This is a genomic window from Paenibacillus sp. JT31N11 (genome assembly GCF_056269285.1).
In genome coordinates this window covers 57,672-173,014 of sequence record NZ_JBWDNQ010000003.1, presented here as the reverse complement: position 1 = coordinate 173,014, position 115,343 = coordinate 57,672, and the positions used below count along the sequence as shown (strand labels likewise).

91 protein-coding genes and 3 pseudogenes are annotated in these 115,343 nt (G+C 51.4%); 30 read left to right on the top strand and 64 right to left on the bottom strand.

The features are described from left to right. Positions 1-64: 64 nt before the first annotated feature. A complete protein-coding gene (locus AC0YNV_RS13315; RefSeq protein ID WP_475768537.1) occupies positions 65-1,120 on the top strand; it encodes an RluA family pseudouridine synthase in 1,056 nt (351 codons plus the stop codon). 325 nt (positions 1,121-1,445) lie between these two features. Here the strand turns inward: AC0YNV_RS13315 and AC0YNV_RS13310 are convergent, their stop codons facing one another. Next, the gene (locus tag AC0YNV_RS13310) at positions 1,446-2,147 is read right to left on the bottom strand and encodes an MBL fold metallo-hydrolase (protein ID WP_475768536.1); all 702 of its coding nucleotides are present in this window, start codon (positions 2,145-2,147) and stop codon (positions 1,446-1,448) included. A gap of 234 nt (positions 2,148-2,381) precedes the next feature. Here AC0YNV_RS13310 and AC0YNV_RS13305 point away from each other — a divergent pair, with 234 nt between their 5' ends. Together AC0YNV_RS13305 and AC0YNV_RS13300 are read left to right on the top strand one after the other, a co-directional pair. Further along, positions 2,382-3,146 (top strand): tryptophan-rich sensory protein, encoded by a 765-nt coding sequence (locus tag AC0YNV_RS13305; protein ID WP_475768535.1) that lies wholly within the window; start codon positions 2,382-2,384, stop codon positions 3,144-3,146. Between the two features lie 715 nt (positions 3,147-3,861). Beyond that, a complete protein-coding gene (locus AC0YNV_RS13300) occupies positions 3,862-4,470 on the top strand; it encodes a DUF2087 domain-containing protein (protein WP_475768534.1) in 609 nt (202 codons plus the stop codon). Between the two features lie 30 nt (positions 4,471-4,500). Here AC0YNV_RS13300 and AC0YNV_RS13295 read toward each other — a convergent pair whose 3' ends face one another. The 3 genes from AC0YNV_RS13295 to AC0YNV_RS13285 form a co-directional block, all read right to left on the bottom strand. Continuing rightward, entirely contained in the window at positions 4,501-5,718 is a 1,218-nt protein-coding gene (locus AC0YNV_RS13295) for a CapA family protein (RefSeq protein WP_475768533.1), read from the bottom strand. Positions 5,719-5,937: 219 nt separating this feature from the next. Then, positions 5,938-7,365, bottom strand: coding sequence for a S41 family peptidase (locus tag AC0YNV_RS13290; protein WP_475768532.1), 1,428 nt, complete (start codon positions 7,363-7,365; stop codon positions 5,938-5,940). A 193-nt stretch (positions 7,366-7,558) separates the two neighbouring features. Then, on the bottom strand, positions 7,559-8,503 hold the full coding sequence (locus tag AC0YNV_RS13285; RefSeq protein WP_475768531.1) for an aldo/keto reductase: 945 nt from the start codon (positions 8,501-8,503) through the stop codon (positions 7,559-7,561). Positions 8,504-8,642: 139 nt separating this feature from the next. Between AC0YNV_RS13285 and AC0YNV_RS13280 the strand changes: the two genes are divergently transcribed. From AC0YNV_RS13280 to gpmA, 8 genes are all read left to right on the top strand, one after another. Then, positions 8,643-9,491, top strand: a complete 849-nt coding sequence (locus AC0YNV_RS13280; RefSeq protein ID WP_475768530.1) for a helix-turn-helix transcriptional regulator — start codon at positions 8,643-8,645, stop codon at positions 9,489-9,491. Between the two features lie 89 nt (positions 9,492-9,580). Further along, positions 9,581-10,381: a Cof-type HAD-IIB family hydrolase gene (locus tag AC0YNV_RS13275; RefSeq protein WP_210038217.1), complete on the top strand. Its 801-nt coding sequence runs from the start codon at positions 9,581-9,583 to the stop codon at positions 10,379-10,381. Positions 10,382-10,621: 240 nt separating this feature from the next. After that, on the top strand, positions 10,622-12,142 hold the full coding sequence (locus AC0YNV_RS13270) for a spore germination protein (RefSeq protein WP_475768529.1): 1,521 nt from the start codon (positions 10,622-10,624) through the stop codon (positions 12,140-12,142). Positions 12,143-12,153: 11 nt separating this feature from the next. Then, positions 12,154-13,353 (top strand): Ger(x)C family spore germination protein, encoded by a 1,200-nt coding sequence (locus tag AC0YNV_RS13265; RefSeq protein ID WP_475768528.1) that lies wholly within the window; start codon positions 12,154-12,156, stop codon positions 13,351-13,353. Between the two features lie 6 nt (positions 13,354-13,359). Further along, positions 13,360-13,584 (top strand): hypothetical protein, encoded by a 225-nt coding sequence (locus AC0YNV_RS13260; protein WP_210038214.1) that lies wholly within the window; start codon positions 13,360-13,362, stop codon positions 13,582-13,584. Between the two features lie 21 nt (positions 13,585-13,605). After that, a complete protein-coding gene (locus AC0YNV_RS13255; RefSeq protein ID WP_475768527.1) occupies positions 13,606-14,721 on the top strand; it encodes a GerAB/ArcD/ProY family transporter in 1,116 nt (371 codons plus the stop codon). Positions 14,722-14,853: 132 nt separating this feature from the next. Further along, positions 14,854-15,996: a stalk domain-containing protein gene (locus AC0YNV_RS13250; RefSeq protein WP_475768526.1), complete on the top strand. Its 1,143-nt coding sequence runs from the start codon at positions 14,854-14,856 to the stop codon at positions 15,994-15,996. Between the two features lie 55 nt (positions 15,997-16,051). Continuing rightward, positions 16,052-16,783: a 2,3-diphosphoglycerate-dependent phosphoglycerate mutase gene (gene gpmA / locus AC0YNV_RS13245; RefSeq protein WP_475768525.1), complete on the top strand. Its 732-nt coding sequence runs from the start codon at positions 16,052-16,054 to the stop codon at positions 16,781-16,783. A 116-nt stretch (positions 16,784-16,899) separates the two neighbouring features. Here the strand turns inward: gpmA and AC0YNV_RS13240 are convergent, their stop codons facing one another. The 6 genes from AC0YNV_RS13240 to AC0YNV_RS13215 all read right to left on the bottom strand — a co-directional run bounded on the left by AC0YNV_RS13240 (position 16,900) and on the right by AC0YNV_RS13215 (position 22,902). Next, positions 16,900-17,970, bottom strand: a complete 1,071-nt coding sequence (locus AC0YNV_RS13240; protein ID WP_475768524.1) for a sulfate ABC transporter substrate-binding protein — start codon at positions 17,968-17,970, stop codon at positions 16,900-16,902. Between the two features lie 62 nt (positions 17,971-18,032). Further along, entirely contained in the window at positions 18,033-19,097 is a 1,065-nt protein-coding gene (locus tag AC0YNV_RS13235) for a sulfate/molybdate ABC transporter ATP-binding protein (RefSeq protein ID WP_210038209.1), read from the bottom strand. 3 nt (positions 19,098-19,100) lie between these two features. After that, positions 19,101-19,898: a sulfate ABC transporter permease subunit gene (locus tag AC0YNV_RS13230; protein ID WP_210038208.1), complete on the bottom strand. Its 798-nt coding sequence runs from the start codon at positions 19,896-19,898 to the stop codon at positions 19,101-19,103. Continuing rightward, on the bottom strand, positions 19,895-20,701 hold the full coding sequence (gene cysT, locus AC0YNV_RS13225) for a sulfate ABC transporter permease subunit CysT (RefSeq protein ID WP_379114083.1): 807 nt from the start codon (positions 20,699-20,701) through the stop codon (positions 19,895-19,897). The genes AC0YNV_RS13230 and cysT overlap by 4 nt, the downstream gene beginning before the upstream one ends. A 188-nt stretch (positions 20,702-20,889) precedes the next feature. Further along, positions 20,890-21,522 carry a YigZ family protein gene (locus AC0YNV_RS13220; protein WP_475768523.1) on the bottom strand — a complete coding sequence of 211 codons (633 nt, stop codon included), beginning with the start codon at positions 21,520-21,522 and terminating at the stop codon, positions 20,890-20,892. Between the two features lie 30 nt (positions 21,523-21,552). After that, the gene (locus AC0YNV_RS13215; protein ID WP_210038205.1) at positions 21,553-22,902 is read right to left on the bottom strand and encodes a glucose-6-phosphate isomerase; all 1,350 of its coding nucleotides are present in this window, start codon (positions 22,900-22,902) and stop codon (positions 21,553-21,555) included. A gap of 315 nt (positions 22,903-23,217) precedes the next feature. On the opposite strand from AC0YNV_RS13215, the gene AC0YNV_RS13210 reads away from it, so the two are divergent. Further along, positions 23,218-24,525 carry an NAD(P)-binding domain-containing protein gene (locus tag AC0YNV_RS13210; protein ID WP_475768522.1) on the top strand — a complete coding sequence of 436 codons (1,308 nt, stop codon included), beginning with the start codon at positions 23,218-23,220 and terminating at the stop codon, positions 24,523-24,525. A gap of 197 nt (positions 24,526-24,722) precedes the next feature. Here AC0YNV_RS13210 and ppnP read toward each other — a convergent pair whose 3' ends face one another. The 4 genes from ppnP to AC0YNV_RS13190 all read right to left on the bottom strand — a co-directional run bounded on the left by ppnP (position 24,723) and on the right by AC0YNV_RS13190 (position 29,721). Next, positions 24,723-25,040 (bottom strand): pyrimidine/purine nucleoside phosphorylase, encoded by a 318-nt coding sequence (gene ppnP, locus AC0YNV_RS13205; protein WP_475768521.1) that lies wholly within the window; start codon positions 25,038-25,040, stop codon positions 24,723-24,725. 150 nt (positions 25,041-25,190) lie between these two features. Continuing rightward, entirely contained in the window at positions 25,191-27,206 is a 2,016-nt protein-coding gene (tkt, locus tag AC0YNV_RS13200; RefSeq protein ID WP_475768520.1) for a transketolase, read from the bottom strand. Between the two features lie 424 nt (positions 27,207-27,630). After that, on the bottom strand, positions 27,631-28,530 hold the full coding sequence (gene purU / locus AC0YNV_RS13195) for a formyltetrahydrofolate deformylase (RefSeq protein ID WP_475768519.1): 900 nt from the start codon (positions 28,528-28,530) through the stop codon (positions 27,631-27,633). Between the two features lie 63 nt (positions 28,531-28,593). Beyond that, positions 28,594-29,721, bottom strand: coding sequence for a deoxyribonuclease IV (locus AC0YNV_RS13190; protein WP_475768518.1), 1,128 nt, complete (start codon positions 29,719-29,721; stop codon positions 28,594-28,596). Between the two features lie 300 nt (positions 29,722-30,021). Here AC0YNV_RS13190 and AC0YNV_RS13185 point away from each other — a divergent pair, with 300 nt between their 5' ends. The 3 genes from AC0YNV_RS13185 to AC0YNV_RS13175 all read left to right on the top strand — a co-directional run bounded on the left by AC0YNV_RS13185 (position 30,022) and on the right by AC0YNV_RS13175 (position 32,191). Next, positions 30,022-30,459 (top strand): DUF2621 domain-containing protein, encoded by a 438-nt coding sequence (locus AC0YNV_RS13185; RefSeq protein ID WP_210038199.1) that lies wholly within the window; start codon positions 30,022-30,024, stop codon positions 30,457-30,459. A 157-nt stretch (positions 30,460-30,616) separates the two neighbouring features. Beyond that, complete coding sequence (locus tag AC0YNV_RS13180; RefSeq protein WP_475768517.1) at positions 30,617-31,201, top strand: hypothetical protein; 585 nt, start codon at positions 30,617-30,619, stop codon at positions 31,199-31,201. 87 nt (positions 31,202-31,288) lie between these two features. Continuing rightward, the gene (locus AC0YNV_RS13175) at positions 31,289-32,191 is read left to right on the top strand and encodes a TIGR01777 family oxidoreductase (protein ID WP_475768516.1); all 903 of its coding nucleotides are present in this window, start codon (positions 31,289-31,291) and stop codon (positions 32,189-32,191) included. 42 nt (positions 32,192-32,233) lie between these two features. On the opposite strand, the gene AC0YNV_RS13170 is transcribed toward AC0YNV_RS13175, so the two are convergent. From AC0YNV_RS13170 to AC0YNV_RS13115, 12 genes are all read right to left on the bottom strand, one after another. Then, the gene (locus AC0YNV_RS13170; RefSeq protein ID WP_475768515.1) at positions 32,234-34,042 is read right to left on the bottom strand and encodes a DUF6382 domain-containing protein; all 1,809 of its coding nucleotides are present in this window, start codon (positions 34,040-34,042) and stop codon (positions 32,234-32,236) included. Between the two features lie 18 nt (positions 34,043-34,060). Then, positions 34,061-34,579: an A24 family peptidase gene (locus AC0YNV_RS13165; protein WP_475768514.1), complete on the bottom strand. Its 519-nt coding sequence runs from the start codon at positions 34,577-34,579 to the stop codon at positions 34,061-34,063. A gap of 30 nt (positions 34,580-34,609) precedes the next feature. After that, on the bottom strand, positions 34,610-35,581 hold the full coding sequence (locus AC0YNV_RS13160; protein ID WP_475768513.1) for a TadE/TadG family type IV pilus assembly protein: 972 nt from the start codon (positions 35,579-35,581) through the stop codon (positions 34,610-34,612). Continuing rightward, a complete protein-coding gene (locus AC0YNV_RS13155; RefSeq protein ID WP_475768512.1) occupies positions 35,544-37,772 on the bottom strand; it encodes a hypothetical protein in 2,229 nt (742 codons plus the stop codon). Before AC0YNV_RS13155 ends, AC0YNV_RS13160 begins: the two co-directional genes overlap by 38 nt. Before the next feature lie 38 nt (positions 37,773-37,810). Further along, positions 37,811-38,470, bottom strand: coding sequence for a pilus assembly protein (locus AC0YNV_RS13150; protein WP_475768511.1), 660 nt, complete (start codon positions 38,468-38,470; stop codon positions 37,811-37,813). 43 nt (positions 38,471-38,513) lie between these two features. After that, on the bottom strand, positions 38,514-38,702 hold the full coding sequence (locus AC0YNV_RS13145; protein WP_475768510.1) for a Flp1 family type IVb pilin: 189 nt from the start codon (positions 38,700-38,702) through the stop codon (positions 38,514-38,516). A 95-nt stretch (positions 38,703-38,797) separates the two neighbouring features. Further along, the gene (locus AC0YNV_RS13140) at positions 38,798-39,679 is read right to left on the bottom strand and encodes a type II secretion system F family protein (protein WP_475768509.1); all 882 of its coding nucleotides are present in this window, start codon (positions 39,677-39,679) and stop codon (positions 38,798-38,800) included. A gap of 19 nt (positions 39,680-39,698) precedes the next feature. Beyond that, the gene (locus tag AC0YNV_RS13135) at positions 39,699-40,538 is read right to left on the bottom strand and encodes a type II secretion system F family protein (protein WP_475768508.1); all 840 of its coding nucleotides are present in this window, start codon (positions 40,536-40,538) and stop codon (positions 39,699-39,701) included. Further along, entirely contained in the window at positions 40,535-41,773 is a 1,239-nt protein-coding gene (locus AC0YNV_RS13130; protein WP_475768507.1) for a CpaF family protein, read from the bottom strand. The genes AC0YNV_RS13135 and AC0YNV_RS13130 overlap by 4 nt, the downstream gene beginning before the upstream one ends. Beyond that, entirely contained in the window at positions 41,739-42,881 is a 1,143-nt protein-coding gene (locus tag AC0YNV_RS13125; RefSeq protein ID WP_475768506.1) for an AAA family ATPase, read from the bottom strand. The genes AC0YNV_RS13130 and AC0YNV_RS13125 overlap by 35 nt, the downstream gene beginning before the upstream one ends. Positions 42,882-43,091: 210 nt before the next feature. After that, a complete protein-coding gene (gene ndk / locus AC0YNV_RS13120; RefSeq protein ID WP_475768505.1) occupies positions 43,092-43,565 on the bottom strand; it encodes a nucleoside-diphosphate kinase in 474 nt (157 codons plus the stop codon). Positions 43,566-43,701: 136 nt separating this feature from the next. Next, positions 43,702-45,525, bottom strand: a complete 1,824-nt coding sequence (locus tag AC0YNV_RS13115) for a M3 family oligoendopeptidase (RefSeq protein WP_475768504.1) — start codon at positions 45,523-45,525, stop codon at positions 43,702-43,704. A gap of 193 nt (positions 45,526-45,718) precedes the next feature. Between AC0YNV_RS13115 and AC0YNV_RS13110 the strand changes: the two genes are divergently transcribed. Further along, entirely contained in the window at positions 45,719-45,910 is a 192-nt protein-coding gene (locus AC0YNV_RS13110) for a YycC family protein (protein ID WP_210038184.1), read from the top strand. Continuing rightward, on the top strand, positions 45,907-46,137 hold the full coding sequence (locus tag AC0YNV_RS13105; protein ID WP_210038183.1) for a hypothetical protein: 231 nt from the start codon (positions 45,907-45,909) through the stop codon (positions 46,135-46,137). Before AC0YNV_RS13110 ends, AC0YNV_RS13105 begins: the two co-directional genes overlap by 4 nt. A 101-nt stretch (positions 46,138-46,238) precedes the next feature. Here AC0YNV_RS13105 and AC0YNV_RS13100 read toward each other — a convergent pair whose 3' ends face one another. Together AC0YNV_RS13100 and AC0YNV_RS13095 are read right to left on the bottom strand one after the other, a co-directional pair. Further along, the gene (locus tag AC0YNV_RS13100) at positions 46,239-46,943 is read right to left on the bottom strand and encodes a DUF2225 domain-containing protein (RefSeq protein WP_475768503.1); all 705 of its coding nucleotides are present in this window, start codon (positions 46,941-46,943) and stop codon (positions 46,239-46,241) included. A 4-nt stretch (positions 46,944-46,947) separates the two neighbouring features. After that, the gene (locus AC0YNV_RS13095) at positions 46,948-47,346 is read right to left on the bottom strand and encodes a globin domain-containing protein (protein ID WP_475768502.1); all 399 of its coding nucleotides are present in this window, start codon (positions 47,344-47,346) and stop codon (positions 46,948-46,950) included. A 512-nt stretch (positions 47,347-47,858) separates the two neighbouring features. On the opposite strand from AC0YNV_RS13095, the gene ylbJ reads away from it, so the two are divergent. From ylbJ to AC0YNV_RS13080, 3 genes are all read left to right on the top strand, one after another. Beyond that, on the top strand, positions 47,859-48,884 hold the full coding sequence (gene ylbJ / locus AC0YNV_RS13090; RefSeq protein ID WP_475768920.1) for a sporulation integral membrane protein YlbJ: 1,026 nt from the start codon (positions 47,859-47,861) through the stop codon (positions 48,882-48,884). Between the two features lie 66 nt (positions 48,885-48,950). Continuing rightward, positions 48,951-49,748, top strand: coding sequence for an NAD kinase (locus AC0YNV_RS13085; RefSeq protein ID WP_210038179.1), 798 nt, complete (start codon positions 48,951-48,953; stop codon positions 49,746-49,748). Between the two features lie 2 nt (positions 49,749-49,750). After that, the gene (locus AC0YNV_RS13080) at positions 49,751-51,490 is read left to right on the top strand and encodes an ABC transporter ATP-binding protein (protein ID WP_210038178.1); all 1,740 of its coding nucleotides are present in this window, start codon (positions 49,751-49,753) and stop codon (positions 51,488-51,490) included. 105 nt (positions 51,491-51,595) lie between these two features. On the opposite strand, the gene AC0YNV_RS13075 is transcribed toward AC0YNV_RS13080, so the two are convergent. The 3 genes and pseudogenes from AC0YNV_RS13075 to lipA all read right to left on the bottom strand — a co-directional run. After that, a complete protein-coding gene (locus AC0YNV_RS13075; protein WP_210038177.1) occupies positions 51,596-52,195 on the bottom strand; it encodes a nitroreductase family protein in 600 nt (199 codons plus the stop codon). Positions 52,196-52,380: 185 nt separating this feature from the next. Further along, positions 52,381-53,130 carry a YutD family protein gene (locus AC0YNV_RS13070; protein WP_475768919.1) on the bottom strand — a complete coding sequence of 250 codons (750 nt, stop codon included), beginning with the start codon at positions 53,128-53,130 and terminating at the stop codon, positions 52,381-52,383. A 22-nt stretch (positions 53,131-53,152) separates the two neighbouring features. Next, a pseudogene (gene lipA / locus AC0YNV_RS13065) lies at positions 53,153-54,106 on the bottom strand (lipoyl synthase); the annotation flags it as partial. 67 nt (positions 54,107-54,173) lie between these two features. Here lipA and AC0YNV_RS13060 point away from each other — a divergent pair. Then, positions 54,174-55,208, top strand: coding sequence for a M23 family metallopeptidase (locus AC0YNV_RS13060; protein WP_475768501.1), 1,035 nt, complete (start codon positions 54,174-54,176; stop codon positions 55,206-55,208). Between the two features lie 145 nt (positions 55,209-55,353). Here the strand turns inward: AC0YNV_RS13060 and yunB are convergent, their stop codons facing one another. From yunB to AC0YNV_RS13045, 3 genes are all read right to left on the bottom strand, one after another. Then, positions 55,354-56,217 carry a sporulation protein YunB gene (yunB, locus tag AC0YNV_RS13055; RefSeq protein ID WP_475768500.1) on the bottom strand — a complete coding sequence of 288 codons (864 nt, stop codon included), beginning with the start codon at positions 56,215-56,217 and terminating at the stop codon, positions 55,354-55,356. Between the two features lie 128 nt (positions 56,218-56,345). Beyond that, positions 56,346-57,032 carry a TerC family protein gene (locus tag AC0YNV_RS13050; protein WP_475768499.1) on the bottom strand — a complete coding sequence of 229 codons (687 nt, stop codon included), beginning with the start codon at positions 57,030-57,032 and terminating at the stop codon, positions 56,346-56,348. Positions 57,033-57,182: 150 nt separating this feature from the next. Beyond that, complete coding sequence (locus AC0YNV_RS13045; RefSeq protein WP_475768498.1) at positions 57,183-58,049, bottom strand: helix-turn-helix domain-containing protein; 867 nt, start codon at positions 58,047-58,049, stop codon at positions 57,183-57,185. 143 nt (positions 58,050-58,192) lie between these two features. On the opposite strand from AC0YNV_RS13045, the gene AC0YNV_RS13040 reads away from it, so the two are divergent. The 3 genes from AC0YNV_RS13040 (at position 58,193) to AC0YNV_RS13030 (ending at position 65,610) form a co-directional block, all read left to right on the top strand. Beyond that, on the top strand, positions 58,193-60,856 hold the full coding sequence (locus tag AC0YNV_RS13040) for a family 78 glycoside hydrolase catalytic domain (RefSeq protein ID WP_475768497.1): 2,664 nt from the start codon (positions 58,193-58,195) through the stop codon (positions 60,854-60,856). A 261-nt stretch (positions 60,857-61,117) separates the two neighbouring features. Continuing rightward, complete coding sequence (locus AC0YNV_RS13035) at positions 61,118-64,228, top strand: hybrid sensor histidine kinase/response regulator (protein ID WP_475768496.1); 3,111 nt, start codon at positions 61,118-61,120, stop codon at positions 64,226-64,228. A 167-nt stretch (positions 64,229-64,395) separates the two neighbouring features. Further along, entirely contained in the window at positions 64,396-65,610 is a 1,215-nt protein-coding gene (locus AC0YNV_RS13030; protein WP_475768495.1) for an aspartate aminotransferase family protein, read from the top strand. A gap of 187 nt (positions 65,611-65,797) precedes the next feature. On the opposite strand, the gene AC0YNV_RS13025 is transcribed toward AC0YNV_RS13030, so the two are convergent. After that, positions 65,798-66,532, bottom strand: coding sequence for an MBL fold metallo-hydrolase (locus tag AC0YNV_RS13025; protein ID WP_475768494.1), 735 nt, complete (start codon positions 66,530-66,532; stop codon positions 65,798-65,800). A gap of 129 nt (positions 66,533-66,661) precedes the next feature. On the opposite strand from AC0YNV_RS13025, the gene AC0YNV_RS13020 reads away from it, so the two are divergent. After that, the gene (locus AC0YNV_RS13020; protein ID WP_475768493.1) at positions 66,662-67,090 is read left to right on the top strand and encodes an Lrp/AsnC family transcriptional regulator; all 429 of its coding nucleotides are present in this window, start codon (positions 66,662-66,664) and stop codon (positions 67,088-67,090) included. Between the two features lie 126 nt (positions 67,091-67,216). On the opposite strand, the gene AC0YNV_RS13015 is transcribed toward AC0YNV_RS13020, so the two are convergent. Genes AC0YNV_RS13015 through AC0YNV_RS13005 form a run of 3 tightly spaced genes read right to left on the bottom strand, consistent with a single transcriptional unit; the run spans position 67,217 to position 73,841 of the window. Continuing rightward, positions 67,217-68,299 carry a mandelate racemase/muconate lactonizing enzyme family protein gene (locus AC0YNV_RS13015; RefSeq protein WP_475768492.1) on the bottom strand — a complete coding sequence of 361 codons (1,083 nt, stop codon included), beginning with the start codon at positions 68,297-68,299 and terminating at the stop codon, positions 67,217-67,219. Continuing rightward, complete coding sequence (locus tag AC0YNV_RS13010; protein ID WP_475768491.1) at positions 68,296-71,637, bottom strand: glycosyl hydrolase; 3,342 nt, start codon at positions 71,635-71,637, stop codon at positions 68,296-68,298. The genes AC0YNV_RS13015 and AC0YNV_RS13010 overlap by 4 nt, the downstream gene beginning before the upstream one ends. 5 nt (positions 71,638-71,642) lie before the next feature. Continuing rightward, the gene (locus tag AC0YNV_RS13005) at positions 71,643-73,841 is read right to left on the bottom strand and encodes a helix-turn-helix domain-containing protein (RefSeq protein ID WP_475768490.1); all 2,199 of its coding nucleotides are present in this window, start codon (positions 73,839-73,841) and stop codon (positions 71,643-71,645) included. Between AC0YNV_RS13005 and AC0YNV_RS13000 the strand changes: the two genes are divergently transcribed. Further along, the gene (locus AC0YNV_RS13000) at positions 73,821-74,042 is read left to right on the top strand and encodes a hypothetical protein (protein WP_475768489.1); all 222 of its coding nucleotides are present in this window, start codon (positions 73,821-73,823) and stop codon (positions 74,040-74,042) included. The genes AC0YNV_RS13005 and AC0YNV_RS13000 overlap by 21 nt on opposite strands. A 110-nt stretch (positions 74,043-74,152) precedes the next feature. Here AC0YNV_RS13000 and AC0YNV_RS12995 read toward each other — a convergent pair whose 3' ends face one another. The 15 genes and pseudogenes from AC0YNV_RS12995 to AC0YNV_RS12925 form a co-directional block, all read right to left on the bottom strand. After that, a complete protein-coding gene (locus AC0YNV_RS12995; RefSeq protein ID WP_210038162.1) occupies positions 74,153-75,013 on the bottom strand; it encodes a carbohydrate ABC transporter permease in 861 nt (286 codons plus the stop codon). A gap of 15 nt (positions 75,014-75,028) precedes the next feature. Next, a complete protein-coding gene (locus AC0YNV_RS12990) occupies positions 75,029-75,991 on the bottom strand; it encodes an ABC transporter permease (RefSeq protein ID WP_475768488.1) in 963 nt (320 codons plus the stop codon). Positions 75,992-76,142: 151 nt separating this feature from the next. After that, a complete protein-coding gene (locus AC0YNV_RS12985; RefSeq protein ID WP_475768487.1) occupies positions 76,143-77,708 on the bottom strand; it encodes an extracellular solute-binding protein in 1,566 nt (521 codons plus the stop codon). A gap of 625 nt (positions 77,709-78,333) precedes the next feature. Beyond that, positions 78,334-78,603 (bottom strand): annotated as a pseudogene (locus AC0YNV_RS12980) (DinB family protein); the annotation flags it as partial. 164 nt (positions 78,604-78,767) lie between these two features. Beyond that, on the bottom strand, positions 78,768-79,334 hold the full coding sequence (locus AC0YNV_RS12975; protein WP_475768486.1) for a stalk domain-containing protein: 567 nt from the start codon (positions 79,332-79,334) through the stop codon (positions 78,768-78,770). Positions 79,335-79,464: 130 nt separating this feature from the next. Next, positions 79,465-80,208 carry an SDR family oxidoreductase gene (locus AC0YNV_RS12970; protein ID WP_475768485.1) on the bottom strand — a complete coding sequence of 248 codons (744 nt, stop codon included), beginning with the start codon at positions 80,206-80,208 and terminating at the stop codon, positions 79,465-79,467. Positions 80,209-80,448: 240 nt separating this feature from the next. Continuing rightward, the gene (locus AC0YNV_RS12965) at positions 80,449-81,036 is read right to left on the bottom strand and encodes a TetR/AcrR family transcriptional regulator (RefSeq protein ID WP_475768484.1); all 588 of its coding nucleotides are present in this window, start codon (positions 81,034-81,036) and stop codon (positions 80,449-80,451) included. Between the two features lie 158 nt (positions 81,037-81,194). After that, positions 81,195-81,866 (bottom strand): polyprenyl diphosphate synthase, encoded by a 672-nt coding sequence (gene uppS, locus AC0YNV_RS12960; protein WP_475768918.1) that lies wholly within the window; start codon positions 81,864-81,866, stop codon positions 81,195-81,197. Positions 81,867-82,242: 376 nt separating this feature from the next. After that, positions 82,243-82,989, bottom strand: a complete 747-nt coding sequence (locus tag AC0YNV_RS12955) for a class I SAM-dependent methyltransferase (protein WP_475768483.1) — start codon at positions 82,987-82,989, stop codon at positions 82,243-82,245. A 363-nt stretch (positions 82,990-83,352) separates the two neighbouring features. Continuing rightward, positions 83,353-84,651: an alpha-galactosidase gene (melA, locus tag AC0YNV_RS12950; RefSeq protein ID WP_475768482.1), complete on the bottom strand. Its 1,299-nt coding sequence runs from the start codon at positions 84,649-84,651 to the stop codon at positions 83,353-83,355. A gap of 135 nt (positions 84,652-84,786) precedes the next feature. After that, positions 84,787-85,671 carry a carbohydrate ABC transporter permease gene (locus tag AC0YNV_RS12945; RefSeq protein ID WP_475768481.1) on the bottom strand — a complete coding sequence of 295 codons (885 nt, stop codon included), beginning with the start codon at positions 85,669-85,671 and terminating at the stop codon, positions 84,787-84,789. Between the two features lie 16 nt (positions 85,672-85,687). After that, on the bottom strand, positions 85,688-86,584 hold the full coding sequence (locus tag AC0YNV_RS12940; RefSeq protein WP_210038150.1) for an ABC transporter permease: 897 nt from the start codon (positions 86,582-86,584) through the stop codon (positions 85,688-85,690). 38 nt (positions 86,585-86,622) lie between these two features. After that, positions 86,623-88,290 carry an extracellular solute-binding protein gene (locus AC0YNV_RS12935; protein WP_475768480.1) on the bottom strand — a complete coding sequence of 556 codons (1,668 nt, stop codon included), beginning with the start codon at positions 88,288-88,290 and terminating at the stop codon, positions 86,623-86,625. A 254-nt stretch (positions 88,291-88,544) separates the two neighbouring features. Next, the gene (locus AC0YNV_RS12930) at positions 88,545-89,573 is read right to left on the bottom strand and encodes a response regulator (RefSeq protein ID WP_475768479.1); all 1,029 of its coding nucleotides are present in this window, start codon (positions 89,571-89,573) and stop codon (positions 88,545-88,547) included. Then, on the bottom strand, positions 89,548-91,314 hold the full coding sequence (locus AC0YNV_RS12925) for a histidine kinase (protein ID WP_475768478.1): 1,767 nt from the start codon (positions 91,312-91,314) through the stop codon (positions 89,548-89,550). The genes AC0YNV_RS12930 and AC0YNV_RS12925 overlap by 26 nt, the downstream gene beginning before the upstream one ends. Before the next feature lie 374 nt (positions 91,315-91,688). Here AC0YNV_RS12925 and AC0YNV_RS12920 point away from each other — a divergent pair, with 374 nt between their 5' ends. Further along, complete coding sequence (locus tag AC0YNV_RS12920; RefSeq protein WP_475768477.1) at positions 91,689-92,249, top strand: DUF4352 domain-containing protein; 561 nt, start codon at positions 91,689-91,691, stop codon at positions 92,247-92,249. A gap of 199 nt (positions 92,250-92,448) precedes the next feature. On the opposite strand, the gene AC0YNV_RS12915 is transcribed toward AC0YNV_RS12920, so the two are convergent. The 9 genes from AC0YNV_RS12915 to AC0YNV_RS12875 all read right to left on the bottom strand — a co-directional run bounded on the left by AC0YNV_RS12915 (position 92,449) and on the right by AC0YNV_RS12875 (position 106,546). Further along, positions 92,449-92,637, bottom strand: coding sequence for a hypothetical protein (locus tag AC0YNV_RS12915; protein ID WP_475768476.1), 189 nt, complete (start codon positions 92,635-92,637; stop codon positions 92,449-92,451). Positions 92,638-92,670: 33 nt separating this feature from the next. Then, on the bottom strand, positions 92,671-93,021 hold the full coding sequence (locus tag AC0YNV_RS12910; RefSeq protein ID WP_475768475.1) for a hypothetical protein: 351 nt from the start codon (positions 93,019-93,021) through the stop codon (positions 92,671-92,673). A 98-nt stretch (positions 93,022-93,119) separates the two neighbouring features. Beyond that, a complete protein-coding gene (locus AC0YNV_RS12905; protein ID WP_475768474.1) occupies positions 93,120-93,251 on the bottom strand; it encodes a hypothetical protein in 132 nt (43 codons plus the stop codon). A gap of 342 nt (positions 93,252-93,593) precedes the next feature. Beyond that, the gene (locus AC0YNV_RS12900) at positions 93,594-99,338 is read right to left on the bottom strand and encodes an Ig-like domain-containing protein (RefSeq protein ID WP_475768473.1); all 5,745 of its coding nucleotides are present in this window, start codon (positions 99,336-99,338) and stop codon (positions 93,594-93,596) included. 28 nt (positions 99,339-99,366) lie between these two features. Next, entirely contained in the window at positions 99,367-101,133 is a 1,767-nt protein-coding gene (locus tag AC0YNV_RS12895) for a cache domain-containing sensor histidine kinase (protein WP_475768472.1), read from the bottom strand. A gap of 51 nt (positions 101,134-101,184) precedes the next feature. Then, positions 101,185-102,798 carry a response regulator gene (locus AC0YNV_RS12890; RefSeq protein WP_475768471.1) on the bottom strand — a complete coding sequence of 538 codons (1,614 nt, stop codon included), beginning with the start codon at positions 102,796-102,798 and terminating at the stop codon, positions 101,185-101,187. Positions 102,799-102,928: 130 nt separating this feature from the next. Further along, positions 102,929-104,554 (bottom strand): extracellular solute-binding protein, encoded by a 1,626-nt coding sequence (locus tag AC0YNV_RS12885; RefSeq protein ID WP_475768470.1) that lies wholly within the window; start codon positions 104,552-104,554, stop codon positions 102,929-102,931. Between the two features lie 152 nt (positions 104,555-104,706). Beyond that, positions 104,707-105,573: a carbohydrate ABC transporter permease gene (locus AC0YNV_RS12880; RefSeq protein ID WP_475768469.1), complete on the bottom strand. Its 867-nt coding sequence runs from the start codon at positions 105,571-105,573 to the stop codon at positions 104,707-104,709. Between the two features lie 7 nt (positions 105,574-105,580). After that, positions 105,581-106,546, bottom strand: a complete 966-nt coding sequence (locus AC0YNV_RS12875) for an ABC transporter permease (protein WP_475768468.1) — start codon at positions 106,544-106,546, stop codon at positions 105,581-105,583. A 242-nt stretch (positions 106,547-106,788) separates the two neighbouring features. On the opposite strand from AC0YNV_RS12875, the gene AC0YNV_RS12870 reads away from it, so the two are divergent. The 3 genes from AC0YNV_RS12870 to AC0YNV_RS12860 all read left to right on the top strand — a co-directional run bounded on the left by AC0YNV_RS12870 (position 106,789) and on the right by AC0YNV_RS12860 (position 110,311). Beyond that, complete coding sequence (locus tag AC0YNV_RS12870; protein WP_475768467.1) at positions 106,789-107,994, top strand: sensor histidine kinase; 1,206 nt, start codon at positions 106,789-106,791, stop codon at positions 107,992-107,994. A 16-nt stretch (positions 107,995-108,010) separates the two neighbouring features. Next, complete coding sequence (locus AC0YNV_RS12865) at positions 108,011-108,682, top strand: response regulator (protein ID WP_475768466.1); 672 nt, start codon at positions 108,011-108,013, stop codon at positions 108,680-108,682. A gap of 147 nt (positions 108,683-108,829) precedes the next feature. Next, positions 108,830-110,311 (top strand): serine hydrolase domain-containing protein, encoded by a 1,482-nt coding sequence (locus AC0YNV_RS12860; protein WP_475768465.1) that lies wholly within the window; start codon positions 108,830-108,832, stop codon positions 110,309-110,311. 167 nt (positions 110,312-110,478) lie between these two features. On the opposite strand, the pseudogene AC0YNV_RS12855 reads toward AC0YNV_RS12860, so the two are convergent. Together AC0YNV_RS12855 and AC0YNV_RS12850 are read right to left on the bottom strand one after the other, a co-directional pair. Continuing rightward, positions 110,479-112,953 (bottom strand): annotated as a pseudogene (locus AC0YNV_RS12855) (glycoside hydrolase family 2 protein). 63 nt (positions 112,954-113,016) lie between these two features. Next, positions 113,017-115,341, bottom strand: coding sequence for a glycoside hydrolase family 3 N-terminal domain-containing protein (locus AC0YNV_RS12850; protein WP_475768917.1), 2,325 nt, complete (start codon positions 115,339-115,341; stop codon positions 113,017-113,019). Positions 115,342-115,343 lie beyond the last annotated feature (2 nt).

Here is a 115,343-nt window from a genome sequence, read left to right as displayed (position 1 = left end):
AGCAATATCGGTCTCTTTCATGCTATATTGGGGATAACTTTTATAGGACGGTGTGAGCCTTACCATGGACAAACGAAAATCAGCCCCAAAACACAATGCTGCCGCTAAACGCGGCAGTTTACCGCCGCGCGGATCATCCCCGCGCGGGAGCGGCGTCCGCGCCGCAGCGGCAGGGACAGCTGCCTCCAGCCGAAGACCGTCTGCCGGAGTCAGCGAGAGAAGCGCTGCCCGCGCCGACAGCAAGCCTTTTATCGTGAAGGAGCAGCAGGAACTGCTGGCCTTCCTGCTGCAGGCCATCAAGCATCAGGGCCGCAATGCGATTAAGTCCCTTCTGGGACGCGGTCAGATTTCAGTAAATGGACGCGTGGTCACCTTATATAACCACGCTCTTAAGCCCGGGGATTCGGTCTCGGTAAGCAGAGAGAAGGTCGTCGAGAAGCCTCCGCTGATGGGACTGTCCATTCTGTACGAGGATGAACATATCATTGTCATCGACAAGGAAGCCGGCCTGCTGTCGATCGCATCGGCGCAGGAAACCGATTTGACAGCCTACCGGCAGTTAACGGCATATGTCAGATTGGAGAATCCGGAGAACCGCATATTCGTGGTACACCGTCTGGACCGCGACACCTCAGGCGTTATGATGTTTGCCAGGAGCGAGGAGGCACAGCAGCTTCTGCAGAATTCATGGCAGGACGCTGTGAAGGAGCGGACCTATGTAGCCCTTGTAGAAGGCAAAGTCCGTAAGACGGAAGGCACCATCAAATCCTGGCTGAAAGAAAGCAAAACGCTTCGCATGTATTCCAGCCCTTACCCCAATGACGGCCAGCTGGCTGTCACTCATTACAGAATCATGCAGACTAGCAGCGAATTTTCCCTGCTTGAGGTGGAGCTGGAGACTGGGCGCAAGAATCAGATCCGCGTTCATATGCAGGATATCGGGCATCCCGTCGTCAGCGATAAAAAATACGGTTCAAAGTCGAAGGCGATGGGACGGCTCGGCCTTCATGCCCGCGTTCTTTCCTTTGACCATCCCATTACCGGAATACGGATGCGCTTCGAAACGGAAATTCCCAAGCAGTTCCTTAATGCGCTTCGCGATGTCCGGCAATCGACTTGATCAGCTGAGCAGAGAATTATACAGTGCTCTCATCGTCCTGACGGGACAGATAATCGCCCGCAGGAGTTACCTTGAGCTTTAACTGCCTGCGGACAGCCGGGTCCTGCTCACGGCTGACCAATTCCAGTTTCACCTTCTGCCGTTACGCTCATGGTACTCTTAGGCGACATGAGCTTCTCGCTGAGCTGGTCCAGATTATCTCCTGATGATTCCTCATCAAATTAAGCGCGGACAACTGCTGAAGGCTCAGTCCGTCTCGTGCCGCATCCTCCTGCATGATCTTTGCGGTCATTTTGTTGACTGAATGAGAATATTATTTGCTTTCTTATAACTGGACAAATGAACTTGATTGTCCGTTGTTGCCCTGATAGGCCGAAAGATAAGCATCCATCTGGTCAGCCGGCTGCAGGACTGAAGATCCGTGGCATACTTCCAGACGGATAGGCTTCAGCTTAGATACGATCCTGCTGCTTCTGACTGCTTCATTCATGTCGAAGGTGAACATTTTCATCGGCAGCCGGAGTTGACCTTTCTTGGAGGTAAACAAGTCTCCAGCCAGCATCACTTGGTCCCGTTCATGATAATATACGACATGGCCAGGTGAATGTCCGGGAGTCAGATAGGGTCTCAAGCTGCCAAATGCCGCAAGCTCCCCATCCGCATCTGCCTGAAGCGGCTTGACAAGCCCTGCCTCCACGCTTGCTGCCGCTTTCTTGCGCCCCGGATAAGGAAGCTTTCCTTCCATATACGGGATCTCGATTGAATGTGCGTACACAGGGACGGATGAGTGCTGCCGGATTTTCTTAATGGCCCCAACATGATCGGAATGACCGTGAGTAAGCACGATCGCTTTCAATGGACCCGCCCCAAGCTTCCCGATAAAGGACAAAATGCCCTTCGTCATGTTCCCCAGACCCGCGTCCACCAAAATAACGCCGTCCTCTTCCACCACCACCCACACATGGATAGGAATGATCATCCATGTTTTCAAACTCCAGATATGCTCAGACAGTTGTTGTATTTTCATTTGCCATCATCTCCGCTCTTTTTTATAACCATTGGTTACTAACCGTTGGTTATAATATATTTGATTATTCATTCCCTGTCAATAGGCGGCTGAAGAAAAAGGATTTTATACGCCAATCTCCTGCTGGGGCGTCTTCCCGGATTCGATTGGCATGCGCTTCCTCGTTTAATGGAAATGGGATTAGGTGAATATATAACAGATTGCAGAGAATTAAATTATCAGGAGGCTTGTCCCATGTACAACCGAAATCCATACCGTTTGTGGAATATAGTTGGACTGATCGCTGTACTGATTGTGAACGAACTCGCTCAATATCTTCCCCTCAATGGCAAAACGACCTCCGAGCTGTCGGCTCAATATCCGGTATTGATTACACCGTCCGATTATGCATTTTCAATCTGGATGCTGATTTATGTCTTATTGATCGGCTTCGTTTTTTACCAGCTGGGCTCCCGCACCGGGGATCAGCCTTCCGTTCGAAGCATCGGTCCCTGGTTCTTCATCAGCTGCTTGTTTAATATCGCGTGGGTCTTCGCCTGGCATTATGAACATGTGAGAATTAGTGTGTTTATTATGATCGCTCTGCTGCTGATTTTAATCATTTTGTATCAACGGATCCAAACCGCCACCTCCAGGCCTGCTGCTGGAGAATTTATCTGGGTCAAACTGCCCTTCAGTCTGTATTTCGGGTGGATCACGGTAGCCACGATTGTGAACATTGCAGTTGGCCTGTACCAGGCGGGCTGGAACGGATTTGGCTGGTCGGATGCGTTATGGGCCATCGCTTTGCTTGCTGCCGCCTGGGTGCTCGCTCTGATAGTCGGCGGTGTTTCCCGTGATCCCTTCTATGTGCTTGTATTCGTCTGGGCCTTTATAGCCATTGCCCTCAAGCAGCAGGATTATGAGAATATTTACACCGTTGCCATGGTGGGGGCGATTCTGCTTCTTGTATTCGCTATCTATCTCATTTTCCGCAGGCGAAATGTCTCGAAATGGTAAAGACAAGGGAGCATAGGGGAGTAAATGGGAATAAATCCACCTCTTTTCTATATATTTAGATTATTCTGAATATTTACAAAACTTACATACAGCTTGTACAATAAGGACATATCATTCAGTACATGAATGGTACACAGTCCACCGAGAGGGGATAGTCCATTGGAGAAGGTTAGCGAAGCGTGTCCCTGTATCAACAAAAAGGTTAGATTTCTATGGATATGAAAATTCATGGAGAGGAGTAAGCAAGAGCACCGTATAGAATTGAATGTTTGACCAGCATATATTCATTCTATAAGTTCAAGGAAAGCCGCTTGCTTGTGGGACATTGCGGGAAATCAACGATTGGATGATGTGAAGAGGAATAGGCATTGCCGCTAACGACAGCGTCGGGCTATTCTTCAAAGCCGGGCTTGAACGATTGGGATTAATAATTTGCAACGGAAGTTGTCTGAATGGAGTGCAGGTAACAATTGAATACGATTGAAAACATCGGATAGGGCTCCTGGTTGTCACAGACAAGCAGGAGCCCTATTTATGTGCAAATTTTCAAAGTCATCAATAACCCCGCCCCCCCCCTTCCAATCGGATTCTCCCATGAGGACGCTTTACTCCCTCCTGTACGCTCCATTCGTGATCCATTCCTTTAATTGTTGACATCCTGTATCTAGTTAGAATATTATCTAATTAGATATTAATCTAATAAGGTGGTTGTGAGATGCTCCAGCTGGATAAAATCGTTAATTATCACAAAGCATTGGCCGACCTGACGCGCGTCCGGATGATCATTTTGCTGGCCGCAGGCGAGATGACCGGTCAGGAGCTGGCCGAAAAGCTGTTTCTTTCAACGGCGACCATTACCCATCATGCCGCCAAGCTGCGCGCCGTCAGTCTGCTCCATGAACGGCGGGAGAAGAACGCAATTTATTTTTCGCTGGATCGTTATTTTCTCAAGCAGTATGCCGGCGCCATGCACAATCTGCTTCAGGAACAACACAACAAAATTGAGGAGACATCAACGATGGATGAGAAGAATGAACGTCTTAAACAGTCCGTTCTGCGCAATTTCTTTAGCGGAGACGGGAAGCTGAAGCATATTCCGGCACAGCTCAAAAAGAAACGGATCGTGCTGGAGAGCCTGGCTGAACGCCTGGAAGAGGGACGGACTTATTCCGAACAGGAGATCAACGGCTTCATCAAACAATTCCATGATGACTTCGCCACCATCCGCCGCGAGTTTATCATGCACGCTTATCTGTACCGCGATAACGAGGTATATGAACGCAACCCCCGCTCGATGTGGGAAAAATGGGAGACCCTTTCTTAAACAGACTGCCGGGGAAGAGCGCAGCCGGACTTACTTCAAAGTCTGCGCCTTACCCGATGCCTGTATCGTGTTACCCTTAACCTCCATGCCGTACGATAAGGCCTCCAGATAATCCAGCTGATTATGGATGTACGCCTTCTCCCTCGGAATGATCTGATTATTCTTGATGTAGAAAGGATCGAACTGCATGGTGACCTTGCCGTTCTGGAGTGTCAGATTCAATAGACCGGTGTCTGCTGTACGCCCCTTCACATAATCCGGAAACAGAAAGTTTCCAATGGAATAAGCAATCGGCTTGCTTTTATAGGACTCGAAGCCTTGAAGCACATGAGGGTGGCTGCCGATAATGGCGTCTGCGCCGGTATCGATCATTTCTTTGGCAAACTTCCGCTGCCATGCTTCCGGACGGTTGTTTCGCTCAATCCCCCAGTGCATATATACGATCAGGTAGTCCGCTCCTTCCCGTTCGCGCGCAATGGCAGCCAGCACCTTCTTCTGGTCATAGGCTCCAGCCACACCGGGTCTCTCACCTTCAGCTACCCAATTAAGCTCCGGCAGGAAGCGGGAAAAGGCCAGATATTTCACTGTCACGCCCTTCACCTTGACTGTTCTGGCTGAAAAGGCTTCACTCTCATTGCGGCCGGCTCCCACCGGTATGAGGTCGTATGCCTCCAGGTGGTCCAGCGTATCCAGCAGACCCTTCCGCTGGAAATCCAGGACATGATTGTTTGCGACCGAAATAACGTCAAAGCCGGCATTTTTGATCCCTTTGAGCGAAATCGCATCCGATTTGAAATTGAAGATTTGACTTGTATCCTTATTCTTCTCATCCGTAACGGCTGTCTCCAGATTGACAAAGGCAATATCCGCTGCCGTAACCTTCTTCTTTACATGCACAAACGGATAATCGGGTCCTTTTTGCGCAATAGCCTTCTTCACCGACGCATCCATCATTGCATCACCGGCAAAAACCAGATGAATGGGCTCCTTATTGGCTGCAATTGGCGCTTCTATGTATTCGGGGGGTGTCTGCATGTCTACAGGAGGTTTTGGAACATCTTCAGACTCCCCGGTATTTGCCTCCGCTGCTTCCGGATTGCTCCCTGCTCCCTGTACGGCTTGTTCATGGGGACCGGTTGGAACAGCTCCTTCACCAGGCGCTTCACCTGTTGCAGGAAGAAGCATGAGCAGCACTGCCAACACAATCAACCCAGACACGGATATAGAAAAAAACCATTTTTTGCTCATATAATCACCTTTCGTCACGGTTTCCTCTATGTAAGCTATTGCTTCAGGCATCGCTTCATTCATCAAATATAACGCAGACTTTTTTCTGCATCGTTTCAACTTGTATCGGTGATGTAACCATCTACAGTAACTTTATACCTTATCATACAGAAAAAGGCAAACGGATATGATCGATTCAATCGATCTTTTCCGTTTGCCTCATCATGCTTGCTTATCTTCTTAACTGGCTGGCCCCGTCCGGAGAACATCCAGGGCTTTGGCCATCTGCGGGTCTTCCTGCTTATATTTCTCCATTAAACGTGTAGTCATCCGGTAGGCTGTCTTGTCGTTCACAACCCCGTTATCCGGCAGCGCCTCATCCCGCTGGAACTTCTTCACTGCCGTTGAAGTTGCATCATCATAGATGCCGGTTCCGGCGCCGACATCATAGCCAAGCGTCTTGAGCATGCTTTGAACCGTCTGCACCTTGTCCCCATAATCCCCCGCTTTGATCTGCAATCCCGCCGGAAGCCTTGGCAGAAGCGTGTATGAAGGCGCTTCGACGGCGATATTCGGCTCGATTCCCTTCTTGTGAATCCACTGCCCGTCCGGAGAACGCCACTGGGCTTCCGTAAGCTTAAGAACAGAGCCGTCCTTTAATTGTCTGAAGTTCTGGACGATCCCTTTGCCGAATGTTTTTTGGCCGACCACTGTTGCGTTTGCTGTTGTTTTGAGTGCTGCGGTCAGCACCTCCGCCGAGCTTGCCGTGTTGTCGTCGACCAATATCGCGATCGGGAGCGTCCATGGTGTTTTTTGCTCTGATTTATGCGTAATAACCTGCTTCTCGCCTTTATAGACCACCTGGAGAATCGTCTGTCCTTTGGGTACGAACAAATTGGCAATTTCAACGGTTGGGGTCAGCAGCCCACCCGGATTTCCCCGTAAATCAATGAGCAGCGATTCCATGCCAAGCTCCTGCAGCTTCGTGACCGCTTCCTTGAACTCCTCGCCCGTCTTCTCTGCAAAGCGGGTAACGGTAATTTCACCGATCTTGTCCGCCTTCATCTCATACGTAACCGTATGCACGGGCACGGCCCCCCGGGTAACGGGAACATCAAGCGGCTCATTCATCCCCTGGCGGCGGATCGTCAGCTTCGCAATCGATCCTTCCTTGCCCTGAACCAGCTGCTTGAGCTCCTCAAGCGTGATGCCTTTGACCTCTTTGCCGTCCACCGACAGAAACACATCGCCGGACTGCAAGCCTGCTTTTTCCGCTGGAGCCCCTTTTATCGTATTCTCAATGATGAATTCCCCGTCCTGTTCCCTTATCTCAACCCCGATTCCGACAAAGGTATCCTCGTAGGACTGTACATACTGCTCGCCCTTATCCCCGCTTAAATAAACGGAATACGGATCATTCAGCGAGGCAACCATACCTTCCGCGGCTCCTTCGACAAGCGCCTTGGATTTGGCTCCGTCCAGAAAATTATCCATAATTTCGTTATAAGCATAGGACAAATTGTGGAAAGTCGATTCCTTCAATATGGGATACTGCACCGTCATTGATATACGTCCACCGATAAAACCGATAACACATGCCACCACAATAAGCAGAACCATATTCACATTCCGCCGCTGCTTTGCTTCCTGCTGACCATACAAGCTCATCTTCAATCACTCCGTTCCGACACAAGGAATCTGCTACTCACTTTATCGCATTCCCCGGTCAGCCGCAAGCTGGGCGTACAGTCCAAAGAGCCCTTCCTCATCCAATGTCATCAATGCGACAAATATCCGCATGATCCTTGGTTAAAGAAGGGCTTGAGGCTGCAGAAAAATGCAAATCCGGTATGTCTTATTGCTATTCAGCAGCCAGAGCTTCCTTCGCCAGGCTCAGCCAGGCCAGTTCGTCCGCAGTCAAAGCAACGGGAAGCGCCTTGATGCTGTCATAAAGCTCCGAGGTTTGATGCGGACCTATGATCGCCGCAACCGGGAATGGCTGGTTCAGCACATACGCCAGGGCGATATGGTTCGCGCTGACGCCATATTTGGCGCCCAGCACGGCCGCACGGCGCTTGCGCTCCCAGTTCTCGGCGCTGTAGTATACGCGGACCATATCGGCATCCTGTGTGATCTCAGGCGCATAACGATCCGTAAAGAAGCCCCCGGACTGGGAGGACCATGAAATAATCGGCAGCTGCGACTGCTCATGCCACGCCTCATCCTCGGCATACGTCGAGACGCATCCCGCCCAGCGCGGCTCGATCGGCTTGGCCAGGCCAAGGTTGGGACTGCTGCTGGCAAAGCCTTTCATGCCGTTCTTCTCGGCATACGCGTTCGCCTCACGGATACGGCTTACCGTCCAGTTGGATGCTCCGAGGGACAGGCAGCGGCCTGCGGCAATCTGATCGTTCAAGCCTTCAAGAATATATCCTACATGGACATTGGGATCGTCGCGGTGAAGCATATAGATATCGACGTAATTGGTTTTGAGCCGTTCCAGCGATTCGACCAGATCGCTCTGAATGCAGGTCTTGGTCATCCGGGACTGCTCATACGGATGGGCTCCTTTGCCGATCAGAACGACTTCGCTGCGGTTTCCCCGCTCCTCCATCCACTGCCCGACAGCCTGGGCCGTTTTTGCGCCGTAAATATGTCCCGTATCGATTGCATTCCCTCCTGCTGATACATAGGCATCAAGCAATTCGCTGGAATAATCCATTTTATCGATACTGAGCATCATGGATCCCTGCACCAGCTGGGAAATGCCCAGCTCAACGCCATCCACCCTGATTTGCTTCATCATCCGAAATCCACTCCCTATTGTCATATATTGATTATTATAATGCAGGATTACCTGCAGTAAAATCGAAATATATTGCAATGACTAATACGATATTGATAAAGACTTCGCTTTCAAAATAAAGGAGGCTTCCCGGGCGCAAATGGAACATCTTACACTGCCGATGGTTCGGCGGGACCGTTACTACTGCTTCCCCGAATCCGCCGGTTTCTATAAGGAAATCCGGAACCACAAAGTAAATCGATCCGCCGGCAGCCTGCTGGAATTCAATCTCCATCTGGTTACAGCCGGCCAGGGCTTTGTGGAGGAAGAGAGCGGCCTCCAGGAGCTCAAGGCCGGCGACGCTTTTCTTTATTTCCCGGGTGATAAACAGATCTATTACAGCGATCCCGCGCATGCCTGGAGTGTAAAATGGATTCACTTCTACGGCAGCGGAGCATTCGCCGATCTCACGGAGCGCGGCTTTCACCGGTCGGTTGTATGGCGAATCCGCTCACCCAAAATGCTTGAAAGCCGGATGGAAGACCTGCTGCAGCAAATCCAGCAGCATAAATCACTGTATCCCACCAGCCTGTCGATGCTGATGTATGGAATTATAGCCGAATTAATCGAACAAGCAGAGCCGCTGTCGGCTCATACACCCGGCGAGGAGGCCAGTGAGCGCATCCTGCTGCTGCTACCTGAGCTGCAGGCCGCTGCTTCCGCCTCCTTCGACCTGAATACATGGGCCGCGAAGGCCGGCACGAATCGTTACGCCTTCTGCCGATGGTTCCGGAGAGCCACAGGTCAAACACCGCTTGAATTCGTCACCATGTGCCGGATCGGCAAAGCCAAGCAGCTGTTGATCGAGAAGCACAGCCTGGCAATAAATGATGTAGCGCAGCTCTGCGGGTATGAAAGCCCGAGCTACTTCAACAAACGATTCCTGCAAAGCGAAGGGATGACGCCGACAGCGTACCGCAATCTGTTTCTGACAGGCCGCCGTTCTTAAAGGTTTCGTAAAAAACGCTTGTCCGCCGTATCAATATCCGATACAATCAATGAAAACCTTAAAGAGAGAACAGGAGCAGGAATAACCATATGTATAAACTTATTGCCATTGATGTGGACGACACCTTGCTGACCGACGATCTGATCGTCACGCCCGGGACCAAAGCCGCACTGACGGAAGCTATTGAACGGGGGGTATTTATTACACTCGCCACCGGCCGCATGTTTCCCTCAGCCAAAAAAATCGCTATGCAAATCGGCTTTGATGTGCCGATCATCACCTACCAGGGCTCGCTTATCAAGACACTCATGGATGAGCAGGTCCTATATGAGCGAAGCGTACCCAAGGACGCCGCCCAGCAGCTGTTTGAGTTCTGCAGGGAACGCAAGCTGCACCTTCAGCTGTATATTAACGATGTACTTTATGTGCAGGAGGATACTGAGCTTGGCCGCGGGTACTCTGCGCTCTCCAAGATCCCGTTTGTCGTCGAGCCCGACTTCAATAAATTGATCGATCGGCCTTCAACCAAGATGCTGATTATCGATGACCCGGCTTACCTGGACGAAATTGCGCTGGAGCTGGCGCCGCTGATTGGAGATCGTGTGCATATCACCAAATCCAAGCCCCATTATCTGGAATTCATGCACAAGGAAGGGACCAAAGGTCATGCGATTGCCTTTATGGCCGAACATATCGGCTGCAAGCTTGAAGAGGTGATCGCCATCGGCGATTCATGGAATGACCATGAAATGATCGAAGTTGCCGGACTCGGTGTGGCGATGGGCAATGCGCTTCCCAAACTCAAGGAAATTGCTCAATATGTAACCCGGTCCAACAATGAAGAAGGCGTACGTCATGTCATCGAGAAATTTGTACTTGATCCGTCCTGATTACGTTGCCCGGTTCGAATGAAAGCCGCATTACAAGCAGAATTCTTGCTTGTGATGCGGCTTTTTTTGTCAACAGGTTCATTTATATAAGGTAAAGAAACATACTGCCCCTTCGCGCTCCAAGGACAGGGTAAGCCATTTCCTTCTGCTTTTAATAAATCCTTCACCCCTTGGTGATAATAGGAAAACGCAAGAGAGCTGATACATAATAACGATATCCCCCTTCGAAGGAGGAGAGAAATGAAAGGCAGCAACAGCAGCGCTAAGCCGTTACATGAGAATCTTAAAGAGAATATAACGCATATTTATCATGTCATGGGCGCGAGCCCCGATTTGATCATTAAGGAGATTTCTTTATCCGGGACCGTCTCGACAGCCCTGATCTATATCGATGGTCTTGTAGACGTCAAAGAGCTGCACAACTGTGTCATTAATAATCTGATGTCCTCCAAAAGCATCCCGAGCATTCAGGAAATGGATTCCAGAAGCAGCAGCGTTCTGGCCTATATCAGGAACGACATTCTAATGGCGGGAGACATAAGCATTGTGGCAGACCTGGGTACCATGATGACTTATCTCTTGTCCGGCGATGCAATCCTCTTGGTGAACGGCTTTCGGGAATGCCTGCGCATCGGGGTAGCCGGATGGGAGTGCCGAAATGTCTCCGAACCGATCACACAAGCAGTGGTACGCGGCCCGATGGAAGCCTTCAATGAGAATCTGCGAACGAATACCGCCATGGTCAGACGCAAAATACGTGACCCGCAATTATGGATGGAAGAGCGCCATATCGGCAAGGTTACGCAAACAAGCGTGGCCATTATGTATTTGAAAAATATTGCGAATGACAAAATTGTGGAGGAAGTGCGAACAAGGCTGGACCGGATCGATATCGACGGTATATTAGAGAGCGGCTATATCGAGGAATTGATTCAGGATAAGACGCTTTCGCCATTCGCCACGATCTACAACAGCGAAAGGCCGGACACCATTGCTGCAGGTATTTTGGAAGGCCGGGTGGCCATTCTCATTGACGGAACTCCCTTCGTGCTGCTTGTTCCAGCCCTTTTCGCTCAATTCTTTCAATCAGCTGAGGATTATGCGCAGCGCGCCGATGTCAGCACATTGCTGCGGCTTATCCGTTATTTAGCCTTTTTCATCTCCTTGCTGGCTCCTGCAATGTACATCGCTATTACGACCTTTCATCAGGAGATGCTTCCCACTGATTTGCTTATTAATCTTGCCGCCCAGCGCGATGGCGTTCCATTTCCCGCATTCATAGAAGCGCTTCTCATGGAGATCACATATGAAATCCTGCGTGAGGCTGGCGTGCGGATGCCCAGGACAGTCGGTCAAGCGGTATCTATCGTGGGAACGCTCGTTATTGGACAGGCGGCAGTGGAAGCCGGGATTGTGTCTTCGGTTATGGTTATCATCGTATCCATAACGGCAATCTCGAGCTATGTCATTCCGGCAACAAGCATGTCCATTTCCGTTCGGATGCTCCGTTTTATACTGATGGGCCTGGGCGCCTCCTTCGGTCTCTTCGGCATTCTGGCCGGAATCATTGTGCTTATTCTCCATCTATGCTCGCTGCGCTCCTTCGGGATCCCTTATATGAGTCCGTTCGCTCCTTTTAATCTGGCGGATCAGAAGGATACCCTATTCCGGGTTCCATGGTCTTCCATGTTAAAACGACCTCGGCTTATCAGTCAAAAAAATATTGTTCGGCAGCAAGCCGGAAATAAATCAGACAAATAAAGGAGTCCAATATGAAACGTATATGCAGATGGATATTGGCTGTTTGTTTGATTGTCATGTGCTTAACCGGCTGCTGGGACCGGCGCGAGCTCAGTGATCTTGGAATCCAACTGGGGACGGGATTTGATAAAATCGGCGATAATTATCAGGTTTCCGTCCAAGTCGTTAACCCCTCAGCCGTTTCAACGAAAAACGGCAATGGCAGCAGGTCCCCTGTTGTTATGTATAAAGCCTCAGCTCCAACATTATTCGAAGCCTTCCGTAAACTTACGTTAACAAGTCCACGAAAAATTTATGGGGCTCACATTCGCGTTCTGGTCATTGGTGAAGCATTGGCCCGGGAAGGAATCTCCAAAATCCTGGACTTCCAGACCCGGGTTTCGGAACCGCGGCCAGACCTCTTCGTGATGATTGCCAAGAACGGCACTGCTGAAAATGTTCTGAAAATCATGACGCCTCTGGAGGAAATTCCGGCAGTCAATATGTACAGCTCGCTTGAGGCATCCTCCAAGGTCTGGGCCACAACCGCGGATGTGACACTGGATAAGCTTGTAAGCCAGTTAATTACCGATGGTATCAATCCCGTACTGACGGGAATCAACGTAATCGGCAATCAACGCACCGGAGAGAAGGAACAGAATGTCAAGGAAATCGATAGCACCGCACGCTTGAAGTATTCCAATCTTGGCGTCTTCAAGGGGGACCGTCTGATCGGCTGGTTAGATCCGGAAGAAACCAAAGGCTTCAATTACATCATGAATAATATAAACACCACTGTAAATAGAGTGGCCTGTCCGGATGGAGGAAATCTCACGATAGAAGTCTACAACTCCAAGACCTCTACTAAAAGCCAGATCAAACAAGGCAAGACTCTTATGAACATTAATGTGAATATTACGGCAGACATTGGGGAGGTTGAATGCGATATCGATTTGACAAGCCCGCCCGTGATCAATCAACTGCAAAAACAAGCGGAGAAAGAAATCAAGCAGCAGATGGAACAAACCATGGCTCATGTGCAGGGAAAATATAAGAGCGATATTTTCGGATTCGGCCAAGTGATCTATCATTATCATCCAAAAAATTGGAATCAGCTGAAAAAAGATTGGGATGAGGAATTCCCGAGGATCAAGGTGAATTACCAAGTAAAGGTGATCATTCGGAAGCTGGGAGCCATAGGCAACCCGATTACGAAGGAATTGAAGGAGTGATGCTTTGTGATGATGCTAATTGCTGTCCTGATATTCGCCCTGGCAGCGGCTGCACTTGAACTGCCGGTCCTGATCAGGAAACGGTGGATCAAAGAAACCGTCATTTTCTCCGTTCTGTTCGTCGCCGGGATCGCTCTGAGCATAGCGTCCGTTAAATCGGTTCCATTACCAAGTCCACTAATCGTACTCAAGATGGTCTATTCCCCGATTAGCAGCTGGATTTTCAACTAAGTTAGGAAAGGGTGGATATATTTGCGTGAACATGGAAAAATCAGCATCCAACAGATAACAATCCTCGTCATCTTCACTACAATCGGGGATTCCATCCTCTTCCTGCCTTCCATGATGACAACAGCGGCCAAACAGGATTCATGGCTATCCGTACTGCTGGGCATTCCTATCGGTCTGTTCATCTTGTGGCTGATGCTGCGGCTAAGCCGGATGGAGGCCAAATCGACACTATTTCAAATGAACCAGAAGCTCCTGGGTCAATTTTTCGGCGGGATTCTATCGGTTCTATTTCTGATGTTCTTTCTCGTGCTTACTTCGGGGATGCTGCGTGAAATCAGCGACTTCATTACGACCATCATTCTGCCGCAAACCCCGCTTTATGTGATTCACTTTATGATGATTATTGTGATGCTGTTCGGGATTAAATTGGGGCTGGAGCCCCTCGCAAGGGCAAGCGAGATTTTCTTCCCCTGGTTTCTGCTGTTCTTTTTCTCCCTGGTTCTGCTTCTGCTGCCCCAGATAAAACTGACGAATATGCTCCCGATACTGGGCAGCGGAATTGGCCCCGTGCTGCATGGAATGCTCTACTCGGTTGCCTTCCCGTTCTCGGAGCTTCTCGTGTTTCTGGTAATTCTTCCCTATGTCAATGAGGGTACGCATCTGCAGAGGGATCTGCTGCTTGGCTCCTTGTTCGGGGGAATGATCATTTTCATTCTGGTCCTGCTATCCACATTGGTACTGGGACCGACTATGAGCTCTTTTCATATCTACCCCTCTTACTCATTGGCCAAAAAAATCAGCATCGGTCATTTTCTGGAGCGGCTTGAGGCCATGCTGGCCATTATCTGGATTTTCTCGATCTTTTTCAAAACCGTCCTGTATTATTACGCCACCGTTCTGGGAACAGCCCAGCTATTCCGATTGAAGGACTATCGTATGCTTGCTGCTCCCATTGGGTTCATCTTATTCGGACTCGCCTTTTACTTCTCCCCCAATTACTCTTACCTGACGGAAATAACGGCAAAATATTGGCCTTTCTGGGATTACACTTATATTGCCGCCATCGTATTGCTGCTGCTGGTCAGTTACCTGATCAGAAAAAACAAACAAAAGGCGTCTTCAATTCCTGAGAGCTGAGTCGGGCAACGGGGTATTCAACCCTGGTTCATTCGGGTTAAAAATAGTTATGTGTTTTAACCATTTTGTTACTTTATAAGGCGCCCGTATCACTTATAATTATGTTATATCATGCATCATGGAGGGATCTAGATGACCCAACACCGTTTGACGAGCAATTGCCTGAAAATACTGGTCCTTGGAGCAATTAGCAGCCTGATGTTCCATGCCGGCACCCCGCTTTCTTTTGCCAGTGGGAACGGGATTGCTGACACAATCGATGTCGGCAGCCCCTTAGCCAACCAAAAAACATCCGCCATCAAGGTCTCCGCAAAGACAATTAAAACAATTTCAAAAACGTATACCACCAACGTCCAGTATCCGGTTATCGCTGGCCTGCGGAGCACCCAGTATCAGGGAGAGCTTAATTACCGCATCTCCGAGCTTGCCCGGCAGGATCTGGAGGCTGTCAAGAAGCAGGCTGCCAGCGGTGCCGCTGAGGCGATCAATGCAGGTATTGATTTTATTCCCTATGATATCACGGTCAAGTATGAGGTTATGTCCGATGGAAGTCCCGGGAACAGCAATTATTTATCCATAAAAGTGCTTACCTATCTATTCACGGGAGGCGCTCATGGCATCACCCGCATGGATACCTATAATATCCGGAACTCCGACAAGCCTTCTCTTATCACGCTCAAGGACCTGTTTGGAGCCGATTACAAAGCAGTTATCAATAAAAAAGTGAAAGAAGAAATAGCGTCAAACCCCGATCATTATTTTCAGGATGCCTTCACAGGCATTACCGATGACCAGACCTTCTATGTGAAAGGCGGCGACGCCTACATTGTATTTCAAAATTATGAAATTGCCCCGTATGCCGCAGGCTTGCCCGAAATCAAGGTTCCTTATGCCGGCGACAGCTCCTCCGGGGGCGGCCAATTGATTTCGCTGCCTGTGTTTATCAATGGAGTCAAGCTGGATCTCGGACAAGCGCCGCTGTTTACAAATGAGAGCGGTATCGTCATGGCTCCCCTGCGTCCCATCTCCGCCGCGCTTGGCTATAAGCTCAATTGGAAGGAAGCTTCGCAGCAGGCTGAGCTGTTCAAAGGCTCGCAGCTTATTACGGCAACCGTGGGTAAGGATTCCTACATTTCCGGAAAAAACGCCCTTCTCTCCCTGGAGACCGCCCCTGTCATTAAGAATGGAACGTTATATGTTCCGCTTGCTTTCTATTCCGGGCTGCTTCAGGCAAAGGTCGCTTATACAGCGACTGCAGTTATGATCACGGCCTGATTTTGCTCTTGACCAACGTACAAGACAGCGTCAACGAAAGGGAGACAACCCCGGAATGATTAAAATTGTACTGATACGCCACGGCCAAAGCCAGTGGAATCTCGAAAACCGTTTTACCGGCTGGACAGACATCGATTTGTCACCCACAGGCTTTGAGGAGGCCCGAATAGCCGGGGGAATATTGCTGCGGAACGGCTATGTCTTCGATATCGCCTATACATCTTACTTGAAGAGAGCGATTCGCACGCTATGGATTATTTTGGATCAAATGGACTTGATGTGGATTCCCGTCTTTAAAACGTGGATGCTCAATGAACGCCACTACGGAGCCCTTCAGGGGTTGAACAAGGCTGAAACCGCTTTGAAATACGGGGATGAACAGGTCCATGAGTGGAGAAGATCCGTCCATATCCGGCCTCCTGCCCTGGAATTGACCGATACGCGCTGTGAGAGATCTGACCGCAGGTATACGGGCATTGAACAATGTGTCCCGCTAACGGAGAATCTGGATGATACCAGAGCGAGGGCATTGGTCTATTGGAACGAAACCATTCAGCCCGCCCTGAAATCGGGCAGTCGGGTCCTGATCGCTGCTCACGGCAACACCTTACGGGCGCTTGTCCAATACCTGGATCAGATTTCCGAGGACGGGATTGCCGATCTCAATATTCCCACAGGCACCCCGCTGGTATATGAGCTGGATGACAATCTGAAGCCGCTGCGGCATTATTTTCTGGGCGAATCCGGCGAGGTGGAGGGAAGGTCCGTAACGGATCCTTTGACTTGAAGAATGGGTAGCGCAATCATACTTTCTTATAGTGGATTACAAATGAGTTCACAGAGGAACGCACCCTGCCGAAATACCGAAGCAGAGTGCTTTTTTGCATGCTTTATTTCAAAGGATCATAGCCCCGCAAGCACTTGATACCATACGCCTTTGGGGGAATAGAGCGTATCCCGTACCTGGTCCCATCCGCCAAGATAGCTGATATCGAACAGATCCGCCGGCTGCTGATATTGGTCCTTCACCTCTGCCAGCACCTTATCGTCAACAGGTCGAAAGCCATAGTCGGCGAAGATATGCTGCGCCTCCGGGGTCTCCAGATAGTTCAGGAACGCTTCAGCCACCTTGCGCGTTCCGTGCTTATCCACATTGACATCAACCACCGCAGCCGGATTCTCGATCAGAATCGTGGAGCTGGGCACAACGATCTCATATTTCACCCCTTGGTTGATTCGGGCAATCAGCTCATTCTCATATGTCACGATCACATCGCCTACACCGTATTCGAAAGCTGCCATCGAGGCACGCCCGCTCTTATCGAGCGACTCCACATTGTGATGGATCTGTTCCAGAAAAGCCTTGGCATAGGCAGGATCCTTCTTGCCGGTATCCGCCTCCGATTTTTTGAGTCCGGCCCCGTACATCGCGTTAATGTCCCATTGGGCGCCCCCGGAGGTTTTCGGATTGGGGTAAAGCACCTTAATCCCTTTACGGGTCAGATCCGCCCAGTCATGGATGCCCTTGGGATTGCCCTCCCGGGTACCGAGAACGGCTATGGATCGTGTAATCATGCCATCATGCGCAATGGCCTGCTTCCAGTCATGCGTGATAAAGCCCGCCTTCTGGATTTTGTCGATATCGCCTTCCATCGCAAGCACGGCGATATCCGCCTCGAAGCCGCCGGCTATGGCTCTCGCCTGTGTTCCGGACGCTTCATAAGACTCCTGAAAATCAACCGTCTGTCCGGTTTCCGCTTTCCACTTCGCCTTAAACTTCGGAAGCAGCTCGGCAAAGGCATCCTTGGCTACGGAATAAGCGCCAATAACCAGCGTCACATCGCCCTTGGTCGCAGTCGGAACGGAGCCATCCTGTCCCGGATCATTTCCCCCGCAGGCGGTGGCGATCATCAGGATTAGAATCGTACATAGAATACCGCTAAGACGCCATCCTTTTGTCAGGGTAGGGTTCATACATTACACAACACTTTCTGTTAGAGACTGCTCTGCCCGAGAATCCGCAAAGCACCTCCTTGTTAGATATGAATCGGCATGGGGTCTTCCTTCAGTTTATTCTCCATGATCCATGTGTCATTATCATTAAACAGATAGGCCCGGTGTATCAGCACACTGACCTCGTCTCCAGGCTGCAGGACTTCCTTCTCCAGCGAGCGGTACGTGATCAGCTTGATATCGCCAACCTCTACTTCAACCATCCACTCGCTGCCCCGGAAATGAACTTGCTTGACCTTGCCCCGCGCAGTCGCGGATGCAATGCGGAATTCATTATGCCTGCCAATCTCGATATATTCCGGACGGATAAGCGCCTGGGTTCCCGGCCACTTGGATGCATCCTCGAAGCCTTTGAGATTCTCCACCTGCGATACGATCGTGGACTCTCCGATGAAGCTCGCCACAAACTGCGTTTGCGGATTTTTGTATATATCCCATGGCGACCCTTTTTGCTCCAGCCGCCCTTTATTGATAATCATAATCTCGTCTGCGACCTCGATGGCCTCATCCTGGTCATGCGTGACGAATATGGAGGTAATGCCTACACGTTCAATCATTTCCTTCAGCCATGTGCGAAGCTCGGAGCGGATCTTGGCGTCGATCGCTGCGAACGGCTCATCCAGCAGCAGCAATTGAGGCTCAGGAGCCAATGCTCTGGCGAACGCGACGCGCTGGCGTTGGCCGCCGGACAATTGATGCGGCAGACGATGCTCGAAGCCTTTGAGCCCCGTCAGCTCAACAAGGGTCATAACGCGGTCGCGAATGGCTCCCTTGGATTGCTTCTTCACCTTGAGGCCGAAAGCTATATTGTCGTAAACGGTCATGTGTTTGAACAAGGCGTAGTTCTGGAAAACAAACCCGATCCCGCGCTCCTGCGGCGGCAGATCATTGACCCGTTTGCCGTGAAATACGATATCCCCGGAAGAGGGCTGCTCCAGTCCGGCCAGCATACGGAGAATAGAGGTTTTCCCCCCGCCGCTCGGTCCCAGGAGGCCAATCAGCCTACCCTTCTCTATGTCAAAGCTGACATCGCGCACCGCATGAAAATCACCGAATTGCTTGTTTAATCCGCGCACCTCGATATGCATCGTCTAATGCACTTCCTTTCGCTTTTTGGCCCATTCCATGAGCAGCAGAAGTCCGACTGAGAAAGCCGCCAGCACAAGCGCCACACCGTTTGCAGCCGTTACATTGAAATTCTCAACATCCTGATAGACGAGCGTTGTCGCTGTCTGTGTCTTGTTCATTATATTGCCCGAGACGACCAGCACGGCGCCAAATTCCCCCAATGACCGGGCGACGGTCAGAACGACGCCATAGATTACACCCCATCGGATTGAAGGCCAGGTCACATGCCAGAAGGTATACCAGGAATAGGCGCCAAGCGTCGATGCGGCTTCTTCCTGCTGGGCTCCAATTTCCTGCAGCACCGGCATTACCTCCCGCACCATGAGCGGGAACGTAACGAACAGGGTCGCCAGAATCATCCCCGGCAGCGCATACACCACTTTAAAGCCGATATCCTCGAAGAATGTACCGATGATAGAGCTCGGTCCCAGCAGCAGCACAATCATCAGGCCGCCAATGACCGGCGAAACCGCGAACGGCAGATCGACGATGCTGTTGAGCAATTGCTTGATCCTTCGTCCCAGCCAGGTCGCCCGGACCAGATAAAGGGCCAGCATCACACCAAACAAGGTATTGATGGCCGTAACGACAAGGACAATAATGCCTGTCATCATCAGCGCGTTTAACGCCTCCCTGCGGGTCAGCGCTTCAGCAAAGCCGCTCCAGCCATCCGCCCAGGCACCGGTGAATATCTTCACAATCGGCGCAATCAGCAGTATAAGAAATACGAGATACGTAAGCGGAATCCACAGCCTCTTCATTTGTCCGCCCTCCTCGTCTGAACGAGGTTGACGGCCCATAGAATAAGAAAGGAAAGCGTGAGCAGCAGCACGGAGGTTGCGGCTGCACCCTGCGTATTGTCGCTTTCAATCTCACCAAAAATATAAACCGCTGCAATCAAGGTCTTGCCCGGAATATTGCCCGCCACAAGCACAACCGCCCCGAATTCGGCGAGCGCCCTGGAGAAGGCCAGCATCGATCCGCTCAGTATGCCTGGCAGCATCGACGGAAATATCACCTGAAAGAAGGTTCGGGCCTTGGAAGCGCCCAGCGTGTAAGAGGCCTCCTCCTCCGATTTGTCCATCTCTTCCAGCAGCGGCTGAATCGCCCGGATGACAAACGGGAAGGTGACGAATACCATCGCCACAATTATAGCGGGTTCGTGAAAAACAATCTGAAAACCGAGATTATCGGCCAATCCCCCAACAAAGCTGTTAGGTCCCAGCAATAGCAATATCATTAATCCGCCGACAGCCGTCGGCAGCGCAAATGGCAAATCAACCAGACTGTTCAGCAGCCGCCGGCCCGGAAACCGGTAACGGATCAATACCCATCCGATCATGGTGCCCAGCAGCATATTAATAACAGTCGCAATAACCGAAAGCTTGATTGTGAGCAGAACCGCCTTCCACGCAAGTGGATCGGTGATGCTTTCCCAGAATGGCCCCCAGCCCAGAGTAAATGCTTGCGTGTAAATTCCAATAATCGGCAAAATGATTAAAACAATAAAATAAAGCATAATGGTGCTGCGAAAACCGAAACTCCACCAGCGGCTGCGCATCATAAAATTCAAGCTGTCTTACCCCCCGGCGCTTTCCTTGTGGAATCGCGCTAATTCCCATTAAATTACTCGGTATTGATAATGTAGCAGATAGCTGCCTGTCCAGTCAATGCTTATATAAGAAATAATGATCGGATTTATGAGAAAAAATAAACTCCCCGGCCACATCTCCGGGGAGTTCAAATGAAGGGCTATTCCCCTTCGATATCATATTTGGTATTGCCATTCGTAATGATCGCCTGCCCCTGGGTCACATCCGTCATCCAGGCTGTAAAACGCTCGGCCTCCGGTTCCTCCGGCAGGCAGGTCATTACCACACGGTCGGTAAACGCGGTGTCGCCGACCTTCCAGCCTTTGGCATGCAGCTCATTCTCCAGCTTGCCGTACCAGGTGTAATCCACATCCACGATCACCTCGCGGCGGAGGATCTTCACAATCGGCTGAGCCGCATCAATTGCCGCGACAGCGCCATCGGCATAGGCGCGAATCAACCCGCCTGCGCCGAGCATAATGCCGCCGAAGTACCGGGTGACGACGATAACGGCGTTTTTGAGCTCCTGGTGCTTCATCACTTCCAGAATCGGTTTGCCGGCTGTGCCGCTTGGTTCACCGTCATCCGACTGCTTCTGGCATTCGTCACGCTCACCGATCAGATACGCCGAACAATTATGCGACGCATCTCGATGCTGCCTCTTGATTTCATCGATGAAAGCGGCAGCTTCGGTTTCCGATTCTACCGGCTTGCCATGCCCGATGAAACGCGACTTTCTGATGACGATCTCGCCGCTTGCCTGCTGACGGAGCGTCTTGTATCGGTTCAGCATATCAGTTGCAAACTCCTTGCCGGCAGAGGATTATAGGCGTGCTTCCAACTCGGCTTTTTCTTTCTCGAAACCAGGCTTGCCAAGCAGGGCGAACATATTCTTCTTGTAAGCTTCAACGCCCGGCTGATCAAAAGGATTCACGCCAAGCAGATATCCGCTGATCCCGCATGCTTTCTCGAAGAAGTAAACGAGATAGCCGAATGTGTAAGGCGTAAGATCGGCAATATTGACGATAAAGTTCGGTACCTGACCGTCCGTATGCGCAAGAAGCGTGCCCTGGAATGCTTTCTTATTGACAAAATCCATCGTTTTTCCAGTCAGGAAGTTAAGCCCGTCCAGATTGTTCTCGTCATGACCGATCGTGATCTGCTCCTGGACATTCTCCACCTGGATCACCGTTTCAAAAATATTCCGGTTGCCCTCCTGGATAAACTGCCCCATGGAATGCAGATCCGTCGAGAAATCGACTGCCGCCGGGAAAATCCCCTTGTAGTCCTTGCCTTCGCTTTCTCCGAAAAGCTGCTTCCACCACTCTGAGACGAAATGAAGCGACGGCTCGTAATTGACGAGGATTTCAGTCGCTTTTCCTTTGCGGTACAAGGCATTGCGGGCTGCAGCGTATTGATAGGCCTCATTCTCGGCAAGCTCCGGGCTGGCATAAGCCATCGAGGCGTCCGACGCGCCTTTCATCATGGCATCAATGTCAATGCCGGCAGCAGCGATTGGCAGAAGCCCGACAGCAGTCAATACAGAATAACGTCCGCCAACATCATCCGGGATAATGAATGACTCGTAGCCCTCTTCATTAGCCAGCTTCTTCAATGCGCCCTGAGCACGGTCGGTTGTGGCGTAGATCCGTTTGCGCGCTTCTTCCTTGCCGTATTTGTTCTCCAGCGCTTCGCGGAAAATCCGGAAGGCAATGGCCGGTTCTGTCGTTGTGCCGGATTTGGAGATCACGTTGACCGACCAGTCGCGGCCTTCGAGCAGCTGCTGCAGATGGGTCAGATATGTAGAGCTGATATTGTTGCCGGCGAATAGGATTTGCGGCGTTTTGCGCTGTCCTTGCGGCAGTAAGTTATAAAAGGAATGCGACAGCATCTCGATAGCCGCGCGAGCGCCCAGGTATGATCCGCCTATGCCGATGACAATCAGCACTTCGGAATCGGACTGGATTTTCGCTGCCGCCTTCTGAATGCGTGCAAACTCTTCTTTATCATAATTGTTCGGAAGATCAATCCATCCCAGGTAATCGGAGCCCGCTCCGGTTCCGTTATGCAGCTGGTCATGCGCCGCCCGTACCTGTTGGGTTAAATTGTCGATCTCGTGCTGACCAATAAAAGCAAGCGCCTTGCTGTAATCAAATTTCACTGCTTTACTCATGGGTGAAACCTCCTAAGTTTTTGGCGATACGTTCATGGATATCTTCCTGCCTGCCAGGGGGAAAAAGCACCTCGTAAGCATGTCCTACGATAGCATTAGAATAATGGATTTCCCAGGCAAAAACAAGGCAAGCGGAGACAGCTCCGGCCGTCCTCCAGCAGCTCCCGGTGTTCCAGGCAGGCAGGACACCGGCGGCAATTGAACGCGAAAACCACATATACGGCAGTTGTTCCCGAAGGTTGTCCAATTCTTCTCCAGGCCTGTTTATGATAAAATGAGAAGATTATGATTCACCTGACAAGGAGATGAAAGTGGATGAATAAAATCGGTTTTGTTGGCCTTGGTGTCATGGGTGCACCGATGGCGGCAAACTTGCTTCGCAAAGGTTATCACGTTACACTTTACAACCGTACGCCGGGCAAAGTGGACAAGCTCCTCGAGCTTGGCGGCGAAGAAGCCGCTACACCGGCTGCCCTCGCCCGCAGCTCAGAGCTGATCATTACGATGATCAGCAACGACGATGCCATTCGTGAAGTTTACTATGGTGAGAACGGCCTGCTCAGCAGCGTTATGCCCGGCACGATTATTGTCGACAGCAGCACGATTTCGCCTGCATTGGCAAGGCAGCTGGCTGCCGATTCAGCGCAGCGGTACGCCGACTTCCTGGATGCGCCCGTCACAGGGAGCAAACCGTCCGCCGTGGATGGCTCGCTTGTATTTATGATCGGTGGCGACATTGAAGCGACTCACCGCATCAACGACGTGCTGCTGGCCATGGGACGTAAAGTCATTCCCATGGGACCAAGCGGCAGCGGAGCAACTGCCAAGCTTGCCCATAACACGGTAGTCGGCATTAATATTGCCGGACTGGTCGAAGGCATGGCCATTGCGGCAAGCGGCGGCATTGATGCTGCCTCCTTCATTGAACTTGTGCAGTCCGGCGGCGCGGCAAGCCGGATAGCCGAGATGAAAGGGCCACGGCTGCTTGACCGCGACTTCAGCGTTCAATTCTCCCTTTCCCTGATGCTGAAGGATCTTCGTCTTTCTTCCGCTCTCTCTGATGGCTTGAAGACGCCAACCCCCGTTCTGGAGACGGTCAAGAGCCTCTTCCAGATGGGCGAGTCCATGGGGCTTGGCGATCTCGATCTTTCGGCCCTGGCCAACTGTTATGAGCAGTGGATTGACAAGCGCCTTACCAACCACGGCGGTACACAGCAACTGCGGAACGAGCTTGCAGCTACCTCAGAAGCTGCAGGCAGGAGCGGAACGGATACTGGTGACAGACGAAAAAGCGAACGGGTGGAGCTGCAGATTCCATTGAAGCTGTCTGTCTATCAATGGGAGCAGGAAGGCGCCTTCTCCGGCCAGCTGATTGAAGGCATGCTTTGGGATCTCTCCGACAGCGGCCTTCAAATATCATCTTCTTCCCCGCTTGAACTGGATATGTTTATTGTTATCCATTTCCCCAAGGATTCGGAGCTTCCTCCGGTTACCGGGCGCATCATCCAGATCGAAACGAGCGGCAGCCAGTTCCGTTACGGCTGCATGCTGGCAGGCCTCGCTCCTTACCAGCGGCTGCAGCTGGAAGCTTACATTGGCAAGCAGGTCATCATTGCCGATTGAGCCTGCGGCCCGTTGTGGCACGTTTTTCCCTGACATTTCAAGAAGAAACAGCTGCCCGCTGTCCTTTGGAGGTTAAGCCAAGTTTTTTCCTTCGGAAATATAAGCGATGTATGATGAAGTTTTATACTTTCATACGTTTACAAAAAAGGCTGCTCTGCTTATCCGAATGGATGAGCATCGAGCAGCTTTTTTCACGGTTATTCTTGAATATAAGAGCAGCAGTAGTCCGTAACGCCTGTCACTTTAAGCTTGAATTTGGAATGCGCAGGAACCGTGAACTCGCCTTCTCCGGAGATCGTAATCCACTGCTCGTCTCCGGGCAGAAGGATTTGCAGTTCACCGGCGAGGATTTCCATAATTTCCTTGTCATCCGTGCCAAACTCATATTCCCCCGGCAGCATGATGCCAAGCGTTTTTTTTGTGCCATCGGCAAACAGCACGGTACGGCTGGTCACTTTGCCGTCAAAATAGGTATTGGCTTTCTTGACAATGGTTACATTTTCGAACTGGGACATGTGGGTATAAGCTCCTTTTATTATAGGTGGGATGTTTTAGAACGAACTTCGGTAGAAACGAATAATGTCATTTCTTTAGAAAGAAGGCGGGGACTGAAGGCCGCATTGCGACCGCCCCCGCCTCATTCAAGCTGCTGCCGGCGCTTTAGCCTACAGCAATTCTTTCACTTTGCTGACTACGTTCGCAACAGTGAAGCCGTATTCTGCAATGACACGGTCGCCCTTGGCGGATGCGCCGAATGTATCAATTCCGAGAATGGCGCCCTTGTCGCCTACGTAACGCTCCCAACCGAACGGGGAAGCCATTTCAACAGCCAGACGCGCTTTAACATCCGGGAGCAATACGGAATCCTTGTAAGCCTGCGGCTGCTGTTCGAACAGATCCCAGCTCGGCATGCTGATAACACGAACCTGGATGCCATCTTCTGCCAGAGCTTTCTGGGAAGCGACAGCTAGCTGCACTTCCGAACCGGTCGCAATAATTTGCGCTTGCGGCTTACCTCCGGCAGCATCGGATACGATATAAGCGCCTTTGGCAATTCCTTCGCGGGCATTGGCGATTGTACCCTCAAGGATCGGCAGATTCTGGCGAGTCAATACCAGCGCAACCGGCTTGCTGCCGTTCTCAAGCGCATAAGCCCAGGCTGCGGAGGTTTCATTGGCATCGGCAGGGCGGATCACCGTCAGACCCGGAATAATACGGATCGATGCAAGCTGCTCGATCGGCTCATGAGTGGGTCCGTCTTCGCCGACAGCGATACTGTCATGCGTCAAAACATACACTACCGGCTGCTTCATTATGGATGCCAGACGAATTGCCGGACGCAGGTAATCGGTAAAGACGAAGAATGTGCCTCCGTAAATTTTCAATCCACCGTGAAGGCTGATCCCGTTCATGGCTGCAGCCATCGCAAACTCACGAACACCGAAGTAAATATTCCGGCCATCGTACGCACCCGCCTTGAAAACCGGCAAGCCTTTGAGATGCGTCATGGTCGAGCTCTCCAGATCTGCCGATCCGCCGACAAGATTCGGCACGCCTTTGGCCAATCCATTGAGCGCATTGCCTGAAGCAACTCGCGTGGATATCGCTTTGTCCTCTGTCGTATAGACAGGAAGCTCCTTGTCCCAGCCCGCAGGAAGCTTGCCGCTGATCGCAATTTCAAATTGCTTGGCCAGATCGGCATGTGCGGCTTTATAGTCAGCGAACAGCTTGTCCCATTCCGCATTGGCTTTCTCGCCGTTTGCTTTAACCTCGGCAAAGTGAGCGCGAACTTCATCAGGCACGAAGAACGGCTCATTGTTCCAGCCGTAAAACTCCTTCGTCAGCTTGGTCTCGTCGGCGCCGAGAGGTGAACCATGCGGTCCGGCATGTCCGCCCTTGCCGCCTTTGTTCGGGCTGCCGTAGCCGATTACCGTTTTCACTTCGATCAGAGTCGGCTTGCCGCTCTCCGCTTGCGCTGCCGCAACAGCTTTGGCAAGAGCATCCAGGTCATTGCCGTTTTCAACGCGCAGCACCTGCCAGCCATAAGCTTCGAAGCGTCCATGAACATTTTCCGAGAAGGACATGTTCAGTTCGCCGTCAAGCGAGATATCATTAGAGTCGTAAAGCATAACGAGTTTGCCGAGCTTCAGATGGGCTGCAAGGGAAGCCGCTTCACTCGAAACACCCTCCATTAAATCTCCGTCGCCACAGATCGCATATGTGAAATGATCAACTACTTTAAAGCCTTCCTTGTTGTAAGTGGCGCCCAGCTGTGCCTCGGCGATTGCCATACCTACTGCCATGGCTACCCCCTGGCCCAGCGGCCCGGTTGTTGCGTCAACACCGGCCGTATGGCCGAACTCCGGATGACCCGGCGTTTTGGAGCCCCATTGACGGAAGTTTTTCAACTCCTCCAGAGGAAGGTCGTAACCGGATAAATGCAGCAGGCTGTAAAGAAGCATGGAGCCGTGACCTGCCGATAATACGAAACGGTCGCGGTTAATCCATGTCGGATTGGAAGGGTTGTGATGCATGCTTTTGGCGAAGAGCTGGTATCCCATCGGTGCAGCACCCATAGGCATACCCGGGTGGCCGGAATTAGCTTTCTCAACCGCATCGATGGAAAGGGTGCGGATCGTATCGACAGAAAGCTGGTCGATGGATTTCTGTGTGACTGTCATAACTTTTAACTCCTCCTGTTCTCATGTCCATTCCTAGTCTCTCTTCATTTATAAGAAAGTATAAATAAACCTTCAAAACTTTACTTATAAACGCAAGATGACCCTTGTTTTTTCTGGTGTTGCGCTGTCTATTTTTGCGCGCACTGGCTTTGAAATATTGTACCATTACCTTTTCCCCATTTCCATCCTTTATCAAACCGCAGGGCAAACATTCGGTCGAATCTTTCAAGACTGCTGACCGAATAAGCCGAACCGGGCGAGGCTGTACTGCATTATTTTTTGTAATTATGCTTTTGCATGTAAATCCTCCAGTTTGCTGAATGATGCTTCCTGTGGACAATAAAAAAAACGTATCCCATCCGCCGCTGCGGATCAGATACGTTTCACATGCCAGGTCATGCTCTTCATGTTCATGAAGTTTATGTTAATTAAAAACAACCGTTTTGTTCTGATGCACCAGGAGGCGGTCTTCGATATGCCACTTCACGGCACGGGCGAGCACAACACGCTCAATCGTCCTGCCGATCCGCTTCAGATTGTCGACATCATCGCGGTGGCTGACCCGCTGCACGTCCTGCTCGATAATCGGTCCGCCATCAAGCTCCTCTGTCACATAATGCGCCGTAGCCCCGATAATTTTCACTCCGCGCTGATATGCTTGAGCATAAGGCTTCCCTCCGACAAACGCCGGCAGGAAGGAATGATGAATGTTAATAATCCGGTTCGGGAACTGCTCGATAAACTTCGGAGTAATAATTTGCATATAGCGTGCCAATACGATCAGATCGGCTTTGCCGACGACCGCTTCAAGCTGCTGTTTCTCAGCTTCCGCCTTCGTGTCTGCTTTTACAGGAATGTAATGATAGGGAATACCGAAGGACTTAACCAGCTCTTCCATGTCGGGGTGATTGCTGATAACCATCGCGATATCGGCTTCCAAATCGCCCGCCTGCCACTGCCAGAGCAGCTCCAGCAGACAATGGTCTTCCTTGGATACAAATACGGCAAGACGTTTCTTGCGGCTGGCGCGAAAAATCGACCATTTCATATCGAAGCGATCGGATACCCGGGCAAAATCCTCCTGCAGGACAGGAAGCTCACGCTCCAGGTCATTAAGGTCAAACTCAAAACGGATAAAAAACATTCCGCCGCCCGGATCCATGGAATATTGATCCGATTGAACGATATTTGCTCCGTGCTCGTACAAAAACTGGGAGACAGCAGCGACAATCCCCGACCGGTCCGGACATGAAATCAGCATTCTTGCCCGGTTCCGTTTGTCGGGACGGTCCGAGAACTGCTGGGGTTGATACGTGTTTGCCATAAAGTTGCAGACTTCCTTCCATCGCCTTTGATATTTAATGCCGCAAGATCTACTGCCTATGCCCTATGCGTTCACAAGCAGCTCTTTGCCTGCAAACCATCCCGTAATGCGCTGGTTGATCGCTTCCTCCGACAGCTCGGAAAGAATACGGTTCTCTGCTACAAGCTGATACAACCGGTCCATCGGCTCCCGCGGATCAGCCTTCTTCGCTTTCGCATCATTTTTCAGCACATCCCAGGTTTGGAGCACAAAATCCCGGTGATCGATTTCCTGCTTGCCGAAGAAGTGGTGCAGACGCTCAACGTCGCCGAGAAACTCCTCCCCGAAACGTTCCTTGGTGTCTCCCCGCAGCAAAGCGATTTCCGCTTCGTACATAGGACGCTGCGTCTTGTCTTCCTGGCCGATCCACGGCGTCTCCAGAATGAAAGGCCGACCTTGCAGCTCCGAATGATGCACGATTCTGTTGATCGCTTCATAGCCGAGGAAGCCCGCACCGACAGGAGCATGACGGTCCTTGCCCGCACCGCGCCCGTTTTTGCTATCATTGACGTGAACAACGGCAACCCGGTCCAGCCCAACGATCCGGTCAAATTCGGAAAATACCGCGTCCGGATCGCCAATGAGATCATATCCGGCATCATGCATATGACAAGTATCCATGCAGACTGTCAGCCGATCATTCTCATGTACTTTTTCTATGATGCGTGCGAGCTCTTCAAAGCTGCGGCCGATTTCCGTTCCTTTTCCGGCCATAGTCTCAAGAGCGATATTGACGTTCGTTTCCTTGGTGCCGTCAAGCACCTCATTAAGTCCTTCGGCTATTCGGGCAATGCCGTAATCCGCATCCTTATCGGTGTATGCGCCGGGATGCAGCACGATGTTGCGGACGCCAATCTTGTCGGTGCGGCGGATCTCCTCCTGCAGAAAACGGACAGCCAGCTCGAATGTATCTTCTTTATAAGAACCCAGGTTAATAATATACGGGGCATGAACGACAATCTCGTTAATGCCGGCTTCGTTCATCAAAGCCCTGCCTTCTTCAATGTATAGATCTTCTATTGGCTTGCGTCTGGTGTTCTGCGGTGCTCCGGTATAGATCATGAAGGAACTCGAACCGTATGAGATTGCCTCTCGCGCTGCGGTCAGCAGCCCTTTGTCAGAAAACGAAACATGGGACCCGATTTTCAACATAATTTATTCACTCGCTCCCTTCATCTATAACAGCCTCTATTACTAGCAGCCCGTCTATCAACTAGGTTTGTCCCTCTCATTTTACAGGGAATAGAAAAATAAATCTAGGAGTCTGTCCGCTCAGCCTTATTTTGCATATAAGCAGATTATTTCGTGCAGATCCTTCCTTCCTATCCTGTTGTTGCAGCCTGGGCGCGACGTGGATTATAATTAATTTAACTGCAGCCAAGGAACAATGGAGCCTTCTGCTTACAATGGCAGCTGCGCATCGGGTATAATAGCATGAAGAGGTGATCGGATATGGGCAACACGCCGAATTGGTTTATGTATTTTATCGTTTTCTGGGCGTTTGTCATGCTCGGATTTATGTCAATAGGCGGTTACTTTATGTTCCGTAAATTTTTGAAGGTTTTGCCCAAGCGTGACGGCAAATCCAAGCTTGATTGGCAGAACTATTGGGTCGACCGCAGCAGGGAAATGTGGCCGGAGGATTCAAAGACCTTTCTTGAGCGCCTGGTTTCGCCTGTCCCCAAAGCCTTCCGCGACATCGCCAAACATTCCATTGCCGCAAAAATCGCACAGGTTGCCGTAGAAAGCGGAGCGTCTGAGGTCACACAGGGCCATTGCATCGAAGGCTATATCCGCGCCACGCCCAAACGTGATTACCGCAGCCTTGTCAGCTTTTTGGAGAAACAGGGGATCGATTATACTCCTTACAAGCACTTGCTAAACAAATAAACAGGAGCCCCTCGCTTCATGCCTATAAGCCAGTAAAACCGCAGCTTAAAGCCACCTCGCAGGTGGCTTTACCTGTATCCGCAGCAAGGCCTGTGTCAGATTGAAAGGAAACCTAATCGGGTATACATACGTTAAAGATAGCAGGAGGTGTTCTTCAATGAACCATACACAAATAAAACGAAGCAAAAACAAGAGAACGCTTTGGCTGATCGGTTGTGCAATTGCTCTTGCCGTTATGGCTGGCTGCAACAGCGGGGGAAACAATAATACGCAGGACAATGGCGACACTTCACTGCCGGCCAATACAGATGTGAACAACAATGGAAGTACAAACAGCAATAGCGGCATGGACAACAGTGGAAGCACGAATAACAATGGAAGCGTGACAGATCCCGGTACGGCTGTACCTGATTCAGGTTCAAATAATCCGGCACCGGACAATGCGAATTCCGGTTCATCCGAATCCCCTGATAACGGAACGGAAGGGAGCGCAAATACAGACCCTGCCCAGGATACCGTGTTGAAGGGGGAGGGAGAGTATGTCGGTGAAGTGGACACCCATTCCGTGGAAATCAAGATGAATGATACGGCGACTGTCTTTCAAGTGGATGATGAGGTGTCCAAGCAGCTCACCAGCCTAAGCGATAATTCCAACGTTACTTATGAATACATCGAGAAGGATACAGATGTGGATGGAGAAAAGGTCAAGCAATATTGGCTGAAAAGCATCAAGCAAAAATAACTGCACCCTTCAGGGGATAACAGAACAGGACGATAAATCAAACCATACTCATCATAAATTGTGCATATGAAAATGGGGGCGCATGGGATGAAGGTTGCGGTGACCGGCGGGACCGGTTTTGTTGGAGGCAGGCTTGTCGATGCATTGCTTAACCGCGGGGATGAAGTAACCATCATCTCCCGAACAAGCTCCTTACGGCATGAACGAACGGGATTGAAGCAGATAACGTGGGAGGATCTCGCTATATCCCCAGAGATTCTTGAGGGTATTGACGCGATTGTGAATTTGGCAGGCGAATCCATAAATCAGAAATGGACCGAATCGGCCAAGGTCCGAATTCTTCAATCCCGTCTCGATGCTGCTGAGCAAATCGAGAAGTTGGTTGCTTCTCTGCAGCAAAAGCCCGATGTTGTCGTCAATGCATCCGGTATATCGATATATGGCACTTCAACAGATAAAATATTCGATGAAGAGAGTCCAATCAACGTAAACGACTTTCTCTCGGCCGTTTCGCAGAAGTGGGAAGCCGCAGCAGACCGCATCAATATCTCCCGTCTGGTCAAGGTAAGAGTAGGTGTAGTGCTCGCCAGCGACGATGGTGCTTTCCCTAAAATGCTGATGCCTTACCGCCTGTTTGCCGGAGGTAAAATCGGCACCGGAAAGCAGTGGCTGTCCTGGATACATATTGAGGATATGGTTCGACTCCTTCTATTCTGCATCGATAACAGCCAAATCAAAGGTCCCATTAACGCGAGCGCTCCCGAGCCTGTAACCAATGACCGGTTCGGCCGTGCATTGGGGGCTGCTTTCCACAAACCGCATTGGTTTCCGGTCCCCGGCTTCATGATGAAATTAATGTTCGGCGAGCTGTCGACGCTGCTTCTGGAGGGGCAGCGGGCTGTCCCGGGCAAAGCGTTGAATAATGGTTTTGAATTTCATTATCCCACCATAAAAAGCGCAATGGAGAATATCGCTGTGCATAATGGATAAGTAGCTTAACGTCGAAACCTTGTTATAGGATAGCATAACGGATTATTCGGCCCGAAATTTATATTTCGGGCCTTTGTCGCCTGCAAGCTGTAAAATGTCGCCATGTTGGAGCTGGTAAATTTTATATGGAATCATGCTGTCTCCGTTCAGCGTGCTTCCATTCCTCGATCCGACATCCTGGACTGTCCATGCTTCTCCTGCTGCCATCAGTTCCACATGCGAGCGGGAAATTCCTGATGAGGCATCCACATAATGCGCCGCTTCGGCTGATCGGCCAATGACAAAACGCTCGGCCACCATGGACACCTTGTTCATCTTGCCCTCCGCGTCTCTTTCCAGCCATGGAACAACCAGCTGTCGCTCCTGGGCTGCGGCATCGTCACCCCCTAGCAGCACGGTTATATCCTGTTGAACCTCCATATTTTGCGTGGGCCCGGACCCTTCCTGGGAGGGAACGGTAAACGAAGGCGATGGGGCTGCCTTTCCCCGTCCGGCATCCGACTCGTTAATAGATTGTTGGTTTGCGCGATCATAGTCAGATCCTTGGGGTGTATGACTCATTGCAGGTGCATCTGAAAAGCCATCCGGGACTGCCATGGATGGTCCGGAAGGAACAGGGGGGCGACCCTGTGCGAATGCCTGCGCTTTGAGACCTGACAGACGGGTTGACCAGGAGCTCATCACGGCTGGAAGCTCATGATTCATCGTAACGCTGTCACGATTTAATAACGATGAATCTGGTACAAACCCCTCTTCATCGTCGGACCATTTGCCCACGCTCTCCCCCTCAAGATCAGAATCCTCACTACCGCCGACTTTCCGTTTATAGAACAGCATCCCAGCTCCCACCATTAAAGTGAGTCCCAAACTGATCAACAGACTGGTTCGTGTAGGCGAAGCCATATACAGATATCGCCATATCAAGGCGGCAGCCAGAATAAACAGGCAGCCCAGGATCCATTTCGGTCTCGAAGAGCCGGCATCCGCTTCATCCCTCGCCTCCTCATCGTCAAGCTGCAAGAATGGCAGCTCTCCTCCCTCTGGAAGTGCTGAAAATCTCCCGTCTCCGGCTTTTTTTCCTGCAGCTGCTTCAACCTTCGGTGCCAGAGGTTCAGCTCTGCTTCGCGATTTCGTCTCTTCCTGCACCGTTATGCCAGGCTCACTGAGAACAGGCTGCAGCAGGCTGTTCGGCTGTCCGGGAATAACCCTGCTCTTATTCAATTGAATTGGTTCGGCAGGAGGAGGTACAGGTACTCTGTCCCGGACACCAAGGTGATGATCCTGAACCAAGGTCAGCAAGGTTTGTCTTAGTGCTCCCCAGGAAATATACTCACCCTTCAAATGCTGGAATACCCGCTGCAGCCCGATGCCATCCGGTTGATCAATATGCGCGATCCAGCGCACAGCCATCGCAAGCATAGCTTCACCCGCCGAGGGAAGAACCCCTTCCCCGCTCAGAGGGATATATGCGAGGCCGATATCCTGCCAACGCTCACCCACAAAGAGATACTGCTCATGCAGCATAAATCCGGCAGGCCTGAGCATATAATGCTGGCAATCATCGATTGCCTCCACGATCGCCAGCAGCAGCAAGTAGAAATCCCCCATCGTTAGCGTATGCGATTGCAGCTTATGCATGAGCATTCGTTTTCCGTTCAACGGATAGCGAAAGCTGACTCTCCCGTCGATATCAATCCATTCCACATCAAGCAGCTTAGGGATTTTTTGCGCCTGCAGCATATGAATTTCAATCTCATCCAACATCTCGCGGGTTATGCCCGATTCCCGGTCAACGATCATCTCGTGGCCGCGATTCATCAAAAAATCGATGCGAAAAGCTTCTAATCCCATCCTGCATTCCTCCTTCCTCTACAAACCAATGATTAACCAGAAGGTCAAAGCCCCGGGAGCAACCGCCAGCATAAATGGAAAACGCAAACCCTCCGCAGCCAATTCCTTGAACGACTCCCGCTTGCTCCATACGTTCGGAACAAGCAGAGAATACAGCCATGCTTTCATGCGTCTTCCGAGTTTGCTGTGAAAGAACAATAACACAGCACCAGCTGCACCAGCATATAAGATGGCGTACATCATGACCTGAACAACCGCCGCAGCGCCAATCCATGCACCAAGCGCCCCGAACAGCTTTACATCTCCAGCTCCAATTCCCTTGAGCGCATAAATTGCGAGCAGCGGCAGGAAACCCGCCAAAGCACCCAGCAGCGAATGGCAACCGCCATTGATGCCGCCGGCGAACAGATGATAGCAGCAGCCAGCGACAAAAAAAGATGCCGTAAGCACATTCGGAATTCGCATTGCCCTGATGTCGCTAATGAAGGCTGCTAACAGCAGCAGCGCAGCGGCAGCGCCGGAAATCCATGATTCCATAACGGCAATCCCCCCTCTGTAGGGGAATGGTTACCCCGTTCTCTTCTGTACCACAAAATGTCTGGTAACCTTCGTACCATCATCAGCCGTAACCGTCAGCTCCCATACGCCAGGCGTTGTATTGCCCGAAACCAGCCACTGCCAGACCACTTTACCTTCACCATCTGCCGTGGCTGCCCCCAAATGCTTCGCTTGGCTCCGCCCGCTCTTATAATCGATAACCAGATCAAGTGTCCGACCGGGATCTGTCTGAACGACCAGACTCGCCTGACGCCCTGGTCTGAGAGGATCAGGTTCAATGGACACAATCTGGATCAGAGCCTCTGCTGTCTCCCCACCCTCTGCATCTCCACGCGGAGCCTGAATAGCATCGCTGACCCATACACGCTCCTCAGCCTGATCCTTAAGAACAATCGTTTTTTGGGTGAATGGAAAACCGAGCTTGAATGTATATTCCGCTTCGATCCGAAGATAAGGTTCGGCGCGATCTTCCAGATCCGGAAGTGAAAGGAGGCTCAGCTTAAGCTGGTCCGGCTCAAGAATCGACTGATCCGCCTCCTGCCGCAGCATCGGTTCTATTACTGCACGGGCCAGTTCGGTCGTTGCGGCATCCTGCACAGGCTTCCAATCTCCCGTCAACATCGCCGTCATCAACAAACCGGCAGGGGCAGGAAGCCAGCCCTCCAGCTTTTCAGCAACAAGGGGTATACCTGGAAGAGGCGGCTGCAATGAAGACGGTGAAGAAGGTTCGGATGAAGGCAGTTGCTCCGAGAGATAATGGGAAGCAAGCTCAACCGGACGGATATTGGCAGCTGCCTGCCGGACCGTCTGCGATGCCGCGCCATGAAGAGCCATCTGCACCGAACATAAACGGATCAGACAAATGAAGAAAATAATGACCATAAGCACAATCGGCATGATAAGCGCTGCTTCAAGCGCAATGCTTCCCGATTCGCCCTGACGTCTACTGGTACGACCAGCCGATCGTTTTTGTCGCTTCATAGCGGCTGCCCTTCACCTTTCCATTCAAAATACCGGATGCCGTAAAGCTTTTCAGCAGCCCCGGCAAAAACCACAGATTAACCGAAGCGGTCAGCTCACCGGATACGCCCGTTGAGGTTCCGGACAGCGTCATTCCTGTATTCTGCTCGATAACTGCGATCGTCCGCGCTGTCCGCTTGTCACTGCTCCCATGCAGCAGCAGAAATACCCGCAAATAATCAGGATAGGTTAAATCCGTGGAAACATATTTGGACAAGGGGGTCTTCCCTTCCTTGGCCAGCATCATCATATCCCCGATGGATTTCTCCAAGCCATAAAGTAAAGCCCCGGCAAGCACAAGCAGGGGATGCCCCAAACCTCTGCTTTCGACCAGGCCCTCCATGGTCCGGATTGCAAGCCGAAAAGCAAATATTTCACCGTATGCAGCGGCAATATTGGCAGCAGGATCGTGAAACCCATACAATATATATTCCACCTCCTGATTGCCCAGGCTCAGGGAATCTGCAAATTCGCTTCCGCCTCCGCTTGTCATAATAGACTCAAAATGCTTCGGATCATAAGCATGGAAGCGGTGAACGATATATTCGTTCATATACAAGGGATCGCGAATGCCTGTCAGCATGTCGGCCATCCCCGAGAATATCGAACCCATGCCATCCATGGAGGATGCTGCAGCATCATTAGGATCAAGCTGTTCAGCCTCCGGCAGCTCATTGTCCCCAGCCAGCTCATTAAATTGAAGATTGGCTTCGAAACGCTGTTTGACTTCTTCGAAAGCTTTCTGATTTTCCGAATTTGCGGAAGCGCTCATCCCACTCATCCAGCCGCGAACCTCGCTCCACTTGGATTTGGCCTGTTCTTCCTTCTGCTTCCGCTGTTCGTCTGATGACTGGCGCCCATTCATCTCATTGGCCCTGGCGCTGATAATTGCAGCCGGCCTAATATAGTTGGCCGCATAATGATTGAATTCATTTTGCAGTCCACCCGCGCTGGCAGACATTAATGAGCTTGAACCTGGGTTTGAGAGAGCCATCGATATAGCGCTTTGAAATTCCGCTGTCCCGTCATCAAATGCAGCAAAACCCGCCGTCTGTGCGGATAATTCCCTCTTGTATGCAGTAAACCAATCATCGGAGAGAAGCATATCCTCGGAACTCTGTCTGGCCTGCTGCAGCTGCGAAATATTCGCCGAAGCATCAGACGCCGGCTGATCATCCGTTTGCTCGCCGCCTATCCGGTCATAACCGCTGCTGTCCTGATTTTCCTGCAGCTGTTGAATAACCGTCCTCATCTCATTATTGCAGCGCCGGGCTTCCTCCAATTCCTGCGAAGCTTTCAGCTCAAGCTCCCGATGCCGCGCCAACGCTTTATGGCTTGCTTCTAATAATTCATTGGAGGCAGTTCTCGCCGAATAAGCATAAGAGCTTATTTCCATAGCATACATGGGTCTCTCCCCTTCAGGGAGTGCAGAATCATGGGCAATCCAGCCGAGATATGAGCTATAACCGGATATAATATTTGCAGCCGTTCCCCCTGACGAGCCCGAACCGCCCGCCGGAAAGAAAGCAGTGATCCCCTCTTCCGCAGATTGGGCCGATTTTCGCTGCAGCTCCAATGCTTCCCGCAGGTGCTTTTCTCGCTCGTCATACAGCTTGCGGACTTCTTCGAGCACCTCAACGGAAGCCGCAGCTTCCTTCATCGCCCCAGCCAAAGGAGCGAATTTGGAGACCACTTCAAGTGTAAAATCAATTGGCGCTTTATATTTCATCTCTTCCATCACCTGCCGCTTAAAAACCTCATGCGTACCAAGAACCTCATAGCTGTTCACATGTGAGTTCTCTGATTGTATACGCAGCATTTGAAAAGCATTATGATCACCCATCCAGTTGTTCTGCGTGACATGCTGGAATATTTCATTCCGGTCCGTTCCGCCGGCGCCAAACAAGCCATACTTCTCATACAACGGGCCATCATATGCGGACAGCGCAGAGCGGACGCCGGATTGTGCCGCAACCTCCAACTGCTTCTGAAACGCGGCGATCCGCGCATAATCAATAAGCAGTGATGTCAGCAGCAGAATACCTGTAGTGGCAACGATAAGATAAATCGAAACTGCACCATCCTCGCTATTTATAAATCCTCTCCGGCGCTCGCCTTGCTGATCATAATGCTTATATCCTCTGACGATCATCCCCTCCATTCGCAGCCTTTTTCCAAATCGGCTCCCTTCTACTTTTTCATCAGGGAACGTTTCTCAAGCACCTTCGAGGCTTGCTTTCGCTTGGAATCGGCGTCAGGCGCATTTCCGAATTTTGCTGTATAATACCTCACCAGATCGATGTTCCGAATCAGCTCTACAGGATCAACAACAGCAGCTTCGCTGACGGCTCTGGGCTCGGAATGCCCCAGCATAGTTTCCAGAGGCCCAATGGACAAAGGCTGCCTCAGCTTGACTCCGATTCGTTTCTGGAGCAGTCCGTAGGAGTAGCTCATTTCGCCCTCGAAGGGCTGCGGAATCCTCTGTGCGATCTTGCCCATTTTAGCTGCCGGAAGTGCGGAGGGAGTCTCATCTATACTTTCATCCTGACCGCTGACGACGTCGCCACCTATAGCCACAACATATTCACCACTCTCGCTGCTCCCGCCAAAACCGAAGAGCGATTGCAGAGCGCCATTATCGGACATCCGCCAATAGAGACCATCATAATGACCTGTCTGCCCCATGCCGCTCAACGGGTCACGGTAGCTGTTATCCCAACGGAATGCGGCCCGCTCCGCAGAGACCGAGGCGGCATCATAAAGAACGACCTTCTGGTACATATACATGCTCAGCATTATAAGAATGAGGAGAGCGAAAAAGATAGCCGGAAGCACCATGGATGACTCCAAAGTGAAACTCCCCTCCTCCCCTTTAAGCCAACGCTGAAGCCGGCTATTCATTAAAAATTTCGTTGGCTTTGTTATCCGCTTCGCCCATGAGATTCTGCAGCAAGCCGATAATCCAATCCTTGAATAAAAGCGCCAGAATAATAATTACAGCAATAATAAGCACGATTTCCAGTGTGCCGATGCCGTCATCGTCACTCCAAAATTTACCAAGACCGTTCATTTGTTTTTCCATATTCAAACTCTCCTTTTTGTCGCTGCGGATATCCGCACTCATAATGAATTTATGTATTTGCCAGTCATTGAACGCAAGTGCTGTATCGGCAGACTCTAGCCGCCCATCAGCATAATAGCCGGAGAGGCAACGAGCACCATTAGAATAAGGAATATTCCTACAAGAGGAAAAACCAGCTTCGAGGATGCCTCTTCGCCCATGGATCTGGCAACGGCCTTGCGCTTGTCCCATAAGGTATATGACAGCTCCTTGAGCGATAGAGAAAGCTTGTCTCCACCGCGGCGGTAGTTGAGCAGCAGCGTTGTGGTGAACAACGATACCTCCTGCACCGCGCAGCGTCTGCTGAAGGCTTCCATCGCGGCTGCGAAGGATTCGCCATTGCGGATGCCTTCATTGGCCCGGCGAAGCTCTTCGAGCAACACGCTTGACTGCTTGCCATCCTTCCGCAGGGTGCATCGCAGAAGCGCCCGCTGAACCGTTTCTCCCGCTCCCAGCAACAGCATGAGCTTGCTCAGCACTTCAGGAAGCATCAGCAGGATCTCCTGCTTGCGCCGCTCAACTTTCTTCCCCGTGTCCCTCCATCTGGCTACCGGAATCCCGACGCCAAGCAAACCCCCGACAAGCAGAAGGGTGTTCTCCCCGCTGAGCAAGCTGAGCCAGCAGCTGGCGACAATGGCCAGGTAGCCGATTCCCACTGAAAAAGCAACAAAAAGCCTTGTCGACTCGATTGTCCAGCTTGTTCCGCCCAGAATAAGCAGTTTTCCATGCAAACCTGCCAGCAGCGTCTGTATGCGATCCCAAACACCAGAGCTGTCCAGCAGAAAATAAAACGGCTTGATCACTATTTTTCGATTATTCTGTGTATCCAGCGACGATTGGCCGGTCAATGAGGCCGCGTAATGCTTGTCTTTTTTCCCCGCCATAATGAAGGCCCAGGCCCACACGAAGGTCAAAGCCGCTCCAAGCAGCAGGCTCATGTTTTTCCCGCCTTTCTCTTTACATCCGGATATCCATAATTTTAGTCATAATCCAGTAGCACAGAAGCAATAACAGAAGAGAAACCGTCAGCAGCACATAGCCGATTCCTCCATACAGAGGTTCCATATAGTCGGGAGCACTGAATCCAAGGAATGCCAGGAATACGAATGGAACAGCCATCATAATCCGGGATTCATAACGTTTCTGTGCAAGCATAACCGTAATATCCTGTTGAATATCCAGCTTCTCTCCAATGGTTTGCGATGTCCTGCGGATCACTTCAACCAAATCTCCGCCTGAACGCTTGCAGGTTGCGAACACATCAACAAACTGGGCGATATCATCGATTCCAGCCCTCTGACTCAAATCTTCCAGTGCATGCTCAAGAGGCTCCCCATAGGCCATGCGGGTTCGGATAATTTCAAATTCGACCAACACCTCGGTATCTGGATCCGGGTAGAGCAGTTTCAGGTCATCCAGAGCAGTAACAAATGCGTTCTCCACGGAGCGCCCTGCAGCAAGTGAGGAGGTAACGGAATACAACGCCTCTTTGAACTGAAGAGTTAATCTCACTCTTCTCCTGACCAGGAGGCTCTTGCGGTTCATCCGTGGAGCGATCAAGCCGGCCAAAGATAGAATAAGCGCGACAATTACAGAGCGGTAGAAAAGATAGGCCGCGGCAAACATTAATGCCCATCCGACAGCCGCGGCGAGGATGAACTGGCGTCTGCTCAGATGGTATACCGAATAATCCGGCAAACCGTTAATGCTCTGAATCTTACGGACCGAGTCAGCATCCAGAGGCCAGCCAAGCCATTCCAACCAGCCCTCATTGTTCTTCCTGATTTTCCGCTTCATCCCACCTCCTCCCTGATTGCATCCTCTAGACCTGCCATCTGGAGCTTCCATCTTCGCTTCAGCCGATTGCCGGTAGGCTTCAAGGTGCCGATTACCCGTCCGGCTGTCTCCCCCTCCTCCTCGAAACGGTAAAGCGACTGAAGCGACACTTCCCCATCCTGAACGCCGGTAATTTCACAGATCTCCGTCACGCGGCGCGTACGGTCGCGCAGGCGGGACAAATGGACAATAATGTCGATGGCCGAGCCGATCTGCTGACGGATAACCGTAATAGGCAGATCGGCACCACTGAGCACCATCGTCTCCAGTCTGGCCATCATGTCGCGGGCGCTGTTGGAATGCCCGGTTGATAAGCTCCCATCATGTCCGGTATTCATCGCCTGCAGCATATCGATGGATTCCCCGCCGCGGACCTCGCCGATAATGATGCGGTTGGGCCGCATCCTCAGCGATGCCTTGATCAGCTCACGCATGCTGATCTCGCCTTTGCCCTCGGTATTGGCATTGCGAGTCTCCAGCGAGACCAGATTGGGTATCGAGGCAATTTGGAGTTCTGCTGAATCCTCGATTGTAACGATTCGCTCATCAGCCGGAATAAACTGGGACAAGGCGTTAAGGAAGGTGGTTTTGCCCGATCCCGTTCCCCCGCTGATAAAAATATTGTATTTGGCGGCGACGAGCTTGCGCAGCATAGCCGCAGCTTCTTCCGTGAGCGCCCCGAGCGCAATCAAATCATTCATGTGAAGCGGCTTCTCCGGGAATTTGCGGATCGTCATCGTCGGCCCCTTCAAGGCAACAGGCGGAAGCACAATGTGGACACGCGACCCATCCTTCAATCTGGCATCAACAATGGGAGAAGACTCATTAACGACACGGTTGACTCCGGCCACTACAGCCTGAATCAGATCCTCCAGACGCTCGCGGCTTTCGAAGGACTGCGGAAGCCGCGTCAGCTTGCCCGCACGCTCTATGAACATCTCCTCATGGCTGTTGATCATAATCTCCGTTACCGTCGGGTCATCCATCAGCGGCTGAAGCAGATCAAGCCCCCGGAATGCGTGGAACAGACGGCGGACCAGCTGCACCTTCTCGCTTGCAGTCAAGGGATGCTCGCGGGACCATTGAAAAACTGTCCGTTCAATCACTCCCATGAAATCCGCATCGGATATCGCATTATCCATGTCAAGCTGGCCGCGTATCTTAGCTTTTAGCTGCAGTACGATTTCCTCTTGCATCTTCCCCTCCCCTTTCCAAAATAGCCAGTCGGACCAGCAGCGCTTCAACAGCGCCCCGGTACAGGGGTGAGCTGCTGCCATCCGCCCCCTTATGCTCGTTCATCCATTCCGTCACAAAAGGCAGCGCCCCCTCCAGACGGAGCTTCAATGCCTCCTCGCAGATGGAATCATTATTCCAGAAACGGGCGTTAACAAATTTAAACTTTCGCCTGTAAGCCAAAAATTCATCTCTCCATTTCTGCTCGCCGTAGCACAGGGCAAGCTGTGTTTTGCGGAGCACTCCCGCGTCCCCGGTTACCAGCCACAAGGTATGATTTGCAGCCTGAAGCACCGCATGATGAAGCTCTTCCAATCTGCTGTCCAAATCAACGATGACCAGATCGTATTGCCGGGAACCGGCGATTGTATTGATTAACAGCCTTGTCTGATCCCCGTTTAGCGACAGGAGCTCCCCGGCGTTTCCGCCCGGTGCAAAATAATCCATCTGGAGCGTAGGATGGCGTTTGCGCAGCTCCGATAATCGAAGAGACGATTGCTCCGGTTGGGCCTGCAGGGTGTAAAGCATTTGTGAGAAATCCTCCGGACCGTCATCTCCCAGCCACAGCGACGTCGCATTCCACTGTTCCAGATTCAAATAAAAAACACGTGCACCACGGACTCCCGCCTGCTGGGCAAGCTGAATCGCAAGTGTCGTCTTGCCCACTCCTCCGGCCGCCGAATAGACGGCAATCACAGGCGCATTCGCTCCCCCCTTCCGAACTCCCGTATGCATGCCTGCTGCGGCATGAACAGCGGACATAGCCTGCAGCAGCTGCGGCAGAGGCTGGTATTGCAGCACCTCCGTGCCTTGCGGATATTGCCCTCTTTGGTCGATAAGCGCTGCAACCGGTACGCCAATTGGCGGCTCGCCCATCTCTTCAAGAATGGATGGCTGGGCTGCAATCAGATCCACAGCATAACCCCCGCGAATAAAATGCCGCAGAGCAGCCGGATTTGTAAAAGCTGTCAGCTGCCATTCCTCTCCGAACGGGGAATGACGGATATATTCGGCTAAGCGCTCGATATAGCCCGATTCCTTGACAGCAACGATCAAACTTCGTTTGTTCACGCTGTGTCTCCCCTCCCTGCTTTGCCTGATAAAGAGTCTGAAAAACACAAAAAAGCACCATAACAACGCAGATAAACTGCGCAATTACGGTGCTTCCGTATCGCTCAACTATGAATGACCACAATTTACCACGACATCCTGCATATCGTCAACCCCCAAATTAACAAGATGAATTTGACCCGGGGTTCGGATTATGGAAGCTTCACCAACCTAGTGAACCGTGCCTTCCACCGGATAGCTATCAATCTCATCAACATTAAATCTTGGGATATCAGGCTCCTCTGCGTCTCCGAAAAACAAAGCGATTTCCCGGCCGGCACTTTCAGCGGAGTCCGAGCCATGAATAATATTTTCCGAAACCTCAAGCGCAAAATCCCCTCGTATCGTTCCTGGCGCGGCGTTTGCCGGATTGGTCTGGCCGATGAGAAGACGGGCGCCAGCTATGGCATTCGGCCCTTCCCACACCATCGCACACACCTTACCCGACGTCAGAAAGCTGACCAGCTCTCCGAAAAAGGGTCTCTCGCGGTGCTCCCCGTAATGCTGCTCCGCCAGCTCGCGATCAATCATCATCAGCTTCAGATCCTGGAGCTTAAAGCCCTTTTGCTCAAAACGTGTAAGGATCGGACCGACTAATCCCCGCCTTACCCCATCCGGCTTAACCATAACAAATGTGCGTTCCATGCGGCTTATCTCCTTTGAGTATCGGCTCGGCGGCGCAGCAGTGTATGCCGTACCGCCACATCTTTATAAGTCTTTCCATAATCCGCCAATATTCATTCATCGGGAGAGAATACATCCACAGCCGCAGGAAAACAGCCTATTTATTCTTTAAATCTTCGGTCAATTCCAAAAAGGTTCGTACATCCTCTGTGGTCAGGGCAACCGCCGCTCGCCAGAATTCCGGCTCATCGAGGCGTACGCCCAAATGCTTCTGCGCAAGCTCCTCCACCGACATCAGGCCCGTATCCCTAAGCAATGCCACATAACGTCCAGCAAATGCAGGTCCCTCCTGCCTGGCCTGCGCATAAATACCGCTGCTGAACAGATAACCGAAGGTATAAGGGAAATTGTAAAAAGGTACATCCGTCAAATAAAAGTGCAGCTTGGATGCCCAGAAATGCGGATGAGCCTCGCCGAGAATGCCGCTGTAGGCTTCGCGCTGCGCTTCCTCCATCAGTTTGCAGAGCTGCTCGTGATCAACCATTCCCTCTTTGCGCATCTGGTAAAAACGGGTCTCGAAGAGAAAGCGGGCATGAATATTCATAAAAAATGCCGTCGACCGTTGAAGCTTATCCTCGAGCAGAGCCAGCTTCTCTTCGGGATCCTCCGCCGCCTGCATGGCCGAATCGGACACGATCAGCTCGGCAAAGGTGGATGCTGTCTCCGCCACATTCATAGCATATTCCTGGGCAAAGGGAGGCATATCATTCATCACATGCTGGTGATAGGCATGGCCCAGCTCATGGGCAAGCGTGGAAATATTGGATGCCGTGCCGGAATAGGTCATAAAGATCCGGGTCTGTTCGCTTTTCGGAAAGGCTGTACAGAAACCGCCGGGCCGCTTGCCAGGACGATCCTCCGCTTCGATCCAGCCGTCACGGAAGGCCATCTCCGAGAAATCGGACAAATCCGGACTGAACGCGCGGAACTGCTCCAGAATGAACGCCGCTCCTTCATCGTAGGGAACCGTCCGTGTGGCGGATCCAATCGGCGCGTCTACATCATGCCAGTCGAGCTTCGCGACGCCAAGCAGCTCCGCTTTGCGCTCCAGGTAGCGGACAAGCTCAGGCTTGCCTTCATTAACGGCTGCCCACATGGCGTCCAGCGTCTTCTCGCTCATCCGGTTCATGGACAAGGGCTCCTTAAGCACCGAATCCCAGCCACGTCTGCCATACAGCTTGAGCCGGAATCCGGCGATCCGGTTAAGCGTCTCCGCGCTCAGCTCAGCCTGTTCTCCCCATACTCGTTCCCATTCGGCGAAGGAAGCCTCGCGTATCGCTCTGTCCCCGCTGGAGAGACGGTTGTGCATTTGTCCTGCCGAGAGGGATTTCACTGTTCCATCCTTCTCCACGGCTTCAAACCGCGCGCGGGATACGATCGTGTTGTAGAAATCGCCCCACCCGTGATAACCGTCAACCGCAAGCTCTCCGGCCAGCGCCTCCAGACTCGGCGGAAGCTTCTCTTTTGCCGCGCTGCGGCGCTCATTCAAGGTAAAGGCAAGCGGGCTTATATCCTCTTGTTTCAACCAGCTCTGCCACTCGGTCTCATCTGTCAATCGCAGCTGCTCGTCATAATTGGTGAGCGCTGCATTGAATTTGGAGGCCAGTGTTTTCACCCGGTCGCTAAGTCCGCTTGCCGCCGTGTCCTTCACCTGCTGCGCCATCAGGCAGGAGACGAAAGATTCCGACTGGCGGAGCCTGAGCAGGATGGACTGAATGCGCTGCGTCCAATCCGAAAGCTGCCCCAGGGAAGCAGTCGATGCAGGCTCGCCCTGTCCCCTGGCTGCAGACGATTGCAGCCCTGCAGCCAACGCATCGATATCCGACCCGATGCCTTTTAATTCCGCTGCGAAATCCTCCGACTTTGAGCCTCCTTCGTACAGAACGTCCAGATTCCAACTTTGTGGATACACTTGCTCCATTGCCGCATTCCTCCTCCAAACTGATAATTGCCCTATCTTTTGCTCTCGCGTTGCGATTTCCACGTCATCGGTGTATAACTGAATTATAACGAAAGCTTGACCCCTATTGCCAATATTTCGTTATTTAGCTTGAGTTTTCGCGCGGCGAGACGGGATTTGCCCGGCGCCGGCCGCCATACGAGGAGTTGATTGCATGTCCAAACCGTTACAGCTCTCGGCCGAAACGGCCATCAAACTGTCCAAAGAGTTGAATGTTCCGCTTGAGCATCTGATGCATATGCCCAAACATATTTTATTGCAAAAGCTGGCTGAGCTTGCCAAGGCAAGTCCTGCTCCCGAGAATCCCGGATCTGATGAATCCGGCAAAGGAGCCTCCGATTCGTGATTCCCTTCGAGCGCACCTGGCCTTATGACATTCTCATGAAAGACCTTTACGTGCCGTCCTGTCCGTTCTGCGGCAGGGATAACGTGCTGCTGCCGATGAGGCCCAGGGAGCTGGCTGATGTTCGAAGCGGCAAGAAGCGTCTGCTTGTTTTTCCCTGCTGCAACAGCCGTGTAACGGTCATTGATGCGGATCAGGACTATTTGCTAACGGATACCAAGCTTAGGTGACTTGTCTCAGACCTGTTCTTTCATACCATTTTCACTCCATGACAAAGAAGCCGCCCATAACCGGACGGCTTCTTTTGCATATTCCTTCAGAGACCCATTTCTTATGCGTTAATCTTGGCCTGCACACCATCAATAAAATCCGTATTTCCGGCATTCTCCAAGCGCAGCAGCTGCCATTGCTCGCGGGAGGCGCGGATCATCGAACCGTCCGTAATTTTTTTGTCGTTCACCACGCGAGAGAACCAGCGCACAGCGTCGATTGGGTCACCTAATCTCCGGTGCAGCTCGCCGATCAGAAACATCAGCTTCGCATTGTTCAAATCGACGCCTTCCGTCTCATAGACGCGGACATAAGCACCGAGTGCAAACCGCAGAAAGCGAAGCTCCTGCTCCGTCTGCTCCTTATACCGGTAAATCCATGCGATATGATGCAGGATGCCTGCGATAACGCGTTCCTTATCACCAATCACCTGGGCGCATATCAAAGCGAACTTGTAGCATTCGAGTGCCTGGTCCTGAGTCCGGCTCCCGCCGTAGTCACGCACCACCCAATGCATTCCAATCCTGTCGTAATAAAGCTTCTTCTGTGCATCGCTCAGCTGTTCAGCGCTATTCTCAGTGGAGGCGAAGCCGCATTTGGGACATACCCGAACCACATAATAATCAGGATTGATTTCACTCTTGAAATGCGCACAAAAATCGCTGTCACGCGATGAAGCCTTCTTGAAGCTTGGTCTAACGCGCGAGCTCTGATACTCCGCCTCACAACAAATGCAAGTGACCGAGGTTAAATAGAGCGGCTCCATGCAATCACGTCTCCTGTTCGTTCGTCTCATTCGTGTTCACAAAATGATGGGCAGGGCCGGACAGCCGCTCAAGTACGATTTCCTGAAGCTCTGCCGGCAGGCCGTTCTCTTCCAGCGCTCCGCGCATGCAGGACAGCCATGCTTTGGCGCGTTCCGGCGTAATTGGAAACGGCATATGCCTTGCACGCATCATGGGATGGCCGTATTGATCGGAATAAAGCGCCGGTCCGCCAAAAAATTGGGATAAAAACAATGCTTGCTTCTCCATAACGGGAAAAATGTCCTCCGGGAAAAGCGGGGCCAATAAGGGATGCTTTTGCACTCTAGGATAAAAGGCCTCGACAATTCGGGTTATGCCTTCAAATCCGCCAACAGCGTCATAAATAGTTCTATAGTTATTCATCGTCATATACATCTCCATTTTGTAGGTCTTTGGTAATAGTTGACAAGTTATTTTTTTACGCCTTAAGTCTTAGGTGGTCAAACAAAAAAAATGCCCTTCTAAAGGAGGGCATTCGGTCATTGGATAGTACAAATAAGCAACGAAGGTCAGCTCTCATAATCCTCTTCACCGGGAGCCATCAATGACTCACGGATTACGTAAACGAATGCGCACACGAGGATGCCGGCAATAAAACTCATAAAGTCATCACCCCAAGCGTTCGATATACTTCTAGTGTACCATAAACATGTCGAAAATAATACCTGAATTGCAAGCGTTTTCTTTAATTTATTTTTACAGAAAACTGTCAACAAAGTATCCGACTTTATATATATATTACCCACAATTGTGATGATTGTCCCATTCCGTTCATATATCGATTAGTAGGCCTTTTATTAGATCGATTGGAGGGGGACTTTGTGCATATTGTCCGGTATTTGATCCGCCCGGCTGTTATCCCGGCCTGGTCCGCCATGCTTTTTATTTTGCTTCTTGCCGTTTTTCCCGCCGCTTCGCTGGAAGCCTCCATTCGCGGACTTTCCATCTGGTGGCAGGTGCTGTTTCCGGCGCTTTTCCCCTTCTTTGTTATATCCGAGCTGCTTCTGGGTTTCGGAATCGTCCATTTCTTCGGCAAGCTGCTGGATCCCTTAATGCGTCCGTTGTTCCGGCTGCCGGGCATCGGCGGCTTCGTCGTGACAATGGGCTACGCCTCCGGTTATCCTGTCGGGGCCAGATTGACTGCCCAGCTGTGGGAACAGCGCCTTGTCAACCGCGCTGAAGGGGAGCGGCTTGTAGCCTTCACCACTACCTCGGACCCGATTTTTTTGATTGGCGCAGTATCGGTCGGTTTCTTTCATAATGTGGCTCTCGCCCCGCTGCTTGCAGTTTCCCACTATGGCGGCGGATTGCTCATAGGTCTTATGATGCGCTTCCATGACCGAAAATATGAATCATCGGCACATACGCAAGCCGCTCCCCCCGCAGGGAGGCGCAAGTCACGCCTTGTCGAGGCGGTTAAGGCCATGCACGAGGCACGGCTGCTGGACGGAAGGCCCATTGGCAGGCTGCTTCAGGATGCGGTACAAGCAGCCCTGAGGCTGATGATCGTCGTCGGCGGACTTGTGGTCGTCTTCTCCGTTATTATGGAGCTGCTGACAAGCGGAGGAGCGATCGGCGTGCTCACACATATACTCGGCGGAATCATGAATCTGTTCGGCCTGCCGCTGTCCCTTGCCAATGCCGTGATTAACGGATTGTTCGAAGTGACCCTTGGGGCGCAAGCCTCAGGCTCCGCAGCAGGAACCTCACTTGTCCATCAGGCTGCGATTGCGGCATTCATTCTTTCCTGGGGCGGATTATCCGTACATGCGCAGGTTGCCAGTCTGCTCAGCCGGACGAATCTTCGGTATATCCCGTTTCTGATCGCTCGCTTGGTTCACGGCATCCTTGCCATGGCGCTTGTTTATCTGCTCTGGAACAGCCTGGGTCCCATCGGTTGACATTGTATTCAAGGGCGTTTTCCGATATGATCGAACTATCTACCGTTTTGGAAGGAGCTTGTTTCTTTGAACTACGCAGTGGTCGATCGAGGCGATAAACTGTCCCAGGAGCTGGCACAGCATTTTCACATCAAGGCAGCGGAAAAAGGATTTACGCGGAATGAGGAAAAACCGGATATCGTCATTTCCATCGGCGGTGACGGAACGCTGCTTCAGGCCTTTCATTCCTATTCCGACCGGGTCGCCAGCGTCGCATTTATCGGCGTTCATACGGGTCATCTCGGTTTTTTTGCCGATTGGAAGGCTGATGAGCTCGACGAACTGGTTCGCATGATGGCCGAAGATGAACCGAAGATCGTACGGTATCCCATCGCGCAGATTGAACTGGACACGACCGAAGGTATTTCAACACATTATGCGCTGAATGAATTCACCCTTAAAGGCGTGGACAATACTTTGGTTGCCCAAATCGATATCAATGACGAGCTCTTTGAAATGTTCCGGGGCGATGGCATCGTCGTTTCCACTCCATCGGGCAGTACCGCTTATAACAAAAGCCTGGGTGGAGCCGTTATCCATCCTTCCATAGAATCGCTGCAAATAGCGGAAATCGCCTCAATCAACAATCGGGTATACCGCACGCTTGGCTCTTCCGTCGTTCTGCCGCAGCATCATCATTGCGATATTATTTCGCGCAAGGATCAGCGGCTGCAGCTATCGTTCGATCATTTAAACATTACAAGAAACGATATCCGATCCATCCGCTGCAGTGTTGCGGGACATAAGGTCAGCTTCGCCAGGTACCGGCCCTTCCCGTTCTGGAACCGGGTGCGTGAGGCGTTTCTTGGATACGATGTGAAATAATTATGAAGCTTTTCCGATCTTATTTGCAATTTGTAAAGCCATACCGCTGGCTGGTCGCGTTCACACTGATCATCGGCATTATGAAATTCGCCATTCCGCTGACGATGCCGCTTTTTATCAAATACGTGGTGGACGAGATCCTCACCGCAACGCTGCCCGCCAGCGAGAAACTGGATAAATTGGCGCGCGTTATTGGACTGGCTTTTGTGCTGTTTGTCATCGTCCGCTACCCCATTGAATACTTCAGGCAATATTTCGCGCAGTTCACCACAAGCCGTGTTTTATTCGATCTGCGCAACAAGCTGTATTCCCACCTGCAGCTGCTCTCCATTCGCTTCTATCAAAACCGCAAATCCGGCGAGATCATATCCCGGGTCATGAACGACGCCGAGCAGACCAAGTCCTTGGTTGAAACCGGCCTGATGAACATCTGGCTCGACATGTTCACGCTGGTCATTGCGGTGGTCATCATGTTCAATATGAATGTGCCGCTCACCTTTGTAGCCATCGCCATCCTGCCTCTATACGCTTATGCGGTCAAGAAGCTTTACAAACGGCTGCAGGCTTATTCGCGTTCCAGATCCCAGTCACTGGCCGAGATGCAGGGCTATCTTAATGAGCATGTCAACGGGATTCCGGTGGTGAAAAGCTTCACTCTCGAGGCTCATGAGCAGGAGCAGTTTCAAGTCCGCAACCGGAGCTTTCTCGAACGGGCGTTTGCCTTGACCCGCTGGAACGCTCTGACACAATCCATCACCAATACTCTGACCGAGATCGCTCCGCTCCTGGTTCTTGCCTGCGGCGGTTATCTGGTCATCAAGAAGCAGCTTACCCTTGGCGAGTTCGTCGCGTTCTACGGGTATCTGGACAGGCTGTACGGCCCTCTGCGAAGGCTGGTCAATTCATCCACCGAGCTTACGCAAGCCTCCGCTTCGCTGGAGCGGGTCATGGAGCTGCTGAACGAGGAGCCTGAGATCAAAGATGCGCCGGATGCCATCGAGCTCAAGAAGGTGCGTGGAGATATCGAATTCCGCGATGTATCCTTCCGCTACCTGGATACCGGCGAATGGGTGCTGCAGCATATCAATCTCACAATTCCACAGGGCCATACCGTGGCGCTGGTCGGGATGAGCGGCGGCGGCAAATCGTCTCTGGTCAGCCTGCTTGCAAGGTTTTATGATATCCAGGAAGGGCAAATTACGGTTGACGGTCGCGATATTCAAGCCTTTAGGCAGCAAAGCCTGCGATCCCATATCGGCATGGTGCTGCAGGATAATATTCTGTTCAGCGGCTCGGTGAGGGATAATATACGGCTTGGCGATCCCGCAGCTTCCGAAGAAGCTATCATTGAGGCGGCGCACAGAGCCAATGCCCATGAGTTTATTACTGCGCTTCCTGCTGGCTATGACACGGAAATCGGCGAACGGGGCGTGAAGCTCTCCGGAGGCCAGAAGCAGCGGATTGCCATTGCCCGGGTATTTCTCAAGGATCCGGCTATTCTGGTTCTGGACGAAGCAACCTCCGCGCTGGATCTGGAATCCGAGCATGCGATCCAGGAATCGCTCGCGGTACTAGCGCGGAATCGCACAACGCTGATCGTGGCGCATCGCCTGTCGACGATTACCCATGCGGATACGATCGTCGTCATTGAGCACGGGTCAATCGTCGAGCAAGGCAATCATGAGGAATTAATGAACAGAGACAGCGCCTATGCGCGGCTGTACAATGTCCAGCATTTATAAGATTAATTGAGAGCTGTTATTCATGAACGATCAAAAAGAGTACAGCAAGCCTGAAGAAGGCTCAGCTGTACTCTTTTGATTTTGCAAAGGATATTGCGGATTATATTATTTGAACACTTTCATGCGGTCTTCAATGGGGCTGAATTGTTTGTCGCCAGGAACTGCTGTAGGATTGCCAAACGGCATTTGGGCAACAAGCTTCCAGCTTGCCGGTACATCCCATTCCTGCTGCACAGCTGCATCAATCAACGGATTGTAGTGCTGCAGGGATGCGCCGAGTCCTTCATTCACCAGACCTGTCCATACCACCAGCTGAAGCATGCCGGACGCATGATGGGACCAGATCGGGAAGTTATCTTTATAAGAAGCAAACTGCTCTTGAAGTCCTTTGACCACATTCTCGTCTTCGAAGAACAGGACAGTTCCGTATCCGTTGTAGAATCCGTTGATCCGTTCTTCAGTGGAAGCGAACTGCTCAGCCGGAACAATTTTGCGAAGCTCTTCTTTAGTCAGATTCCACAGCTTGTCATGCTGCTCTCCGAGCAGGACAACAACGCGCGAGCTTTGGGAATTGAAGGATGATGGCGTATGTTTAACAGCCTCGGAAACGAGCTCTTGAATGCGGTCATCGGATAAAACGGATTCTTTTGAAAGCCCGTAGAATGTACGTCTTTCTTTGACTGCTTGATAGAAATCTTTAGCCATGTGTTTGAATCTCCTTTTTGTTGGTAATATTTTTTCACTAACTTACTTTAATATTGTAACTCATTTTTCATAGAAATCAAATTTTTTTATCGTAAATTTTCGCAAAGAAAAACCGCGTATACGGAAAGTAAACCGGATACGCGGTTTTTGAGTTTTGATGGGTTCGGCACAAAGCCTGGCAGATCTTAAGCTTTTGGTCCGGAATCCTTCTGACGATTTCCCTGATTCTGCTTTGAATGCGTCTGGATTTCTGCTGCTGCCGCTACAGGTGCTTTAGGCGCGGTAAAATGAGGCTTGCGATGCCGGCCGCTGCGTTCGCGCTCGCCATTATTAGGCCGCTCCTCCTGCTGAATTGCCGACTGCTGGCGCCCGCCGTCCCTGTCGCGGTCTTTATCCTTGTTAAACGGCTTGCGGTTTTCCTTAACCGGTTCTTTCTCGACATCCTTGGGCGAATCCTTGCGAAGATGCTTGGGATGGTATTCACGTCTTTGATGCTCTCTGACGATCCGTGGAGTCGTCCGTGCCTGCTCCTGACCGGTTTCTTCACCTTGGATTACGTCACTGGCCTGTATAGAAAGCTCATAGGCATCTTCAATACCCTCAAACAGTTCTGCGTTATCCGTCTCGGCATCGAGCTCGCTGCCGTCCTCACCCTGGCGCTTGACGCCGGGATGCCTCTGCAGGACAAAATAAGCGCAGCCGAAATTGCAGTATTCATTAATATAATCAAGCATACTTGAGAACGCGCTGTCTCTTGTTGCTTTAGGATGATTATCCCGAAAAAAGCCCTTCAGACGAAGCTGATTATAGCCCCAGTCTCCGATAACATAATCGTAGCGCTCCAGCACCTCGCTGAAACGTTCACGAAATGCTTCGGGGTTCCAGCCGTCCTTGTTCTCGTGAATCAATTCATAGGCTCTGCCATTGATATGCATCAAGGGTGCTCCCCACTCCTTCTCACAATGTTGCTGTTCTTGCCTCCGTTGCCGATTGCACCTGCTCATGGGCATGATAGGAGCTCCGCACCAGAGGAGCAGATTCCACATGGCTGAATCCGCGGCGCAGCCCCTCTTCCTTCAGCTTGGTAAACTCGTCCGGGTGCACATAACGTTCCACCGCCAGATGATTGGGTGTCGGCTGCAGGTATTGTCCCAATGTCAGTATATCCACATTAGCCGCGCGAAGATCATCCATCGTCTGGAGGATTTCATCCCATTCCTCGCCAAGTCCAAGCATAATGCTTGATTTGGTCGGGATCCCGGGCTGCATGGCTTTGGCACGCTTGAGCAGCTCCAGGGAACGGGCATATTTCGCTTTGGCGCGAACGCGGTCCGAGAGACGCTCAACGGTTTCGATATTATGATTGAGGATATCCGGCTTCACATCCATTACGGTTTGCAGCGCGGCCTCGTTGCCTAGAAAATCGGGAATCAGCACTTCCACGCTGCATAGCGGCATGCGGTTGCGGACCGCTTTGACGGTCTCGGCGAATATCATCGCTCCGCCATCCGCCAAATCATCGCGGGCTACAGAGGTGACCACACAGTGGCGCAGTCCCATCTGCTCCGCGGCTTCCGCCACACGTTCCGGCTCCTGTAGATCAAGCTCGGTCGGAAGGCCTGTCTTAACAGCACAAAAACGGCACGCACGCGTGCAAATATCGCCTAATATCATAAAAGTTGCAGTCCGGTTGGCCCAGCACTCATAGATGTTCGGACATCGGGCTTCTTCACAGACGCTATGCAGTGTCTTGGAACGCATCATATCTTTAATCTCGGCATAGTTGCCGCCTGTTGTTAATTTTATCCGCAGCCAGTCCGGCTTTGGCACAGCGTTCTTCTCTTTTGTCTTCATTGAAGCATACCTGCTTTCTGTAGTCTCCTGCGTCTTATTATAGCACGTTTCGGATAAAAACCAATGATTTGCAAATGATAACTACAGTCCATTTGGCCATTTCCGTCTGAGGAGGAGGGGATCCATGAAACGGTTTTTACTTTGTCCCATCTTGCTCCTGATATGCATGATGGGTATGCTGCAATCATTTGGCTCCATTGCAACAGCGCAGGAGAAGCCCGCCGAACCGCCCAGGAAGGAAAATGAGTTCGAGCAGCGGAAGGCGCTGTATCTGCAAATAAGCAGCCTGACCGGCATTCCCTGGTACCGGCTTGCAGCCGTTGATCAGTATGAGCGGACCATCACCAAAGTCCGTCCGAAAACAAGAAAACAGCTTGGAGAGTTTGTCAGTGTATTCGTCACGGAGCCCGGATGGACAGGCGAGCTGAATCCTGACACGGAGGATCAGCTTCCCGCTTCTATCCGCTGGTTCAGCGGCATCGGCAGGGATGGGGATGGCGACGGTCTCGCGAAGCGGACCAGCGACACCGACCTGCTGTATTCAGTAGCCGACCATTTTACGCACTTCGGGCCGTCGGAAGAGGACTTCGCCATTGGCGCCTGGCAATATTACCACAATACCCGGGCTGTCCAGAGGGTCCGCCAATTCTCCGCGTTGTATGCACATTTCGGCCGTCTGGAGCTCTTCGAGCATGCCTTTCCGCTTCCTATCGGAACCAACTACTCTTATCGCGGTACCTGGGGAACAAGCAGAAGCTGGGGCGGCTTCCGCATTCATGAAGGGACCGATATCTTCGCCAATTATGGAATCAATGTGCGAAGCACCTGCTACGGCATTGTTGAAATTAAAGGCTGGAATCCCTATGGCGGCTGGAGGCTCGGCATCCGCGATTTGAACAACAATTATCATTATTACGCGCATCTGTCGGGCTATGAAAAAAACTTGCGGGTCGGCAGCATCGTAAAGCCCGGGCAGCTGGTGGGCTTCGTCGGAAGCTCCGGCTACGGCAAGCCGGGAACGCAGGGAAAATTCCCGCCGCATCTGCATTATGGCGTTTACCGGGACAGCGGTCTGATCGAATGGTCCTTCGACCCCTACCCGCTGCTGCGGCAATGGGAAAACAGCGAGCGTAGGCAGCTGAAGCAAAGCAACCATTAATTTCGCTGCGTAAAAAACTCTCCTGCCGCATATTTATTGTAAGATCTAACGGAGCCTGACATTTCCCTTCTAAAAGGAAGAAGCCGGTTATTTCAGGAAAAGGCGCCTGTCCTTGATGACAAGCGCCTTTTCCTGTATCTATTTTTCAACTGCCGTCATTCGTCGACCAGTCATTATCGGATTCGTTCAAATAATCAGTCGAGGTATCCGGCAGCTGCTGTTCATTGTCCGTCCCGCCGCTGTTTCTCGGGCTCGTCGTGGTGACGCCGTCCTGGCCTTCCTGCATGGGCAGTGAGATGCTGGGAGCTCCTGACGCCGAATCCCCGACAGGATTGCCCTTGTTATCATAGTAATACATGGGCACATCGCCTACCACGAGCAGATAGGAAATGGGAATTTCCGTCTCCACAAGCTCAGGTTGAGTATCGAAGGGAATGATGATCGACACCTCTGCCACGATGCGCATATAAACTTCAACCAGAATCATATTGATTCCGGCATCCTGCTGTCTGGTCTCCAGATCCACCTTGACCGCTCCAGCCGGCTCGAATTTCACCGGAACGCGGGGACCGTAGGAGGCAATGATCGCACTGCCGAGCGCCTGGCCGACAGGAATCTTCTCCGGGATGTCTTTAATTTCATTCAGCATGCCCTGCACGCGGTCGGCGGTCTGGGAGGTAATCCGCATATGCTCCGCATAATTCAGCATAAACCCGGATATTTTACCGCTATTATTGGTTTTCCATTCAATCAGCTTCTCGACATCGCCTTGGCTTGCGACCTGGTCGGTGATGGCTTTGTTAATTGCCTGCGTAGCCACCTGCTTGACCCTGACCTTGGCGACCGTCATCAGCGGTCCCTGCAGATTGCGCTCTACGAATATAAACAGCTGGAAAATAAACAGAAATACAATAAGCATGATGAGCAGCCACAGCCTCCTGCGGCTGCGGGGTTTGCCGTTCCGGCGTTTGCCGCTGCTGTGCCAGCCCCGTCTTCCCCACTTCGGCATAACTTTAGCGCCCCCTTTTTGCACCTTCGTCCGCCTTTTCTATCCAAGCTTATGCAAAGGGACGGCAAAAAAGAAGAAACACCCCTTAAGCGAGGTGTTTCCCCTTCCGATTCTCAAGCCTGAAGTTCTCAGCGGGCGGCTTTCGCTTCCGCCCGTTTATTGTGGGTCCGATTGATCAGATGGCCTACGGCAACGACCGCAATCGCCAGCACGATTGGAAGCAGATGATTCGTCCAGGGAAGCGTCGACTCAATAAAGGCGCTGACGCCTTTATCATCCAGAATCATCTCGCCTGCGGTGTAGCCAAGCAGTGCCGCACCCAGCACGACAATGATGGGAAATCGCTTCATCAAGCGCATCAGCAGCTGGCTTGCCCAAATAATCAGGGGAATGCTGATTGCCAGACCAATGACGATAAGCAGGAGATTCCCGCCAGCCGCGCCTGCCATGGCCAGTACATTGTCCAGACTCATGACGAGATCGGCCACAATGATCGTTTTGACGGCGCCCGACAGGCGTGAGCTCGATTGAATGTTTTCCGTCTCTTCTTCCTGCTTCAGCAGCTTCACGGCAATAAACAACAGCAGGAGTCCTCCAAGCGCCTGAACGAACGGAATGCGAAGCAGCCATACGGCGGCGAATGTCAATACGATCCTCAGGCCGATGGCTCCCATACTGCCCCAGAACACGGCTTTTTTCTGCTGTTCGGCAGGCAAATTGCGGCTTGCCAGGGCGATCACAACCGCGTTGTCGCCGCTGAGCACCACATTGATCAAGATCAACTCCAGCAAAACAAAAACAAAGTTTCCTTCCATTATGTTCTCCCTTGTGCAGCAATAGCCGGTTTCTTGAAGATGCAGGCAAATGTTGGCAGCTTTTTTGCCCTCTATAGTTCTGCCCCTATGCTGCAGGCTTTAAAACAGGACCGGCAGATTCAGCTGCAGTTATGCGATGCGAACCGTCCGTTATTCTCTGAACTGCCGGCGGTAGGCGCCGGGGGTCTCGCCAACCATCCTGCGGAAAAGGACCATGAAGGAATTCAGATCCTTGTATCCGACTGCTTCGGCTATTCTGCTTATTTTCTGCTGCGTGCTTCTAAGCTGCTCACAGCTTTTTTGAATCCGCAGGCTTTGCAAATAATAATTAAAGCTTTGCCCTGTATGCTGCTTGAACAGCCGCTGCAAATGACGTTCGCTCCATTGGAACCGTTCGGTCAAATGGGATAATGTTATTTTCTCCGCATAATTCTGCTCCAGATAGCTTAATAGCTGAAGAAAACGGGCGGGACTTCCGGGAGCGGTGCGGCTTGTTTCCGTATGCAGCCGGTAGATCGTTACAATCAGCTGCTGCAGCAGCGTGTTCAAATACGTCGTGGAGCCGCTCCGAGGCAGTGAATACTCCTTGTACAAAGAAAGAAACAGCTTTCCAATCTCATCATCCGTATCGAATACGGCGTGGTAAGGAAGGGTTTCTTCTTTGAGTCCTTCAAGATAAACAGCAATAGGACCGTCGAATACCAGCGGAATCAGATTGTCAACAAGCTGCTTCGTAAAAATGCAATTGTAGACAATTAACGGGTCCTGCAGGGCATTGGTAGAGGAAGGACGAAACACATGCGATGTTCCGATGGGAATCACATGCAGCTGGCCCCGATGAATCCGCTGCACATCGTCTTCAATATAATGAAACCCTTTGCCCTCGGCTACATAAGCCAGCTCAATAAACTCATGCGAATGCAGGGGCAGAGTGAAGTCCTCTACCGCCCGGTTGACGTAAAGAAGCAGATTGCTGAAAAACGATTCCGCTTTAAACGTTTGTCTGACCTGCTCCATGTCCCACCACCATTTCCCAAAATGTCGTGATTACCTCTACATATTGTCCTTTATACCGCATAAAAATAAAGAATTCAATCCTTATAATAGGGGGTATGCAGAGTGAAAATGGACATTATATGTTGGAAAGGTGAGGATGCGTTATGACAATGGTTACGAAGCTTCGTTGTGAATACCGGGAGAATCCCATCGGCCTTGACATCCGGAAGCCGAGAATCAGCTGGCAAGTTCAATCCGATACGAGGTCGTGGGAGCAGTCGGCTTATCAGATTCAAGTTTCCCTGGAAGCGGATTTGAGCGCCGTGCTCTGGGATTCAGGGAAGGTTCAATCGGATCAGTCCACTCATGTTGCTCTATCGAAATTGAATGTTGAAGCCGCTCAGCGCTACTACTATCATATCCGGGTATGGGACAAACAAGAACAAGCTTCTCCCTGGTCTGAAATCGCTTACTGGGAAACGGGGCTGCTGGAGCCGGCCGGATGGCAGGCCGATTGGGTCAGTGCGCCGCTTGCCTCCTTCCCTCCGGATTCGGAGCAGTCCCCCCTGCTCCGACGCACATTCAGTGTGAAGGCCAAGGTGAAGAGCGCCCGAATCTACGCTACGAGCCTGGGAATCTATGAAATAAACCTGAACGGAGTCAGAGTGGGAGAGGATTATTTTACGCCGGGATGGACCAGCTACAATGAGCGGCTTCAGTATCAGACCTACGAGGTAACGGACCTGTTGGCGGAGGGTGGCAATGCCGTTGGCGCCATGCTGGGAAATGGTTGGTATAAAGGGAATCTGGGATGGGTCGATCACAAAAATATATATGGCGACCGGACAGCGCTGCTTCTGCAGCTGCATATCCGGTACGATGACGGCACCGAGGACATTATCGTATCGGATGCGCAGTGGAAGGTATCCGGGAGTCCGGTTCTGCTGTCTGAAATCTACCATGGAGAAACCTATGACGCGAGGCTGGAGAAAGCCGGCTGGAGCACAGCTGCTTATAATGACGGCGATTGGGAGCAGGCAGAGGTGCTGCGGCACACCAAAGACATCCTGGTCGCCCAGGAGAATGTTCCGGTCCGTAAAATCGAGGAGCTGCAGCCAAATGCCCTGATCACAACGCCCGCGGGTGAAACCGTTATCGATATGGGGCAAAACATGGTCGGTTGGGTCCGTTTCACCGTGACTGGCCAAGAAGGCCATGAGGTCAGCCTGCAGCATGCCGAGGTGCTGGATCAGGAAGGCAACTTCTATACGGAGAATCTGCGCAGCGCCAAGCAGGCGATCCGCTATATTTTGAAAGGGCAGGGACACGAAACCTTTGAGCCGCATTTCACTTTCCAGGGCTTTCGCTACGTGAAGCTGACAGGATTCAGCGAGCCGGTCAAGCTTGCGGATTTCACCGGCGTTGTGCTGCATTCGGATATGGAGGTTACAGGGGATTTCGAGTGCTCGGACCCGCTGATCAATCAGCTGCAGCATAATATTTTGTGGGGCCAGAAAGGCAATTTCCTCGATGTTCCCACAGACTGCCCGCAGCGTGATGAGCGGCTCGGCTGGACCGGGGATGCGCAGATGTTCATCCGCACCTCCGCCCATTTGATGAACGTGGCCCCATTCTTCGGCAAATGGCTGAAGGATCTGGCGACCGATCAGCTTGACAATGGCGGTGTTCCTTTTGTTATTCCGCATGTGCTTGACGATAACAGCCACTCCTCGGCGGCTTGGGGAGATGCGGCGGTCATTTGTCCCTGGGTCATCTACCAGTGCTACGGGGACAAACAGATTCTGGAGCAGCAATATGAGAGCATGAAAGCCTGGATAGACTATATGCACGCACAAGGAGAGCAGGAATTCCTGTGGAATACCGGCTTCCATTTTGGCGACTGGCTTGGCCTGGATTCCAAACCCGGCTCCTATATCGGAGCGACTGACCGGGACCTTATCGCGACTGCCTTCTACGCCTACTCCACTTCCCTATTCGTGAAAACTGCAGCGGTGCTCCAGAAGGAAGAGGACGTCTCGTACTATACAAATGTGCATGAACAGGTTCTGAAAGCTTTCCGGCATGAGTTCATCACACCTTCCGGCAGATTGTCGGTCCCGACCCAAACCGCTCATGTGCTGGCGCTGATGTTCGGTCTTGTGGAGGGTCCGGCCAAGGAAAGAGCGGCGAAAAAGCTGCTGGAGCTGCTGGAGGAAAGCAAGCACCATCTGACGACCGGCTTTGTCGGCACCCCGTATTTAAACCTGGTGCTCAGTCAGATCGGCAGCAATGACGCGGCCTACAAGCTGCTGTTTCAGACCGATTATCCTTCCTGGCTCTATCAGGTTACCAAAGGGGCGACCACGATTTGGGAGCATTGGGACGGGATCAGGGAGGACGGCGGCTTCTGGAGCAAGGATATGAACTCCTTCAACCATTACGCTTACGGCGCCATTGGCGATTGGCTGTACCGCTGCGTGGCAGGTATTGATACGGACGAGGCGGCGCCGGGTTATAAGCATATCCGGATCGACCCGCATCCTGGAGAAGGACTGAGCTGGGCCAAGGCAAGCCTTGAGACGATGTATGGTCTTGTCGAGTCCGGGTGGAGCGTGGGCGAAGGCTCTGCAATGGAGGTTCAGGTGACGATTCCGCCTAATACGACCGCTTCCGTTCAACTGCCCCATGCTGCTGGAGCTGGGCTTCAAGAGAACGGGAAGGCTGTCGCTGAAGGGGATGGCATTCATTCCATCGAGCGGACAGAGAGCGGAATTGCGCTCACTTTGGGCTCGGGAAGGTATCATTTCACGTATACAACCGTTCTGTAAGGGTCAGGCATATGCTTGGATATATTGGGATGATCAGGGGACGCGAGCCATTCGGGTCCCTTTTTCATATGCATTTGAAAAGCCTCCCGAACTACTTCTCAATGATCGGTCAGCAGCCTTCTTATGGGCCGTTTGGCTGCTTTTTCATCGTATTTAATTTAATTGAACTAGGCCGTTTGCTTAGGGTATACTTTCCATATTAATTGTGATAACTGCAATCTTTTCCCTTTTATGAAGTTTGAGCTGAGGAGACAGGCTATTTTGTCACATATTCTGCATAAGATTGGGAACCGGAAAATTTTTATTATTGCCAGCCTGTTTTTAATCGTTCTAACCGGTTCGCGCGTACTCTGGATTGTGTCGTTCCATGGTATCGATCAACCCTATGCCGTGAATGGATTTGTGGATTTACGGGATTGGAATGCTGCGGAAAGCCGTACGATTACGCTGGATGGCCAATGGGAGTTTTATCCTGGTGAATGGCTGATCAATGATGATAATGAAAGGGTCAAGCCTGTTAGGAAGTCTCAATATATTCAGGTACCGGGTAATTGGGATGCTTCCTTAAAGCCGGGAGACAACACTCCGTACGGTTACGGCTCTTATCGTTTGCGGATTCTGGTCAATCCGGATAACGATATCAACTTCAGCATTCGCGTTCCAAGCGTCCGCAGCTCGTCGGCATTGTATGTAAACGGCCGGCTGCTGGCCAAGTCGGGAGAGCCGGGGGAAAATGAGAAGGCGTACACTGCGCGGAACGTTCCCTACTCCTCCTCCTTCACAGTGAACGGCAACAATCTCATTGAGGTTGTCGTCCAGGCGGCCAACTTTAAGGATCCCCGTCCCAGCGGTATTGTCCGGTCGATGAAATTCGGGACGGAAGAAGCGATTGACCGGGAGACACAGCTGTCCATGGCTATGCAGCAATTGGTCTCCGTCGTATTTTTAATGCATGCCATCTATGCGATTATTTTATTCGTGGTCGGAACCAGGGAGAAAAGACTGCTTTATTTTTCTATGCTCATTGTCAGTGCCACGCTTATGAATCTTCTTGGGACCGATGAGAAATTATTACATTACTGGCTTCCGATCAATTACGAATGGGGATTTAAGCTGGTTCATTTGTCCATGACCGGTGTCGCTTACTCTCTGCTGCAAAGCGTGTCCCGGCTGCCGCCTTCCTTTTGGTCTGGAATTGCTCCGGGTTATGCGCTTCTTTGCGGGGTTTCCGCATTATTAGCGCTGCTGCTGCCTGCCCATTATGTGGTGACGATACAGCCTTTATACGCCTCGATCGTAGGGATTTCCATTATATTAACGATCGTATCGATGCTCCGGGCTTCCAGGAAGGATTTCAAGGACAATGTCCTATTGCTGCTCTCTCTTATTGCCTTCACGAGCAACTTTTCATGGTGGGGCATTATGATGGCCAGCGGAATTAAAGTCGTCTATTATCCGTTTGATCTGATTGTATCGACGACCTGTTTTGCGTCTGTCTGGTTCAAGCAATATTTTCAAATTCATTTCGAAACCAGGAGGCTGGCGGCAAAGCTTCAAAAAGCGGATGAGCTGAAGGATGAATTCCTTGCCAATACGTCGCATGAGCTGCGTAATCCGCTGCACGGCATACTCAACATGTCGCAAGCCGTCCTGGAAAGAGAGCGATATTCATTGAATGAAAAAAGCATCAAGGATCTGGAGGTCTTGTTGTCAGTGGGCCGCCGCATGTCATTTATGCTCAATGATCTGCTTGATGCGGCGAAATTGAAGGAAAACATACCGCGGCTGCAGCTCCAAAGGTTCTCCATTCAAACCATTGCAACCGGCATATTGGACATGCTTCACCATATGACGGAAGGTAAGCCGGTGCGGCTGAAGGATCGGATTCCCGACAATTTCCCGCAGGTCTTTGCCGATGAAAACCGGGTTATTCAAATCGTATTCAATTTGCTTCACAACGCGATTAAATTTACGAATGAAGGCGAGGTTTCGATCCGGGGGTATGTGAAGGACGGGAAGGCGCATATTGCAGTAGCGGATACGGGCAGCGGCATGGACCACGAAACTATGCGACGCGTGTTCGAGCCTTATGAGCAGGGTGATCGCAGCCCAACGATGATTGAGGGAGGGTTTGGTCTCGGCCTCAGCATCAGCAAACAATTGGTGGAGCTGCATGAGGGAACGCTGCAGGTCGTCTCCGTTCCCGGCCAAGGGTCGGAATTCGTTTTCACCCTGCAGCTGGCCGAACCGGATGCCTTGCTCGAGGAAACCGTGAGCGGAATTCCCGACACGGTCGCTTTGGCAAAATCAGCTCTGGCCGCTGCTTCAGAACAGCTTGATCCGGCTTCAGGACAGCAGCCGCAGCTGCCTGCAGACCGCCCCCGAATATTAGTCGTCGACGACGATCCCGTCAACCTTAAAGTAATCGAGACGATTCTCTCATTGGAGAAATATGACATGATGACGGTGACGAGCGGCAGACAAGCGCTGGCTGCATTGGACTTCTGGGAATGGGACTTGATCATTTCGGACGTCATGATGCCCCAGATGTCGGGTTATGAGCTGTCGCGCACCATCCGCAACCGATTCACGATCACAGAACTTCCCATACTGCTGCTTACGGCGAGAAGCCAGCCCGGGGATATCGAGATCGGATTTCAATCGGGCGCCAACGATTATGTGACCAAGCCGGTGGATGCGCTGGAATTACGGTCGCGGGTCAGAGCGCTGACGGACGTGAAGCAATCTGTACGCGAGCGGCTGCGGATGGAAGCGTCCTGGCTTCAGGCGCAAATCCAGCCCCATTTCCTGTTTAACACCTTAAATGCCATTGCGGCATTAAGCGAAATCGATATGGACCGGATGCGCAATCTGCTTGAGGCATTCAGCAATTTTCTGAGGGATAAATATAAGCTTAAAAATATTGACGAGCTATCCCCTATAGAAGATGAGTTAAATATTGTGCGGTCTTATCTGTTCATTGAACAGGAGCGATTTGACGATCGGCTTCATGTCATTTGGGAGATAGACGAATGCGAAGAATTAACAATCCCGCAGCTTACGATCCAGCCCCTGGTTGAAAATTCAATAAAACACGGCGTCATGAACCGTGCCCAAGGGGGAACGATTACGATCCGGGTCACGAACAATGAAACTTATGCGGAGATATCGGTTGAGGACGATGGTGTCGGGATGGATGAGGGCTTGCTTAAACGTATGCCGGATAGCAAAACAGACACCAGATCGGGAGTCGGTCTGCTAAATACGGATCTGCGGTTAAAACGGCATTTTGGAAAAGGGCTTCAAATCAGCAGCGGTCCTGGCCGTGGGACGAGAGTATCGTTCATTGTGAACAAGAATAATGCAGGTTGAGATATAAGTGGAACAAATGCGGTCAGGTGCTATGTCAAATATCCATCATAAGAAAGGATGCTCAGCATATGTAAATCATTATTCTGATTCCATATTGCATTTATTATCACTCAAATGTATAATAATTCATTAATATTGAATAATTATGCATTGGGGTGGTGGGGTTGATGGGCTTGGAAAAAGCAGAACTTTTGAAAGACGCAGTGAACTCCGTATTATTTACTGCTGATCGGCCTGATATCGTTATGGATCGTGGAGAAGGAATGTACATATGGGACACTGAGGGTAAGAGATACCTGGATTTTGTAGGAGGATGGGCGGCAGCAAGCTTGGGGCATTCACCAGATGCGGTTAAACAGGCATTGAATAAACAAGCATCTGCTTTGATTACGGCCAGTCCTGCCTACTATAACAGACCCATGATTGAACTCGCTAAAAGGTTGACGGAAATCACCTGCTACGACAAAGTATTTTTCGCCAGCAGCGGATCGGAAGCCAACGAAAGCGCAATTAAGCTGGCCAGGAAATATGGTGCTGCCTTTTTAAACGGTGCCAATGAAATCATAACGCTCACGAACAGCTTCCATGGCCGTACACTTGCAACCATGTCCGCAACCGGGAAGGAGAAATGGAAAGATTTATTTGCGCCAAGAGTTCCCGGATTTAAGCATATGCCGCTAAACGATATTCTTGCATGCGAGTCCTCGATAGATCATAAGACATGTGCGATTATGCTGGAGCTCGTTCAGGGAGAAGGCGGAGTACATGCCGCTGAGCAGGATTATTTATATCAACTGCGTCAGCTCTGCGACGAGAAAGGGATTTTATTGATTTTTGATGAGATTCAAACGGGAATGGGCAGGACAGGAAAGATGTTTGCCTATCAGCATTACGGAATAGAAGCGGATATTATGACTCTGGGGAAGGGAATCGGAGGCGGATTCCCGCTTTCCGCCATGTTAACCAAGGACAAATATAATATCTTTGATCCCGGCGACCAGGGAGGGACTTACAGCGGACAACCGCTGGCTATGAGTGTGGGACAAGCAGTCGTGAATGAAGTCATTCGATTGGATCTTTCAAATAACGCTCGGATTCAAGGGCTGTACTCGCTCCAGGCGCTGGAGCAAATACAAGGCAAATTTCAGCTGTCCCATATACGGGGAAAGGGCCTGCTTATGGCTTTTGACCTGCCGCAGCCGGTAGGCAAAGAATTGGTTCAAGATTGTCTTCATGAAGGATTATTGATTAATGCTCCAAACCCCGATACGGTTCGGTTAATGCCACCATTAATTGTAACGGGACAAGAAATTGATCAAATGATTCAAATTTTAAGCCGCAGCCTGGCAAGAGTGCTTCAACCGTCTGTGAATGAAACCTGAATTAATCCAAGCCACCGTATAATAATTTGAACGGTGGCTTGTTGTCTGACCATTCATTGAGTGCATAAATATACATTTCTGTTCAGTCAGAGATCATCCTGGCAAACCCGGTCTGCTTTCCCGCAGCGTGTTGATCATAGACGCCGAATACGACAGCAGAGCTTTGTACCAGCAGCCTTATCTGCCGTCATACCCAGCCGCCATCCTGCGGAATGATAACCCGATCAAGCAATTCTTCAACTGCCAGCCGGCTTCGCAAATCCTGTCTTGTCACCAGGCAATGATTAATCGCCTCCATGTGTACCGCCACTACTCTCGTATAGGCTGCATACCGGCATAAGCTTACCACATCGTCCGCATCCATAATGATAGGGTCGCCCACTGCGAACCGCGCCCCGCCTGCATTGACGACAGTCACATCGGGCCGATAGGCGTCCAGTGCTTCCTTGACATCTTCGCACCAGATCGTATCGCCTGCGATGTAGACAACTGGCTCTCCTGCTGCCTGAAGAACATAACCCGATACATGGCCCATCTTTTCGCCGATCTCGCCTGTGCCATGCCTGCCGCTGGTTCGGCGGATCGTGATTCCCTTGTATTCCAGCTTCGTATCAATTGCCGATACCGAGTCGAAGCCTGCGGCGTCATCTCCCGGCTGGCAAAAAACCGGAACCGATTTATCCAGTGCCGTTATTGCTGCGTCGTCCCAGTGGTCGGGATGCAAATGAGTCACGATGACGGCATCCGGTGCAGACACTTCCCCGATTGGAACAGGCAGCGGAACAAGCGGGTTGCGCCTATCGTTCGTCGTATTAATGACCGGAGGCTTGGCTCCCATATCGCTGAACATCGGATCAAATAGGAAGCTCACACCAGCGTATTCCAGATACAGCGTTGCATTACGGATCAACTGCAGCTTCATGTTCGGTCCACCTCTTATCTTTCGTATTCAGTTCCTGTTACAATTATAGAATAAGTTGAACTATCTCTATACAGATGGATGAAATGAAAAATCGGTATCTGTTTTCATATTGAAAGGAGTCTTATGGCGATGAACAATGCAACCATTGATGATGTCGATCTTCTAATTCTGCAGTGCCTGCTGGAAGACTCCGCCCGCTCGCATAAAGAGGTCGGACAAATCGTCCATATGACCGGACAAGCAGTCGGCGCCCGAATACGGAAGCTGCAGGATATGGGGGTTATTGAAGGCTATACGCTAATCTGGAATCCGGACAAGATCGGGCTGGCGGTTCATGCCTTTATTACTGTGTTTATGATATCAACCACAGCCCATCAATCCTTTCAATCATTCGCCAAGCAGCATGAGATGGTCGCTGAAATGCATCGCGTCAGCGGCGAAGGCTGCTACTGGATGCGGGTTCGCGTCCGCACGTCGCTTGAGCTCACCTCCTTTCTCGACGAGCTGCTGCAGTATGGCAACTACAAGGTCAGTTTGTCGATTGGACAGATAAAATAAAAAGAAATCAGAGCAGATGAATTCTCATGCTCTGATTTCCAGTGTTTATTTCAGGATTCCATGCTTGATTATGAAGGCAATTCCAAGCTTCCCTTATATTCTGCACCGGTTGGCCCGGCTTATACGCTATACGCGGGTCAACAGCCGGTTCATTTTCTCCTCGTCCGGCTGAATGCCAAGCCCGTCTCCGTCGGGGATTTGGATGAACCCGTCCGCAACTACGAACTCAGAAGGCGCGAACTGCTCTCTAACCGTATCCTTCTCGATCGAATATTCATAATAGCTGGTGCATTCCGGCGTACTGGCCGCCAAATGGAGCGCTGCGGCAAAACCCACTCCCTTGGTCGTATTGTGCGGCACATAATGGATGCCGAAGGCCCGGCATAATGTCGCAGCGCGCTTCGCCTGTGCGATGCCGCCGCATTTGATCGGGTCTGCCGCATACAGGTGGCAGGCACCCTTGGCGATAAAATCGCGGAACGTGAAAATATTCCAGTCCTGCTCCCCTACATGAATCGGAACCGGCAGCGTCTGGCACAGCTTGATATACGTATCAAGGTCATAATAGGGGCATGGCTCCTCATAATGATGCAAATGATATTGGCTTATTTTTTCATAAAATTGCACAGCCTGGATATACGTATACGAGCTGTTGCCGTCCACCATCAGGCGGCAGTCGGGGCCGATCACTTCCCTCACGGTCTTGACCTTCAAGGCGTCCCGGTTCAGGTCGACCGGCAGTCCCGAGCCCATGCGCGGTCCTGTTTTGATCTTGACCGCCTTGAATTGAAAGCGTTCGATGCCTTCGAGCAGCTTCTCGGCTTCCTCGTCCGGACTGAGGTCCCGGCTCATGCTGGAGCCGTACAGCGGAACTTCCACGCGGTATTTGCCGCCCAGCAAATTATACAAAGGCTGCTTCAGGAACCGCGCTCTGGCATCCCATAAAGCAATCTCGATGCCGCTGTACGCCATGGCAAGCAGCTGCCCGGAGATTTTATAATTTTTTCTTAGAATAATCTCTTCCAGCTTCTCTGTTTCGAACACATCATGGCCGATGAGTTGAGGCTTAATGACGGTCTGAATAATCGACAGCACCGCATCAACCTGCATGGGGCTGCATTCCCCAAAGCCCGAAACGCCTTCGTCCGTCTCCACCTTCACATAGAACAGACCTTTGGCAAAATAGCAAATCACATTCGTTACTTTCATTGCTGCGCCTCCTCGGGATTCACTTCAGAGCCAAACCGGGCAGATTCCTTCACCTGATGGCTGTCATAGTCAAAATAAGAGCCGTCCAGCCTGAGACCCAGCGCATTGTCCACCCGCAGCTCAAGCAGGTTCTCTCCAGGCTTCCACCATTGTCCAGATCCCTTCCATACATACGGCGTCCATGGGCGAACTCCCAACGAATGCCCGTTCAAGATCACCTCCGCACAATCATGGAAATGCTCGCTTAATCCTGTAAACGACAGCTCGAATGTCTCTGACCGGGCCGCTTCATCCTGCACGGCAATCTGGCGTCGGAATACCAGCGTTCCCGAATAGTAGGGAGATCCATCCGGCACGGGACGATTCGGATTGCCGGCTAACGGCAGGGCGGTGATCACGGGACGCTGCTCCGCCGTGAAGCAAACGCCAAACTTACCGCGCAAATAAAGCGGATCGACAACGCCGTCATGCGCATGCCCGATCACCATTCTGATCATGATCGTATTGGTTCCATTGATCAATTCAGGCTGCCCGCCGTCCCACTCGATGCCGTTGACGAACAGGCGGTATTCGCCTGCGATGGCTTCGCGGTCCATCGTCAATTCACACCATTCCGGTATCCGGTCGGCATCGAAAATGATTCTGTACCAGCAAACGACCGGATAGGCGACCGTCACTTGATATGGCGTCCCGAACGAGCGGCTGTTGAAGCCCAAGGCATGCCGGAGAACCTCTTTATGATCGGCGCATTGGTTAATCCACGGCTTGGCCTCCACATCCAGCCACTCTGCTCCCGGCAGGGAGCTGTGATTCAACTGCCACCCCTGATCTAACCCCTCATCCTTCATGTCCAGCGACATTTGAAGCTGCCCCAGCCTTAACAGATTCGGCTGCGCCAGCTCGAATTCCCAGTCGGTGTCGGCTTCGACTTGAATATGGGGAGCCGTCTGCTGCCTGCCGTCAAGCTGACTGATAATGTCGGCTTGGCCGCCCGGTTGCACGGCAGTTTCGTCCTGAACCCGAACGATTTCAATCAGATGCGACTGATACGGCGCGAATGTCAATAACGCCATGCTGCCGCCGGCTCCGGATTCCGATGGCAGCGGACGGATTTCGCCAGTCTCCAGGTTCCGGTACAGCCACTTCGGACGGGAGCCAAAATGAGATTCCGCGAGCCGGATGTGCACCTTTTTCTCCGTACCCTCGTGATTGGCGATAAATATAATGTCGTTTTGCCCTTCAAGCTGTCTGTGCTGGAGCAGCAGACAGCCGGTTCGACCATCCTCCGAGCTGAGTTCAACAGCGCGCGGAAGTGTTTGGTCCAGCAGATGCAGCAGTGATGTTATGCCGTCAACCCCGGCAGGACGTGACGAATTTGAGGAAGCCGGACCATGCGGGACGAAATAGGCTTCCTTCTCGCCTTTCCTCCAAGCCTGTGGCGCCGCTTCATCCGGCAGCAGGCCATGCCAATAATGCGCGGGATCCTCTGCCTGGGCGTGAAACAGTGCCGCAGCCCCTTCAACGGCTACGCTATGAGCCTCTATCTGCTCATAGGGAAGCAGCCCGACGCTGATAACAATTCCGCCCTGATCGGCGAATGATTGAATCCGTTCCCAGGCGGCAGCCTCCAGATTGGATACCGGCGGAATAATCAGCGCCTTGTACCGGCCTGCGCCGATGTTCAGTGAACCATCCGCAATCTCAGCCTGCATCAGCATTTCCGGGTCGAGCGTATCGTAGTCGCGCTGGTTGTTCAGCAGGGCGGTTTGAATGGAAATCCAATCCGACTTCATTCGCTCCAGCCGCTGCTTGTCCTGCGGGTCCGTTCCGGCAAAGCCGAACTGGTGGAACGGATTGCCCATTTTCGTCCATAACGAGGTCGTTGGATCCAGCACCGCAATGTCGATCTTGGCGCTGCCCTCGCTCATGATGTAGCTGATGCGGCCAATATAATCGCCCAGCTGCCGGAAATGCTTCCAATACGGATTCTGATCGAACTGCGAGGGAGCCGCGTCATGCTTGCGGAGCCCGTCGATCGAATAGAAGAACGCATGAAAATTAAACATATTTGTGCCCATGGCGGCCATCCAGTCAATCATCCAGCGCGCATCCTGCAGGGTCATCGTCCAGCCGATGCTGTGGAAGCATTCAATGAGCGCCCGTTTTCTGCCAAGCTGGCGGGCCAGCGAGCTGCCCATCTTCGGATTATGCCTCAGGCTGTGCGCGTAGCTTTCCATAATGGCCGACAGCGGCTTGCCGAGCTTCTCATGAGCGCTGTCGCCGCCCGGAATATGGCTGTACAGCTGCGTGGTCATCCGGACGCCGGGTACCTCAGCGATATATTCCATCCGATACTCATCGCACCATTCGGCGACCTTCTTGTGAAAGTTGTCCCGGAGCATCATATGAATGCATTGATAAAAATCATAGCGGACCTTCGCCGTATCGGGCCCGGCATCTTCGAAGAGGCAGGGAAGCCGGTCCAGCAGGCTATATCCGCACCGCTCCTCGAAGAAAGGCGCAATGAGCGGAGACCACGGAATTTTGCCGGCCCGCAGGCCGACTTCATCGGTGAACATCCCTTTCACGGTATCTCCGAAATATTGGCCCAGCTCCTGCGTGTACCGCTCATGCGTCAACCGCATGAACGTATCGACGGCCTTGGGGTGCAGCGGGTCAACAAAGGTTCCGTAATATTTAAAGTCTTCTACCTCCTGCTCGACAATGACAATGATCTCCCACTTCTCGCCATGCTCCGGCAATCTATAGTCCAGCCGCTTAACTGTATGATAAGTAAAATAGCGCTTATGGCTGTGCTTGGTCAATCCCGTCTGCTGAAACACAGTCTCGTCCTGAAAGCTGCCGATCCACGGCGCAATGTCCACCGCCTGCCCCCATTCCCGGGCGCCGTTTCCGGAGAGGGGAACCGCCTTGGCTGTCAGCACCTTGCCCCATGGCAAATTCAGCTCGACATGCTCGCCCGCATCCGCCTCCTGTGCCGTTCGCGACAGCATGCGCTGCACCGTCTCCGGATGCTCCAGCGTTACTTCACCTCCGGCAATGCCGCTGGGATACGGGTATTCGTCATAAAGCCAGACGTTCAGGCCCGCTTGCCTGGCCGCCTCCACAGCGAATTTCACCCGGTCGAACCAGACACGGGACAAATACGGAATCGTCATGCCCTGCCGGGCGCAGATGAAGAATCCGCCTACGCCCTTCTCTTTCATTTCTTCTATCTGTCTTAGAATCTCGCTTTCTTCCATATCCCCATTCCAGAACCAGAACGGCTGCACGCGATAATCCACAGGCGGATTCTGAAACCAGCTGTCGTTTATCAATCCGATCACTCTCCATCCGTTTCATTGCCGGCATCGTCTTCGCCATTCCTGCTGTTCTCCCTGTACCGGCTTGGCGTAACTCTCGTATGCTTCTTGAAGATCCGGCTGAAATAGCTGTGCTGGTAGCCCACATGCTCGGCGATATCATTCAATTTCATGTCCGTTCCCCGCAGCAGCTCTTTTGCTTTCTCCAGCCGCACTTCGGTCAAATAATCAATAAAGTTGAGGCCGGCTGCCTGCTTGAACATGCGGCTCAGCGTATAGGAGCTCAGTCCCTCCGCTTCTGCAAGCGAATCAAGCGATAGCTCCTCCATATAGTTCTCGTGAATTCTCGTGACGACCCGATCCACTGCCTGCTGCAAAAAAACGTCCTGTTTACGCGTCATTTCCTGCATAAAGGGCGTTATAACCTGGTTCAAAAACCATCGCTCGATCTCCTCCGGCTCCTTGATCTGGCACAGCTGCCCGTACAGGTTGGCCCCCTCGTAAAGCTCGCTGAGATTGACCCCGGTCTGCATCATCGAATGCTGCACGGACCCGAGCAAATGAAGCATGCCCTGCTGCACCCACAGCTCCTTGCCCGCGGATACCCGCAGCTCCTGAAGGAACTGCTTGACTGCCAGCGCCGTCTCCTCTTCAAGCCCTGAGCGGAAGGCGCGGAGCACCTCTTTTTCCAGCTGAAACGGGAACTCGGAAGCCTTCTCCCCCTGCGTCACCCATCTGCTGAGGTCGATAATCTGATTATCCTCCTGCAAATCGCGGAAACGCAGAGCATGCCTTGCTTCCTCCAGCGTCGCCGGAACATCCTTAATCTGCGATACCGGCCGCCCGAGGCCAATCGCGACTCTCACATGCAGGAATGTATTCAGCCTGCTTGTGATGTCGTGGAGCAGACGGTATATGCGGTCGCGCCACTGGTCCAAAGGCTCCTCCAGCGTATCGCCCAGCAGCAGGCCGATCGTCAAATCATGAAAGTTAATCGAATCCGCCTGCTCAAAGGCCTCCTCGGCCAGCTCCTGCACAATATTTGCAGCGGCAAACGTGACCAGCACCTCGTCGCCTTCGGAGAAACGCCCCATCAGGCTTGAGAATCCGAGCAGCTGCACGAATACGACCGTAAACCGGCTGGCTCCCGCGTCCCAGCCCAAATTTCCCATCCGCTCCTGCAGATCCGACTCGGACAAATAATACAAATACCCTTGGGCAAACTGCAGCAGGAAGCCCTCGCGAACCTGCGGCAGCTGGCTTTCCAGACGTACCTGCAGCGTCTGGCTCTCCCGTGTCACATCATTCCAGACGCTCTCGAACAGCTCAAATTCATCCCTGCCGGCATGCTTGGCCTGATTGCCGTGGCCGCCAAGCAGGTTTACAAGCCGGGCCACCGGCTTATAAAGCCGCTTGGACACGAACCAGGACAGCACAACGGCCAGCAGCAGCCCGAAGCAGCTGAAGCCAAGAATAATCCGCGATATGAACACGACAGGTCCGGTCAATGCTTTGAGCGGCGTTGCCGAGATATAGATCCATTCCTCGCCGAGCCGGTTCAAAGTGCCGTACGAAACCGAGTAGCTCTCCTCCTGCCACTTGAAGATAAAATGATCCTCCGCCGCGTGCTCCTCCAGTACCCGTGCGCGCAAAGCTCCGTTCAGGCCCTTCGCGTCACCGCCCTGCCCGAAGGGCGGGATCCATTCCCCGTTTCCTTTCATCAGAAACGAAGTTCCTTCGTTGCGGGGAGTCAGGATTGTGACAATCTCCTGCAGCTTATCCGGATCGACGGTCACCAGGAACATCCCGAAGGGACGGGGGCTGCCGCCCGGAATTTTATGAATCAGCGACAGAGGAGCCGCCAATTGCGGCTGCTTGCCTGCTGCTTCTTGCTCGGGATCTTCCCCTTGCCCGATGTATCCCTCTTGTTCGGGATCGAAGCCGCTCCATGCCGCCTGATTCTGCTGATTCATCATAATGTCGTGGTACTCCTGGTACTGGTCGTCCGTCAAGCGGACAAAACCCGCCTCGGTAAACAGCAGCGGAGCCGGCTCTTCCACATACAGCCTGACCTGCTGGATAACCGGATTGAGCTGCTTCATAACGAGCAGCGTCTTATAAATATCCTGTACCTGGTTGTAGCCATAAACCGGGTCCAGCTGCTTCAGCTTATCGTCGAACTGCGGATCGAACGCCCAATGCGAGAGGGAAATTTCCAAAGCGGCAAATTGATCGTCAATGCTTTGACGCGCCTTTTCCAGCTGCTCCTGATGGAGCCGGTTGGTTTCGTTTGCAATTTGCTCGCTGCCGACAAAATAAATCCCCGTTCCAATCAGCAGCCCCGGCAGGCTGGCAATGACAATGACCGTGACCAGACTGCGGCGGAAGAAGCGTCCTTCACCTTGAAATCCATATACTGAGCGAAGAAATTTCTTAATGCTGTTCGTAGAAATCGTAAGTCCCCCTTCCCTCGCTTCAAATAACCAATTAGGGATGAGGGACCTGATGTCCTTCTTATCTGAACAACTTTTTATCCCTTAATGGAACCTACCATAACGCCTTGGGCAAAATGCTTCTGCAAAAACGGATAGATGCATAAAATCGGTACGGTCGCGATGACGACCGCCGCCATCTTGAGCATTTCCGCCGGAGGAGGCTGATGGAGAGGGTCCGCCTCGGCGAGCGGATTCTCCGCCAGCATATTTTGGAGAAGCACCTGAATTGGCCATTTGTGATAGTCGTTTATATAAAGCAGCGCCGTAAAATACGAGTTCCAGAACTCAACCGCATAGAACAAGCCGAACGCCGCAATCGCAGGCAATGACAAGGGCAGCACGATACGAAACCACGCCGTTATTTCATTACAGCCGTCAATGGCGGCGGCTTCGTCAAGACTGTCCGGGATGTTGTCAAAAAAGCCCTTCATCAAAATAACGTACCAGCCGCTGGACAGCACAGGCAGGATGAGCGACCAGATATTATCGATCAGCCCCAAATTGCGGACAAGCATATAGTTCGGAATAATGCCGGGATTGAACAAAATCGTAAATAGGATCAGCATCAGGATAACGCGTCTGCCCATCAGCTTTTTCCTCGACAGCGTATAGGCAAGCGACGCCGTTATGATCAGGCTGCAGGCTGTTCCGGCAACGGCCAGAAACCCGCTGACGCCGATTGCCCGGATGATGGTCGGACTGCTTAATAAATACTCGTAGGAGTCGAAGGACCAGGTTTCCGGAAATAAAATGATGGTTCTTGATAAATATTCCCCAATATCCGTAAAAGAAACGATAAACACATAATAGATCGGAAATAAGGTAATTAAAGCAACGACAGTCAGAAATACGATATTAGCGGCATGAAACGTCCGGCTTCCGGTGCTGTTGTCCATTTGTTTCACCTCCCGTCAATAGACGCCTTCCTCGCCGAATTTTTTTGCAAGTTTGTTCGCAGCAATGACCAGCGTCAGCCCGATGACCGATTTAAACAGCCCTACCGCCGTACTGAAGCTGAACTGTCCCTGCTGGACGCCGAGCCGGTACACATAGGTGTCGAATACCTCGGCTACATTCGATACAGCTCCGTTATACATGAGGTAAACCTGCTCGAAGCCGATATCCATCATATGGCCCAGACGCAGAATCAGCAAAATGAAGATGACATTGCGGATGGACGGCAGCGTGACATGCCACATTTGCCGGGCTTTGCCCGCTCCGTCCATTCGGGCCGCTTCATAAAGCTGAGGATCGGTTCCCGCAATGGCCGCAAGGAAAATAATCGTTCCCCAGCCGGTTTCCTTCCAGATCGTCTGCACCGTCAGGATGATCCAGAGCAGATGGGGATCGTTCAGAAACTGGATTTTAGCCATGCCCAAGGCCGTCAGAACCTCGTTGACAAATCCGCGCGATACGGACAAGAGCATAAACGTCAGACCGGCAATGATGACCCACGACAGGAAGTGGGGCAAATAGACAATCGATTGAATTATCCTCTTGAACACTTCGTTCTTCAGCTCGTTCATGAGCAGGGACAATAAAATCGGCAGCGGAAAGAAAAAGACTAGGCTGAGTATATTGATCATCATCGTGTTTCGAAACAAAATCCAGAACTGAGGATCGGAAAAGAAGCGATGGAAATGCTGGAATCCGACCCACGGGCTGTTCCATACTCCCGCTATAGGGGAATAATCCTGGAAGGCAATGACGACTCCCGTGATGGGGATATATTTGAAAATAAGAAAGAACAACAAGCCGGGAATCGCCAAATAGTACATATATTTATCGCGTCTTAACCGTCTGAAAAAAGTTTGCAGCCTGCCCCGCTTCTCATAGCCCGCTATGGTGCCTGCGTAAGTGTGCTGATCGGCCATTCTTTAGCAGCCTCCTCTCTTGAAAGTCCAGTGAAAAAGACAGGCTGCGCATGCGGAACCGTCTTCTAATCACCGCGCTTCTTGCTATTGTTAAGGAAAGCCCCCAGCTTTCCTTGCCGGTTGGGGGCTTGGATCTAATAAGGTTCATTCCTTATTTGCCGCTTCGCTCCTGATAAGCATCGTTCATTTCCTGAACGATTTTCGTCATTTGCGGATCGCTTTTCATTTTATTGACGAAATCATCCCATGCGGTAAGCGGCGCAACGCCCAAAATAACTTTCGTCTTTATATCCTGCGCCTGCTTGGCAAGCTCCGGACCGTAGGATTGGAAGGTCTCGGAATAAAGTCCGATGCTTTCATCCGGCTTGCTTGTTTTGGCCTTCTCATCCTGCAGCTTGGTATACAGATCGATGCTGGCTTGAGGAAAATTACGGTGCAGCGAGTTGGCATACGGATCGGCTACGTACACAATCTGATTATAATTTTCGATCCCGGAAGCCTCGTATTTATCCTGGATCGGTTCCTTATTGCCGTCTTTGACCGTGTAATGCGTGCCTTCTATTCCCCATGTTTGCAGATCGAATACTTCCGGAGTCATCCACTTGTCAATCGCGGTCAGGATGGCGTCCAGCTTTTCCTCAGGCACTTTCTTGGAGATCGCGAGCATGCCCAGGAACCCGGGGCCTTTCGGGTTGTAACCATTAATTGAAGTAACCGGGTAGAACGCCTGCTCATCCTTGGCGGTTGGATCGACCTTGCCCAGCTTGCTGATCATTTCCTGCATATTGCCTGTTTTGTCGGCGATGATGCCGGCCTTGCCTGATGCGTAAATTTCATCGACCTGGCTTGGCTTCAGGGAAGCGAAGTCGGCCGGGATCAAGCCGTCTTTATAAGCCTTGTTCAAATACTCCAATGCCTCTCTGGTTTCCGGCAGCAGATCCGCATTCTCCAGCTTGCCGTCACGAACGACCCAGCTCCCCGTTGCTCCCGTTCCATTTGCCCCCGTAAAGCTGTTGATAATGATGCCCAATGTTCCCATATCTGTCGGCAGCACATTTGCTGTGAAGCCGATTGTATCGTCCTTGCCGTTCCCGTCAGGGTCCTGTTCTTTAAACGCTTTCATAACCGTGTACAGCTCATCGGTTGTGGTCGGCACTTGAAGGCCCAGTTTATCCAGCCAATCCTTGCGGATGACAAAATAACGCGCGCCCTCCGCACCGCGGGGTCTCGGAATGCCGTAGTTTTTGCCGTCCTGCATTTTGGACGCTTCCCAGGCTGCAGCCGGAACCTGTTTGAGAATATTGGGATATTTGCCGTACAGCTCAGTCAAATCCCAGAATGCTCCCTGCTTCGCCGATGTGCGGAATACCGTGGAGAACGGATCGTCAACCATGACCACATCCGCAATATCGCCGGATGACAAGCTTACATTGAGGCGCTCCTTGTAGTTGTTGGCGGATACCCATTGAATGTCCAGTTTGGTGTTGGTCGCTTCCTCAATCGCTTTTTGCACATCGCCTTTGGGATCCGGCGGATTTGCGGTTGAAAACGCACTCATAATTTTGATTGCTGTTGGTGCGCTTGCCGCTTCTCCCGATGCTCCGGATGGGGCATTTCCTTCGCTGCCGCCTGGCGAAGCATTTCCGCCGCAGCCCGACAATACCGTCAAGCCGAGCACCACTGCCGCTGCCAGCATCATTTGTTTCTTTCTTTTCATGTACATCCTCCCTTTTCTTTGCGGTCAACATTGAAGTGTGATTGTTGAATACCTGTGTTACGACTTGAAGTCTATATGAGTCCGCGTTTTCCAACAAGCTGACTTTTTTGTATCGCCGGATGGGCATGCATTTGCACATTTTTGCAATTATCAGAGTTCTGCAAGAGAGGGATAAATACGCCGGAACCCGCAGCACTGCAGCGTTTTCAGGTACACGACCGGTTAGAGGCCCCCTGCCCGCAGCAATCCCTTCCGGGTTGCCTGAAGAGATATGGAAAAAATCGCCCCCTGCCTTATCAAAGGCGGGGACGATCTGGATGCTTGCGTCTGATGCGGTCTTATCGGCCTCATATCTGAAAGTCTGACCGGTGTGCAGCCGGTCTTTATCGAATCGAGACTCGAGTCGCTTAATTCTCAAGCATCCCCATGAGGCGTACCGGGATGTCCCAGCTGCCTCAGCATAGCCGTGACATTCCCCCGGTGGTACGTCCCGTGATTTATTAGGGTGCTGAATGAAATCCACATACCGGGCCTTAAACTCACCCGAAGGGCACATGGCTTCAATATCTTCATGCATCGCGATAAATGCCCGAAAACGATCACTCAATCCGCTCATCATCCCGCCAAGCTCTTCAATAGTCTTGCCTTCTGTATCCGCCACCAAACGATTCGTGGATTTCTTTAATTCCTCTACATATTCGGCTGACATGTCGGTTACACCGCCTTTGGCAAGGAACGCCAGCCAATAGCAATCGATAACATAAATATGCGTCATGGCATCGTAGATTGTCGGGAACACACTTACAATCTCCGAACGGTACACTTCATCGGAAAGCTCCTGTAAATATGCACATACCTTCTGGTTAGCCCAAACATGGTAATCGTACTGCCGCAATGCATGCTGCTTCAATTGTTATTCCCCTTTCGCGGGGAATCGCGCAGTTTATGGGCTATTATGCGCTATGCCCCTTATGAGTTGTTTGCCCTGGAAAGTTGTTCGTTCTCATTTCAAACGCCTCCTCTTTCTTTATAACCAATATTTTAGCATGTATGAGGCGCTCAAACCGCCGGTATTTGAAGTTCACCAACGGGAAACCAATCCTTGGAAGCCGTATCCTTCAGGTATACGCGAATGGGGTAGTCTCCTTTTGCGCTGAACGTATAGTCGAATTCGCTTGACCGAAACCAGAACTTCTCTTTTTTATCTTCAATGTGCTGTGTTTGAATGGTTTTGGTTTCGTCGTTGGGGTCGGTTATCTCTATTTTCAAATCGGAGATGTCAGTTTGCAAATTATCCACCTGCACAAATACAGTGAATGTATTGCGGGAACCCTCTTTTACTCCCCCAAAAATCTTTTGATCGTCATCCAATACCGCAATATTGACATTTGGCTTATAGATTTTCACTGTGTTCCTGGATTCATCCCATGAGACTAATGTGTGGCTCGTATCAGATAATTGATCTACAGACAGGTAAGCCTCCCCCTCGGATAACAGGCCTTCCCGGTCCTGCAGCACATTATTGAAATAAACGGCTATTGCCGAATTGTTCGATGCCGCATAAATCACGGTTCCCCCCGAAAGAATCATGGTCATAAATAACAAGACATATTTTCTTAGCTTCATCAAAGCTTCCTCCTCTTTATGGGTCTATGTTGGTTATACCTGCCATATTTTAGAAGGTTGCGCTTATCCTATATGGCATTCAAAAAAGGAGCCGCCGGCGGCAGCTCCTTCATCATGTTTATGAATGATTTTAAATAAAGCCCCCATTGACACGAATGGTTTGTCCGGTAATCCACTGAGATTCTCCGCTTGCCAGGAATAACACGACATTCGCAACATCATCAGGCTCTCCCAGACGTCCGAAGGCGTTCGTTTTGCGGGTAGCATCAATTTGCTCCTCCGTTTTGCCAACGGTGAAAAGCTCTGTATTAATCGGGCCTGGCGCAACCGCATTGATCGAGATCCCTTTGGGACCGAGCTCTTTGGCCAGCTGACGGGTAAACTGCTCCACGGCTCCCTTGGTTGCTGCATACACACTGTAAGTGGGGAACATCTGACCGACAACCGAAGTGGAGAAATTGATAATACGGCCGCCGTGTTCCATATGTTTTGCGGCCTGCTGGATCGCAAAGAAGGTCCCTTTTACATTAATGGCAAACTGCTTGTCAAAATCCTCTTCCGTCATGCTTGCAATCGGTTTGGTTATCATAATGCCTGCGTTATTGACAAGAATATCGATTCGTCCGTAGACCTTCAATGTCGCCTCAAACAGATTCTCCACTTCAGCTGCTCTGCTGATGTCCGCCTGGATGGCTGCCGCTTCCCCGCCGCTGTTCCTGATTCCGGAAACAACCTCTTCCGCTTTGCCCGGGCTGCTCGCATAGTTAACCACTACCTTGGCCCCGTTCCGTGCCAGCTCCTCAGCTATTTCACGCCCCATTCCTCTTGATGCGCCTGTGACTAACGCTACTTTGCCTGCAAGTTTGTTTTCCATTATGATGAACCTCCCAATTTTCTAATTAAGTTTATGATGACCCAACTATACCTGGATAAACCGGTTCGCTTCATTTAAAAGTCGATACCGAATGTTCAACTCGTTCCTGTGATTTGATTATATAATATCGAAAATCAATAATCAAGTAACATATTTTAATTTTTGTCATTTGTTTATCGGGGTAACAAAAAAGAGAAAGTCTTTCGGACGGTTAGCGTCAGAAGTTCTTCCTCTTGTATATCATCGAGTTATCCCCGAAAGGAGCAGGTCCCAGACGGCATCAAATTCCTGATCAATCGTGGAAAGCAACCATTCATAGGCATGAGCCGGATGATGAAAGCGTGAAGTCGCGATAAACATTGCATTGGCCATTAGCTCAGGCTCACCTGATTTAAATTCAAGGAGCTGCATTCCCCTCTCGATGATTCGGGAAACCTGAAGAATAAGGTTACGGATATGGGACTTAATCATGTCCACAGACTCCAGGGTAACAGCTGTATACATCGCGAACATCTCCGGGTCTTCCGCGGCGTATTTCCTTTTACTTTGTACCAGCGTCTCAAACCACATCCGCAAGCATTCAGCAGCTCCGGCTTCGGTTATTCCGGAGATCGTGGCCAGGGGATCGGATATCTGATGCAGCCAGCGCTCGGTTACGGCCTCCCGCAGAGCGGCTTTACTGGGAAAGTGGCGGTAGATGGTGCCATGACTGACTTGAAGCGCGCGGGCCACATCCACAACGGAGGTTTTGTCTGGTCCAAAGCGCCGCAGCACCTGCTCTGCCGCATCTAAAATCGTTTCTTTCGTTAATGGCAGATCATTTATCATATTCTAGTCGAAGAGCAAACAAATCCCGGCAAATGAGCAGGATTTTATTTCCTTGCCCTTCTTCAAGCCTCCTTGTTTATATTACAACCAACCATAACATAACAATAATAAAGTATCAATATCGTTATTTTGTTATTCGTGTCCGACCTTTCAATTCTTCATGCATGCTGTTTACGGCACTGATAATCATAAATAGCCTTGTAGAACAGATACTCATTGAAGCTTGGCCACATCTCATCAGTAAACCATAGTTCGGACATCGAAGACTGCCAAAGCAGAAAACCGCTTAATCTTTTCTCTCCGCTTGTTCTGATGATAAGTTCTGGACAAGGGGATTCGGAGGTGTACAGGAAACGTTCGAATTCCTCTTCGGTAAGCTCATGCGCTCCGTCTTTCAAATACGACTTCATTGCATGGATAATTTCACTGCGTCCGCCATAATTCACAGCAAAATTAACGGTCATATCCGTGTTCGATTTCGTTAGTGCGGCGGCGTGTCTCATCATGTCCTGAGTTTCTGCTGAAAATCTGGAGATGTCGCCAATAAAGTTTATCCTGATCTTGTTTCTGTTCATTTCATCCAATGTATCATCGGTTATAAATTCATGAATCAGATTGATAATATAATCAACCTCTGCCCTGGGACGCTTCCAGTTCTCCGTGGAGAAGGCATACAGAGTCAGAAATTCCACGTTGTTTTTCCTGCAAAAGCGTATGGTTCTTCTCATGGTCTGCATTCCTGCAAAATGTCCTGCTGTACGAGGCAATCCCCTTCGGGTTGCCCACCTTCCATTACCGTCCATCATGATCGCGATATGTCTTGGCAGCACGGCATTCCAATTAATTTTTTTCCTCCAAAACCTTGCTCGTACCGAATGATTTAAGCCAAAAAGCAAGTTCCACACCGCCTCTTTTGAATATACATTTCTAGGGATTTACGCTCTTCAGCAGTAAACAAAATAAGAGGAGATGCTTAAAAGGACATCTCGGATTGCGTGATATGATAGCCATTTTCATCATGTGTGATCACTTTTATATAGCTGCTGTTCGCATCAATTAACCATACCGTATCTTTATCGATTTGAACAAATTGTAAGCCAGATCATCATCAGACCAAGAAATATATTGTTTTTGGACATATCATTCTCTCCTTCAAATGGAGAAGAGGAGGAAGCCAAGCGCTAATTCGCCCCTGCCCTCTTCGAATTATTTTCTGGCTACAATCATGAAGCGTTTGGAGTTGGTCTTGATTCCTCTGCCGGTTTGGTTTTCATGAATGAATGCTTCAAGTATGGCAAAATCATCCGAGCCTTGACCGAAATTCGGGATGATCGGAGTATGCTTCAGCAGGAACACCAAGTCTTCGTATGTCTTGTAATATTCCGATGCATCGAAGTCAAACGACTGGATATCGCTGAACCCGGCTTCACTCAATTCTGAAATATATTTATTTTTCAGTGTCCCGTCCTGAGCCGCTTTCTGCCCTCTGCCAAAAGCTCGGGTGAGATTGAGCTTATCGTCTTCGCTTACTTGCTGGGTCAGGAAAACACCGCCACCTTCTAAGACCCTGGCAATTTCCTGTGCGGAAAAGGGCGCATGCCGGCAGGACACCACATTAAAAAATGCCGCAGGAAAATCGATTTTTTCAGCATTCATTGGCAAAATGCGCACATTGGATTTCTTCGATTGTTCCAGATTGGCAAGAGCAGCTTGAATCATGCCGGGTGAATCGTCAATTCCCACCAGGAGTGCAGCATAATCGGCTATCGATAAGAGAGCTTCCCCGCCGCCAGTCCCGATATCCAGCAGCAGATCGGATTTCCTGCACCTCCGGGTAACCTCAGAATAAAAGTCCCATTTCACGCCTTCAGACTCGCATTGCACCTTACTGAAATCCCAACCGTTTAATTGCCCCACCCGATCGTAAAACTTCCTGTATTCCAACTCGTTCATATCGTTCTCCGCCTTTTCAAATGAGATCAAAAACCGGTTTTCATGCTTGCTTACCTATCGACTCAGAGTCCCCGTTATCTGCAGCGTATTTCTTCTCAAGATCCAAATCCCGCGCAAAACCGATGCAATCTGCTGTACCCCTCTTCAAATATAATAATGGCTCTGCCTATTCTTGCAGGACTTCAGTTGATTCTGCATTCCGCCGTCCTCCCCATAGCTGCCGGCACCCATTTTTTCCTCTTTCTGTATTCGAGTTTTCCTCTGCATTTCCCTCCTTATCACGACGCCAGCTTGGCTTCACATGAAAAAAGCAGCTATCGTGCATAGGTGCACGATAACTGCTTCTTTAGCAGGCTTCAGCTCTTACCGGTAATCCGGCAGAAAATGTTGATTTACTTCGAGCATCTCATCCACCAGAGCCTTAATGGTGTCAATCGGCAGCTCCGCGGAAGTATGCGGGTCAAGCAGAGCAGCATGGTAGATATGCTCGCGTTTGCGGGTTACGGCGGCTTCTATGGTCAGCAGCTGCATGTTGATGTTCGTCCGGTTAAGCGCAGCAAGCTGCGGCGGAAGCGCGCCGAACCGGGTCGGCGTCACGCCCTCTCCGTCTACGAGGCATGACACCTCCACGCAGGCTTCTTCGGGAAGATTCGAGATCAGGCCGCCCGTGTTCAGGACGTTGCCCGCGATTTTAAACGGTACATTCGTCTCCATGGCCTCCATAATATAGGAGGCATATTCATGCGTACGGACATGGGATACCGACGTGTTGTGCACCAGATCATTCATCGCCTGCTCCCAATACGCCTTGCTGCTGCCTCCCCATCGCTTGAAATTTTCCGTAGGGACATTGTATTTTTCCAGAAGCTCCGGATACGCGTTCTTGATAAAATAAGGCACGTACTCGGCTCCATGCATGCTGGACTCGGTTACATAGTAGCCGAAGGTTTTCATCATTTCGTACCGGACCATATCGTCATGCGTTCCCGGCCTTGCGGCCGCCCGCCGTTTGATCTCCGGGTAGAGATCCTCGCCGTTCCGCGTAATATCCAACAGCCAGGCTTGATGATTAATGCCGGCAATCCGCCAGCGCACATCTTTGGTACTCATACCCAGGCCTTCAAGAAGCTCCTTGGCACATACCTGCACGCTGTGGCAGAGACCGACCGCCTTAATGCCGGTTTCCCTCAAGACGGCTCCCGTGAGAATCGCCATCGGGTTCGTGTAATTCAGGAACCAGGCGTCGGGACACAGCTCTTCCATATCCCGGGCGAATTCCAGCATGACGTCAATGGTCCGCAGTCCCCGGATAAGGCCGCCCATTCCCAGCGTATCCGCATAGGTTTGCTTTAAGCCGTATTTGCGCGGAATTTCGTGATCGCTCCGGATGACGGGCTCGAACGCGCCGACAGAAATCGCGTTGATCACGTAGTTAGCTCCTTTAAGCGCTTCACGTCTGTCTGCATAAGCCTTGATGGTGGCCTTCCCGCCAAGATTCCGGTTCAAATTGACAAGCATCTTCTCCGATTCCTTCAGGCGCTCCAGGTCGATATCGTGCAGCGCGATATGCGCATCGGCGAGAGCCGGCGTTAGCATGCAATCCCCCAGAACGTTTTTGACGAAAATGGTGCTGCCTGCACCGATGAATGCGATTTTTGGCATGGCTTCTCTCTACTCCTTTTTTTGGTGTGCTCCTGCTAATGTGTAAATAATATCTGTTCACCCGAGAGCCGCTCCAATGCCATTTGATCTTCCGACCGCTGTTGTACCCTTGGCATGGCGCTTGCGCTTGGGCGATTACCCCTTCACGCTTCCCATGACAATGCCCTCCGCAAAATACTTCTGCAGGAAGGGATAGACGAACAGGACAGGGAGCACCGCGACGAAAACCTGTGCCGCCTTCGATGTCCGGTCGGATACCTCAGCCCACTTCAAGACATCATTCGCCGTCATCAGCGATAAGTCGCGGTTGATGATAACGGTCTGAAGATAGCTTTGCAGCGGATAATTGTCCGGCCTGTTCATCAGTATCAACCCGTCGAACCAGGCGTTCCAATGCGTGACAATGCAGAACAACGTCAGTGTAGCGACTGCCGGAGCCGACAAGGGAACGGCAATCCGCCACAGCGCCTGCCATCTGCTTGCCCCGTCGATCTGTGCGGCCTGATCGATCTCATCCGGCAGCGATTTGAAGAAATTCAGCAGCAGGATGACGTTGAATATCGGCACCGCTCCGGGAAGAATAAGCGCCCAGAACGTGTCGATGATGCCAGTCATCTTGATGGTCATATACCAGGGAATCAATCCCCCGCTGAACAGCATGGTCAGGACGAAATACCAGGCATAGAAGTTCCGGAAACGAAATTCCCTGATTCCCTTGGACAAGGGGTAGGCGATCAAGATCGTAAGCAGCATGTTCAGCGGGACGCCAACAGCCACCCTGCCCAGTGAAATAAGGAAGGCTTGCCCGAACTCGGGCTTGCTCAGGACAAAAGAATAGGATTTCAGGTTAAAGCCGACAGGCCAGAGACTCACCTTTCCCGATCCCACTGCGTCGCTGGAGCTGAACGAAATGGCAAGCACGTTCAGCAACGGAAACAGACAGGCCACGGCTACTGCCGTCAGGAACAAGTAGTTGAACGCGAGAAACGTCCGTCTGCCCATAGATGCGTGTTTATTCATGATCAACCCACTTTTCCTAGAAAATCCGATAGTTCGTCAGCCGGTACGCGAGTACGTAGGACACCCCGATCATGACGAAGGAGACGACCGATTTGAACAAGCCGACAGCTGTTGCTACGCCGTAATTGGCATTTTCAAGCCCGATGCGAAAGACAAGCGTATCGATAATATCGCCTGTTTTGTAGACCTGCGGGCTGTACAGATTGAATACCTGCTCGAAGCCCGCATTGAGCACATTCCCCAGACTGAGCACCGACATAAGCACGATCATCGGCAGCAGGGCGGGCAGCGTAACGCTCACCGTCTGCCGGATTCTCCCTGCCCCATCAATTGAAGCGGCCTCATAGAGAGCCGGATTGATGCTCGTCAGGGCAGCCAGATAGACTATCGTTCCATACCCGAATTCCTTCCAGACATCGGTCAGCGCCAGCGTGTAAGGGAACCAGCCGGGATCGCCCAGAAAATAAACGGAGGGAATGCCGAGCGAACCAAGCAACCCGTTGACAATGCCTGTCGATGGAGAGAGGATATCAATCAGAATCCCGCTCAGAATGATCCATGACAGGAAATGCGGAAAATAAATAATCGTCTGCACACTCCGCTTGAACAGGCGGTGACGGGCTTCGTTCAGCAGCAGGGCGAAGGTGACGGGAACGATAATGCCCCCGATCATTTTCATTCCCGCGATGAAGAAGGTGTTGCCTAACACGCTTAATGTTCCGGGGAGATGCAGCATATACTCGAAGTTCTTCCATCCAACCCAGGGGGAATGAAACATCCCCTTGGACGGAACAAATCTCTCAAACGCCATTATGATCCCTGCCATCGGCACGTAGCTGTAGACGAGCACCAGGAGAAATCCGGGAAGAATCATCAGGTGAAAGGGCAGTTCCCGGATGGTCTTACGTTTCATTGCGTATTCGCCTCTTCCCTGCCGGAGGAAGCTCTCCCTTAATGGGAGGCTTGCCAATCATTCACTTCTCCGGTAATCGTACTGCCGCCAAGATCATTCCACTGCGTTACAAATTTATCGAACCCGTCGATGGAGCCGCCCATGATGATTTGGGTAAACACTTCAAGCTGCAGCTTTTGAAGCGTCGCATTGTTATCCGTCATTCCCTGCGTCGGAGCTCCGTAGTAGGCATCGTCGACAAGCTGGGATTTCTCGGAGTAGCCTTCGATAACCGCCAGTGCGCCTTCAGGACCGTACATCAGATTATTGCCCCACATCTTGTTGTCTCCTGCGCGGTAGGCCAGAATATTATCGTAGTAGCCCTTCTCTTCCGTATTCAGAGCAGACGGATCCTTGGAATCCAGCGCCTTGACCACATTCAGATGAGCGTCCAGGTTCTTGCGCGGCGCTTCGCCGTAGAGGAGCGCGTATTCGAACAGCGCGATGTTGTTGCTTGAGCTGTACACATCCGGCTGTGCCGTTGTGCCCCAAAGCTTCTCGAAGTCAAAATTCAGCAGCTTGACGGCCGCTTCCGGATTTTTGGCTCCTTTTTTGACCACATAGTACGTGCTGATGGCAAAAGGCACCTGAGCCTTGGCCGGCTGATCATCCGCCGAAACGATCGGAATCGGCTTCCATTCCATGGCGGGATCCACATTCTTGCCATCCTGGAGCCAGCCCGCATTCCAGAAGAAGCCGTAGAACATACCCAGTTTGCCGGCATTGGCGGATTCGCTTACCTTCGTCGCATCCTTCGTGCCGAATTCCTTGTCGAGCAGTCCATTCTTGTACATCTCCTGCAGTTTCAGCAAAGCCGCCCTGGTCTCAGGCTGCACGCTTCCATAAACCAATTTGCCGGAAGCGTCCTTCACCCAGGTGTTCGGGTAGGAATGGAATCCGTTGAAGAAGCCCTGCATACCGGCGTAGAACCCGAAAATATCCTTGTTGATGCCCAGGCCGTAAGTATCCGCTTTGCTATTGCCATCCGGGTCGTTCTTGACGAAAGCCTCAGCGGTTTGGATTACATCATCCATCGTCTTGGGCTCAGGCAGCCCCAGCTTCTTCAGCCAATCGGTCCGCACCCACAAAACATGCGTTTGGCCAAGTCCGGAGGTCATGTTCGGAAGGCCGTACAGTTTGCCGTCGAAGGTCGCGGATTTGATGGCATTGCCACCATCCTGCGACATGATGTCCTTCGTAAGCCCGGATCCATATTGATCATAGAGGGAGGTCAAATCCTCCAGTGCATCGTCTTCGACAAGGCCCTTCAGCTGCGATGCGCTGACCGGCGTAATATCGGGCAGATCGCCCGAAGCGATGGCGATATTCAGCTTCTGGTCATATTGGGCGGTAGGCGTCGTCCATAAGTATTTGACTTTAACGCCCAGGTCGTTCTCATACGCTTTCGACCAGACGTTATTTTCAAGCGATTCCCTTTCATTGTACTTCGTTCCCTCGGTTATCCCCCGCACAGCCGTTATTTCAATTGGCGGATCATATTTGCCCAAAGGCTCTGCCGGAACATCCGGTTTGGGAGTTTCATTAGTTGGTGCGTTCGCTTCGGGCGCCGCTCCTTCGTTATTCCCGTTGCCTCCGCTGCATGCTGCCAGCGTCAGGATGAGAATGACGGATAGTAAAAGCGCAATTCCCTGTTTTCGTTTTTTCATGATGAGGATATCACCTTTCCCCTTATCTATTTTCTATTGCACCATGATTATAGCAAACGCTTGCACAGCCCCGTGAGCGGCTCTGATTCTAAGTAAGTTCGAATATTTTCTTCTCATTGGAGCCTGGAGAAAATAATCGCCGCACCTTTTGAAGAAAATGTTCTCTCTCGGCTGATGATTCATCATGAAAAAGCACAAAAACCCGATCGCGTTCAGGCCGAATGGCCGTGATCCGCTCTCGGGCTTGAATAGATTCAGGCTCGCTCTGTATGCCGCTGTCTGTATTCGCTTGGCAGCAGGCCGGTTTGTTCCTTGAATAATTTGCTGAAGTAACGCTGATCCGTAAAGCCGCATTTCTCGGCGATCCAATAGACGGGATGGTTCGTTGCAATGAGCAGCTCCCTTGCCGCATGCAGGCTTGCGGCCTGCAGGAAGTGGCTGAACGTCAGCCGCGTAATATCGCGGAAGCTGGTGCTGAAATAACTTTTGCTCAGGTTCACCAATTGGCTGATCTCACTCTGCTTCATATGCACGGCCGGCTGCTCCGTGATCAGATCAACCGCCTTGACGATTGAGCGTATGACATCCTCGGAATAGGCGGAGCTACGCAGCCATGCGGCCAACTCAGCGCGAAGCCCTTGCAGCCAGACTGCAGTCTCCTCCCCAGGCGGACTGGACCATTTGTCCCAGCCGAACATCGGGAAGCTCCGCCTCCATCGTTCCATGGCAGCTAGCAGAATCGGCTGAAGCTCCGCAGCATCGCTTCCTTCCAGCTCCGCGACCGCATCCGCCAATGCCTGGAAGCTACCGTCATCCATGACCCACAGCACTCCCGCCGCCCGCTCGGCTGCCGCCTTCCGCGCATGCGCAGGCTTCGTTTTGACAAGAGAGCTCCCTGGAAGATCCTGGCGGACAGCTCTGAGGATTCGCTCCATCGTGAGGTCCAGATCAATCTCCTCAAGCTGGGTTTTGACGATATAATCGACCGCTCCCATGCGAAGCGCTTCCTGGATGAAATCGAAATCCTGATGACAGGTCAGAATGACGACCTTGATTGCGGGATCGAGCTCCTGCGCTTGTTTGACCAGCTCCAGCCCTGACATCCCGGGCATCGTAATATCGGTCATCAGCAGCTGGACGGGGTGCACCCGCAGAAACTCCATGGCCTTCTCGCCCGTCGCCGCTTCCCCGGCAATCTCAACTCCGAATTTATTCCACGGGAACATTAGCCGCATCCCTTTGCGCACCAGGCTTTCATCATCCACGATCAGGGCCTGAATCAAGGACATCCACTCCTCTTAAGGTATCCGGGAGCCGAATGGCGATCGTCGTACCGATGCCGGCCCCGCTTTCAATCATCAGCTGCGCTTCTGCGCCATAATAGACGGATAACATTTTTTTCACATATCTTAAACCGATCCCAAGCCCCGACTTGTGCAGCTGGCCGTCACTTTCCTCCAGCATCTCCAGCAGCTTTTCCTCCGGCACTCCCTTGCCATCGTCTGTCACCCGCAGATAGAGCGCATGCTTCTCCCGGGTTATCTCAACCTCGATTTCACCTTTATCGTCGTCGTCGAAGCCGTGATACAGCGCATTTTCCACAAGCGGCTGAAGAATGAAACGCGGAATCGGGACATCAAGGCAGTCCGGGTCTACGAGCAGCTTCACATTGAAGGAATGATCATACCGGATATTCTGGAGCTCGATATAATCGCGAACGGCGTCTACCTCTTCCTTCACGGTAACGATAATATTCTTCTTGCCCAGATTATAATGCAATACCCTCGTAAAAATCGATACGAGCCTCGCAATATTTGTCTGACCCTCCAATCTGGCCAGCCATTGAATCGTATTCAACGTGTTATGAAGAAAATGCGGATTGATCTGCACAAGCAGCTTCTCCACCTCGAGCTGGCCTCTTCGCTTCTCCTTGTCCTCCACATCCGAGATCAGCTCCGATATGCGTCGGCTCATTTGGTGAAAGTTAGCCAGTATGTGATTGAACTCCGCAAGCCCGGTTGCCGATACGCTCGTCAGAGACGGATTGTAGCTGAATCTCGTGATTTCCCTGTTGATGATGCGTATAGGTCTGTACACCATCCGCCAGATCAGCCAGGCTAGAACGATGCCCAGAATGAGCGAGAACGAAGCAAACAGGATAAACTGCGACAGCCATTTGTTCATCTCCCGGTTGTACGCATCCTTGGGAATAAGCTGGTATAGCGTCCAGCCCTGCCTTCCTGCAGCCTGAAAGGTCTGATACGTCCCTTCTGGCACAGCAAATGTTGTCCCGATATCAACAGACTCATCCGCCATATTGCTGAATGCAGCCTGCCCCGTCGGCGTGGTCAGCACATGATATACGGGATAATCCACCGTGGAATCCGGCTCGGCTGCCGCAGTGAACAGCGCTTCGAGTCCGACGACCTTCGTCTCAATATAGGCATAGATCGAGCGCCCATTCCCATATTCCAGCTTGCGGAGCAGAGAGAACACGAGCTCCTGCTGATTTCCTTGGTCCAGTGATTCATAAGGCCCATAATAAGTGAACAGCTTCTGCTTGAAGAACGCTTTCAGATTTTCCGGCTTGAAATTAATCTTCACACTGGCATTGGGAAATAATAAAGGCTCTGCCAGCTCCGGCGCGTAATAGAACATAACCCCCAAATTGGGGTTGGAGAAATTCACGTTCGCAACGGACTGATTAATATTGCGGAACAGGATCGAGCGGTTGAACGAATCCTTGCTGGTAATGAACGTCACAACGTCCCGGCCGATCCCGCCCTCGATATCCATCAGCTGCGACACCCTGCCGAGTTCATCGAGCTTCCGTTCAAGCTCGTCCCGCTCCCGCTGCACCTTATCCAGCCAATCCGCCTCGATCTTCTGGGTTTGCACAATATAGATCCACCGGTAAGAGATATACCCGGTCAGCAATATAGGAATGATCGTCGCGATCGTCAAAATAATGGCCAGTCTGCCCTTGAGAGACCTGATCAATGAAAAGCGATGGTCCTGTTCCATGCGCCAGGCTCCTCCAATGCGATGAGTGTAGAGAACAGGATTATCTTATCACAAGGGTGGTTCCATCGCTTAATGGAAATCACAAGAAACGCCCAAATATGCTATCTAAAAATCCCAATTAACAGATAGATTGATGCTGCCTCTCCTTTCAAATTTAAAATGCCAAATATCGAACTATAGCACTCCAAAAAAAACAGGAAGTATTGGAAAGGAATTCAAAAGGCCTAGTTTAAAAGCTGGAATTTCATTAAAAGGCAAGGTAAATAGTCTCTTTTTCGACGAAACGATGTTAAAATATGTCGAAATTTAGATGGCACGTTCATATGCAATATGATAAGATTAGTAAATATTACCTACTTGGGGGAGGATTTCACTTGAAAAAGGTTTTTAAGATTGGATGTTTAGGTTTTATAGTTTTAATAGTTTTGGGTATAATTATTGCCATTGTGGCTTCAAATGGGGATAAGGAAGATACCACGACGACATCCACTGGTTCAACAGCTTCAAATACGCCGGAAAAACCTGAAGAAAAGAAATTATCAGTTATTGGTGAAGAGTTGAAAGTCGGGGATGTCATCTTCAAGGTAAATAAAATCTCAACAACAAAAGAAATAAAAGATGGGGAATATTTTTCGTTTAAACCAAATTCAGAAGGAAGCGAATATCTTATCGTGAATGTCACTGTTAAAAACAGTGGAACTGAACTTATTACTACGGATTCATCATTTTTTGAACTCAGAAAAGGAGAAATAAAGTATGCTCCTTCATCTCTAATAACGACTTCGAACGAATTCTTTATGTACGAAGGCATCAATCCAGGATTATCCCAAACAGGAAATGTCGCTTTTGAAATACCAGAAAATGAAAAAGATTTTATTCTCAATGTCCAGACTGGATTTTTTGGAACTGAACAAGGTCAAATTCAATTAAAGTAAGAAGAAACTAACTTAGCCGTCCTTTGGCGGCGCAGTAGTTTCTTCCCTCAAACCTTATAGAAATTTATAGGCGTGAAACTTATAAATTCTATAAGATTGAATAAACACTACTTTCTGTGAGCTTGAAATGCTGCATAGAAATCGATAATCCAATTAAAAAAGCAGCCCATTCCTTCATAAGAGGACGGGCTGCTTTTGCTCACTTCAGCCCATTTCTCCGCTTTTGCGAAACGGCTTTTAGAAGATTCCAGTGCCAATTTGACAGTCTCCGAACCAGCAGCATGCGCAGCGGCGGCTCGTCCAGACAGACAATATCCATAATGATGCGTGCTGCACGTACAGGATCGCCTGCCTGGCTGCCTTCGATTTGTTCACGGAAACGGTTCACGTTGCAAGTTCGTAAGTTCAACAGAGAAAGAGTCTAGAGAAAAATTAACCGCCCTACATATCCTGTACCTGGTGTATAACCGTCTCCGTTCATCATGGTATCAACGCCCCACGCCTTTGCAATCTGTATAACATCCTCTTCATCTGGAAATTTTGCATCTTCTTCATCAGCTTCAAGCTCTAATTCATTGTAAATGATATTCAATTCATGCTCTTCCACAGTACCGGCACCGTCATTCTTGATGATTCCTCCTTGTTCGCCCGAAAAGGCAAATGCTCTTATTACGTTACCGTTCACAGCTTTCATCCATGCATAGTATCCAACGACACGATGATTGCCGAAATATTGTGTTTCTTCATAAAAGCTGCTCAAGCTCATAACCATAGAGGTTATACTGCCAGGATCATCTTGATCCCCGCTGAAATCCGGCAGCAATGCGCCAATAACGAATGTCCATCCCTGCAGCTGTGGGGAAACAAATATCAACTTGCCGTTAGCTGAATCGACTCCCGTTTTCCCGGAAGGTCCGGTTCATTCTCTACAGCTATTTCATCGTACGTGCTCGAGATGTCTTTTCTGCGTGTTAATTTCTTCATCCAATCATTTAAACTCACTTTTGTTCGTCTCCTTGTCATTATTGTTCAATAGTCACTCTTTGTTTTTTCTTAAACCAGTGCACAATCGATTTCACTTGTTCAGTATCGAAAATGTTCTTTGAGTTGACTTCGAGAAGAACCCTCCCACTCCTGCATGCGATCGGAAAAATAGATAGCCATCAAAAGAAGGGATACCGCATTCCGGCACAATTTAAGGTTATGGGAATAAGTTAATGCGATTATGCGGGATCAACTATTCAGGTCTGATGAGCTCTCCCTCCTGCCGCGCAGAAAACAAAGAAGAAGGGCTCTTCCAACAGTCCTGTAAACCGACTGGGAACAGCCCTTTCATTTAGTGATTTACCTGGTTTGCCTGCTGTCATCGGAGCTGTTCGGGTCCTGATAGAATCCGACTTCAGTTAAACTGGTAAACGCATTCTCTGAATTTCCTTGTCCGTTAATCCGGATATACCGGGCTGATATTTCGCTGAAATCATAGCGCTCGTAGTCCAGCGTAGTCCCGAGACTTGAGCCCGCAAATATTTTTGCCCACCTGATCTTATCACCGGAAACCATAATATCGAATTGCGTCGTCCTGTCGCTCCCTCTGTAGAAAGCCAGCGCCATACTATCCATTCTCTTCATCTCGCCCAGATCGAACTCAATCCAGGAGGCTCCCTCCGCTGACCAGCGGGATTCCGGATTCAGATCCAGATCCAATGCGCGCTCAGGGAAATAGCTCTGGTCAACTCCCCTCGCACGGACCGACTGAACCGGAATTCGATCCATTGCCGTTAATTCCTCAGGCGCGACAATGACCGGGTTCACATCCTGCAGTTCATTTTTCGGTTCATATTTGAAGATGATCGTATACGTTGTCGTTTTGCCGCCTGAAGTTACGCTTACTCTGGCATTGCCCAGCTCATCCACCTGCTGGATCTCCACCTGATCCGATGTATTCTGCGCCACAGCCGTTATGAAAGGCTCTGCGGAAGTATCCGAAGGAAGAACCACGTCATAGATATGGCGGTCCGGCTTATAGCCTTGCAGCAGCTCGCCATTTACACGTAATTCACTTAAGACCGGCCTTGCCGCTTCGTCTAGTTGCCACTGCTCGAGAGGTTTCACCACCGGAGCCGAGGACGGAATGGCTTCTCCTGGCAGAAGAGGTACCATCCACACCGTTAAAGTCTCGTTCGTTACGCCGCTCTGATGGACGGCAAGCTTCTTGATCGCGTCATTATTCCCCTGGCCTCCCGGCTGAAGCGAAGTAGGCAGCGGCTTGGCATCGATGACCGAGAAGGTCGCATCCCCAGCATCCAGCAGCTGGACCCAAAGCCGCTTGTCCAGCTGCGTCAGTACGGCCGATTTGCCATCCGGACTAATCTGAATGTCCGCAGGGGTATGCATGAACCACCAAAGCTCGGAAGGATGGTTGAATTTGATCTCATCCTGAAGAAGCAATTGGGTTCGTCCCTCTACTAACGCCATGCCCCGCTTCGCGGATATGGTCTCGGAGGCATACGCATCCGTCATATCCAGAATCGCCATGGAGCCGTTGTCATTCGATTCGAAGTTCTCTACGGTGCTGGTGCCAAGCGGATTCTGATCCGCTCCCGTACCCGGATTGACAACCAGGGTATTGTGCCCCTCTGCGCGCTTCCTGTAATAGGACCAGCGGGTGCCCTCAGGTGTATTGTCAAAATAGGCCGGCAGATTATAATCGTCCGCTCCAAGATCAACGGCCCACCGGGTTCCCAATGCATCCAGCACAAAGCTGCCGCTGTCCAGATCCGAGTGGCTGACCTGGTGGCTGCCGCCTTTGAGGCCGGCGAACAATCCCTGAGTGCCCTCCCAATCGCTTCGCATGCTTAATGCGCCGACATTCTCGAACAATTCATCCTTGGGAGCGGCATTGCCGGCAGCAGCCGACGGGTAGAGCTCCGGGCGGTACCATAGCAATTCCGCCACTCCGCCGCTCTCGGGATTAACCGATTTATGATAATAAGCAAACTCCGGCCGGTTGAATTGACTGGCGAACCATAAGGATTCTGGAGCCAGAATCCTGCCGCTCCAGGCATCCCCGAAATTAAAGGTGCCTGTCGTTCCCGTCATATACATGGGGAAGTTCACGGTGTCTTTAAATCCTTGCAGCCCGGATAATCCATAATCCGTTCCAAGGGCTGTAAACATGCCGCTCAAATAATAAATGGCATACATACTGCCATATTCCCAGTAGGTCGGCCCTTCCGCCCAGCCGCCATCCGGAGCGTATTCCGCCAGCATTTTCGGCAGGGTGCGCACACTGCCCTCCAGGATCTCGCCTGCCAGAGCTTCAAGCTCCGGAGATTCGTCGCCGATGGCCAGCGCTCCGAGACCGATGCCTCCATTGACCACCGCATTCCAGTTCGTGATAAAAGTAGACCAGGTGGACGGGTTGCGGTACTCGTTAACCGCTTCGTCGAGCCCTTTTTGTTTAATGGCATTGCGGATGACCGTTTTCTGCTCCGGACTCCATGCGTCGTACATCCAGTCGTATCCGATTGCAAAAGCATGAGTCATTTCCGCCGTATCCAGGAAATGGAACGGATTCCAATCCGGAAACTCCGCTGCCGCCTCCAATTCCGTCCAGGACCTGTCGACATACCGCTGATCTCCGGTAAGCTGATACATCATTCCCCAGTGCTGAATCCGGGTCAGCACGGCACGGGAAGTATCCAATATTTCAAGACCATTCGGCTTGACATACTGCGATACTGGCGCATCAAGCATCGTGTCCGCTTCAGTCTGAACCGTCTTGTACCAACGCATCATATTTGGATCCGTCCCGATCAGCGAGCGGATCCTGTCGAAATCGTCTGCGGTCGCCATTAACCGCGGATGCTGCTTGTCAGGGTTCTCTGCTTCCAATTGCGTAATGATATCTGCGCGGGCAGGTCCGATCAGGATAGAGATGATGCCATTCGCTTCTCCGCCCTGTCCGTCCAGGACATGGAATTCGAACTGGTCCATTCCTGTATAATTGGCTGCAGGCGTATAGGTCCAGTTACCGTTCCCGGTGATGGCAACAATGCCATGAGCCGCCTGCGCGTGCACGGAATAAGTCAATGGATCTCCATCCGGATCCGATGCCAGCTGCTCTCCCGTTCCTGTTAACGCGGCTCCCTTCACCGTTGCTTGCTGCAAGGAATGAGCTGCGGGAGGATCGTTGACCGGCTCAATCGTAACAGCAATGTCCACGAGCCCGATGCCGCCGCTGCTGTCGAAAACAGCGAGCAGAACGGAATCGCTGCCGGAGTAATCCTTTCCGGGTGTATATTTCAGTACCGCACTCTGTTCAAGCTGTACAGCTCCATGGAGTGGATATTGCAGTACTTCATAGGAATACGGCGAGCCCGAGGAATCGTGGGCATCCAGATTCAGCGCCAATATTTCATCCTCTGCTCCTGTGCCGTTATAGGTGCGGGTCGCAAGCTCCGACGGCGTACTGCTGACTGCAACGACAAGATAAGCCGCATGCTTGCCGTCCGTCGACTCGGCGGTAATCCTGGCAGAACCGATGCTATTGGCTGTAATGACGCCTTCGGATACGCTGGCAACCGCCGGATCCGAGCTTGTCCACACGATATCCTGAATATTGGCATGAGCAGGGACAACCGACGCATGAACCGTGAATTGCTGTTCCGGTTGAAGCGCGGCGGTCTGGGCATCCAGGGATACGCCTGTTACAGGGAACCACTCCACCAGCTCCAGATCATCGAACCAGGCTGTTCCTGTACCTGTATTGTAATAGGCGCTCACCAAAGCTCTTACCGCGCCTGCGGGCGCTTTGACCAGCGTCTCCGAATAGCTCCAATCGACTGTTTTATTATAATTCGTGCTCGTCACGTTGGAGAGAGTGCCCCCATTCGCATCAAGAAATGCCACACGATAAAACACATTGCTGATAATATTGCTTGTTTTGATCCAGCCTGACAACCGGTACGTGGCGCCTGCTGTTATGCCATCGATAAACTGCGCCGCGTTCGCTTTGGCAATGCTTGACGTCGCCGGGGAAATCTGCAGCGATCTTTTGCCGCTGTGGTAGACATTATCGACTACCGTAACATTAGAAAGTGTGTTGTCCAGCTTCGTAACAATATATCCGCTGGCCTGCCAGTCCGTCCAGTTGTTCCTGGTGCCGGCTGTAACGGTCTCGAACCCGCCATTCGCCACCAAGCCGGGAGCCGTAACAGTTACTGTGGCAGAAGCGGATTGCGATCCGTCCCTTGTGCTGGTTGCCGTGATAACGGTTTCACCAGCAGCCACGCCAGTCACGACGCCTTGATTCACACTAGCCACGCCAGCGTCGGCAGTAGACCATATTACATTCTTCTCAGGAGTGTTGATCGGTCTGGAAGCGGTCGTGGGATACAGATTCAAGATAAAGCTTTGACCCACATCAACAGTGGGATTCTCTTGATCCAGTATAACCCCTGTTATTTCCACTTCATCAACAGCGAGCGCAAATTGTGCCGCCTTGCTGCCATCCTGCGTCGTTGCTGTAATCGTTGCTGAACCAACATTTAATGCGCTCACCAGTCCCGTGCTGCTGACCGAAGCAATGGATGGCGCAGAGCTTGACCATGCCACATTCTTATTCGTCGCGTTGGCAGGGGTGACGATAGGCGCCAGCTGCAGCGATTCCCCTTTAAACAGAGTCCCGTTATCGGGCGAGAAGCTGATCCCGTCTACAAAAACAGCAGAACCCTCCCCCTTGGGCTCCACCCGAAGGTCATCATACCAAACCGACCCTTTGCCCATCCATATAAAGAGCTCGACGGCCATCTTCACCGTTCCCGGAGGAGTCGTAATCGTGCCCATAAGCTGTGTCCAGTCCTGCTTGAGAATATTTTGCTGCCAGACATAGACGGGTCCCTGGTCGGCAGTCGTAATATTGCCGCTGCTATCTGTCATCTGCACACGGGCCCATGCCCCGCCGCCGCTGTCTGCTGCAGCCAGATCCGTCTTCACCCAGCTGCTGATTTCGTAGGTTCGATTGCCTTCCACGTTAATAAACTGATAAATGGACCCGCGTGAATTATTCGCCGACCCGTTCAGACGAAGCGAATGCCCGTTGTTATGACGGACAACACTGTCTACAGCCGGGGTAACCGTGGCGACATTCTGGTTAAAGCCCCAGCCATCCGGCAGACTTCCCGTAAAACGCTCAAAATCCCCATTGCTCGCCAAATTGACGCTATTGGTCGTCGTGAGCATAAAGTGCGCTTCCTTGCTGCCGTCCACCGATGTCGCGGTAATCACGGCTTCACCGCCGCTTAACGCTGTAACCAGCCCCGTGCTGCTCACCGAAGCAATAGACGGTGCCGAGCTTGACCACAGCACGTTCTTGTTCATCGCGCTGGCAGGCGTGATGACCGGCGCCAGCTGCAGGGATTGGCCTTGGTCCAGCGTCCCCGAATCGGGCGAGAAGCTTACCCCGTCCACATGAATGATTGAGCCTTCATCCATCGGCTCCACCCGAAAGTCATCGTACCAGACGGAGCCCTTGCCCATCCAAATAAAGAGCTCGACGGCCATCCTCACCGTGCCGGGGGGAGGAGTCACCGTACCCGTCAAATGCGTCCAGTCTGCCTTCAGAATATTGGGCTGCCAGATATACACGGGCAGCTGGTCGGCAGTTGTGATATTTCCGCTGCTATCCGTCATCTGTACGCGAACCCATGCCCCTCCGCCTCCGGTCGCAGCGGATAAATCGGTCTTCACCCAGCTGCTGATTTCATAGGGCTGGCCCGCTTCCACGTCAAGATACTGATAAACGGACCCGCGGGAATTATTCGCCGTTCCGTTCAATCGAAGCGAATGCCCGTTGCTGTGATAGACGTCGCTGACTACAGACGGGGTAACCGTAGCCGTATTCTGGTTAAACCCCCAACCATCCGGCATGCTTCCTGTAACGCTCTCAAAATCTCCATTGCTCACCAGGTTGATCGCATCCGCCGACGCCGTATGATCATAACGTGGGAGCGGCATAAGCACCATTGGCAGTATGAGGGCAATAACAAGCAATCTGATTAAGGATCTCCTATATTTTGATAGACTCATCTTAATTTCAATCCTCCTCATAAGATTTTTATTGGCTGTATGGAAAATAAAGCCGTACGACCGTTCTGGAATACGCTGCGCTCTCCAGCTCCATTCTCGCTTCATCTCCGTAATAGAGCTTCAATCGCCGGTAAACATTGTGCAGCGCAAACCCTTCCCCTGCATTCTCTGCTTCGAGGCTTCGAATAAGCGCTTCACGATCAAAGCCTTTCCCGTTATCCTCGACACTGTATACGATGTACGGATCCTGCCTTTCGATCCGGATCTGAATCCGGCCTGTGAAATCCTCATTCATAAAGCCATGGAGAATAGAATTCTCCACCAGCGGCTGCAGCAGCAGCTTCAGGCTGGAATGATTGAGCAGAGCGGCATCTTGCGCATCGATCCGGAACTCGAACAGCTCTTCATAGCATTGCTGCTGAAGAATCAGATATTGCGTCACATGCTCGATCTCCTTGCCGACCGTCGTGAGCTCATACCCGTTATTCAACCCAAGCCGGAACAGCAGGGAGAGAGAAACAATCATCTCCTTCACATCCTCCTGCTTGCGGGATTCAGTCTTCCAAAGAATCGTATTGAGCGTGTTATACAGGAAATGGGGATCGATTTGCGATTGAAGCGCTTTCATTTCGGATAGCCGTTTTTGATGCTCCGCTGCCTTCACATCCAGGATCAACACTTCAATTTTTTCAAGCATCGTATTGAAGCGCCCTCCCACCTGAGCTACCTCATCCTGGTAGTCGCTCTCGAAGCGCACAGACAAGTCATTATCGCCGGCACGCGACATCAGCCTTTGCAGCTTCTGAAGCGGGAGAACAAGCCTGTTTGTAACCCACTGCGACAGGAGGAAAACGAGCGGAATCAATAAGCCGATAATAAGGATGACAGCCCAATTAATATACCGGATGTCCTTGAGCAGCAGCTCCTTCGGCTGAAGATAGACCACTTTCCAATTATCCGGAAAAGATATAGCGGCATAGTTTACCAGATAAGATTTCTTGTCAAAGTCGAACTCGAAGTGCTTGCTTCCCTTGTTCAGGCCTGCCAGAAATTCATGATCCCTCACCAAAGGCGCCAAAGGCGAGCTTTGATCCATCATCGGCTCTCCCTCGGCGTTCAGCACCATAATATGACCGCTGTCTCCTGCCAGGTTGGTTTCCACAAATTCCTTGATCGACTCTTCCTTCACATTCACGACCATTTGTACCTTATTTCTGTTCACGGCTGAGATCGGTTCGATCAGCAGGCTGAGCACGCTCGTCTTTCCTTCAAATAGAGGATCCTCATGGGACTGGCTCCAATAAGGCAGCATATTTGCCTTCATTTGTTGAAACAGCTCCGTATCCTCAAAGGCAATCTCTTTCCTGCGCGCATCGCTATTCGAGAAGAATTCTGCTCCGGGGGTATGGACAAGCACCGTCGCAATCGAAGGCTCGATCATCTTCATCTGCATCAATGGCGTCTGGAGCTTATTGTTCAGCGAAAAATAGGAATAATAGGAACCCTCCTGCAGATTTGTGGATGCGGATTGCAGAATATCCTCGAACGGAGGGCTGATCATAAACGTTACCGCGGACAGTCTAACCTTGCGCAGCTTCTCCTGAAGCGCCATAGCGGACTTGTCGATCATCAATTGGCCCATTTCTGCGGCTTTCTTCTCCAGCAGACTTGAGGCGATATAATGAGCGGACAATCCGGTCACGACAATAGAGACAAGGGTAATGAGCATAATGGAGAACCCTATTCTGGATTTGAACGAGCTTCTGTACAAGAGCGTTCTCAACAGCCTTCTCAAGCCTCTTCTCTCCCCGTCTGCGCAAAATATTCAAAAACCCGACCCGCACATTTACATTTCCCTGCGGCTGCGAAACTCTGTGGGCGTATACCCGGTATTTTTCTTAAATACATCGCTGAAGTATGAGCGCTCCTCATACCCGAGCAGCTCGGCAATCTCTGCGATGGGCTTGTCCTCCAACAGCAGCAGCTTGGCCTTTTCAATTCTTTCCTGGGTAATGAACTGCATGACCGACATTCCCGTTATCTTCTTGAACAGGTTGGCGAAATAACTGGCGCTGAGATGCACCTGTCTGGCATAATCGCCAACCATCAAATTGACATGGAGATGATCGCGAATGTAGCTGATCACTTTATTGATCACAACCTGCCCATCGGTATGAAGATGACTCTCAATACAGTCGCAGCATAACCTGCATAAATCCTCCAAGGCCCGTCTCGTATCTCGCTGTGAGCTGTCATGCGAAGCCAGAACGCGTTTGATCTCCTCGAGCACAGTGCGGTCCGCACTGTCGTCGAGCTCGGGAACCGCCTTCTGAATAATGACGGACAGCTCCAAATAGCGTGTTCTGATCATACTCGGCGAGGGGAGCGCCATCCGGGAATCCCATCCCTCAAAGATGAACTCAAGCGCCTGCTGTACTTTTCCGAAATGGCCTGTCCGGATGGCAAAGAGCAGCTCCTTCTCCTTCTCGGCAGAGAGGCGCAGAAGTTCCGCTCTTGGCTTGGACTGGATATTGCTATAGGAGAATACGCTGTTGCCCCCCGTATAGAAGGTATAGGACAGTGCCTCAACTGCTTGCTTGTAGGCGTCCGGGAGATCCGTCAGAGTGTCTGCGACAAGACTCACACCTGCGGATACCGTACATTTTGTGTACTTGGCGATATTATCCCGGCATTGATCGGTCACCGTCACGATATCGGCAGCCTCGCACGGGTTCAGAATAGCGACGAATCGACTGACTGATTCGCGAAAGACGATGCCTTTGGTATTCGTTAGAATCGTTTCCTCTGTAATATTCTGTACTGCAAATCGGAGCATCTCTATTTCGCCTACGGAAATATCCGTTGTGCTCTGCGCGAAATGGTCTACCTCCAGCACAATAACCGCAAGCGGAGACTGCTCCACATCAATCTGCAGAAATTCCCATCGTTCCTGCAGCCTCTCCTGCCTGGCCGTAAAGCGAAGCAGTAAATTCAGATATTCCTGACGCAGCAGCGGCATGCTTTCGCGGAGCATTTTTTGCATATCTCTTGCCTGATTATGCTCCTGCTTTTCCGTTTCCAGCACAGCCTTTGCCTGGAGTACAATTTCCACAAGCTGCTTTGGTGTAAACGGTTTCAGAATATAGTCGTAGGCTCCCATGCGTATCGCTTTCTGGGCATCGTCAAAATCGGAGTATCCGCTGATAAAGATAATTTTACTATGGGGAATGAGAGAAGAAACCTCGCTTATCATTTCTGTGCCGCTAAATTTGGGCATACGAATATCCGTCACGATAATATCCGGTTTGGTCTCCCGAATAAGCGCCATGCCGTCCTCTCCGTTAAAAGCGGTTCCAACAATACGTATGCCGTGCTGCAGCCAATCCATGTCTCTGGAAATCCCGTTAACCACAGCACGAATATCATCAATGACGACCATTGAATAACACGGTGTATCCATCTGTGATACCCTCTTTGCTCATTATCAAAAAGAAGAACTGCCGCTTTCAACCGGCAGGCTTAAGCACCTGCAGGTCTACGGCAGCTCTTTTGATTAAGACCGGGGAACAGTCGTTCTATCAGGCTGTCTATTAATTTAAAAACCGTCCATAAGCCGCATTATAAATTTCCAAAACCTGATCAAGTCCAAGCTGTTTAAGCTGGCTGATATATTTGTCATAATTGGCTTCAATAGATTCTCCGCCCATATACCACTTTTGGGTCGTTTCCCCTACATAAGTCTCTATCTGTGGAACCAATTCCTTGATTTTTTTATCCTCTTCTATTGTAAAGCTTAGAGGCGGCAGTTGGTAGTCGGTGGATATATAATTATTATCCGTATACAATTTGACGCCCTTCAAAGCAATTTCATTCGTCCACTGCTCTTCATAAGCGAAATCCTGCCAGCCTCCAATCAATAATTGAGCACCCGTTTGCTCGCTCAGGTATAAAGGCACAGAAGCTTCCTTCAGCACGGCTTCCGTAAATTTCGGCTTGCCGTCCACCATCGTGTAGGTTTCGCCCTCAATACCGTAGTTAAGCAGGTTCCTGCCCTCCTCTGTCCACCAATAATCGAAGTATTCCAGGATAGCAGCCGGATCTTTGGCATTTGCCGATATTGCCCAGCCCCGGTTATTCGTCAGCGGATCACGTTTGGTAACCTCAAGCACTTTACCGGAGATACTGGCCGGAGGCGCTATAGGCTCAAGGTCAAAGTCCGGCGTCTTCTCTTTCATTGTATTATTATAATTGGCGGTGCTCGCGAACCAGTCATGCGCCGAGCCTCCGGTGTTATCTCCGAAGAGAACATCGCGCGCATTGACCCCGCGGGTAAAGATTTCCTGGTCGATCAAGCCTTCCTTATACCATTTGGCAAGTTCCGTCAAAGCTGTTTTATATTCAGGCTCGCTCGGACCGTAAGCGATCTTGCCATCCTTGATGAAGAAGGTATGATAAGCATCCCATAACGGGTAGAGACTGGCGAAGCCATAGCTTGTATTGCGGTGGAAGAAAGGTACTTCATCCTTCTGGCCGTTTCCATTGGGATCCTGTTCCCGAAACGCTTTCAATACCTTGTAATACTCATCTACAGTTGTAGGAACCTGCAGGCCCAGTTTAGTAAGCCAATCCTGACGAATAAACCAGCCTTCCTGGGCGAGGCCGTCCGATACGAAAGGAACGACATAAATATTGCCATCAGCAGCTGTAATGCCGCTTTTCACCTGCGGGTGACTGTCCAGAAACGTCTTGAAGTTCGGTGCATGCTGTTCAATCAGATCATTTAACGGGACGAGCGCTTTCTGAACGCCAATTCCATTGAGATCATTGATGGCATAATCGATAATATCCGGCAGCTCGCCGGAGGCCAGCAGCAGATTCCAGGCTTGCTTCTCATCGCCGTCAGGCGGCGCTACATTATTCAGAGTGACGCCTGTCGCTTCAGCAGCCTTCTTGAAAATCGGCATCTCCCCCGTCACTTTAAGCGTCGGGTTAAAATAGTAAAAATCAAGCGTCACAGGGTCTTTCTTCACGACAGGCGGCTCAGCCTGCTCCGATGTCGTGGATGCTGCAGGCTCTGAAGGCGAAGTATCCGCATTAGCTCCATTAGCCGAATTTGCAGGTTCCTCTGGCGCGTTCGCGTTATTGCCGCTGCAGCCTGCGAGCAGACCTGCCAGTAGGGTCAATACCAGCAGCATGACATAATAATTCTTTCTCACTTGTTGACGTCCTCCCTTTATCTACCCTGCTATTTATGTGAATGGGTTCAGCCCGGGGCTTACCGTGCGCATTCCGGAATACGCTTACAGCCAGGAGGGCTTTTCCCCATTGACAACGACTTTTTCTCTTACTTGATATCGGATGCAGCGGTTCAGCCCTTTAGGGAGCCGACCATGGCGCCTTTCACAAAATATTTCTGAATGAACGGATAAAATACCAGCATCGGCAGTACCGCTACAACAATCGTTGCGTAAATAACGGTTTCACCCACCAAATAAGACGTATCGCTCGCCATCATCGAATCGCTGGGCTTCATCTGCACAACCAGGCGGTTAAGCAGCACCTGCAGCGGAAGCTTCGACTCCGAGCGAAGCAGCACCATGGCCCAGAAATATCCGTTCCACCGGCCAACCGCATAGAATAAGGTCACGGTAGCCAGGGCGGCTTTGGAGAGGGGAAGCACAATTCGCAGCAGGATAGCAGACTCGCTGGCACCATCGATCCGTGCGGCTTCCTCCAGTTCATCCGGCAGCGATTGAAAGAAGGTTCTCAAGATAATAACATTGAAGGCCGATAGGGCGAAGCTGATAATAATGCCAAAGCGCGAGTCCAGCAAGCCTAGACTCTTCAGGTTCAAATAAACAGGAATGATGCCGGCATTGAAGACAAGCGTGAAAGAGAGCATCAGATTGATGAATGTTCTTCCTCTCAGCCTTTTTTTGGACAGGCTGTATGCGCCGCAAATGGTCAATACCATACTTACAAGAGTTCCAACAATGGTATAAAAAAGCGTATTGGCGTAACCCGTCCAGATGCTTTTCTCCCGGAATACGGCCTGATACGCATCAAGCGACAAGCCCTGCGGGAATAGAACCACTTTTCCGGATACAACAGCTTCCGGCGAACTGAACGATGCCGACAAAACATATAGTAACGGATATAGAACAATAAGCATAACAAGACTTAACAGGCCATAATTAAAGACATAAAACCATTTTTCTCCACGGCTCTCCTTCATGTGTACCTCACCAAAGTCCGTTCCCGGTATATTTTTTACTGAGCTTGTTGGAAAGTATAATGAGTATTAATCCGACAACAGAGTTGAATAAACCGACTGCCGTCGCCATATCGTACCGGCCATTGACGATGCCTTCCCGGTATACATAGGAATTAATGACATCCGCCGTTTCATAGGTGACTGGTTGATACAGCAAAATAATCGCCTCATAACCAACCTCCAGCAAACCACCGATTTTCAAAATAAGCATAATCATAATCGTGGGCAGAATCCCCGTTATCGTAATATGAATCGTCCGTTTCCATTTGCTCGCTCCGTCCATGACGGCTGCCTCATACTGCTCAGGGTTGATCCCCGCTAACGCTGCGATGTATATAATTGCGGAAAATCCAGCCTCCTGCCATATATTCATCGAGATAAAGATGCTTCGGAAGTATTCCGGGACCGCCAGAAAGTAGATTTTCTCCATCCCCAGCTTCTCCAGCATAAGATTAACCACTCCGTTGCCCGGCGCCAGCAGATTCGTCACAATACCGCACACAACAACGACTGAAATAAAATGGGGCAAATAAGTGATCGTCTGTACCCATTTCCGGAATATCCCGTTCTTCACTTCCTGCAGCAGCAGCGCCAATATAATCGGAGCAGGAAACACAAACAGCAAGCTATAAAAACTGATCATCAGCGTATTCTTCATGACCCGCAGGAAATAGTCGCTCTTCAAAAACATCTCGAAATGATAGAGTCCTGCCCATTCGCTTCCCTGGATTCCCTTCCAGATGCTGTAGTCCTTGAATGCAATCTGAAGACCGTACATGGGCTTGAATACAAAGAGGAGATACCAGATTACGAATGGAACCACCAGCATATAGAGAAACCAGTCCCGCCTGACATCCATCCATAGATTCCCCAGCCAGGTTTGACCGGTGTTCAAAGATGGCCTCTCAGACAATACCTCCATTTCTACCTTCATCGTTTGCGTACTTCCTTTCCTGAATAATAACTTGCTATAAATATAACAAGGTTCACTAAACAGGTTAAGGAAGAATCCTATTGTAAAGGACGGAAATCCTACTGTAAGGCAGCTTTTGCAAAAAAAGCATCCGGAGCTGCCGTTTATCATGAAACTTCGTTGGTGCAAATAATTCAACCGTGATAACATATAGAACAGTTAATAAGTAAGAAGGCATATCTCTATTCGTGAGGTGAAGCAGCATGATAGCCAGTCCGGCAGCGGAGCTATTGGACAATCCATCCAGTTACAGACTGTTGTCTATTGTCAGGCTAAGCTTTTTTCTGATTCTTAGTCTGATGTATTGGTTTATTCAGGACCCGCTGGCCTGGTGGATTAAAGTCTTCATTATTGGAAGCATGATTATATTTGTCGCCAATCACTTTCTCTATTTCTATTTGGGCACAACCTGGAAAATATTAATTGTGCTGGTCGTAGATATCGCAGTAACAACCTCTTACAGCTATGTTTTTCTGAATCAGGAGTCTCCCGACCTTCTGTTTATGGGTTTATCCGGTTTATACTTTTTCATATTTGTGCAATCCCGGGTAGCCACGATCATCTGGTACCTCTTCTTTGCGGCTAATATTGTGACGTTAATCCTGATTCAGCTGCATCTGTACGGTCAAGTCGAAGTCGCTTATTATTTTGTAAACGGATCCTTCGTTGTCTTCGCCTGCCTGGTCGGATCTTTGATCCGTTATTATAAGCAGTCCCGGATGCAGACGGTACGCTTGCACGCAGAATTAGAAGGATCCTATAAACAGCTGAATGAATACGCCCTTCAAGTAGAAGAATTGTCCGTTAACCGCGAAAGGGTCCGGATTGCAAGGGAAATCCACGATACGGTCGGCCATAATTTGACAGCTCTTCTCATACAGCTGGAGGTCGTCCGCAAGCTGCAGGATATCGATTTGGCAAAGGGACGGGAGAGCTTGCTGCAGTGTGAAGAACTGGTCCGCTCCGCCCTGCGTGAAGTCAGACTCTCGGTGCGGACCATCCGCGAAGAGGACAGCCGGCTGACCATCAAGGAATCTCTTGAGAAGCTGGCCGGACAATTCGCGGAGATGACCGGCATGCAAATTTTCGTTGAAGTGGATCTGGAATCTCCACCTGTATCGGACTCTCTGCATCTCACTATCATTCGAATCGTGCAGGAATCTTTAACGAATGCGCAGAAGCATGGCACCGCTTTGCAAGCATGGGTGACGCTGCGAAGCTCCGCCCGGCGAATCGACATGACCATAAGCGATAACGGATCGGGAAAAGCAGCATTCACGCCAGGATTTGGACTGCTCAACATGAGGGAGCGGGTACAAGAGCATGGAGGAACGATACGTATGGATTCCGGTCAAGACAACGGCTTTGAAATCACGGTATCGTTCCCGCTGGCTGAACAAACCGCTTAAGCAGGAGGAAACAGGAATGATTCGGATATTGATTGCAGATGATCAGAGACTGATGCGTGAAGGACTCTCTACTATTATAGGTTTGGAAAAAGATATAGAAGTCGTCGGTATTGCAGCAGATGGAAAAGAAGCTTACGAGATGGCCGCAGAGCATAAACCGGATGTTGTCCTGATGGATATCCGCATGCCCGTTGTGGATGGAGTAGAGGGAACCCGGCTCATCCGCCGGCATCTGCCGGACGTTAAAGTGCTGATACTGACGACATTCGAGGATATTGAACTCATTATCATGGCTCTGGAGCTGGGCGCCAACGGCTATCTATTGAAAGACATGCCGTCCGAGACGATCATAAGCGCCATCCATACCATTCAATCCGGTGGAATGGTGCTTCAGCCCAATATAACGACCCGGATTCTCGATGCCTGGAAGAAGCACGAGGCTCACAACACTCCTGGTATTCCGAGCATAGACCCGCGTATATCGCTGTTGAATCACCTTTCGGACCGTGAAAGAGAGGTATTGCAGCTGCTGGGGCGCGGTTTGAATAATAAAGAAATTGCTGCTGAACTGGTCATTACCGAAGGAACGGTCAAGAATCATGTATCCAATGTCATAACCAAGCTCGATTTGCGCGACCGGACCCAGGTTGCCATTTTTGCGGTTAAGCAGGGAATCGCCATTTTCTAGTCATGACTTTGTGCATACGATATGAAAAAAGGTAGAAAACACATGCGCTCGCATGTGTTTTTTGCTGCCCGAAATCTATCGTACTGCAGATTTGCTTCCCGTTTGATTTTGATACATTTAGTACAGAACAAAACGGAGGCGATCAGCATGTACAAACGGATAATCCTATTGGCAATCATTTTAATAAGTATTTTTGCAGCTAACGCATACGCAGATGGGGATCAGGGGAATTTGCTTGGAATTTCAGGGGATAACGAACAGCATATCGGGCAGATCGTTCATGAGTATATGAATAAGGGAAAGATTCCCGGAGTATCTCTGGTAATTGTGAAGGAGGGCCAGACCGTTCTCAAAGAAGGGTTCGGCTATGCAGACAAACACTCCGGGACGGGGGTAACCGCCGATACAGCCTTTCAGCTCGGCTCGTTATCGAAGTCATTCACGGGTTTGGCGATCACGGATTTATCAGAAAAGGGTTTGATTGAACTGAACAAGCCTGTCTCTTTCTACTTGCCATGGTTTCATGTCTCATACAACAACGCTCCGGTCGACATTACACTCCAACAATTAATGGAGCACTCCAGCGGATTCGGGACGGAATCGTTCATCGATATTCCGGCTTCTGCTGATCAGAATGCTTTGGAGCAAGGGGTAAGAAGCTTGGTTGGCAGCTCTTTGAAGACTGCTCCAGGCAAGAGCTATGCGTATTCCAATGTGAATTTCAACATTTTAGGCCTCATTATAGAGCAAGTTTCAGGTCAGACTTATGCGAATTACATGAACGAACATGTTTTCAAGCCTTTGCAGTTAACCAACACGAGCGTCCGCGGAGGGCAGCTGCCCGAGCAGATGGCGGCGGGATATAAGCCGGCTTTTTATGGGGCAAGGCCGTATTTTGTTCCGCTTAGCCTTAGTCAATCTCCATCGGGGTTCATCATTTCAAATGGAAATGATATGGAAAAATGGTTGAAGTTCAATCTGGGTATCACACACGCAAGCGACCTTCATTTCGTTCACCCAAGCGGGACCAGCCCGTTTCACTACGATGGAGGCTGGGAGTTCGATCCCAAGACCAATCAAATTCAGCATGGCGGTAATTTAGAGAACTATTCTTCGTATATCGTTATGGAGCCCGGTAGCAAGACCGGTGTTGTTGTATTGGCGAACTTGAACTCCGGCTATACGACTGCTATTGGCGAAGAAGTGATGTCACTGCTGCAGGGACATAAACCGGCAACGGGTTACTCGGATGTTTATGTCATGACCGATCTGGTCAGCTCCACACTCATCCTTGCCATGGGAGCGTTCAGTCTCCTTATGCTTTGGCCTTTAGCTAATGTGATAAAAGCAATTCGTTCAGGGCGCAGACATTACAAAGCCAGACCACTTTCGGTTCTGACGGCTGCCATAACCCTCTTGCTGCTCGTAGTGGTCTGCTATGTGATTGTCATTTTTCCAACCTTTATATTTCCAAATGCGGGGTGGAGCTTCATTTTTGATTGGATGCCCGATACAACCATATACGGCATGACGCTGCTGCTGTGCTTTTTAACGCTTCTTGCAGCCACTATATCGATAAGGCTTCTATATCGGGAACGTTTGGGAGCCGCCGATGCGCCGCTTCGCTGATACGAACATCAAGCCTGTTACCAGCATTAATGTTCCTGAGAAAAATATCGTGTACGGCTACAACCCAAAATGTTTAGTCATATGCCGTACACCGTCACACAGTATTCCGATTCCCTTGCCTGGCATCCACTGCTTATTGACAATCTCGCGAATGTCTCGGCGTCGCTTTACGTCGCGCCTCCAGGCGTCGCGGCGAAATCAGCCAACGAGCGGATGGACAGTCGCCCGGGCGAATCAGAGATGAAGGGGCGGGGGCCATCGTCTCTTCTCCGGAAGCTGACGCTGACCGGGATTCCGGGTAATAAATCGAAGAAATTATCGCTAAAGATGCCTTCCTTCTCCGCCTCGAGGACGACGCTCTTGGCGAGACTCGAAGCCGTGAGGGTCAGATCGCCCGTCCCTTCCGTTTCCGTTGCGCGGATATCCGGCACATCAAGACGAAGCCTGCGGACTGGCACGAAATAGTGCTCCGAGCGGTCGAGCAGCCTCCCGTCTTCTCCGGTCAGCTCGCCTGCCAGCACAGTCCGGTCCGTGTCGGCGCCTTGCAGCCATTCCTCTGCGGCTATTGTCCATAACAGCTGCGCACGATTCGGATCCGCCGCAAGAACGGGCAACGTCTGTTCCTTGAGCTTTTTACCTCCGAAATCCAGCAGCCGGACAGTGAGTCGGCCCGTTACCGGCGTGAGGGAATCAGACACCAAATAAAAAAGCTTTTGCGGATCTGGTATTGCATCGCCTTCCACCGGCCAAAGTAGTCCATGCCTGCCCATGATGCGACTGGCCAGCAATCGTTCATCTGCCAGTACAGCGTGCCCATGCAGAGGCCCTTGCTTCTCCGGTGCGCTTCGACGGCCGTCTTCATCGCTTGCGCTTGCAGAATCTGGCTCATGTACAGGAAAGAGACGAAATCCTTCGGCTCCTTGACGTACATCCCGGAATATTGGCGGATCAGCTGGTTGCCGCTCTTGTGCTTCTGGTGAAGCAGCATCACCTCGGACTCAAGCTCCATTTCTTCGTCGCTTGCGTAAGCTTGGACCGTCCGATATTCGGGAAACGATTGGAAGCCGTATTCGCTCATGAACCGTCCAACGTTGTCCTCGTATTTCTCGAACGGCTCGGCCGCATGCCACACAGCCCAATAGTGATTGTCACCGCGCCCCGAGGATTCCGATGCATGCTGGTCGGCATAGGCTGTGGGCGCCTGCATCGGCGAGGACGGCCAATAATCCGTGCCCGGTGCGAGACGGGCTACGGCATCGGGCAGAACACGATGGAAAATCGCTTCGTAATCCTTCCACATCCGCCCGCGCTGCCCCGTGGAATAGCGCTGCTTCCAGCCCCAGCCGCCCTCTTCCGAATATTGGGACCAAGCCGTATCAATTTCGTTGTTGCCGCACCAGAGCGCAATGCAAGGATGGTTGCGAAGCCTGCGGATATTATCTTCGGCCTCGCGATCGATGCTTTCCAGAAAAGCATCGTCTCCCGGGTACATGCTGCAGGCGAACATGAAATCCTGCCAGACGAGAAGGCCATATTCGTCGCACAAGTCATAAAATTCATTATTTTCGTAAAAGCCGCCGCCCCATACCCGCAGCATGTTGAAGTTGCTTTCGGCCGCGCTTGAAATTTCGTGACGATACCGTTCGTACGTCACCTCCGACTGAAAGCTGTCATTTGGAATATGATTCGCGCCTTTGGCGAACACGGGAACGCCGTTCAACTCGAAACGGAAGCTCGTGCCGTGGGCGTCCGGCTCCCGTACCAGCTTCACCCTGCGCAGCCCCGTTCTCGTTTCCCGCAGATCGGCCGCTTCCCCGTCGCGTACGAGCACGGCCTGAAATGTATATAATGCCTGCTCCCCAAGCCCCCGGCACCACCAAAGCCGCGGATTCGGAATGTCCACTGCCAGCTCGATCCTGCCCATTCCCGCTTGAAGACGGACGGGTGTTTCCCATTCAAGCCCTGTATCGGCCAGCGTCAGCTTCAGGCTGCCTTCCCAATCTGTATCCGCTTCCGCCTCCACGACGGCCGTCACTTTCGCGAGCGGTGCCGTGATTTCGTCTTGCCGGATATAGAAATCGCGGATCGCGCAACCGCTCCAGGCTTGTACGTAAACCGGTTTCCAAATGCCGCTGGCGACGAAACGCGGGCCCCAATCCCACCCATAGTGATAGGGCGCTTTGCGGCTAAACACGCTCACCTTGCGATCACCGATCTCCCCCATCCCGGAATCGTCATTATTCGCGGGAAGTCCATATCCCCAGGCTTCCAGCTTTGCCAATCCTTCGTGAATCGGCGACCGAAAGCGGACGAGCAGCCGGTTGTCTCTCTCACGCGCCATACGCCGGATATCCATCCGCCAGGAACGGAACATATTATCCGCGGAGAGGATCAGAATTTCGTTCAAGTAAACGTCCGCATACGTATCCAAACCTTCAAACACGATTTCCAACCGGGATTCAGCCAGCAGTTCCTTCGGGATATCGAATAGGCTTTGGTATTCCCAGTCCAGCTTGTCGATAGAAGGGAGCTTCGATTTCCCCGGAACGCAGCAAATCGGTATGCACGCTGCCCGGCACCTTCGCGTTACGCCAATCGGCATCGTTCACAGCTTTAAACCGCCACTCTCCTGGTTGAATCATTGAAACCGTCAATATATTCCACTCCTTCCTGTATTCTTCTGCAATTCCCCTGGTCATCCGTTTTCATTGATCCTGCGCTATCGTCAACTCGGCTGTACAGTCTCCGGTCTGGCTGCCGCCGACTGTAATTCGCACCCTGCCCGGCTCCACGGCGAAAGCCAAACCGGCATCCCAAATCGCCAGCTCGTCCCGTCCAAGCTCAAGGACAACCGTCCGCGTTTCGCCCGCCTCCAGCCTGATCTTGCGGAAGCCTTTCAGCTCGGTCACCGGCCGCGTCACGCTTGCTTCCATATCCTTGATATACAGCTGCACGACCTCCTCGCCCGCCAAACCGCCGGTATTCCGGACATTTACCCTAACGGCGACACGGCCGCCCCGCTCGAGCTCCTCCGCGGTAACCGTGGCCGGCTGCAGCTGCAGTCCGTCATAAGCAAAAGAAGTGTAGCTGAGTCCGTGTCCGAAAGGATACAGCGGATCCCCGGTCATGTCGGCATAGCCCGGTCTGCCGCCGCCGTCCTTGTAATTGTAATAGACCGGAAGCTGCCCGGAAGACCTCGGCAGCGAGACTGGAAGCCTGCCGCTCGGATTAATTTGTCCGAACAAAATTTCCCCGACCGCCTGGCCTCCTTCCTGACCGGGGTACCAGGCGCACAGAAGCGCTCCGCAGAGAGGCTCGATATCCGTCAGCGCATGCGGCCGGCCCTGAATCACCACGCCGACGACCGGCTTGCCTGCCGCCGCAATAGCTTTCGCAAGCTCCCGCTGCGGCTCGCCGATCCGCAGGTCCGCCAGGTCGACGCCTTCGCCGCAGTCCATCTCGCCCGGGACACTACCGTCCGTAATGGCCGCTCCGTTCGTATCGAAACGGATATCGAAGTTCCGGGCGCTGCTCCCCCCGATGACGAGCACGACGACGTCCGCTCCTTCAGCGGCTTCCATCGCTTCCCGCCGTTCTTCCGGGGAGCCGCTGCGGATGCCGCTTCCCGCGGCATGAACGATTTCCGTACCCGCAGGGGCGGCTATGCGGATGCCCTCAAGCACCGTAACCCCTTTGCCCGTCGGCTGGGTCGACGTATAATCTCCAAGCTGATTATAGATATTGTCTGCGTTTGGTCCGATGACCGCGATTTTGCGAATGCGCCGGCCGAGCGGAAGCAGGCTCTCCTCGTTTTTCAGCAGAACAATGGATTCGCGCGCCGCCTGCAGATTGTCCACCCGGAACGTCTCGCTGCCGACCGCTGCCGAAGCTGCGGCCTCATCCGTGTACGGATTGTCGAACAGGCCCAGCTCGAACTTGAGCCGCAGGATGCGGCGAACTGCCCGGTCGAGCACAGCTTCATCAGTCTTGCCGGCCTTCACCGCCGCCTCCAGGGTTGTGAAGGAGGTATCCCACAGACTCAGATCGACGCCGGCCGACAGCGCCAGCGCCGCTGCCGATTCGTAATCGCCGGCCATCCGGAGCAGGCGGTCAACCGCTTGTCCGTCCGCCATGACCACGCCTTGAAACCCCCACTCCTCCCGGAGAATGCCGGTCAGCAGCCGTTTGTTCGCATGGCAGGGGATGCCGTCGATTTCATTGTAGGCCGCCATGCAGCCCTGCGCGCCCGCACGCACGCCTGCCAGCATCCCCGGCAGATGGATCTCGCGAAGCTCCCGCTCCCCGATTGCCGCCGGGCCGGAGTTGCGTCCTCCCTGTGCCGCGCCCTGGGCGCAGAAATGCTTAAGCAGCGCCGCGATCTTGTCCGGCCGCTTCAGCTCCTCCAGCGTTTTTCCCTGCAGGCCGCGCACCGCGGATTCCGTCATTCTCGCAGCGAGATAAGGGTCCTCGCCATAGCATTCCTCCGAGCGTCCCCATCTGGGCTCGCGGAGCACGTCGAGCGTGGAAATCAGCCCGATATGCGCCCCGCGTGCACGGATTTCGGCGGCGACATGTCCGTATACCCGCTCCATCAGCTCCGGATTCCAGGTGGAGCCGATTCCGATGTTCGTCGGAATAAGCGTGCCATCAAGCGCCTGATGACCATGCGGGCACTCCTCCGACAACAGTACGGGAATGCCAAGGCGCGTGTGCTCGCGAACATACCGCTGCACGGTGTTGGCCGCTTCCGCGCTCTCCGCCGCCGTAATGCCGTTCTCGTAAGTAACCGCCGACCAGGGGTCGGCCCGAAACAGGCCGTACAATGCCCCCAAGCCGTCCCCGAAGGCGACCTCATGCTTGAATGCCCCCGTCAGCTCGATGCCCGAGGTCGTCCGGCGATAAGCGTCCCAGCCGTACATATGCTGGTTGACCTGTCCCACTTTCTCCTTCAAGGTCATCCGTCCGAGCAGATCCTCGGTCCGCTCTTCTACCGCCAGCTCCTTGTTCCAATAAGCTTCCACTTGTCTCATTC

Coding starts and splice junctions, on each gene's coding strand:
- AC0YNV_RS13315 (WP_475768537.1), top strand. CDS start 65: ATGGACAAACGAAAATCAGCCCCAAAACACAATGCTGCCGCTAAACGC.
- AC0YNV_RS13310 (WP_475768536.1), bottom strand. CDS start 2,147: ATGAAAATACAACAACTGTCTGAGCATATCTGGAGTTTGAAAACATGG.
- AC0YNV_RS13305 (WP_475768535.1), top strand. CDS start 2,382: ATGTACAACCGAAATCCATACCGTTTGTGGAATATAGTTGGACTGATC.
- AC0YNV_RS13300 (WP_475768534.1), top strand. CDS start 3,862: ATGCTCCAGCTGGATAAAATCGTTAATTATCACAAAGCATTGGCCGAC.
- AC0YNV_RS13295 (WP_475768533.1), bottom strand. CDS start 5,718: ATGAGCAAAAAATGGTTTTTTTCTATATCCGTGTCTGGGTTGATTGTG.
- AC0YNV_RS13290 (WP_475768532.1), bottom strand. CDS start 7,365: ATGAGCTTGTATGGTCAGCAGGAAGCAAAGCAGCGGCGGAATGTGAAT.
- AC0YNV_RS13285 (WP_475768531.1), bottom strand. CDS start 8,503: ATGATGAAGCAAATCAGGGTGGATGGCGTTGAGCTGGGCATTTCCCAG.
- AC0YNV_RS13280 (WP_475768530.1), top strand. CDS start 8,643: ATGGAACATCTTACACTGCCGATGGTTCGGCGGGACCGTTACTACTGC.
- AC0YNV_RS13275 (WP_210038217.1), top strand. CDS start 9,581: ATGTATAAACTTATTGCCATTGATGTGGACGACACCTTGCTGACCGAC.
- AC0YNV_RS13270 (WP_475768529.1), top strand. CDS start 10,622: ATGAAAGGCAGCAACAGCAGCGCTAAGCCGTTACATGAGAATCTTAAA.
- AC0YNV_RS13265 (WP_475768528.1), top strand. CDS start 12,154: ATGAAACGTATATGCAGATGGATATTGGCTGTTTGTTTGATTGTCATG.
- AC0YNV_RS13250 (WP_475768526.1), top strand. CDS start 14,854: ATGACCCAACACCGTTTGACGAGCAATTGCCTGAAAATACTGGTCCTT.
- gpmA (WP_475768525.1), top strand. CDS start 16,052: ATGATTAAAATTGTACTGATACGCCACGGCCAAAGCCAGTGGAATCTC.
- AC0YNV_RS13240 (WP_475768524.1), bottom strand. CDS start 17,970: ATGAACCCTACCCTGACAAAAGGATGGCGTCTTAGCGGTATTCTATGT.
- AC0YNV_RS13235 (WP_210038209.1), bottom strand. CDS start 19,097: ATGCATATCGAGGTGCGCGGATTAAACAAGCAATTCGGTGATTTTCAT.
- AC0YNV_RS13230 (WP_210038208.1), bottom strand. CDS start 19,898: ATGAAGAGGCTGTGGATTCCGCTTACGTATCTCGTATTTCTTATACTG.
- cysT (WP_379114083.1), bottom strand. CDS start 20,701: ATGATGCGCAGCCGCTGGTGGAGTTTCGGTTTTCGCAGCACCATTATG.
- AC0YNV_RS13220 (WP_475768523.1), bottom strand. CDS start 21,522: ATGCTGAACCGATACAAGACGCTCCGTCAGCAGGCAAGCGGCGAGATC.
- AC0YNV_RS13215 (WP_210038205.1), bottom strand. CDS start 22,902: ATGAGTAAAGCAGTGAAATTTGATTACAGCAAGGCGCTTGCTTTTATT.
- AC0YNV_RS13210 (WP_475768522.1), top strand. CDS start 23,218: ATGAATAAAATCGGTTTTGTTGGCCTTGGTGTCATGGGTGCACCGATG.
- ppnP (WP_475768521.1), bottom strand. CDS start 25,040: ATGTCCCAGTTCGAAAATGTAACCATTGTCAAGAAAGCCAATACCTAT.
- tkt (WP_475768520.1), bottom strand. CDS start 27,206: ATGACAGTCACACAGAAATCCATCGACCAGCTTTCTGTCGATACGATC.
- purU (WP_475768519.1), bottom strand. CDS start 28,530: ATGGCAAACACGTATCAACCCCAGCAGTTCTCGGACCGTCCCGACAAA.
- AC0YNV_RS13190 (WP_475768518.1), bottom strand. CDS start 29,721: ATGTTGAAAATCGGGTCCCATGTTTCGTTTTCTGACAAAGGGCTGCTG.
- AC0YNV_RS13185 (WP_210038199.1), top strand. CDS start 30,022: ATGGGCAACACGCCGAATTGGTTTATGTATTTTATCGTTTTCTGGGCG.
- AC0YNV_RS13180 (WP_475768517.1), top strand. CDS start 30,617: ATGAACCATACACAAATAAAACGAAGCAAAAACAAGAGAACGCTTTGG.
- AC0YNV_RS13175 (WP_475768516.1), top strand. CDS start 31,289: ATGAAGGTTGCGGTGACCGGCGGGACCGGTTTTGTTGGAGGCAGGCTT.
- AC0YNV_RS13170 (WP_475768515.1), bottom strand. CDS start 34,042: ATGGGATTAGAAGCTTTTCGCATCGATTTTTTGATGAATCGCGGCCAC.
- AC0YNV_RS13165 (WP_475768514.1), bottom strand. CDS start 34,579: ATGGAATCATGGATTTCCGGCGCTGCCGCTGCGCTGCTGCTGTTAGCA.
- AC0YNV_RS13160 (WP_475768513.1), bottom strand. CDS start 35,581: ATGAAGCGACAAAAACGATCGGCTGGTCGTACCAGTAGACGTCAGGGC.
- AC0YNV_RS13155 (WP_475768512.1), bottom strand. CDS start 37,772: ATGATCGTCAGAGGATATAAGCATTATGATCAGCAAGGCGAGCGCCGG.
- AC0YNV_RS13145 (WP_475768510.1), bottom strand. CDS start 38,702: ATGGAAAAACAAATGAACGGTCTTGGTAAATTTTGGAGTGACGATGAC.
- AC0YNV_RS13140 (WP_475768509.1), bottom strand. CDS start 39,679: ATGAGCCTGCTGCTTGGAGCGGCTTTGACCTTCGTGTGGGCCTGGGCC.
- AC0YNV_RS13135 (WP_475768508.1), bottom strand. CDS start 40,538: ATGAAGCGGAAAATCAGGAAGAACAATGAGGGCTGGTTGGAATGGCTT.
- AC0YNV_RS13130 (WP_475768507.1), bottom strand. CDS start 41,773: ATGCAAGAGGAAATCGTACTGCAGCTAAAAGCTAAGATACGCGGCCAG.
- ndk (WP_475768505.1), bottom strand. CDS start 43,565: ATGGAACGCACATTTGTTATGGTTAAGCCGGATGGGGTAAGGCGGGGA.
- AC0YNV_RS13115 (WP_475768504.1), bottom strand. CDS start 45,525: ATGGAGCAAGTGTATCCACAAAGTTGGAATCTGGACGTTCTGTACGAA.
- AC0YNV_RS13110 (WP_210038184.1), top strand. CDS start 45,719: ATGTCCAAACCGTTACAGCTCTCGGCCGAAACGGCCATCAAACTGTCC.
- AC0YNV_RS13100 (WP_475768503.1), bottom strand. CDS start 46,943: ATGGAGCCGCTCTATTTAACCTCGGTCACTTGCATTTGTTGTGAGGCG.
- AC0YNV_RS13095 (WP_475768502.1), bottom strand. CDS start 47,346: ATGAATAACTATAGAACTATTTATGACGCTGTTGGCGGATTTGAAGGC.
- ylbJ (WP_475768920.1), top strand. CDS start 47,859: ATGCTTTTTATTTTGCTTCTTGCCGTTTTTCCCGCCGCTTCGCTGGAA.
- AC0YNV_RS13080 (WP_210038178.1), top strand. CDS start 49,751: ATGAAGCTTTTCCGATCTTATTTGCAATTTGTAAAGCCATACCGCTGG.
- AC0YNV_RS13075 (WP_210038177.1), bottom strand. CDS start 52,195: ATGGCTAAAGATTTCTATCAAGCAGTCAAAGAAAGACGTACATTCTAC.
- AC0YNV_RS13070 (WP_475768919.1), bottom strand. CDS start 53,130: ATGCATATCAATGGCAGAGCCTATGAATTGATTCACGAGAACAAGGAC.
- AC0YNV_RS13060 (WP_475768501.1), top strand. CDS start 54,174: ATGAAACGGTTTTTACTTTGTCCCATCTTGCTCCTGATATGCATGATG.
- yunB (WP_475768500.1), bottom strand. CDS start 56,217: ATGCCGAAGTGGGGAAGACGGGGCTGGCACAGCAGCGGCAAACGCCGG.
- AC0YNV_RS13050 (WP_475768499.1), bottom strand. CDS start 57,032: ATGGAAGGAAACTTTGTTTTTGTTTTGCTGGAGTTGATCTTGATCAAT.
- AC0YNV_RS13045 (WP_475768498.1), bottom strand. CDS start 58,049: ATGGAGCAGGTCAGACAAACGTTTAAAGCGGAATCGTTTTTCAGCAAT.
- AC0YNV_RS13040 (WP_475768497.1), top strand. CDS start 58,193: ATGACAATGGTTACGAAGCTTCGTTGTGAATACCGGGAGAATCCCATC.
- AC0YNV_RS13030 (WP_475768495.1), top strand. CDS start 64,396: ATGGGCTTGGAAAAAGCAGAACTTTTGAAAGACGCAGTGAACTCCGTA.
- AC0YNV_RS13025 (WP_475768494.1), bottom strand. CDS start 66,532: ATGAAGCTGCAGTTGATCCGTAATGCAACGCTGTATCTGGAATACGCT.
- AC0YNV_RS13020 (WP_475768493.1), top strand. CDS start 66,662: ATGAACAATGCAACCATTGATGATGTCGATCTTCTAATTCTGCAGTGC.
- AC0YNV_RS13015 (WP_475768492.1), bottom strand. CDS start 68,299: ATGAAAGTAACGAATGTGATTTGCTATTTTGCCAAAGGTCTGTTCTAT.
- AC0YNV_RS13000 (WP_475768489.1), top strand. CDS start 73,821: ATGCGAGAGGGAAATTTCCAAAGCGGCAAATTGATCGTCAATGCTTTG.
- AC0YNV_RS12995 (WP_210038162.1), bottom strand. CDS start 75,013: ATGGACAACAGCACCGGAAGCCGGACGTTTCATGCCGCTAATATCGTA.
- AC0YNV_RS12990 (WP_475768488.1), bottom strand. CDS start 75,991: ATGGCCGATCAGCACACTTACGCAGGCACCATAGCGGGCTATGAGAAG.
- AC0YNV_RS12985 (WP_475768487.1), bottom strand. CDS start 77,708: ATGAAAAGAAAGAAACAAATGATGCTGGCAGCGGCAGTGGTGCTCGGC.
- AC0YNV_RS12975 (WP_475768486.1), bottom strand. CDS start 79,334: ATGAAGCTAAGAAAATATGTCTTGTTATTTATGACCATGATTCTTTCG.
- AC0YNV_RS12970 (WP_475768485.1), bottom strand. CDS start 80,208: ATGGAAAACAAACTTGCAGGCAAAGTAGCGTTAGTCACAGGCGCATCA.
- AC0YNV_RS12965 (WP_475768484.1), bottom strand. CDS start 81,036: ATGATAAATGATCTGCCATTAACGAAAGAAACGATTTTAGATGCGGCA.
- AC0YNV_RS12955 (WP_475768483.1), bottom strand. CDS start 82,989: ATGAACGAGTTGGAATACAGGAAGTTTTACGATCGGGTGGGGCAATTA.
- melA (WP_475768482.1), bottom strand. CDS start 84,651: ATGCCAAAAATCGCATTCATCGGTGCAGGCAGCACCATTTTCGTCAAA.
- AC0YNV_RS12945 (WP_475768481.1), bottom strand. CDS start 85,671: ATGAATAAACACGCATCTATGGGCAGACGGACGTTTCTCGCGTTCAAC.
- AC0YNV_RS12940 (WP_210038150.1), bottom strand. CDS start 86,584: ATGAAACGTAAGACCATCCGGGAACTGCCCTTTCACCTGATGATTCTT.
- AC0YNV_RS12935 (WP_475768480.1), bottom strand. CDS start 88,290: ATGAAAAAACGAAAACAGGGAATTGCGCTTTTACTATCCGTCATTCTC.
- AC0YNV_RS12925 (WP_475768478.1), bottom strand. CDS start 91,314: ATGGAACAGGACCATCGCTTTTCATTGATCAGGTCTCTCAAGGGCAGA.
- AC0YNV_RS12910 (WP_475768475.1), bottom strand. CDS start 93,021: ATGGTTATGAGCTTGAGCAGCTTTTATGAAGAAACACAATATTTCGGC.
- AC0YNV_RS12900 (WP_475768473.1), bottom strand. CDS start 99,338: ATGAGTCTATCAAAATATAGGAGATCCTTAATCAGATTGCTTGTTATT.
- AC0YNV_RS12890 (WP_475768471.1), bottom strand. CDS start 102,798: ATGGATACACCGTGTTATTCAATGGTCGTCATTGATGATATTCGTGCT.
- AC0YNV_RS12880 (WP_475768469.1), bottom strand. CDS start 105,573: ATGAAGGAGAGCCGTGGAGAAAAATGGTTTTATGTCTTTAATTATGGC.
- AC0YNV_RS12875 (WP_475768468.1), bottom strand. CDS start 106,546: ATGAAGGTAGAAATGGAGGTATTGTCTGAGAGGCCATCTTTGAACACC.
- AC0YNV_RS12870 (WP_475768467.1), top strand. CDS start 106,789: ATGATAGCCAGTCCGGCAGCGGAGCTATTGGACAATCCATCCAGTTAC.
- AC0YNV_RS12865 (WP_475768466.1), top strand. CDS start 108,011: ATGATTCGGATATTGATTGCAGATGATCAGAGACTGATGCGTGAAGGA.
- AC0YNV_RS12860 (WP_475768465.1), top strand. CDS start 108,830: ATGTACAAACGGATAATCCTATTGGCAATCATTTTAATAAGTATTTTT.
- AC0YNV_RS12850 (WP_475768917.1), bottom strand. CDS start 115,341: ATGAGACAAGTGGAAGCTTATTGGAACAAGGAGCTGGCGGTAGAAGAG.